Source organism: Pseudomonas sp. WC2401 (assembly GCF_041200115.1).
GTDB lineage: Bacteria > Pseudomonadota > Gammaproteobacteria > Pseudomonadales > Pseudomonadaceae > Aquipseudomonas > Aquipseudomonas fragi.
In genome coordinates this window covers 867,147-980,665 of record NZ_CP165623.1, presented here as the reverse complement: position 1 = coordinate 980,665, position 113,519 = coordinate 867,147, and the positions used below count along the sequence as shown (strand labels likewise).

Annotated in this window: 105 protein-coding genes and 1 pseudogene (2 of these 106 cut by a window edge); 56 read left to right on the top strand and 50 right to left on the bottom strand. The window is 60.6% G+C overall.

What is annotated here, in order from left to right; translation table 11 throughout:
* From AB3G35_RS04395 to choV, 3 genes are all read left to right on the top strand, one after another.
* Window positions 1–26: the 3' portion of a choline ABC transporter substrate-binding protein gene (locus AB3G35_RS04395; RefSeq protein WP_086795657.1), read on the top strand. Its footprint begins 922 nt before the window's first position; only the last 26 of its 948 coding nucleotides appear in the window; its start codon lies off the left edge, out of view; the stop codon is at window positions 24–26.
* Window positions 27–96: 70 nt separating this feature from the next.
* The gene (gene choW, locus AB3G35_RS04390; protein ID WP_016782582.1) at window positions 97–942 is read left to right on the top strand and encodes a choline ABC transporter permease subunit; all 846 of its coding nucleotides are present in this window, start codon (window positions 97–99) and stop codon (window positions 940–942) included.
* Complete coding sequence (gene choV, locus AB3G35_RS04385) at window positions 939–2,117, top strand: choline ABC transporter ATP-binding protein (RefSeq protein WP_016782583.1); 1,179 nt, start codon at window positions 939–941, stop codon at window positions 2,115–2,117. The genes choW and choV overlap by 4 nt, the downstream gene beginning before the upstream one ends.
* 114 nt (window positions 2,118–2,231) lie before the next feature.
* On the opposite strand, the gene AB3G35_RS04380 is transcribed toward choV, so the two are convergent.
* The gene (locus AB3G35_RS04380; protein ID WP_228795944.1) at window positions 2,232–4,169 is read right to left on the bottom strand and encodes a BCCT family transporter; all 1,938 of its coding nucleotides are present in this window, start codon (window positions 4,167–4,169) and stop codon (window positions 2,232–2,234) included.
* A 472-nt stretch (window positions 4,170–4,641) separates the two neighbouring features.
* On the opposite strand from AB3G35_RS04380, the gene betI reads away from it, so the two are divergent.
* The 11 genes from betI (at window position 4,642) to AB3G35_RS04325 (ending at window position 19,824) form a co-directional block, all read left to right on the top strand.
* The gene (gene betI / locus AB3G35_RS04375; protein WP_016782585.1) at window positions 4,642–5,235 is read left to right on the top strand and encodes a transcriptional regulator BetI; all 594 of its coding nucleotides are present in this window, start codon (window positions 4,642–4,644) and stop codon (window positions 5,233–5,235) included.
* 108 nt (window positions 5,236–5,343) lie between these two features.
* Entirely contained in the window at window positions 5,344–6,816 is a 1,473-nt protein-coding gene (betB, locus tag AB3G35_RS04370; RefSeq protein ID WP_106115624.1) for a betaine-aldehyde dehydrogenase, read from the top strand.
* A 141-nt stretch (window positions 6,817–6,957) separates the two neighbouring features.
* Window positions 6,958–8,661 carry a choline dehydrogenase gene (gene betA, locus AB3G35_RS04365; protein ID WP_016782587.1) on the top strand — a complete coding sequence of 568 codons (1,704 nt, stop codon included), beginning with the start codon at window positions 6,958–6,960 and terminating at the stop codon, window positions 8,659–8,661.
* Window positions 8,662–8,954: 293 nt separating this feature from the next.
* Window positions 8,955–9,650: an RraA family protein gene (locus tag AB3G35_RS04360; RefSeq protein WP_047278180.1), complete on the top strand. Its 696-nt coding sequence runs from the start codon at window positions 8,955–8,957 to the stop codon at window positions 9,648–9,650.
* 132 nt (window positions 9,651–9,782) lie between these two features.
* Window positions 9,783–11,225 carry a TldD/PmbA family protein gene (locus AB3G35_RS04355; RefSeq protein ID WP_369782336.1) on the top strand — a complete coding sequence of 481 codons (1,443 nt, stop codon included), beginning with the start codon at window positions 9,783–9,785 and terminating at the stop codon, window positions 11,223–11,225.
* Window positions 11,225–12,562 (top strand): TldD/PmbA family protein, encoded by a 1,338-nt coding sequence (locus AB3G35_RS04350; protein WP_369782335.1) that lies wholly within the window; start codon window positions 11,225–11,227, stop codon window positions 12,560–12,562. Before AB3G35_RS04355 ends, AB3G35_RS04350 begins: the two co-directional genes overlap by 1 nt.
* 124 nt (window positions 12,563–12,686) lie before the next feature.
* On the top strand, window positions 12,687–14,117 hold the full coding sequence (mdtD, locus tag AB3G35_RS04345; protein WP_016782591.1) for a multidrug transporter subunit MdtD: 1,431 nt from the start codon (window positions 12,687–12,689) through the stop codon (window positions 14,115–14,117).
* Window positions 14,118–14,267: 150 nt separating this feature from the next.
* Window positions 14,268–15,605, top strand: coding sequence for an ATP-dependent RNA helicase DbpA (gene dbpA / locus AB3G35_RS04340; RefSeq protein WP_228795946.1), 1,338 nt, complete (start codon window positions 14,268–14,270; stop codon window positions 15,603–15,605).
* A gap of 154 nt (window positions 15,606–15,759) precedes the next feature.
* On the top strand, window positions 15,760–16,938 hold the full coding sequence (locus AB3G35_RS04335) for an NAD(P)/FAD-dependent oxidoreductase (RefSeq protein ID WP_106115627.1): 1,179 nt from the start codon (window positions 15,760–15,762) through the stop codon (window positions 16,936–16,938).
* Window positions 16,939–17,123: 185 nt separating this feature from the next.
* Window positions 17,124–19,298 (top strand): YccS family putative transporter, encoded by a 2,175-nt coding sequence (yccS, locus tag AB3G35_RS04330; protein ID WP_083369727.1) that lies wholly within the window; start codon window positions 17,124–17,126, stop codon window positions 19,296–19,298.
* 64 nt (window positions 19,299–19,362) lie between these two features.
* A complete protein-coding gene (locus AB3G35_RS04325; RefSeq protein WP_088378737.1) occupies window positions 19,363–19,824 on the top strand; it encodes a GNAT family N-acetyltransferase in 462 nt (153 codons plus the stop codon).
* On the opposite strand, the gene AB3G35_RS04320 is transcribed toward AB3G35_RS04325, so the two are convergent.
* The gene (locus AB3G35_RS04320; RefSeq protein ID WP_016782595.1) at window positions 19,815–20,111 is read right to left on the bottom strand and encodes a helix-turn-helix domain-containing protein; all 297 of its coding nucleotides are present in this window, start codon (window positions 20,109–20,111) and stop codon (window positions 19,815–19,817) included. The genes AB3G35_RS04325 and AB3G35_RS04320 overlap by 10 nt on opposite strands.
* A 135-nt stretch (window positions 20,112–20,246) precedes the next feature.
* Window positions 20,247–20,747 (bottom strand): M48 family metallopeptidase, encoded by a 501-nt coding sequence (locus AB3G35_RS04315; RefSeq protein ID WP_324708333.1) that lies wholly within the window; start codon window positions 20,745–20,747, stop codon window positions 20,247–20,249.
* A 187-nt stretch (window positions 20,748–20,934) separates the two neighbouring features.
* On the opposite strand from AB3G35_RS04315, the gene AB3G35_RS04310 reads away from it, so the two are divergent.
* Window positions 20,935–21,333 (top strand): hypothetical protein, encoded by a 399-nt coding sequence (locus tag AB3G35_RS04310; RefSeq protein ID WP_016782597.1) that lies wholly within the window; start codon window positions 20,935–20,937, stop codon window positions 21,331–21,333.
* A gap of 89 nt (window positions 21,334–21,422) precedes the next feature.
* Here the strand turns inward: AB3G35_RS04310 and rpoH are convergent, their stop codons facing one another.
* From rpoH to ftsY, 4 genes are all read right to left on the bottom strand, one after another.
* Complete coding sequence (gene rpoH, locus AB3G35_RS04305; RefSeq protein ID WP_016782598.1) at window positions 21,423–22,277, bottom strand: RNA polymerase sigma factor RpoH; 855 nt, start codon at window positions 22,275–22,277, stop codon at window positions 21,423–21,425.
* Between the two features lie 113 nt (window positions 22,278–22,390).
* Window positions 22,391–23,413, bottom strand: a complete 1,023-nt coding sequence (gene ftsX / locus AB3G35_RS04300; protein ID WP_083369726.1) for a permease-like cell division protein FtsX — start codon at window positions 23,411–23,413, stop codon at window positions 22,391–22,393.
* On the bottom strand, window positions 23,410–24,081 hold the full coding sequence (ftsE, locus tag AB3G35_RS04295; RefSeq protein WP_016782600.1) for a cell division ATP-binding protein FtsE: 672 nt from the start codon (window positions 24,079–24,081) through the stop codon (window positions 23,410–23,412). Before ftsE ends, ftsX begins: the two co-directional genes overlap by 4 nt.
* Window positions 24,078–25,520 carry a signal recognition particle-docking protein FtsY gene (gene ftsY / locus AB3G35_RS04290; RefSeq protein ID WP_369782334.1) on the bottom strand — a complete coding sequence of 481 codons (1,443 nt, stop codon included), beginning with the start codon at window positions 25,518–25,520 and terminating at the stop codon, window positions 24,078–24,080. The genes ftsE and ftsY overlap by 4 nt, the downstream gene beginning before the upstream one ends.
* A gap of 356 nt (window positions 25,521–25,876) precedes the next feature.
* Here ftsY and AB3G35_RS04285 point away from each other — a divergent pair, with 356 nt between their 5' ends.
* The 7 genes from AB3G35_RS04285 (at window position 25,877) to AB3G35_RS04255 (ending at window position 34,189) form a co-directional block, all read left to right on the top strand.
* Window positions 25,877–27,229, top strand: coding sequence for a pitrilysin family protein (locus AB3G35_RS04285; RefSeq protein ID WP_016782602.1), 1,353 nt, complete (start codon window positions 25,877–25,879; stop codon window positions 27,227–27,229).
* Window positions 27,222–28,712: a pitrilysin family protein gene (locus AB3G35_RS04280; protein ID WP_088378733.1), complete on the top strand. Its 1,491-nt coding sequence runs from the start codon at window positions 27,222–27,224 to the stop codon at window positions 28,710–28,712. The genes AB3G35_RS04285 and AB3G35_RS04280 overlap by 8 nt, the downstream gene beginning before the upstream one ends.
* Window positions 28,712–29,308 carry a 16S rRNA (guanine(966)-N(2))-methyltransferase RsmD gene (gene rsmD, locus AB3G35_RS04275; RefSeq protein ID WP_016782604.1) on the top strand — a complete coding sequence of 199 codons (597 nt, stop codon included), beginning with the start codon at window positions 28,712–28,714 and terminating at the stop codon, window positions 29,306–29,308. Before AB3G35_RS04280 ends, rsmD begins: the two co-directional genes overlap by 1 nt.
* Before the next feature lie 125 nt (window positions 29,309–29,433).
* Entirely contained in the window at window positions 29,434–30,786 is a 1,353-nt protein-coding gene (locus AB3G35_RS04270; protein WP_369782333.1) for a M16 family metallopeptidase, read from the top strand.
* Complete coding sequence (locus AB3G35_RS04265) at window positions 30,773–32,230, top strand: pitrilysin family protein (protein WP_203304344.1); 1,458 nt, start codon at window positions 30,773–30,775, stop codon at window positions 32,228–32,230. Before AB3G35_RS04270 ends, AB3G35_RS04265 begins: the two co-directional genes overlap by 14 nt.
* A gap of 76 nt (window positions 32,231–32,306) precedes the next feature.
* Window positions 32,307–33,350, top strand: coding sequence for a hydrolase (locus AB3G35_RS04260; protein WP_050901297.1), 1,044 nt, complete (start codon window positions 32,307–32,309; stop codon window positions 33,348–33,350).
* Window positions 33,350–34,189 carry an AraC family ligand binding domain-containing protein gene (locus tag AB3G35_RS04255; protein ID WP_369782332.1) on the top strand — a complete coding sequence of 280 codons (840 nt, stop codon included), beginning with the start codon at window positions 33,350–33,352 and terminating at the stop codon, window positions 34,187–34,189. The genes AB3G35_RS04260 and AB3G35_RS04255 overlap by 1 nt, the downstream gene beginning before the upstream one ends.
* Before the next feature lie 122 nt (window positions 34,190–34,311).
* Here the strand turns inward: AB3G35_RS04255 and AB3G35_RS04250 are convergent, their stop codons facing one another.
* The gene (locus AB3G35_RS04250; protein ID WP_369782331.1) at window positions 34,312–35,166 is read right to left on the bottom strand and encodes a sulfurtransferase; all 855 of its coding nucleotides are present in this window, start codon (window positions 35,164–35,166) and stop codon (window positions 34,312–34,314) included.
* Between the two features lie 29 nt (window positions 35,167–35,195).
* Window positions 35,196–35,864 (bottom strand): TetR/AcrR family transcriptional regulator, encoded by a 669-nt coding sequence (locus AB3G35_RS04245; protein WP_016782608.1) that lies wholly within the window; start codon window positions 35,862–35,864, stop codon window positions 35,196–35,198.
* A gap of 161 nt (window positions 35,865–36,025) precedes the next feature.
* Between AB3G35_RS04245 and AB3G35_RS04240 the strand changes: the two genes are divergently transcribed.
* The 5 genes from AB3G35_RS04240 (at window position 36,026) to AB3G35_RS04220 (ending at window position 40,685) form a co-directional block, all read left to right on the top strand.
* Window positions 36,026–37,456, top strand: a complete 1,431-nt coding sequence (locus AB3G35_RS04240; RefSeq protein WP_369782330.1) for a coniferyl aldehyde dehydrogenase — start codon at window positions 36,026–36,028, stop codon at window positions 37,454–37,456.
* Window positions 37,457–37,469: 13 nt separating this feature from the next.
* The gene (locus tag AB3G35_RS04235) at window positions 37,470–38,015 is read left to right on the top strand and encodes a twin-arginine translocation pathway signal protein (RefSeq protein WP_369782329.1); all 546 of its coding nucleotides are present in this window, start codon (window positions 37,470–37,472) and stop codon (window positions 38,013–38,015) included.
* 125 nt (window positions 38,016–38,140) lie between these two features.
* On the top strand, window positions 38,141–39,736 hold the full coding sequence (locus AB3G35_RS04230; protein ID WP_016782611.1) for a GMC family oxidoreductase: 1,596 nt from the start codon (window positions 38,141–38,143) through the stop codon (window positions 39,734–39,736).
* Window positions 39,737–39,851: 115 nt separating this feature from the next.
* A complete protein-coding gene (gene coaD / locus AB3G35_RS04225; protein WP_016782612.1) occupies window positions 39,852–40,334 on the top strand; it encodes a pantetheine-phosphate adenylyltransferase in 483 nt (160 codons plus the stop codon).
* A gap of 99 nt (window positions 40,335–40,433) precedes the next feature.
* The gene (locus AB3G35_RS04220) at window positions 40,434–40,685 is read left to right on the top strand and encodes a YfhL family 4Fe-4S dicluster ferredoxin (protein ID WP_016782613.1); all 252 of its coding nucleotides are present in this window, start codon (window positions 40,434–40,436) and stop codon (window positions 40,683–40,685) included.
* Between the two features lie 130 nt (window positions 40,686–40,815).
* Here the strand turns inward: AB3G35_RS04220 and mutM are convergent, their stop codons facing one another.
* Window positions 40,816–41,628 (bottom strand): bifunctional DNA-formamidopyrimidine glycosylase/DNA-(apurinic or apyrimidinic site) lyase, encoded by an 813-nt coding sequence (gene mutM, locus AB3G35_RS04215; protein ID WP_016782614.1) that lies wholly within the window; start codon window positions 41,626–41,628, stop codon window positions 40,816–40,818.
* 150 nt (window positions 41,629–41,778) lie between these two features.
* On the opposite strand from mutM, the gene AB3G35_RS04210 reads away from it, so the two are divergent.
* Complete coding sequence (locus tag AB3G35_RS04210; RefSeq protein WP_016782615.1) at window positions 41,779–42,975, top strand: class I SAM-dependent rRNA methyltransferase; 1,197 nt, start codon at window positions 41,779–41,781, stop codon at window positions 42,973–42,975.
* A gap of 93 nt (window positions 42,976–43,068) precedes the next feature.
* Here AB3G35_RS04210 and AB3G35_RS04205 read toward each other — a convergent pair whose 3' ends face one another.
* Window positions 43,069–44,754 carry a DUF4153 domain-containing protein gene (locus AB3G35_RS04205; protein ID WP_106115637.1) on the bottom strand — a complete coding sequence of 562 codons (1,686 nt, stop codon included), beginning with the start codon at window positions 44,752–44,754 and terminating at the stop codon, window positions 43,069–43,071.
* 394 nt (window positions 44,755–45,148) lie between these two features.
* Here AB3G35_RS04205 and ilvD point away from each other — a divergent pair, with 394 nt between their 5' ends.
* On the top strand, window positions 45,149–46,996 hold the full coding sequence (ilvD, locus tag AB3G35_RS04200; RefSeq protein WP_106115638.1) for a dihydroxy-acid dehydratase: 1,848 nt from the start codon (window positions 45,149–45,151) through the stop codon (window positions 46,994–46,996).
* Between the two features lie 155 nt (window positions 46,997–47,151).
* On the opposite strand, the gene AB3G35_RS04195 is transcribed toward ilvD, so the two are convergent.
* Complete coding sequence (locus tag AB3G35_RS04195) at window positions 47,152–48,207, bottom strand: haloacid dehalogenase-like hydrolase (RefSeq protein WP_369782328.1); 1,056 nt, start codon at window positions 48,205–48,207, stop codon at window positions 47,152–47,154.
* Window positions 48,208–48,425: 218 nt separating this feature from the next.
* Between AB3G35_RS04195 and AB3G35_RS04190 the strand changes: the two genes are divergently transcribed.
* Window positions 48,426–49,817: an L-cystine transporter gene (locus AB3G35_RS04190; protein WP_083369724.1), complete on the top strand. Its 1,392-nt coding sequence runs from the start codon at window positions 48,426–48,428 to the stop codon at window positions 49,815–49,817.
* Window positions 49,818–49,880: 63 nt separating this feature from the next.
* On the opposite strand, the gene AB3G35_RS04185 is transcribed toward AB3G35_RS04190, so the two are convergent.
* Window positions 49,881–50,393: a dihydrofolate reductase gene (locus AB3G35_RS04185; protein ID WP_369782327.1), complete on the bottom strand. Its 513-nt coding sequence runs from the start codon at window positions 50,391–50,393 to the stop codon at window positions 49,881–49,883.
* A 90-nt stretch (window positions 50,394–50,483) separates the two neighbouring features.
* On the opposite strand from AB3G35_RS04185, the gene AB3G35_RS04180 reads away from it, so the two are divergent.
* Window positions 50,484–51,866 (top strand): DUF2868 domain-containing protein, encoded by a 1,383-nt coding sequence (locus tag AB3G35_RS04180; protein WP_369782326.1) that lies wholly within the window; start codon window positions 50,484–50,486, stop codon window positions 51,864–51,866.
* Complete coding sequence (locus AB3G35_RS04175; protein WP_324708340.1) at window positions 51,859–53,223, top strand: GTPase/DUF3482 domain-containing protein; 1,365 nt, start codon at window positions 51,859–51,861, stop codon at window positions 53,221–53,223. The genes AB3G35_RS04180 and AB3G35_RS04175 overlap by 8 nt, the downstream gene beginning before the upstream one ends.
* A gap of 114 nt (window positions 53,224–53,337) precedes the next feature.
* Here the strand turns inward: AB3G35_RS04175 and AB3G35_RS04170 are convergent, their stop codons facing one another.
* The 7 genes from AB3G35_RS04170 to AB3G35_RS04140 all read right to left on the bottom strand — a co-directional run bounded on the left by AB3G35_RS04170 (window position 53,338) and on the right by AB3G35_RS04140 (window position 62,363).
* Window positions 53,338–53,895 (bottom strand): phosphonate degradation HD-domain oxygenase, encoded by a 558-nt coding sequence (locus AB3G35_RS04170; protein ID WP_369782325.1) that lies wholly within the window; start codon window positions 53,893–53,895, stop codon window positions 53,338–53,340.
* Complete coding sequence (locus AB3G35_RS04165) at window positions 53,895–55,022, bottom strand: TIGR03364 family FAD-dependent oxidoreductase (RefSeq protein ID WP_369782324.1); 1,128 nt, start codon at window positions 55,020–55,022, stop codon at window positions 53,895–53,897. Before AB3G35_RS04165 ends, AB3G35_RS04170 begins: the two co-directional genes overlap by 1 nt.
* A 139-nt stretch (window positions 55,023–55,161) precedes the next feature.
* The gene (locus AB3G35_RS04160; RefSeq protein WP_016782625.1) at window positions 55,162–56,184 is read right to left on the bottom strand and encodes a putative 2-aminoethylphosphonate ABC transporter substrate-binding protein; all 1,023 of its coding nucleotides are present in this window, start codon (window positions 56,182–56,184) and stop codon (window positions 55,162–55,164) included.
* A gap of 38 nt (window positions 56,185–56,222) precedes the next feature.
* A complete protein-coding gene (locus AB3G35_RS04155) occupies window positions 56,223–57,947 on the bottom strand; it encodes a putative 2-aminoethylphosphonate ABC transporter permease subunit (RefSeq protein WP_203304350.1) in 1,725 nt (574 codons plus the stop codon).
* Window position 57,948: 1 nt separating this feature from the next.
* Window positions 57,949–59,025, bottom strand: coding sequence for a putative 2-aminoethylphosphonate ABC transporter ATP-binding protein (locus AB3G35_RS04150; RefSeq protein WP_369782323.1), 1,077 nt, complete (start codon window positions 59,023–59,025; stop codon window positions 57,949–57,951).
* Between the two features lie 217 nt (window positions 59,026–59,242).
* Window positions 59,243–60,106, bottom strand: a complete 864-nt coding sequence (locus tag AB3G35_RS04145; RefSeq protein ID WP_095003955.1) for a LysR family transcriptional regulator — start codon at window positions 60,104–60,106, stop codon at window positions 59,243–59,245.
* Window positions 60,107–60,122: 16 nt separating this feature from the next.
* Window positions 60,123–62,363 (bottom strand): heavy metal translocating P-type ATPase, encoded by a 2,241-nt coding sequence (locus AB3G35_RS04140; protein ID WP_369782322.1) that lies wholly within the window; start codon window positions 62,361–62,363, stop codon window positions 60,123–60,125.
* 86 nt (window positions 62,364–62,449) lie between these two features.
* Between AB3G35_RS04140 and cadR the strand changes: the two genes are divergently transcribed.
* From cadR to AB3G35_RS04110, 6 genes are all read left to right on the top strand, one after another.
* Window positions 62,450–62,899 carry a Cd(II)/Pb(II)-responsive transcriptional regulator gene (gene cadR, locus AB3G35_RS04135; RefSeq protein ID WP_016782629.1) on the top strand — a complete coding sequence of 150 codons (450 nt, stop codon included), beginning with the start codon at window positions 62,450–62,452 and terminating at the stop codon, window positions 62,897–62,899.
* A gap of 106 nt (window positions 62,900–63,005) precedes the next feature.
* A complete protein-coding gene (locus AB3G35_RS04130; protein WP_016782630.1) occupies window positions 63,006–64,046 on the top strand; it encodes a DUF5924 family protein in 1,041 nt (346 codons plus the stop codon).
* Between the two features lie 79 nt (window positions 64,047–64,125).
* A complete protein-coding gene (locus AB3G35_RS04125) occupies window positions 64,126–65,256 on the top strand; it encodes an ABC transporter permease (protein ID WP_106115646.1) in 1,131 nt (376 codons plus the stop codon).
* An 8-nt stretch (window positions 65,257–65,264) separates the two neighbouring features.
* Window positions 65,265–66,056 carry an ABC transporter ATP-binding protein gene (locus tag AB3G35_RS04120; RefSeq protein ID WP_169845016.1) on the top strand — a complete coding sequence of 264 codons (792 nt, stop codon included), beginning with the start codon at window positions 65,265–65,267 and terminating at the stop codon, window positions 66,054–66,056.
* A gap of 1 nt (window position 66,057) precedes the next feature.
* A complete protein-coding gene (locus AB3G35_RS04115; protein WP_016782633.1) occupies window positions 66,058–66,996 on the top strand; it encodes an MlaD family protein in 939 nt (312 codons plus the stop codon).
* On the top strand, window positions 66,993–67,619 hold the full coding sequence (locus AB3G35_RS04110) for an ABC-type transport auxiliary lipoprotein family protein (RefSeq protein ID WP_095039742.1): 627 nt from the start codon (window positions 66,993–66,995) through the stop codon (window positions 67,617–67,619). Before AB3G35_RS04115 ends, AB3G35_RS04110 begins: the two co-directional genes overlap by 4 nt.
* Window positions 67,620–67,778: 159 nt before the next feature.
* On the opposite strand, the gene AB3G35_RS04105 is transcribed toward AB3G35_RS04110, so the two are convergent.
* From AB3G35_RS04105 to AB3G35_RS04090, 4 genes are all read right to left on the bottom strand, one after another.
* A complete protein-coding gene (locus AB3G35_RS04105) occupies window positions 67,779–68,519 on the bottom strand; it encodes an SDR family oxidoreductase (protein WP_106115647.1) in 741 nt (246 codons plus the stop codon).
* A 121-nt stretch (window positions 68,520–68,640) separates the two neighbouring features.
* Window positions 68,641–71,703 (bottom strand): efflux RND transporter permease subunit, encoded by a 3,063-nt coding sequence (locus AB3G35_RS04100; RefSeq protein WP_088378710.1) that lies wholly within the window; start codon window positions 71,701–71,703, stop codon window positions 68,641–68,643.
* The gene (locus tag AB3G35_RS04095) at window positions 71,700–72,767 is read right to left on the bottom strand and encodes an efflux RND transporter periplasmic adaptor subunit (protein WP_369782321.1); all 1,068 of its coding nucleotides are present in this window, start codon (window positions 72,765–72,767) and stop codon (window positions 71,700–71,702) included. The genes AB3G35_RS04100 and AB3G35_RS04095 overlap by 4 nt, the downstream gene beginning before the upstream one ends.
* Complete coding sequence (locus tag AB3G35_RS04090) at window positions 72,764–73,855, bottom strand: efflux RND transporter periplasmic adaptor subunit (RefSeq protein WP_016782638.1); 1,092 nt, start codon at window positions 73,853–73,855, stop codon at window positions 72,764–72,766. Before AB3G35_RS04090 ends, AB3G35_RS04095 begins: the two co-directional genes overlap by 4 nt.
* Before the next feature lie 290 nt (window positions 73,856–74,145).
* Here AB3G35_RS04090 and AB3G35_RS04085 point away from each other — a divergent pair, with 290 nt between their 5' ends.
* Window positions 74,146–75,309, top strand: coding sequence for an AAA family ATPase (locus AB3G35_RS04085; RefSeq protein WP_369782320.1), 1,164 nt, complete (start codon window positions 74,146–74,148; stop codon window positions 75,307–75,309).
* A gap of 51 nt (window positions 75,310–75,360) precedes the next feature.
* On the opposite strand, the gene AB3G35_RS04080 is transcribed toward AB3G35_RS04085, so the two are convergent.
* From AB3G35_RS04080 to AB3G35_RS04070, 3 genes are all read right to left on the bottom strand, one after another.
* A complete protein-coding gene (locus AB3G35_RS04080) occupies window positions 75,361–76,143 on the bottom strand; it encodes a MetQ/NlpA family ABC transporter substrate-binding protein (protein WP_016782640.1) in 783 nt (260 codons plus the stop codon).
* Between the two features lie 222 nt (window positions 76,144–76,365).
* The gene (locus tag AB3G35_RS04075; protein ID WP_134050267.1) at window positions 76,366–77,262 is read right to left on the bottom strand and encodes a sigma 54-interacting transcriptional regulator; all 897 of its coding nucleotides are present in this window, start codon (window positions 77,260–77,262) and stop codon (window positions 76,366–76,368) included.
* Between the two features lie 49 nt (window positions 77,263–77,311).
* Complete coding sequence (locus AB3G35_RS04070; protein WP_016782642.1) at window positions 77,312–77,893, bottom strand: alpha/beta hydrolase; 582 nt, start codon at window positions 77,891–77,893, stop codon at window positions 77,312–77,314.
* Between the two features lie 121 nt (window positions 77,894–78,014).
* On the opposite strand from AB3G35_RS04070, the gene AB3G35_RS04065 reads away from it, so the two are divergent.
* Entirely contained in the window at window positions 78,015–78,494 is a 480-nt protein-coding gene (locus tag AB3G35_RS04065; RefSeq protein WP_016782643.1) for a DUF962 domain-containing protein, read from the top strand.
* Window positions 78,495–78,594: 100 nt separating this feature from the next.
* Here AB3G35_RS04065 and AB3G35_RS04060 read toward each other — a convergent pair whose 3' ends face one another.
* On the bottom strand, window positions 78,595–79,242 hold the full coding sequence (locus AB3G35_RS04060; RefSeq protein WP_369782319.1) for an HAD family hydrolase: 648 nt from the start codon (window positions 79,240–79,242) through the stop codon (window positions 78,595–78,597).
* 22 nt (window positions 79,243–79,264) lie between these two features.
* Window positions 79,265–79,813 (bottom strand): gamma carbonic anhydrase family protein, encoded by a 549-nt coding sequence (locus AB3G35_RS04055; protein ID WP_016782645.1) that lies wholly within the window; start codon window positions 79,811–79,813, stop codon window positions 79,265–79,267.
* Between the two features lie 102 nt (window positions 79,814–79,915).
* On the opposite strand from AB3G35_RS04055, the gene prlC reads away from it, so the two are divergent.
* Together prlC and AB3G35_RS04045 are read left to right on the top strand one after the other, a co-directional pair.
* Window positions 79,916–81,967 (top strand): oligopeptidase A, encoded by a 2,052-nt coding sequence (gene prlC / locus AB3G35_RS04050; protein WP_095039779.1) that lies wholly within the window; start codon window positions 79,916–79,918, stop codon window positions 81,965–81,967.
* Window positions 81,964–82,242 carry a YheV family putative zinc ribbon protein gene (locus AB3G35_RS04045; RefSeq protein WP_016782647.1) on the top strand — a complete coding sequence of 93 codons (279 nt, stop codon included), beginning with the start codon at window positions 81,964–81,966 and terminating at the stop codon, window positions 82,240–82,242. The genes prlC and AB3G35_RS04045 overlap by 4 nt, the downstream gene beginning before the upstream one ends.
* Window positions 82,243–82,354: 112 nt before the next feature.
* On the opposite strand, the gene AB3G35_RS04040 is transcribed toward AB3G35_RS04045, so the two are convergent.
* From AB3G35_RS04040 to oscA, 5 genes are all read right to left on the bottom strand, one after another.
* The gene (locus AB3G35_RS04040; protein WP_016782648.1) at window positions 82,355–83,335 is read right to left on the bottom strand and encodes a sulfate/molybdate ABC transporter ATP-binding protein; all 981 of its coding nucleotides are present in this window, start codon (window positions 83,333–83,335) and stop codon (window positions 82,355–82,357) included.
* Between the two features lie 3 nt (window positions 83,336–83,338).
* Window positions 83,339–84,211: a sulfate ABC transporter permease subunit CysW gene (gene cysW, locus AB3G35_RS04035; RefSeq protein ID WP_016782649.1), complete on the bottom strand. Its 873-nt coding sequence runs from the start codon at window positions 84,209–84,211 to the stop codon at window positions 83,339–83,341.
* Window positions 84,212–84,224: 13 nt separating this feature from the next.
* Entirely contained in the window at window positions 84,225–85,043 is an 819-nt protein-coding gene (gene cysT / locus AB3G35_RS04030) for a sulfate ABC transporter permease subunit CysT (RefSeq protein WP_083369721.1), read from the bottom strand.
* 90 nt (window positions 85,044–85,133) lie between these two features.
* The gene (locus AB3G35_RS04025) at window positions 85,134–86,147 is read right to left on the bottom strand and encodes a sulfate ABC transporter substrate-binding protein (RefSeq protein ID WP_016782651.1); all 1,014 of its coding nucleotides are present in this window, start codon (window positions 86,145–86,147) and stop codon (window positions 85,134–85,136) included.
* A 65-nt stretch (window positions 86,148–86,212) separates the two neighbouring features.
* Window positions 86,213–86,395, bottom strand: coding sequence for a sulfur starvation response protein OscA (oscA, locus tag AB3G35_RS04020; protein WP_016782652.1), 183 nt, complete (start codon window positions 86,393–86,395; stop codon window positions 86,213–86,215).
* A 421-nt stretch (window positions 86,396–86,816) separates the two neighbouring features.
* On the opposite strand from oscA, the gene AB3G35_RS04015 reads away from it, so the two are divergent.
* On the top strand, window positions 86,817–87,065 hold the full coding sequence (locus tag AB3G35_RS04015) for a TIGR02647 family protein (RefSeq protein WP_016782653.1): 249 nt from the start codon (window positions 86,817–86,819) through the stop codon (window positions 87,063–87,065).
* Between the two features lie 36 nt (window positions 87,066–87,101).
* Window positions 87,102–88,331 (top strand): annotated as a pseudogene (locus AB3G35_RS04010) (class I adenylate cyclase); the annotation flags it as partial.
* 35 nt (window positions 88,332–88,366) lie between these two features.
* Here AB3G35_RS04010 and rnk read toward each other — a convergent pair.
* The 3 genes from rnk to cyaY form a co-directional block, all read right to left on the bottom strand.
* Complete coding sequence (rnk, locus tag AB3G35_RS04005; RefSeq protein WP_019828269.1) at window positions 88,367–88,780, bottom strand: nucleoside diphosphate kinase regulator; 414 nt, start codon at window positions 88,778–88,780, stop codon at window positions 88,367–88,369.
* 233 nt (window positions 88,781–89,013) lie between these two features.
* Window positions 89,014–89,226: a DUF1289 domain-containing protein gene (locus AB3G35_RS04000; RefSeq protein WP_169845772.1), complete on the bottom strand. Its 213-nt coding sequence runs from the start codon at window positions 89,224–89,226 to the stop codon at window positions 89,014–89,016.
* Window positions 89,223–89,555 carry an iron donor protein CyaY gene (gene cyaY / locus AB3G35_RS03995; protein ID WP_016782656.1) on the bottom strand — a complete coding sequence of 111 codons (333 nt, stop codon included), beginning with the start codon at window positions 89,553–89,555 and terminating at the stop codon, window positions 89,223–89,225. Before cyaY ends, AB3G35_RS04000 begins: the two co-directional genes overlap by 4 nt.
* A 203-nt stretch (window positions 89,556–89,758) precedes the next feature.
* Between cyaY and AB3G35_RS03990 the strand changes: the two genes are divergently transcribed.
* The 6 genes from AB3G35_RS03990 to AB3G35_RS03965 are packed head-to-tail and all read left to right on the top strand — an operon-like array spanning window position 89,759 to window position 94,316.
* A complete protein-coding gene (locus tag AB3G35_RS03990) occupies window positions 89,759–89,914 on the top strand; it encodes a lipoprotein (protein ID WP_016782657.1) in 156 nt (51 codons plus the stop codon).
* A 9-nt stretch (window positions 89,915–89,923) separates the two neighbouring features.
* Window positions 89,924–91,171: a diaminopimelate decarboxylase gene (gene lysA / locus AB3G35_RS03985; RefSeq protein ID WP_016782658.1), complete on the top strand. Its 1,248-nt coding sequence runs from the start codon at window positions 89,924–89,926 to the stop codon at window positions 91,169–91,171.
* 4 nt (window positions 91,172–91,175) lie between these two features.
* Complete coding sequence (dapF, locus tag AB3G35_RS03980) at window positions 91,176–92,006, top strand: diaminopimelate epimerase (protein ID WP_016782659.1); 831 nt, start codon at window positions 91,176–91,178, stop codon at window positions 92,004–92,006.
* Window positions 92,007–92,019: 13 nt separating this feature from the next.
* Entirely contained in the window at window positions 92,020–92,736 is a 717-nt protein-coding gene (locus AB3G35_RS03975; protein ID WP_095003967.1) for a DUF484 family protein, read from the top strand.
* Window positions 92,737–93,633 carry a tyrosine recombinase XerC gene (gene xerC / locus AB3G35_RS03970; protein WP_083369720.1) on the top strand — a complete coding sequence of 299 codons (897 nt, stop codon included), beginning with the start codon at window positions 92,737–92,739 and terminating at the stop codon, window positions 93,631–93,633.
* Entirely contained in the window at window positions 93,630–94,316 is a 687-nt protein-coding gene (locus AB3G35_RS03965) for an HAD family hydrolase (protein ID WP_369782318.1), read from the top strand. Before xerC ends, AB3G35_RS03965 begins: the two co-directional genes overlap by 4 nt.
* Before the next feature lie 186 nt (window positions 94,317–94,502).
* Here the strand turns inward: AB3G35_RS03965 and sutA are convergent, their stop codons facing one another.
* From sutA to glnK, 3 genes are all read right to left on the bottom strand, one after another.
* On the bottom strand, window positions 94,503–94,829 hold the full coding sequence (gene sutA, locus AB3G35_RS03960; RefSeq protein WP_016782663.1) for a transcriptional regulator SutA: 327 nt from the start codon (window positions 94,827–94,829) through the stop codon (window positions 94,503–94,505).
* 480 nt (window positions 94,830–95,309) lie between these two features.
* Window positions 95,310–96,647, bottom strand: a complete 1,338-nt coding sequence (locus AB3G35_RS03955) for an ammonium transporter (protein ID WP_083369719.1) — start codon at window positions 96,645–96,647, stop codon at window positions 95,310–95,312.
* 33 nt (window positions 96,648–96,680) lie between these two features.
* Complete coding sequence (gene glnK, locus AB3G35_RS03950) at window positions 96,681–97,019, bottom strand: P-II family nitrogen regulator (protein WP_002555808.1); 339 nt, start codon at window positions 97,017–97,019, stop codon at window positions 96,681–96,683.
* 417 nt (window positions 97,020–97,436) lie between these two features.
* On the opposite strand from glnK, the gene AB3G35_RS03945 reads away from it, so the two are divergent.
* The gene (locus AB3G35_RS03945; RefSeq protein WP_016782665.1) at window positions 97,437–97,697 is read left to right on the top strand and encodes an accessory factor UbiK family protein; all 261 of its coding nucleotides are present in this window, start codon (window positions 97,437–97,439) and stop codon (window positions 97,695–97,697) included.
* 46 nt (window positions 97,698–97,743) lie between these two features.
* Window positions 97,744–98,172 carry a VOC family protein gene (locus AB3G35_RS03940; RefSeq protein ID WP_016782666.1) on the top strand — a complete coding sequence of 143 codons (429 nt, stop codon included), beginning with the start codon at window positions 97,744–97,746 and terminating at the stop codon, window positions 98,170–98,172.
* Window position 98,173: 1 nt separating this feature from the next.
* Here the strand turns inward: AB3G35_RS03940 and AB3G35_RS03935 are convergent, their stop codons facing one another.
* Both AB3G35_RS03935 and AB3G35_RS03930 read right to left on the bottom strand, forming a co-directional pair.
* On the bottom strand, window positions 98,174–98,479 hold the full coding sequence (locus tag AB3G35_RS03935; RefSeq protein ID WP_106115655.1) for a HigA family addiction module antitoxin: 306 nt from the start codon (window positions 98,477–98,479) through the stop codon (window positions 98,174–98,176).
* 7 nt (window positions 98,480–98,486) lie between these two features.
* A complete protein-coding gene (locus AB3G35_RS03930; RefSeq protein ID WP_029611627.1) occupies window positions 98,487–98,765 on the bottom strand; it encodes a type II toxin-antitoxin system RelE/ParE family toxin in 279 nt (92 codons plus the stop codon).
* Window positions 98,766–98,941: 176 nt separating this feature from the next.
* Here AB3G35_RS03930 and AB3G35_RS03925 point away from each other — a divergent pair, with 176 nt between their 5' ends.
* The gene (locus AB3G35_RS03925; protein WP_369782317.1) at window positions 98,942–100,435 is read left to right on the top strand and encodes a YifB family Mg chelatase-like AAA ATPase; all 1,494 of its coding nucleotides are present in this window, start codon (window positions 98,942–98,944) and stop codon (window positions 100,433–100,435) included.
* A gap of 9 nt (window positions 100,436–100,444) precedes the next feature.
* Here AB3G35_RS03925 and AB3G35_RS03920 read toward each other — a convergent pair whose 3' ends face one another.
* Window positions 100,445–101,365 carry a LysR substrate-binding domain-containing protein gene (locus AB3G35_RS03920; RefSeq protein WP_106115657.1) on the bottom strand — a complete coding sequence of 307 codons (921 nt, stop codon included), beginning with the start codon at window positions 101,363–101,365 and terminating at the stop codon, window positions 100,445–100,447.
* Between the two features lie 152 nt (window positions 101,366–101,517).
* On the opposite strand from AB3G35_RS03920, the gene AB3G35_RS03915 reads away from it, so the two are divergent.
* The gene (locus AB3G35_RS03915) at window positions 101,518–102,918 is read left to right on the top strand and encodes a NorM family multidrug efflux MATE transporter (RefSeq protein WP_106115658.1); all 1,401 of its coding nucleotides are present in this window, start codon (window positions 101,518–101,520) and stop codon (window positions 102,916–102,918) included.
* 126 nt (window positions 102,919–103,044) lie between these two features.
* Here AB3G35_RS03915 and AB3G35_RS03910 read toward each other — a convergent pair whose 3' ends face one another.
* Window positions 103,045–104,712 (bottom strand): putative bifunctional diguanylate cyclase/phosphodiesterase, encoded by a 1,668-nt coding sequence (locus AB3G35_RS03910; protein ID WP_369782316.1) that lies wholly within the window; start codon window positions 104,710–104,712, stop codon window positions 103,045–103,047.
* Between the two features lie 261 nt (window positions 104,713–104,973).
* Between AB3G35_RS03910 and rep the strand changes: the two genes are divergently transcribed.
* Complete coding sequence (gene rep / locus AB3G35_RS03905; RefSeq protein ID WP_016782673.1) at window positions 104,974–106,983, top strand: DNA helicase Rep; 2,010 nt, start codon at window positions 104,974–104,976, stop codon at window positions 106,981–106,983.
* Window positions 106,984–107,039: 56 nt separating this feature from the next.
* A complete protein-coding gene (locus tag AB3G35_RS03900) occupies window positions 107,040–107,612 on the top strand; it encodes a xanthine phosphoribosyltransferase (protein ID WP_016782674.1) in 573 nt (190 codons plus the stop codon).
* Window positions 107,613–107,773: 161 nt separating this feature from the next.
* On the opposite strand, the gene AB3G35_RS03895 is transcribed toward AB3G35_RS03900, so the two are convergent.
* The 6 genes from AB3G35_RS03895 to dadA form a co-directional block, all read right to left on the bottom strand.
* A complete protein-coding gene (locus AB3G35_RS03895; protein WP_340079268.1) occupies window positions 107,774–109,702 on the bottom strand; it encodes an acetyl-CoA hydrolase/transferase C-terminal domain-containing protein in 1,929 nt (642 codons plus the stop codon).
* Between the two features lie 117 nt (window positions 109,703–109,819).
* Window positions 109,820–110,233 carry a cytochrome c5 family protein gene (locus tag AB3G35_RS03890; RefSeq protein WP_029611629.1) on the bottom strand — a complete coding sequence of 138 codons (414 nt, stop codon included), beginning with the start codon at window positions 110,231–110,233 and terminating at the stop codon, window positions 109,820–109,822.
* Window positions 110,234–110,413: 180 nt separating this feature from the next.
* Complete coding sequence (locus AB3G35_RS03885; RefSeq protein WP_016782677.1) at window positions 110,414–110,962, bottom strand: cupin domain-containing protein; 549 nt, start codon at window positions 110,960–110,962, stop codon at window positions 110,414–110,416.
* Between the two features lie 125 nt (window positions 110,963–111,087).
* Window positions 111,088–112,161 (bottom strand): alanine racemase, encoded by a 1,074-nt coding sequence (alr, locus tag AB3G35_RS03880; RefSeq protein WP_106115660.1) that lies wholly within the window; start codon window positions 112,159–112,161, stop codon window positions 111,088–111,090.
* Between the two features lie 100 nt (window positions 112,162–112,261).
* A complete protein-coding gene (locus AB3G35_RS03875) occupies window positions 112,262–112,615 on the bottom strand; it encodes a RidA family protein (protein ID WP_106115661.1) in 354 nt (117 codons plus the stop codon).
* Window positions 112,587–113,519, bottom strand: partial view of a D-amino acid dehydrogenase gene (gene dadA, locus AB3G35_RS03870; protein WP_029611630.1) — the 3' portion only. It continues 369 nt past the right edge of the window; only the last 933 of its 1,302 coding nucleotides appear in the window; the start codon falls outside the window, past its right edge; the stop codon is at window positions 112,587–112,589. The genes AB3G35_RS03875 and dadA overlap by 29 nt, the downstream gene beginning before the upstream one ends.

Sequence of the window (113,519 nt, the reverse complement as noted above, 5' to 3'; positions counted from 1 at the left end):
CGGTCAAAGCCAGCCTCGCGAAGTAATCGCGGACGCCGGGGGGGGTAACTGCACCCGGCTCCGTTTCAATTTCCCTGCATGCGGACGTTCACTACCATGCTGATTGATCAAAAAATCCCTTTGGGTGATTACATCGCACGCTTCGTCGAATGGCTGACCCAGCACGGTGCCAATATCTTCGATGCCATCGCCAGCACACTGGAAGCCATGATCCACGCGGTGACCTTCACTCTGACCTGGTTCAACCCCTTCGTATTTATCGGGCTGATTGCCCTGCTCGCCCACTTTATCCAGCGCAAATGGGGGCTCACGGTTTTTGTGGCGCTGTCGTTTCTGCTGATCCTCAACCTGGGGTATTGGCAAGAAACCATGGAAACCCTGGCCCAGGTGCTGTTCGCCACCTTCGTGTGCGTGATCATCGGCGTGCCGCTGGGGATACTCGCGGCGCACAAACCGATGTTCTACACCTTTATGCGGCCGGTGCTCGACCTGATGCAGACCGTGCCGACCTTTGTTTACCTGATCCCGACCCTGACCCTGTTCGGGCTGGGCGTGGTACCGGGGCTGATCTCCACGGTGGTGTTTGCGATTGCCGCGCCGATCCGCCTCACCTACCTGGGCATCCGTGACGTACCCCATGAGCTGCTCGATGCCGGCAAGGCCTTCGGTTGTTCGCGCCGCCAGCTGCTCACCCGTATCGAGCTGCCCCACGCCATGCCGAGCATCGCCGCCGGGATTACCCAGTGCATCATGCTGTCGCTGTCGATGGTGGTGATCGCCGCGCTAGTGGGGGCCGATGGCCTGGGCAAACCGGTGGTCAACGCACTGAACACGGCCGATATCGCATTGGGCTTTGAAGCCGGGCTGGCGATTGTGCTGCTGGCCATCATGCTCGACCGTATCTGCAAGCAGCCGGACGCCAAAGCGGGAGCCGACGCATGAGTATTATTCGTTTCGATAATGTGGACGTGATCTTTGCCAAAGACCCGCGTGAAGCGCTTAGCCTTCTGGATCAGGGTTTGTCGCGGGATCAGATCCTGAAAAAAACCGGGCAGATCGTCGGCGTTGAAAAAGCCAGCCTGGACATCGACAAAGGTGAAATCTGCGTGCTGATGGGCTTGTCCGGGTCGGGCAAGTCCAGCCTGTTGCGCTGTATCAACGGGCTCAACACGGTCAGCCGTGGCCAGCTGTATGTGGAACACGAAGGCAAGCAGATCGACATCGCTTCATGCACCCCCGCCGAACTGAAAATGATGCGCACCAAACGCATCGCCATGGTGTTTCAAAAATTCGCCCTGATGCCCTGGCTGACAGTGCGCGAAAACATCAGCTTCGGCCTGGAGATGCAGGGCCGCCCGGAAAAGGAACGCCGTACCCTGGTGGACGAGAAGCTCGAACTGGTGGGCCTGACCCAATGGCGCAACAAAAAACCCGACGAGTTGAGCGGCGGCATGCAGCAACGGGTTGGCCTGGCGCGGGCGCTGGCGATGGACGCCGACATCCTGCTGATGGACGAACCCTTCTCGGCGCTGGACCCATTAATCCGCCAGGGCCTTCAAGACGAGTTGCTGGAGCTGCAACACAAGCTGAACAAGACCATCGTGTTCGTCAGCCATGACCTTGACGAAGCCCTCAAGCTGGGCAGCCGCATTGCGATCATGAAAGACGGCAAGATCGTGCAGTACAGCAAGCCCGAAGAAATCGTGCTTAACCCTGCCGACGACTATGTGCGCACCTTTGTGGCCCATACCAACCCGCTCAACGTGCTGTGCGGGCGCAGCCTGATGCGCACACTGGACAACTGCAAACGCATCAACGGCTCGGTGTGCATTGATCCGGGGGATGATTCGTGGATTGACCTGGCTGAAGGCAACACCATCAAGGGTGTGCGCCAGGGTGCCAGCGTGGTGGATCTGCAACACTGGAAAACCGGGCAGGCGGTAGAAGGGCTTGGCCGCGGGCCGACGCTGGTGGACAGTGGTATCGGCATGCGCGATGCACTCCAGATCCGTTACCAGACCGGCAACAAACTGGTGCTGCACGACAATCACAAAGTGGTGGGGATACTGGGGGATACCGAGCTGTATCACGCGTTGCTGGGCAAGAATCTGGGCTGATAGCCGCGAGTCCTGTGGGAGCGGGCTTGCCCGCGATAACATCAGCGCGGTGTACCTGATACACCGCGTCGCTTGCATCGCGAGCAAGCCCGCTCCCACACGAGTTCTCAGTGCTTAGCTATATACACGGCCAAGGAGTTGGCGATGGCTTTCAAACTGATCGAGCACATCACGGCTGATTTGCTCCTGGGTGAAGCCCATCAGGTCGTACTCCTGGTTGCCGTTGTGCAAGTACACCTCGGCCCGGTAATAACGGCTGCGCACTTCATCCTGTTCAGACTCACTTGGCGCGGCCAGGTAACCATCCAGGCTGACTTCGTAGACAAACGGGTTGCCTTCTTCCATCTCCACCCGCACGCCCATGCACCGCTTGGCGCTGCCCAGCAGGGTCTGCACATCAAGCCCCTGGCTGCGCAATTGTGCCGCCGCGTCTTCCAGTGCCGGGGTCACGTGTTTGTCCATGAAACGCTGCACCACGGCTTGAGTCGGTTGCAGGTCCTGGGCAGTCAGACGCTCGCTGAAACCACGACGGCCACGGGCAGCCAGCTCGGCTTGTTCCTGTTCAACCAGGGTGTCCTGACGCATCGCCTTGTGCAGGCCGAACATAAACAGGATCAACACCACCGAAAACGGCAGACCCGCCAGCACCACCATGGTTTGCATGGCGGCGAAGTTGCCGGCAAACAGCAGGCCGATGGTCACCAGGGTGATCACCGCCGACCAGAAAATGCGCAACCAGTGCGGCGCATCTTCATCCACGTCGCCGCCTTTGCACGAAAGGTTGGCCATCATCACCGCGCCGGAGTCCGCCGGGGTCAGGAACAGTACAAAGCCGACAAAGATCGACACACCAATCACGATTTTCGACGCCGGGTAATGCTCAAGCAGTTGGTAAATCGCCATCGACGGCTGCTCCAGCGCCGTTTTGCCCAGCTCCACGGCACCGTGGTTAACCACCAGGTCCAGCGCCGAGTTACCGAAGATCGACAACCAGGCCAGGGTGAAGCCCAGCGGGATCAGCAACACGCCCGCCACCAGCTCGCGCACGGTACGACCACGGGAAATGCGCGCGATAAACATCCCCACAAATGGGGCCCAGCTAATCCACCACGCCCAGTAGAACAGGGTCCACAGGCCCAGCCAGCCCTCGGTTTTCTTGCTATCGCCTTCGTACACGTACAGGTCGAAAGTTTTCATCACGATACCGTTGAGGTAATCGCCGGTGTTTTGCACAAAACCGTTGAGCAGGTGCAGGGTCGGGCCGAACAACAGCACGAAAATCAGCAGGCCGCTGAACAGGATGATGTTCAGGTTGGACAAGCGACGGATACCGTTTTCAACGCCCGAAACCGCCGCGATGGTCGCCACGGTGCTCATCACGATGATCACGATCAGCAGGTTGGTATTGCTGTGCTCCATGCCGAACAGGTTCTCAAGCCCCGACGACACTTGCATCGAGCCAATGCCCAGGTTGGTCACCAGGCCCAGCAGGGTCACGAACATGCCGAAACCGTCCACCGCGTGGCCCGCAGCGCCCTTGACCCAACGCTCGCCCATCAACGGGTACAACGCCGAACGCAACGCCAGCGGCTGGTTGTGACGGTAGGCAAAATAGGCCACGGCCAGGCCGACCAGCGCGTAGATCGCCCAGCCATGCAGGCCCCAGTGCAGGAACGTCAGTTGCAGTGCCTGACGCGCCGCTTCATGGCTGCCCGACACGCCTTCAGGCGGGTTGAAGTAGTGGTCCAGCGGCTCGGAAGCGCCGAAGTACAGCAGCGAAATACCGATACCGGACGAAAACAGCATGCCGGCCCAGGCGCCATAGCTGAAATCCGGGGTGTCCTGCTTGGTCCCCAGTTTCAGTTTGCCGTAGGACGAAAACGCCAGACCGACCACAAAGATCAGGTAAGCGGCGATCACCACCATGTAATACCAGCCGAAGCTGCGCGACAGCCATTCCTGGGCAACACCCAGAATGCGGCCCGCTTCTTCGGGGGCGATGATCAGGATGGCAGTCAGCAAAAGTATCAAGGCAGTGGAGGTGTAAAACACCCAACCGTTGACCGTCACCTTCTGCGGTGGGGTCTTTATTAGAGAAGCAGAACTCATGGCACGGATGCTCCAGGCAGCGCGAGAGAAAAACTTGAGGCAAGGCACCACCCGACCAATCGCTTAGATAGCGACCGGCGGTCGGATGATATAAAGACACCGCTAAAAAACCGGACCCGCCCAGACCAATGCTGTCAAAGGCAGCGGGTTTGCTCGCGAAGGCCTCAAGGGCACCGCATCTAATCCGTTAGTGTGCGTATCGTTAGACCTTCGCGAGCAAGCCCGCTGCCACTGGGGTTCCAGTGCTTTTGCCATGTCGTTTTGCGCCATTCATGCTTAGGAAAACGGCATCAATCGCGACGAATTGTCGCAGATACTATTCTTTGTTGATTGAACGTTCAATCAAAACAAAATAGACTGGCTGCCGTTCAGTGATGTTTCTTGCACTGCTCGCCGGCCCAAGGAGATTCACGAAATGCCCAAGGTCGGTATGCAACCCATACGCCGCCAGCAGTTGATCGAAGCCACCTTGACGGCTGTCGATCAGGTCGGGATGGCAGATGCCAGCATTGCGCTGATTGCCCGTCTGGCCGGTGTGTCGAACGGCATCATCAGTCACTACTTCAAAGACAAGAACGGTCTGATTGCCGCCACCATGCGGTACTTGATGAACGTCTTGATCGACAACGTCACCGAACGCCGCCAGGCGTTGGCCGACGACAGCCCGCGGGCGCATTTGCAGGTAATCGTCGAGGGCAACTTCGACGCCAGCCAGGTTAATGGCCCGGCAATGAAAACCTGGCTGGCCTTCTGGGCCGCCAGCATGCACCAACCGTCGTTGCACAGATTGCAGCGCATCAACGACCACCGCTTGTACTCCAATCTGTGCTGCCAGTTCCGCCGAGTACTGCCCCAGGCCCAGGCCCGTAATGCAGCACGGGGCCTGGCAGCGCTGATCGATGGTCTATGGTTGCGGGGTGCCCTTTCCGGTGACGGCTTCGACACCGACCAGGCACAACGCATCTGCTACGAATATATGGATCTACAACTGGCGAAACAGGTGAGTTAGGCCTCAATCAATGCTTAACCCCTGAACTGTCGTGAGTTTGAGTTGCCCCAATCAGATGGCACCCGGCTCACGATGACCGCCAACCACTTATGCACTTGCGAGGATTTTATGGCCCGTTTCGAACTGCAAAAACTCTACATCGACGGCGGTTACACCGACGCCGGTAGCGACGCTACTTTCGATGCCATCAACCCGGCTAACGGCGAAGTCCTCGCGCAAGTGCAACGCGCTACCAAAGAAGACGTCGAACGCGCCGTTGTCAGCGCTGAAAAAGGCCAGAAAATCTGGGCCGCCATGACGTCCATGGAGCGTTCGCGCATCCTGCGTCGCGCCGTGGAAATCCTGCGCGAGCGCAACGATGAACTGGCCGCCCTGGAAACCCTGGACACCGGCAAGTCGTACTCCGAAACCCGCTACGTCGATATCGTCACCGGTGCCGACGTACTGGAATACTACGCAGGCCTGGCGCCCGCCATCGAAGGCGAGCAAATCCCGCTGCGCACCACCTCTTTCGTTTACACCCGTCGCGAGCCGCTGGGCGTTGTGGCCGGTATCGGCGCGTGGAACTACCCGATCCAGATCGCCCTGTGGAAATCCGCACCGGCCCTGGCTGCCGGCAACGCGATGATCTTCAAGCCAAGCGAAGTCACCTCGCTGACCACCCTCAAGCTGGCCGAGATCTTCACCGAAGCAGGCCTGCCGGATGGCGTGTTCAACGTCCTGACCGGCAGCGGCCGTGAAGTCGGCACCTGGCTGACCGAGCACCCGCGCATCGAGAAAATCTCATTCACCGGCGGCACCGACACCGGCAAGAAAGTCACCGCCAGCGCTACCCAGTCGTCGCTCAAAGACGTGACCATGGAACTGGGCGGCAAGTCGCCACTGATCATTTTCGACGACGCCGACCTGGATCGCGCCGCCGATACCGCGATGATGGCCAACTTCTACAGCTCGGGCCAGGTGTGCACCAACGGCACCCGCGTGTTTATCCCGACAGCCCTGAAAGCGGCGTTTGAAGCCAAGATCCTGGAGCGCGTTGCGCGCATCCGCATCGGCAACCCGGAAGACGAAAACACCAACTTCGGCCCGCTGGTCAGCTTTGCTCACATGGAAAGCGTGCTGGGCTACATTGCCAAGGGCAAGGCAGAAGGCGCCCGCCTGCTGTGCGGCGGCGAACGCCTGACCGAAGGCGACCTGGCCAAGGGCGCATTCGTGGCACCGACCGTGTTCAGCGACTGCACCGACGACATGACCATCGTCAAGGAAGAAATCTTCGGCCCGGTGATGAGCATCCTCACCTACGACAGCGAAGAAGAAGTGATCCGCCGCGCCAACGACACCGAATTCGGCCTGGCCGCAGGTGTCGTGACCAAGGATCTGAACCGCGCTCACCGCGTGATTCACCAACTGGAAGCGGGCATTTGCTGGATCAATGCCTGGGGCGAGTCCGACGCAAAAATGCCGGTTGGCGGTTACAAGCAGTCGGGCATCGGTCGTGAAAACGGCATCAGCTCGCTGGCTCAGTACACCCAGGTCAAATCGGTACAGGTAGAGCTGGGCGACTACGTTTCGGTGTTCTAAACCGACAGGCCCACATAAACCCTGTGGGAGCGGGCTTGCCCGCGATGGAATGGCTGCGGTCTGCCAGACAGGCCGCGTTGCATGAATCGCGAGCAAGCCCGCTCCCACGGGTTCTGCCATCACTTCCAAGAGGGTGCATTTATGTCCCAAGAATTCGATTACATCATCATTGGTGCCGGCTCTGCCGGTAACACCCTGGCGACCCGTCTGACTGAAGACCAGGGCGTCACCGTGCTGCTGCTTGAAGCAGGCGGCCCGGACTACCGCTTCGACTTCCGTACCCAGATGCCTGCCGCACTGGCGTTCCCGCTGCAAGGCCGCCGCTACAACTGGGCCTTCGAGACCGACCCGGAACCGCACATGGACAACCGTCGCATGGAATGTGGTCGCGGCAAGGGCCTGGGCGGCTCGTCCCTGATCAACGGCATGTGCTACATCCGCGGCAACGCGATGGACTATGACGGCTGGGCAAAAATGCCAGGCCTGGAAGACTGGGATTACCTCAGCTGCCTGCCGTACTTCCGCAAGGCCGAAACCCGCGACATCGGCCCTAACGACTACCACGGTGGCGATGGCCCGGTCAGCGTGACCACGCCAAAAGCCGGCAACAACGTATTGTTCCACGCCATGGTTGAAGCCGGCGTACAAGCCGGCTACCCGCGCACCGAAGACCTGAACGGCTACCAGCAGGAAGGTTTCGGCCCGATGGACCGTACCGTGACGCCCAACGGCCGTCGCGCCAGCACCGCCCGCGGCTACCTGGACACGGCCAAGCAGCGTTCGACCCTGAAAATCGTCACCCACGCCCTGACCGACAAGATCCTGTTTGAAGGCAAGCGTGCGGTAGGCGTGTCCTACATGGTCGGCGACAGCGACACCCGTATCCAGGCCAAGGCGCGTAAAGAAGTACTGCTGTGCAGCGGCGCCATCGGTTCGCCGACCGTGCTGCAACGTTCCGGTGTCGGCCCGGCCGAACTGCTCAACAGCCTCGACATCCCGGTGGTTCACGACCTGCCGGGCGTTGGCCGGAACCTGCAGGACCACCTTGAGCTGTACCTGCAATACGCCTGCACCCAGCCGGTTTCCCTGTACCCGTCACTGTTGTGGTGGAACCAGCCGGCCATCGGTGCAGAGTGGATGTTCCTGGGCAAGGGCATCGGCGCCAGCAACCAGTTCGAAGCCGGTGGTTTTATTCGCACCCGCGAAGAATTCGAATGGCCGAACATCCAGTACCACTTCCTGCCGGTAGCGATTAACTACAACGGCAGCAATGGCGTGAAAGAGCACGGTTTCCAGGCGCACATGGGTTCCATGCGCTCGCCGAGCCGTGGCCGGATCAACGTGAAGTCCAAGGACCCGCGCGAGTACCCGAGCATCCTCTTCAACTACATGGCGAGCGAGCAGGACTGGCAGGAATTCCGTGACGGCATCCGCCTGACCCGCGAAATCATGCAGCAGCCGGCACTGGATGCTTACCGTGGCCGTGAAATCAGCCCGGGCATCGACAAGCAGACCGACGAAGAGCTGGATACCTTTATCCGCGAACACGCCGAAACCGCTTTCCACCCGTCGTGCTCGTGCAAGATGGGCACCGACGAGATGGCCGTGGTCGACGCTGAAGGCCGTGTGCACGGGATGCAGGGGCTGCGTGTGGTCGATGCCTCGATCATGCCGCTGATCACCACCGGCAACCTCAATGCGCCGACGATCATGATCGCCGAGAAAATCGCCGACAAGATCCGTGGCCGCCAGCCGGAACCACGCAGCACTGCTGCTTACTACGTTGCAGGCGACGCACCGGTGCGCGGCAAGCCACTGCGTGAAGTAAGCCGTACCGCGCAGTAAGCACTGTCCGTAGCAGTTGACGAGCGGAGCGAGGCTACGTCCGGCGGCACAACCGTCGTAAATTCAGGTGACGCGGTTTTTCCGATGAATCGCGTCATCTGGTTTCACGGTCGCTTCGCAACCGGACGCAGCCTCGTTCCTTCGGCAGCTGCTACGAATATTGTGTAACTCTTGAGTTTCATCTTGCCCCGCTTGCCCCGGCCTCAACGCAGGCACTACTCTAGTACCTCGCTTCGCGCCACACCCCCCCGCCCCACCCGACATGCCAGCCTTGCCTGGCCAAGAGGTTTTCTATGTTTGATGTTGTCTCTTCGAGCAAATGGCCGACCGGCTTTCTGATTAATCCAAACGCAGAACCTCTCGATCCAAAATGGCTTACCGAATTCAGCAAGATCCCCGCAGCCGCTGTCAGTGACTGTCTGGGCCGCAACGTCGGCGGTCTGGGCCTGAAGTCTTTCCACGGCAATCGGCCGATGCTGGGCAGCGCCCTGACCGTTCGCGTACGCCCGGGCGACAACCTGATGATCCTCAAAGCCATGCAAATGGCCCGCCCTGGCGATGTGCTGGTGATCGACGGCAGCGCCGACCTGACCCGTGCCGTATTCGGCGGCATCATGCGCGCCATGGCCCTCAAGGCCGGGATTGTCGGCGTGGTGATCAACGGCGCCCTGCGCGACCTCGACGAATGGCAAACCGGTGAACTGCCGGCCTACGCCATTGGCGGCGTACACCGCGGCCCGAGCACTGACGGCGGCGGCGAAATCAACGTGCCAATCTCGTGTGCCGGCATGCTGGTAATGCCAGGCGACCTGATGATTGGCGATGGTGACGGCGTGGTTGCGGCTTCGCGCAGTGAACTGCCGGAATTGCTGATCCGTTGCCACGACCTGCTGGCGCGTGAACAGGCAACGCTCAAGGCAATCGAAGAAGGCACCCTGGACCCGGACCGTTTTGACGCCATCCTGCGCGCCAAGGGTTGCCCGGTTTAACACGCTACGCGCCCCCCTGTGGGAGCGGGCTTGCTCGCGATGGCATCGGCGCGGTCCAGCGGGTTAACCGCACTGCCTGCATCGCGAGCAAGCCCGCTCCCACAGACCCACCAAGTCCAAGGAGGTCTGTGCATGTTCGATTTCTACCCTCAGCTCAAGCAGCGCTTTGACGCGCTGCGCACCCGAGCCGAGTTCTTTTCGTTACGTTATGTACGCGAGTCCGGGCAATACCTGTCGGTACGCAAGAACGTCGCAGAGCCTCCCTCATTCAGTCACGACCAGGGCGCCATGCTGACCGTGCGGTTGCGCGGTATCGAGGCTTATGCCGCCACCAATGACCTGTCCCAGGCCGGTCTGCAGGCCGCGCTTGATCGCGCCGAAACCCAGGCCCAACTGATCGCCGGGCATGCCCTGCTCAACCTGAGCCAGGAACCGGTGTCCCATGAGCGCGCCGACTTTTTCTCCCCAGACCTCGACCAGGCCTTCCCGTCACTGAGTGAGTGCTTCGAGCTGCTGGGCGCCGAATCAGCCGCCGTGCCCAAGGACGAGCGGCTGGTGAGCTGGGCAGTTTCACTGGGCCTCAATCACGTCGAACAGATTTACCTGAACAGCGCCGGCGCCGAACTGCGCCGCGCCCAGCGTTTTGTCTACCCGGGCATGAGCGTCACCGCCTATGACGGTAACGACAGCCAGAGCCGCAGCCTGGGCCGCGAGAACTTTGGCCAGCAAGGTGGCGCCGATGTGATCAGCCGCTGCGGGCTGATCGGCGCCGCACCCCAGGTCGCCGACCAGGCCCTGCAATTGCTGCTGGCGCCCAATGCCCCGGCGGGCAAGCGCGACCTGCTGCTGATGCCCGACCAGATGATCCTGCAAATCCACGAATCCATCGGCCACCCGCTGGAGTTGGACCGCATTCTCGGTGACGAGCGCAATTACGCAGGCACCAGCTTCGTCAAGGCCAGCGACTTCGGCAGCCTGCAATACGGCTCAAAATTGCTGAACGTGACCTTCGACCCGACCATCCCCGAGGAACTCGCCAGCTACCGCTTCGACGACGACGGCACCCCGGCCTACAAGGAGTATCTGATCCGCGAAGGCCTGCTGCTACGCCCGCTGGGCGGCGCACTGTCGCAGTTCCGCTCGGGCCTGGAAGGCGTGGCCAACAGCCGCGCCTGCGGCTGGAACCGACCGCCGATCGACCGCATGGCCAACCTCAATATCGAGCCCGGCGACCAGTCGCTGGTGCAAATGATTGGCGGTATCGAAAGCGGCATCCTGATGGCCACCAACCGCTCGTGGTCGATTGACGATGCGCGCAACAAGTTCCAGTTCGGTTGCGAATGGGGCCAGTTGATCGAAAACGGCGAACTCAAGGGCGTGGTCAAGAACCCCAACTACCGGGGCATTTCCGACCAGTTCTGGCGCAACCTCAGCGCCGTGGGCGACGCCAGTACCTTCAAGGTGCTGGGCACGCCCAACTGCGGCAAGGGTGAGCCCAACCAGGTGATTCGCGTGGGCCATGCGTCCCCGGCCTGTGTGTTCAGTCAAATCGATGTGTTTGGAGGTGATGCCTGATGAGTACCCCATTGAGTCAGGCCGGGCAGTTCAAGGCGTTGGCCGAGTGGCTGGGCAAGGCGATCCGCCCGCCCGAGCAATTCACCCTGGGCTATAACGGCGAAGCCTCGGAATTTATCCGCTTCAACAAGGGCAAGGTGCGTCAGGCCGGGCAAGTGCAACAGGCCAGCCTGAGCCTGAAGCTGATCCACGATGGCCGCCACGCCGATGTGAGCCTTACCCTGGCCGGTGAGTCGAATGTCGATAAACACCGCCTGGCCGAAGCGCTGCAGCAACTGCGCGACACCTTGCCGTTACTGCCCGTCGACCCGTACCTGCTGCTCAACCCGCAGCCGTGGCACAGCCATGCCGAGCAGAGCCAGCCCCTGCCGGACACGGCCCGGGTTCTGGAGGAAATTCGCAGCGCATCCAGGGGCGTTGATCTGGTCGGGTTTTATGCCAGCGGCCCGATCAGCTACGGCTACGCCAGCTCCGAAGGCGCTTTTGGCTGGCATCAGGCCAACAGTTTCAACTTCGACTGGAGCCTGTTCCACAGCAACGGGCAGGCGGTCAAGGCCAGCTACGCCGGTGCCGACTGGGACAGCGAGCGTTTCGCCCGGCGCATGCAACTGGCCCGCGAGCAACTGGGTTTTCTGGATCGCCCGCTGCACGCCCTGGCGCCCGGTGAATACCGCGCCTATCTGGCCCCGGCCGCGCTGGAGGAAGTGATGAGCATGCTGTGCTGGGGCGGTTTTTCGGCCCAGGCCCTGGCCAGCAAATCCAGCCCGCTGCAAAAGCTCTACGCAGGGGATGCCCAGCTGAGCCCGTTGGTGTCGTTTGACGAGCAGGTCAGCCAGTCCCTGAGCCCGGCGTTCTCCGGCGAAGGCTACCCGCGTCAGGACTTGTCGCTGGTCAAGCACGGCAAGGCCGAGCAGCAACTGGTGAGTTCGCGCAGTGCCGCCGAGTATGGCCTTGAGGTCAACGGCGCGCCGGAACACGAAGCACCGAGCGCGCTGGCAATGGCGGCAGGGACGCTGGAACAGGCCGACATCCTCAAGCAGTTGGGCACCGGGCTGTATATCAGCAACCTGTGGTACCTGAACTACTCGGACCAGCCGGCCGCACGCCTGACCGGCATGACCCGCTTTGCCACCTTCTGGGTCGAGAACGGCGAGATAAAGGCCCCGGTCAACACCATGCGGTTTGATGACAGCGTCTATAGTCTGCTGGGTTCGCAACTGGAAGCACTGACCGCCGAGCGCGAGCTGCTGCTGTCGGCCAGCACCTACGACCAGCGCCAGACGGCGTCAAACCTGCTGCCGGGAGCGCTGATCAAAAAGCTCACGCTGACGCTGTAACACCTGTGGGAGCGGGCTTGCTCGCGATGGAATCGCCGCGATTCACCTGGAAAACCCGGGTGTCTGCATCGCGAGCAAGCCCGCTCCCACAGAGGATTATCGACAATCCATAAAAAGAGGTCCTATGCCCGTACGCCCGGTTCTAAGCCCTGAAACCCTGCGCTGGTTGCCGTGGGTGGTGGCCATCGCGTTTTTCATGCAGTCGCTCGATGGCACCATCCTCAACACTGCCCTGCCCGACATGGCCCTCGACCTGAAGGAAAACCCGCTGCGCATGCAGGGCGTGATCGTTGCCTACATGCTCACCGTGGCCCTGCTGATCCCCGCCTCGGGCTGGATCGCCGACCGCTTCGGCACCAAGAAAATTTTCTTCAGCGCCATCCTGCTGTTCAGCTTTGGCTCGTTGCTCTGTGCCCTCTCCGGCACCCTCAACGAGCTGATCGGCGCACGGATCATCCAGGGCCTGGGGGGCGCCCTGATGCTGCCCATCGGCCGGCTGGTGGTGCTCAAGGCCTACCCGCGCTCGGAGCTGGTGCGGATCATGGGCTTTATCACCATCCCCGGCCTGCTCGGCCCGCTGATCGGCCCCACGATGGGCGGCTGGATGGTGCAGTACCTGAGCTGGCACTGGATCTTCCTGATCAACCTGCCCGTGGGCATTCTCGGCTGCTGGGCGGTATGGCACTTCATTCCGGATTTGCGCGGCAGCGAACGTACCCGTTTCGACGGCCTGGGTTTTGTGCTGTTTGGCGCGGCGATGGTGTTTATCACCATTGCCATGGAAGGCCTGGGCGAGCTGCATATGCCGCACCTGCGGGTGATGCTGCTGCTGTTTGCGGGCATGGCGTGCCTGGCAGCGTACTGGCTGCGCGCGGGCAATATCAGCAACCCGCTGTTCTCCCCGGTGCTGTTTAAAACCAAGACCTTCGCGGTGGGCATCCTCGGTAACCTGTTCGCCCGCCTGGGCAGCGGCGCCCTGCCGTTTCTGGTGCCGCTGCTGTTGCAAGTCGCACTGGGCTATTCACCGTCGCAGGCCGGGATGAGCATGCTGCCTTTGGCCGCGGCTGCGATGCTGGCCAAATGGGTGGCAAGGCCGCTGATCGAACGCGTGGGCTATCGCACGGTGCTGACGGCCAACACCTTCGCCCTGGGCCTGATGCTGGCCAGCATGGGCCTGGTGACCGAACACACGCCTTACCCGCTGTTGCTGTCTATGTTGGCCGTGCTGGGGGCGATCAACTCGTTGCAGTTCACCGCCATGAATACCGTGACCCTGATCGACCTCGACGACGCCAGCGCCAGCAGCGGCAACAGTTTGCTGTCGGTGGTGGCGCAGCTGTCCTTGAGCCTGGGCGTGGCTTGCGCCGGGGCATTGCTCGGCGGCTTTACCGGGGATGGTGGCAGCGATGGCGTAGACACCGTGCTGGGCGCGTTCCAGCTGACCTTCCTGACGGTGGGGATCATGGCCATGCTGGCAGCGGCGATTTTCCTGCAATTGTCACCCCAGGACGGGCGTAAACCCAAGGCCAACTCGGAGCATGAGCTGGAACATTAAGCTGCTTTTTATGCAGAACTGGATGACATCTCGTCCAGAATGTTCAGGCAAAGGGCATGGGACTGGTACACTGCGCGACATTTTGTTTTGCAGGCCAGTCCCGTGACCACCATTGCCACCGCTTTTAATACTCTGCCTCTGTCCGCCGCCATGCTGGCTAACCTCGACTCCCTCGGTTATGCCCAGATGACGCCGATTCAGGCGCAGAGCTTGCCGGTGATCCTCAAAGGCATGGACCTGATCGCCCAGGCCAAGACCGGCAGTGGCAAAACTGCCGCCTTCGGCATCGGCCTGCTGAACCCGATCAACCCGCGCTTCTTCGGCTGCCAGGCCCTGGTGATTTGCCCGACCCGCGAACTGGCTGACCAGGTTGCCAAGGAAATCCGCCGTCTGGCCCGCGCCGAAGACAACATCAAGGTGCTGACCCTGTGCGGCGGCGTGTCGTTCGGCCCGCAGATCGGTTCGCTGGAACACGGCGCACACATCATCGTCGGCACCCCGGGCCGTATCCAGCAGCACTTGCGCAAAGGTTCGCTGGTACTGGACGGCCTGAACACCCTGGTACTGGACGAAGCTGACCGCATGCTCGACATGGGCTTCTATGACGCCATCGAAGACATCATTGTCAAAACCCCGGAGCGTCGCCAGACCCTGCTGTTCTCGGCCACCTACCCGGCCGGTATCAAGCAGCTGTCGTCCAAGTTCATGCGCAACCCTCAGCAGGTAAAAGCCGAGGCGCTGCACACTGACAGCCAAATTGAACAACGCTTCTACGAAATCTCGCCTGAAGAGCGCATGAGCGCCGTGACCAAGGTGCTGGGCCACTTCCGCCCGCAGTCTTGCGTAGCGTTCTGCTTCACCAAGCAGCAAGTGCAGGAAACCGTTGATCACCTGACCTCCAAGGGCATTTCCGCTGTCGGCCTGCATGGCGACCTGGAACAGCGCGACCGTGACCAGGTGCTGGCGATGTTTGCCAACCGCTCGACTTCAGTACTGGTAGCCACCGACGTGGCGGCGCGTGGTCTGGACATCGACGCGCTGGACATGGTGCTCAACGTTGAGCTGGCCCGCGACTCGGAAATCCATATTCACCGTGTTGGCCGTACCGGCCGTGCCGGTGAAAAAGGCGTGGCCATCAGCCTGGTTGCTCCGTCCGAAGCGCACCGCGCCCAGGCCATCGAGCAGTTGCAGAAAGCTCCGCTGAACTGGGAAACCCTGGATACCCTGACCTCTCAGGGCGGCGCACCGTTGCTGCCGGCCATGAGTACGCTGGTGATCGGTGCAGGTCGTAAAGACAAGGTTCGTCCAGGTGACATTCTCGGCGCCCTGACCGGCGACGCGGGTATCCCAGGTGCCCAGGTCGGCAAGATCGCTATCTTTGACTTCCAGGCTTATGTGGCTGTGGATCGCACCATCGCCAAACAGGCCGCCCAGCGCCTGAGCGAAGGCAAAATCAAAGGCCGCGTATTGCGCGTGCGGGTTTTGTAAATAATCGCCTGAACAACAGCGATCAAATGTGGGAGCGGGCTTGCTCGCGATGCAAACAACTCGGCTCATCTGAATGACCGGGGTGCTGCAATCGCGGGCAAGCCCGCTCCCACATCAGGTTTGCACTGACCATAAATTTTGTGAGGACACCGCTTTGCGCTCTACCGACGTTGTGATTATTGGCGCTGGCGCCGCAGGCTTGATGTGCGCACTGACCGCCGCCAACCGCGGGCGCAAGGTGATGCTGATCGACCACGCCAACAAGGCCGGCAAAAAGATCCTGATGTCGGGCGGTGGCCGCTGCAACTTCACCAACATGTACACCGAGCCGAATAATTTCCTGTCGCAGAACCCGCACTTCTGCAAATCGGCCCTGGCCCGCTACACCCAGTGGGACTTTATCGAGATGGTCGCCAAACACGGCGTGCCCTATCACGAGAAAAAACTCGGCCAGCTGTTCTGCGATAACAAATCCAGCGACATCCTCGAAATGCTCCTTGGCGAGTGCAAACAGGCGGGCGTCAGCCTGCACCTGGACACATCGGTCGAGCAGATCGAAAAAACCGACAACGGCTACAGCCTCAACACTACGCTGGGTCCGGTTGACTGCCAGTCGCTGGTGGTTGCCACCGGCGGGCTGTCGATCCCGACCCTGGGCGCGACAGGTTTCGGTTATCAAATCGCCAAACAGTTCGGCCACACCTTGCTGCCGACCCGCGCAGGCCTGGTGCCGTTCACCATCACCGATCAGCTCAAGGAAATCTGCACCGAGCTGTCGGGCACGTCGGTGGACTGCCTGGTGAGCTGTAACGATCAAAGCTTTCGCGAAAATATCCTGTTTACCCATCGCGGTTTGAGCGGGCCGGCAATCTTGCAGATTTCCTCGTTCTGGAATCCGGGCGACACGGTTGAAATCAATCTGCTGCCCGACCTCGACGCCTTGAGCTGGCTGCAAACCCAGCAGGCTGAACGCCCCAACAGTGAGTTGAAAACCCTGCTGGGTGAAATCTTCACCAAGAAAATGGCCAACCTGCTGGCCGAGCACTGGTTCGAATCCAAGCCAATGAAGCAGTACACCCCGGCAGAACTGGCGCAGGTGGCGGACAAACTGGCGTGCTGGAAAGTGGTACCAGCCGGCACCGAAGGCTATCGCACCGCGGAAGTGACCCTGGGCGGGGTCGATACCCGCGAAGTGTCGTCCAAGACCATGGAATCGCTGAAAAGCCCCGGTCTGTATTTTGTCGGCGAAGTGCTGGATGTCAGCGGCCATCTGGGCGGTTTCAACTTCCAGTGGGCGTGGGCCTCGGGGTATGCGGCGGCGCAGTACGTCTGACCTGAGCCAGCGCCAACCGCATCGCGAGCAAGCCCGCTCCCACAGGAATATCGCTGTTCCTGTGGGAGCGGGCCTGCTCGCGATGGGCCTTTGCATAAATATTTTTGGTTCGATGTGACAGCCCCATTGCGCTGTCGTCTTATCTGGCTCAAGTTAGCGAATCACGAGCCAGGCACCGCCACTTCATGTCATCGAAAAGCTTTCAGCATTCCTTGCGTCGCCTGTGGGCACTGGACAAGTTCAGTTACAGCGTGCGGGTATTTGTCGCCCTGACCGGCAGCATGGCTTTTTGCTGGTATCAGGATGAGATGTCGCTGCTGATCCCGCTATTTCTGGGGATTATCGCCAGCGCCCTGTCTGAAACCGATGACAGCTGGCAGGGCCGCCTCAACGCCCTGCTGGTGACCCTGGTGTGTTTCACCGCCTCGGCCCTGAGTGTCGAACTGCTTTTCCCCTACCCCTGGCTGATGGTCTGCGCGCTGGCCCTGGCCAGTTTCGGCCTGACCATGCTCGGGGCATTGGGCGAACGCTACGGGGCGATTGCCTCGGCCACACTGATCCTGGCCGTATACACCATGATCGGCGTGGACCAGCGCGGCGGCGAAGTCACCAACTTCTGGCATGAACCCTTGCTGCTGGTGGCCGGTGCGGCCTGGTACGGGATACTGTCGGTGCTGTGGCAGGCCCTGTTCTCCAATCAACCGGTGCAACAGAGCCTGGCCCGGCTGTTCTGGGAACTGGGGCTGTACCTGAAGATCAAGTCGGCGCTGTTCGAGCCCATCCGCAAGCTGGACGTGGAAGCGGGCCGCCTGGAACTGGCCCGGCAAAACGGCCGGGTGGTGGCAGCGCTGAACACCGCCAAGGAGATCATCCTGCACCGGGTCGGCAACACCCGGCCAGGCTCCAAGCTCAGCCGCTACCTCAAGCTGTATTTTCTCGCGCAGGACATCCATGAGCGCGCCAGTTCGTCCCATTACCCGTACAACGCCCTGGCCGATGCCTTCTTCCACAGTGATGTGATGTTCCGTTGCCAGCGCCTGCTGCGCCAGCAGGGCGTGGCCTGCCAGCGGCTGTCGGAATCGATCAAGCTGCGCCAGCCGTTCGTCTATGACGACAGTTTTGCCGAGGCCCTGGGCGACCTGCATGCCTCCCTCGAACACCTGCGCATCCAGAGCAACCCGGCCTGGCGCGGGCTGTTGCGTTCACTGCGGGCACTGGCCGCCAACCTGGGCACCCTCGATCGCCTGTTGAGCGATGCAAGCAACCCCGACACCCTGGCCGATGCCACCGACAGCAGCCTGCTGGACCGTTCGCCGCGTAACCTCAAGGATGTCTGGTCGCGCCTGCGCCAGCATCTGACGCCAACGTCGCTGATCTTTCGCCACGCCCTGCGCCTGCCTCTGGCGCTGAGCATCGGCTTTGCGATGGTGCACTGGATTCACCCCAGCCAGGGCTACTGGATCATCCTCACCACACTGTTCGTGTGCCAGCCAAGCTATGGCGCCACGCGGCGCAAGTTCAGCCAGCGGATTATCGGCACCGCCATCGGCCTGGCCGTGGGCTGGGCGCTGTTCGATCTGTTTCCCAACCCGCTGGTGCAGTCGATGTTTGCCGTGGTGGCCGGAGTAGTGTTCTTTATCAACCGCACCACGCGCTACACCCTGAGCACGGCGGCCATCACCCTGATGATCCTGTTTTGCTTCAACCAGGTGGGCGATGGCTACGGGCTGTTCCTGCCGCGCCTGTTCGACACCCTGGTGGGCAGCGTGATCGCGGCAGCAGCGGTGTTCCTGTTCCTGCCCGACTGGCAGGGCCGTCGCCTCAATCAGGTGCTGGCCAATACCCTGAGCTGCAACAGCCAGTACCTGCGCCAGATCATGCAGCAATACGCCCAGGGCAAAAGCGACAGCCTGGCCTATCGGCTGGCACGGCGTAACGCCCACAACGCCGATGCGGCGCTGTCGACCACCCTGGCCAATATGCTGATGGAACCCGGGCACTTCCGTAAGGATGCCGATATGGGCTTTCGTTTTCTGGTGATGTCCCACACCTTGCTCAGCTACCTGTCTGGTCTGGGCGCCCACCGCGACACCGTATTGCCCGCCGAGGTGCGCGAACAGTTGATTGAAGGGGCCGGGAGCAAGATTGCCGACAGCATCGACCAGATTGCCCAGGGCCTGGCCACCAAGCAGGCGGTTGCGGTGCAAAGTGACGAGGAAGAGACCCTGGCCGGCGAGCTTGAACAAATGCCGGACGAAATCGATGAGAACCAGAGGCTGGTGCAAACCCAACTGGCGCTGATCTGCCGCCAGCTCGGGCCGCTGCGCACCCTGGCCGCGCATTTGGTCAAGGCACCTTAGGCCTTGGCGCCAGTCGGTATCGCGCCTACTATCGGGGCATGAACTCGCCAACAAGGACAAGATCGTGACCACCGACTGGCTCTGCAAACACCACAACGACCTGGGCAAGGAACAGCTCTACGCCATTCTCGAATTACGCTCCAAAGTATTTGTCGCCGAGCAGAAATGCGCTTATCAGGACGTCGACGGGCAGGACCTGACGGGCGATACCCTGCATGTGATGGGCTGGCAAGACGACCAGCTGGTGGCGTATGCCCGCATCCTCGACCCCGAGTCCCAGGGCGGTGACGTGGTCATTGGTCGCGTGATCGTTGCCGTCGAGGGTCGCGGGCAAAAGCTTGGGCATACCCTGCTTGAACAGGCCCTGGAAAACATCGAAGAATACTGGCCGGGGCAGCCCGTGTTCCTGTCGGCCCAGGCGCACCTGCAACCTTTCTATGAGCAACACGGGTTCAGTGTTCAGGGCGAGATGTACCTGGAAGACAACATCCCGCACATCGGCATGCGCCTGACAGCTCAGGGGTAACCCAGCACCTGCTTGATCTGCACCAGGTGCCCGCCGACCCAGGCTTTGTCCACCGGGCCCCAGCTGCGGATCAGGTAGCGTCCGGCGTGGTTGCGGGCGCCGTCCTGCTGTTCAAACTCGCAGATGATGTCCAGATCCGCCAGGGCCGCAATGGTGTCCTGCGCGGTACGGCGCGGCATGCCGGTCACCTCGGTGAGTGCCGGTACGCTGCTGGCGGTCTGGCTGTCGATCAGCCAGGCCACGTACAAGCGCCGGTAAAAACTGCTTTTGGTTTTACTGACTTCCATTCAGAACTCCTGCCCGCCTGTACGGGCCCGGCGCGCGTGGGAGCGGGCTTGCTCGCGATTAAATCGCTGCGGTTCGGCAGTTGTACCGAGGCGACCATATCGCGGGCAAGCCCGCTCCCACACACAAAGTAAGTGTCAGTGTTTGCCCTGCATATCCCGCCACGTCAGGTAAACACGCAGATCAAACTCCAGCTGGTGATAACCCGGCAACATGTGCTCGCATAACTTGTAGAACGCCTTGTTGTGGTCCGACTCTTTCAAGTGGGCCAGCTCGTGAACCACGATCATGCGCAAAAACTCGGGCGCCGCTTCCTTGAACAGCGAAGCTACGCGCAGCTCCTTCTTGGCCTTGAGCTTGCCGCCCTGGACCCGTGAAATGGCCGTATGCAAGCCCAGCGCACGGTGGGTCAGGTCGAGTTTGTTATCAAACAGCACCTTGTCAAAAGACGGCGCATTGCGCAGGTATTCCTGTTTGAGTTCCTGAGCGTAGGCATACAAGGCTTTGTCGCTTTGCACCGCATGACGCTGTGGGTAACGCTCGCTCAGGTAATCGCCCAGCTGCTCGCGCGCAATCAATTGGCGCACCTGCTCTTGCAAGGTCTGGGGGTAAGCCTGGAGGTATTTGAGAACAGTCATGGGCGCCAACGCACAGCGTAAAAGTGCACCAGTGTAGCGAATTCACTCCTCAGACGCCCATGTCAGACATTTACGCTGCCAAAAGGCAGACGCTTCCGAGAAAGCGTGGCGCCTGCAAGGGCTGCTTGCAGGCCGGAAACTCGCAAGGCTATCTTCACCAGTCGCCGATGATCCGCGTGGAAGAGACATGAAAAAGACGACGCACGACGATCCCAAAGCCAGTCACCCTCCCCGTGATGATCATCAGCACGATGAGGCCACCCGCAGCCTGTTTGAGGCCCTGCAGCAGGCCCCGCGGGTATCCCTCGCCAACCTCAAGCCCACTCGGGTGCACAAGGTAAGCGCCACATCACCTTTTGCCGTGCAACCTGATATTCGGGCAATAGAGGCCCTGTCCCATGTGTCGCTGATGCTCAAAAGTGCAGAAGAGGTGTCGGATGAAATCACCGTTCATGCCAGTGGCATAGAGCGCGGGCTGGTATGGTCGCTGGTGCATTCGGTGGAGATGTCCCGCTCGCTGGTCGATGCCCTGCTCAGGGCAAATGGTGTGGACCCTGAGCAGCTTAAAGCACAACCGTCCCGCTAACCCTGCACAGAGCAGGCTGGCCAGGGGCGCTCAAACAGCACAAACAAAAACGCCCCGATCAGATCGGGGCGTTTATTTGTCGGGCCGGATTAAGCGGCAATCGACAGTTTGAGCTTGTTCATCGCGCTTTTTTCCAGCTGACGAATCCGCTCCGCAGACACATTGTACTTCTGTGCCAGGTCGTGCAGCGTGGCTTTGTCTTCAGCCAACCAGCGCTGATACAAAATGTCACGGCTGCGGTCGTCCAGCACTTCCAGCGCTTCGTGCAGGTTGCTGGTGGAGTTATCGGTCCAGTCAGCATCTTCCAGTTGGCGCGCCGGGTCGTACCGGTGGTCTTCCAGGTAATTGGCTGGCGACTGGAACGCACTGTCGTCGTCAGCTTCGGCTGCCGGGTCGAACGCCATGTCATGACCGGTCAGGCGGCTTTCCATCTCGCGCACTTCACGAGGCTCTACACCGAGGCTTTCAGCCACACGATGCACTTCGTCGTTGTTCAGCCACGCCAGGCGTTTTTTCTGGCTGCGCAGGTTGAAAAACAGTTTGCGCTGGGCCTTGGTGGTCGCGACTTTCACGATCCGCCAGTTACGCAGGATGAACTCGTGGATCTCTGCCTTGATCCAGTGCACCGCGAACGACACCAGACGCACGCCCATTTCTGGGTTAAAGCGTTTGACCGCCTTCATCAGGCCGACGTTGCCTTCCTGGATCAGGTCAGCCTGAGCCAGGCCATAGCCCGAATAACTACGGGCAATGTGTACAACAAAACGCAGGTGGGCGAGCACCATCTGCCGAGCCGCCCCCAAATCCTGCTCATAGTAGAGACTCTCGGCCAGTTCACGCTCCTGCTCCGGTGTCAGCAGTGGAATGCTGTTCACCGTATTGACATAGGCCTCGAGGTTCGCACCAGGGACCAACGCATACGCAGGTTGCAAAGAAGTGGTCATACGAAAAAACCTCCGTCTCACATAACTCGTGCAGTTCAGCACTGCGAAAGTTGACCGGAAACCTGAAAAAAAGTTCCCAAAAAAAGCTGAAAAGGTCAACAGGTGTCAAGACACTACTTGGGCGAAAGCTCACGCAAATGCCGCGCTACTGCAATCCATGCACCGATATACCCTAACAGCACCGCGCCAAGCAAGAGAGACAGACCATCGGCTACCGGCACGCCCGCCAGGGCAAAGTTGCTGCCGTACAAACCGGCCAACCCCACCACCGCGTCGTTAAGCCAGTTCAGGCCGAATGCCAGAACTCCCCACGAAAGTACACCGGCACCAAAGCCATAAAGCGCACCCATATAAAGAAAGGGCCTGCGTACATAGCTGTCAGTGCCGCCAACCAGCTTGATGACCTCGATTTCGATACGACGATTCTCGATATGCAAACGAATCGTATTACCGATAACCAGCAGCAAAGCCGATACCAGCAATACAGTCAAGCCAAACACGAAACGGTCACCCAATTTCAGGATGGCCGCCAGGCGCTCGACCCAGACTAGATCAAGTTGCGCCTGTTGCACTTTTGGCAACTGCGCCAGGCGCTCACGAAGAGCTTCCAGGGTGGCTTTATCGACCTCGGCCGGGGTAACCAGCACCACGCCAGGCAACGGGTTGTCGGGCAGCTCTTTAAGCGCTTCGCCCAGCCCTGACTGCTGCTGGAACTCTTCAAGGGCTTTTTCGCGGCTGATAAATTCTGCGTCAGCCACCCCCGCCATACCTTTTATCTGATCGCTGAGATTTTCACCCTGCTCGCTGCTGGCATCCATCTGCAAGTACAACGAAATCTGCGCCGCGCGCTGCCAGGAACCGCCCAGGCGCTCGACGTTGTTGAGCAACAACGACAGGCCCATCGGCAAGCTCAGGGCAACGGCCATCACCAGGCAGGTGAAAAAGCTGCCAATGGGCTGTTTGCCCAGGCGCTTGAGGCTGTCGAGCAAGCTCGCACGGTGGGCTTCAACCCAGGCGTGAAACAACATGGCGAAGGTCGGGCCATCGTCATCATCGTGTTTTTTCTTCGGCGGCTGCGGATCGGCGGCCTTGGGCGCTACGCGTTCGGACACTTTGGGGCTGCGGGTGGCACTCATTGCGCGGCCTCCCCGTCACCGATCAGGCGCCCGCGCTGCAAGGTCAGCATGCGATGGCGCATGCGGGCGATCAGTGCCAGGTCATGGCTGGCAATCAGTACGCTGGTGCCCAAACGGTTGATGTCTTCAAATACGCCCATGATTTCCGCCGCCAGACGCGGGTCGAGGTTACCGGTGGGTTCATCGGCCAGCAGCAAGGCCGGGCGATGCACGATGGCGCGGGCAATGCCGACACGTTGTTGCTGGCCCGTGGACAAGTCGCCCGGGTACAGATCGGTTTTATCCGACAGCGCCACGCGCTCCAGCGCCGAATCGACACGCTTGGCGACTTCAGCCTTGGACAAGCCGAGAATTTGCAGGGGCAAGGCGACGTTGTTGAACACCGTGCGATCAAACAGCAACTGGTGGTTCTGGAACACCACACCGATCTGACGACGCAAAAAAGGGATCTGCGCGTTGCTGATCTGCCCCAGGTCCTGCCCTGCCAACAGCAATTTGCCGCTGGTGGGGCGTTCCATCGCCAGCAGCAGGCGCAACAGCGTGCTTTTGCCTGCGCCGGAGTGGCCGGTCACAAAGAGGAACTCGCCTCGACGAACCCGAAAGCTCAGCTCGTGCAGGCCCACGTGTCCATTTGGATAGCGCTTACCGACCTGCTCGAAACGAATCATGGACGCTCCCGCTCCGCAAACAGAGCCTGGACAAAGGGTTCGGACTCAAAATCACGCAAATCATCGATGCCTTCACCCACCCCGATATAACGGATAGGGATATTGAATTGCTTGGCCAGGGCGAAAATCACCCCGCCCTTGGCCGTGCCATCGAGCTTGGTCAGCGCCAGGCCTGTAAGGGCAACGGTCTGATCGAACTGTTTGGTCTGGCTGATGGCGTTCTGCCCGGTACCGGCATCCAGCACCAGCAGCACTTCGTGGGGAGCGTCTTCGTCAAGTTTGCCCATGACCCGGCGAACTTTCTTGAGCTCTTCCATCAGGTTGTCTTTGGTGTGCAGGCGACCGGCGGTATCGGCGATCAGCACGTCGATGCCACGGGCTTTGGCAGCTTGCACGGCGTCAAAAATCACCGACGCAGAATCTGCACCGGTGTGCTGAGCAATCACTGGGATATGGTTGCGTTCGCCCCACACCTGCAACTGCTCAACAGCAGCGGCACGGAAGGTATCACCGGCCGCCAGCATGACTTTCTTGCCTTCAAGCTGCAGTTTTTTCGCCAGCTTGCCGATGGTGGTGGTTTTACCCGCACCGTTGACGCCCACTACCAGAATCACGAATGGCTTGTTTTGCGACTCGATTTTCAGCGGCTGTTCAACCGGCTTGAGCATGGCCGCCAGCTCTTCCTGCAGCGACTTGTACAGTGCGTCGGCATCGGTCAACTGCTTGCGCGCGACCTTCTGCGTCAGGTTCTTGATGATCACCGAGGTGGCTTCAACGCCCACGTCGGCGGTCAGCAGGCGGGTTTCGATTTCTTCGAGCAGATCGTCATCGATGGCCTTTTTGCCCAGGAACAGGCTGGCCATGCCTTCGCCAATACTGGCGCTGGTCTTGGACAAGCCTTGCTTGAGGCGGGCGAAAAAGCCGGTTTTTTGCTCGGGCGCGGCCACTGGCGCGGGGGCAGGGGCCTCAACCACGACTGCAGGTGCAGGTGCAGGTGCAGGTGCAGGCACGACCACAGGTGCCACAACGGCAACTGGCTCTGGCTCTGGCTCTGGCTCTGGCTCTGGCTCTGGCTCTGGCTCTACAACAGTCTCGACCACCTCAGGCACTTCAACCACAGGCTCGGGGATTGGCGGCACGATATGCGGCGCTTGCACATCCTCCACCAGCGCCACCGGTTCTTCGGCAACGGGCAAGTGCGGCCAGGGCGCAGGCTCAGGGGCCACTTCAACAACAGGCTCAGCGGCCACCACGACCACTTCGGGCGCGGCCTCGACCACCACCGGGGCGGCCTCAATCAGCGGCTCAGGGGTGATTTCGGGCGCAGGCGCGGGCTGTTCCACGACGGTTTCCTGCGGCTTTCTGCGCAGCCATCCGAACAGGCCTTTTTTCTCGCCAGCCGCAGCTGGGTTCTTCTTGTCGTCGTTGGAACCAAACATGGAGGACGGCTATCTCATCGTAGCGACGCGCCACTGTGGCGCCTCGGCAAATAATATTCGGTGTGAAACAGACTGTAATTTTGTCAGCTTGTTCGCACGCAACTGTAGTCAGAGGGTAAAACACACCTCGTAAACTTCGTCTTAACTCGGGTCTGTCACGGGAAAGTCGGCAAAAATGCGAAATTTACCGGGATACATCCACACTTCCAAGCGGGCTCCTATACTGCCCGATCAAACGTCGTCTGATCGTCAAAGGCCTGATAGGCGTGGCCGCCAGTAAAACGGATCAGTATCCTAGCACCTCCTCACCCGCAGACGCTAAGGCCGAACGGGTAGCCCAACAGGTTAAAAAACGAATGAATCTAGCCCGCCGCGCTGCTGGCCTGTTGCTCAGCACAGTTTTATTACCGCTTTCGGCCCTGGCGGCCGAACCGCAGCCCACCCACGAATTCCGCCTGGACAATGGCCTCAAGGTCATCGTGCGCGAAGACCATCGCGCCCCTGTGGTGGTTTCCCAGGTCTGGTACAAGGTGGGCTCAAGCTATGAGACGCCCGGCAAGACCGGCCTGTCCCACGCCCTTGAGCACATGATGTTCAAGGGCAGCAACAAGGTTGGCCCCGGTGAAGCCTCGTTGATCCTGCGCGACCTTGGCGCCCAGGAAAACGCCTTCACCAGCGATGACTACACCGCCTATTACCAGGTGCTCGCCCGCGACCGCCTGGGCGTGGCCTTTGAACTTGAGGCCGACCGCATGGCCAGCCTTCGCCTGCCGCCTGAAGAATTCAAGCGCGAGATCGAAGTCATCAAGGAAGAGCGCCGCCTGCGGACCGACGACCAGCCCATGAGCAAAGCCTACGAGCTGTTCAGCGCGATGGCCTTCCCTTCCAGCGGCTACCACACCCCGACCATCGGCTGGATGGTGGACCTGGAGCGCATGAGCGTTGGTGAACTGCGCGCCTGGTACGAAGAATGGTATGCCCCCAACAACGCCACGCTGGTGGTTGTCGGGGACGTGACACCGGACGAAGTCAAAGCCCTGGCCCAGCGCTACTTCGGCAAGGTGCAAAAACGCGAGATCCCTGTCGCGAAAATCCCGCTGGAGCTGCCCACCCCGGGTGAGCGCCTGCTCAAGATCCACGTTCAGACCCAACTGCCAAGCCTGATGCTGGGCTTTAACGTACCGAGCATCGCGACTGCCAAAGACCCTGTCACCGCCAATGCCCTGCGCCTGATTTCCGCGCTGCTGGATGGCGGCTACAGCGCACGCATGCCAACGCAACTGGAGCGTGGTGAAGAACTGGTCTCCGGCGCATCGTCCAGCTACAACGCATTCACCCGTGGCGACAGCCTGTTTATGCTTTCGGCAATGCCCAACAGCCAGAAAAAAGTCACCATGGCCCAGGCTGATGCCGGCTTGTGGCGCTTGCTCGACGACTTGAAAAAAACCCCGCCTACCGCTGAAGAGCTGGAGCGTGTGCGAGCCCAGGTGATTGCCGGCCTGGTCTACGAGCGCGACTCGATCACCAGCCAGGCCACTTCGATCGGCCAGCTGGAAACCGTCGGCCTGTCGTGGAAGCTGATGGACTCCGAACTGGCCGACCTGCAGAAGGTCACCCCGGCCGATATCCAGCAAGCTGCCCGTACCTATTTCACTCGCGACCGTCTGAGCGTTGCGCATGTACTGCCCGAGGAGAAAACCCATGAGTGAGCGTAAAGGCCCCCGCTACGCCCTGCTCGGTCTGAGCGCCGCCATACTGGTTGGCGCACTCGGCTATTTTTTGACCAACCCTGAGCAATCGGTTGCCAGCCAGGCGCTGGACCAGGCCAAGACCGAGCACAAGCTCGAATCCCTGGCCGAGCTCGACGGCAAGGCGCCCAGCCACCGCGCGCTGAACGTGCAAACCTGGAAAACCGCCGAAGGCTCCAAAGTACTGTTCGTCGAAGCCCGGCAACTGCCGATGTTCGACCTGCGCCTGACCTTCGCCGCCGGCAGCAGCCAGGACGACAACACCCCCGGCCTGGCCTTGCTGACCAACGCCATGCTTAACGAAGGCGTGGCCGGCAAGGATGTCGGCGCCATCGCCCAGGGCTTTGAAGGCCTGGGCGCAGACTTCAGCAATGGCGCTTACCGCGACATGGCCGTGGCCTCGTTGCGCAGCCTGAGCGATGTGGATAAACGCACCCCGGCGCTCAATCTGTTTGCCGAGGTGGTGGGCAAGCCCACGTTCCCCGCAGACTCCCTGGCGCGGATCAAGAACCAGCTACTGGCCAGCTTCGAGTTCCAGAAACAGAACCCCGGCAAACTGGCCAGCAATGAGCTGTTCAAGCGCCTGTACGGCAACCACCCGTATGCCCACTCAAGCGATGGCACGGCTGAAAGCATCACTTCGATCACCATCGACCAGCTCAAGGCCTTCCACAACAAGGCCTACACTGCTGGCAATGCGGTGATCGCGATCGTTGGCGACCTGTCCCGTGCTGAAGCCGAGGCTATCGCGGCCCAGGTGTCCGCCGCGCTGCCCAAAGGCCCGGCGGTTGCCAAGACCGTGCAGCCGAGCGAGCCCAAGGCTGGCGAAACCCATATCGAGTTCCCGTCCAAACAGACCCACCTGCTGCTGTCGCAACTGGGTATCGACCGTGACGACCCCGACTATGCCGCACTGGCGCTGGGCAACAGCATCCTGGGCGGTGGCGGTTTCGGCACGCGCCTGATGACTGAAGTCCGTGAAAAACGCGGCCTGACCTACGGCGTGTACTCCGGCTTCAGCCCGATGCAGGCTCGCGGCCCGTTCATGATCAACCTGCAGACCCGTGCCGAACTGAGCGAAGGCACGCTCAAACTGGTGCAAGACATTTTGGCCGACTACCTGAAAAATGGTCCGACGCAAAAAGAACTCGACGATGCCAAGCGTGAACTGGCTGGCAGCTTCCCGCTGTCCACTGCCAGCAACGCCGCCATCGTCGGCCAACTTGGCGCAATGGGCTTTTATGATTTGCCCCTGGATTACCTGGAAACCTTCATGCAGAAGTCCCAGGACCTGACCACCGAACAGGTCAAGGACGCCATGAACAAGCACCTGAGCGCCGACAAAATGGTCGTAGTGACCGCCGGCCCAACCGTGCCGCAAAAACCACTGCCACCACCTACCGACAAACCTTCAGAGCAACCTCTTGGGGTTCCGGAGCATTAATGGCAAAGCCAAAAAACACATCGCACTCCGGTGCGGGTCAGTTACGCATCATTGGCGGGGAATGGCGCAGCCGCAAGCTGGACTTCCCCCATGTAGAGGGCCTGCGCCCTACGCCCGATCGCGTGCGTGAAACCCTGTTCAACTGGTTGGCTCCGCATATCGGCGGCGCCAGGGTACTGGACGTTTTCGCCGGTAGCGGTGCGCTTTTCCTTGAAGCCATGTCCCGTGGCGCAGCCAAGGGCGTGGCACTGGACAGCAACCGCGATGCGATTTCCAACATCCGCGAAAACATGGGCATCCTGCGCTGCACCGTTGGCCAGGTGCAGCAGACCGACGCCCTGCGTTATCTGGATGCCACACCGAGCGAAACCTTTGACGTGGTATTCCTCGACCCGCCGTTCAACAAGGACCTGCTCAAGCCTGCCTGTGATCTGCTCGAGCAACGCGGCTGGCTGACCGAAGACGCCTGGGTCTACACCGAAAGCGAGTTGCGTCCGTCCGAGCTGGGCTTGCCTGCCAACTGGCGCCTGCACCGCGAGCAAAAAGCCGGTGGCGTGAACTACGCCCTGTGGCAGCGCGAAGCAACACAAGCCTGACGAACATGTAGCCGCTGCCGCAGGCAGCGACTACATATTTTTTCGCTCCACGATATCTATGTAACGCCCGCCTCCCCCCTCCCAAGCCCAATCTGTTCTGACGCTTACTCGTCAGGACACCTACCATGAAACACCCCCTCGCCGGGCTGGCTCTCGGCCTTGTGTTGCAACCGCTGACGGCCCTGGCCAGCAGCGAACCCTCCACTCACCGGTTCACCCTGGACAACGGCCTCAGGGTCATCGTCCACGAAGACCACCGCGCCGCCGTGGTGCATTCCCAACTCTGGTACCGGGTTGGCTCCAGCTATGAGCCGCCGGGCCAATCCGGCCTGTCCCATGCCCTGGAACATATGGTGTTCAAAGGCAGCAGCAAACTCTGCCCGGCGGAGTCCGATCACATCTTTCAAAGCCTGGGCATCTCCGACAATGCGGCGACGCAAAGCGATGCCACACTTTTCTTTCAAACCCTGCCACCTTACGCCCTGGCCGTCGCACTTGAAGTGATGGCCGACCAGATGAGCACCGCCCATCTGTCCGCCGTGCACTGGGAGGGTGAACGCGAAGTCATCAAAAGCGAACGCAGCGAAAGCGTCGACAACGACCCCCAGCAGCGGGCCCTGGAGTTGCCCCAGCGCCTGGCATTTCCTGCCAGCGCCTCTGGCAGCCCGGTGATCGGCTGGATGCACGATCTCGAACGCATGCATGTCGATGAACTCAAGCACTGGTACCAGAGCTGGTATGCCCCCAACAACGCCACGTTGATCATCGTCGGCGCGATCGACGCCGGGCAGGTCAAGGCGCTGGCCACCCGCTTTTTCGGCCCGATTGCCCAGCGCCAATTGCCTGCAATCAAACCCCCGCTCGAACTCGCAGCGCCAGGTGAGCGCAGCATCACCCAGTACATCGACCATCAAATCCCCAACCTGAGCATGACATTCAACGTCCCCAGCCTGAGCACCCAGACCGAGCCCCATACGGCAGCCGCACTGGAGCTGCTCAGCGAGGTGCTGGGAGGCGGTGACAGCTCGGCACTCAAAAGCCGGTTGTGGCGCGGTGAAGAGCTGGTCATCAGCGTCGACTCACACTACAGCGGCATCAGTCGCGGTGATGTGCTGCTCAGTATTTCCGCCACCCTCAACCTCGAAAAAATCAAAACCCTCAGCGAGGTGCAAGCGCGTATCTGGGAAGTGCTCGAATCACTGAAACACACACCGCCCTCCAGCAGTGACCTTGAGCGCGCCCGCACGCGGATCATTGCCCGGCAGGTGTTCAACCGGGACGACCTGCAAAGTCTGGCCCTGTATCTGGGCGAACTGGACATTGCCGGGCTGTCACCGGAGTACGACGAAAAGCGCCTGCAGACCCTGAAGGCAATCACCCCCGAAGACATCAGCCACGCCGCGCAAACCTTCCTGACCCGCGACCGCATGACCGTCAGCCATGTGCTGCCCAAGGAGTCTCGCCATGAATCTGAATAAGCCCCTGCCTGTCGCAGCCCGATGCGCCCTGTACGCCGCCCTGCTGCTCGCCCTGGTCACGCTCTGTACTCGCACACAGGCGCAGGCGCCCGCGCCACAGCTGCAATCGTTGCTTGAGTTAAGCCCCACGGCCCCCGTCACTCGCCTGCCAGCCATCAAGGCCTGGAAACTGGCTCAAGGCACCCGGGTGCTGTTTGTCGAAAACCACAACCTGGCCATGTTCGATCTACAGATCAGCTTTGCCGCCGGCAGCAACCAGGATGGCGACTCACCCGGCCTGGCCGCCACCGTGCTGAGCCTGTTCAACGAAGGCTCGGCACTCATGGACGCCAATGCCCTGGCCGAGGGGTTTGATCGCCTGGGCGTGGCCCTGGGCAACGGCATCAGCAAGGAACAGAGCTTTTTTACCCTGCGCAGCTTGAGCGCCCCGCACATCCGCGAACCGGCCATGCACCTGTTCACCGAGATGCTCGCCCGGCCGGGCTTTACCGTCGAAGGTCAGCGCCGGGTAAAAAACGAGCTGCTCACCCAGCTCAAAAAAGACCACGACGACCCCCACGCCCTGGCGCGCACATTGATCTACGACGAGCTGTACCCCGGGCAAGCGGTCGCCCGCTCCAGGTACGGTACGGCCGAGAGCCTTGAGCGCATTGATCAAGCTCAACTGGTGAATTTCTATCGCCGAGCCTATACCGCCGCCAACGCACAAATCGTGATCGTCGGCGACCTGACCCTGCAACAGGCACAGACCCTCAGCCGCTCACTGGCCAACGCCTTGCCTGCCGGGCCGGCACTGACCCGGCCATACGCAGTGGCAGCCCCGTCTACCCGCGGCAAAACCGTGCATATCGAAGATGAGGCCAGCCATACCCTGCTGATGATGGCCCAGAACGCAGTGCCCACCCAGCACCCTGACTGGGCAGCCATCCGTGCCGGGAACATCATGTTCAGCCACATTCTCAACGGCGATCTGCGCGAGGATCGCAGCATCACCTACGGCGTGCTATCGGACATTCCCAACGCACAAGGCCCGGCGCCCTGGGTCATCAGCCTCAATACCCCCTCACGCTACAGCCAAGGTGCTCTGGCCCGGATCAAGGCCCTGTTTGCCCAGTACCTGGAAGAAGGGCCCAGCGAAATACAGCTCAACGACGTCAAGCAGCACCTGCTGCGTGCCTTGCCCCAGCACACGGCCAGCAATCTGGAGATGCGCAATGAGCTGTCCATCATCGGCCGTTTTAACCAGCCCCTGACCTTCGACTACAAAAACCGGCAGATTCAGGCCCTTACCCGTGAGCAGATCAAGGCGGCCATGAACCGCCACCTCAGGGCTGACGGCTGGGTCAGCGTGACCGTCGGGCCTGACGTTGTACAACAACCCCTGCCGGATCCCATAGCACCGCAGACAGTAACGGCGCAAAGCTGCATGCCAGCCAACCGATAACCCCGCGGCCTGCACGCAACACTTGGGCGTCAGGCCATGATGTGGCAATTTAGACAACCGCCGTACCTGTCATCCGATGAGAACCACCGTGCCTTTTTCAGACAGCCATGCTTTACCCCTCAAGCCGTTTACTCCGGCTACGGGCCTGGGCAACCCCCATATCCAGACACTATGGGGGCCGTTGTGGCGCACCAAACCCGCCATTGAACATCGACGTGAACGTATCTGGCTCAAGGATGGCGATTTTCTCGACCTGGACTGGCACGGCATATCATCAGCCCATGCACCGGTGGTACTGGTGCTGCACGGCCTGACCGGGTCATCGAGCTCGCACTATGTGCTGGGGCTGCAAAATGCCCTCGCTGCACGCGGCTGGAGCAGCGCCGCACTGAACTGGCGAGGCTGCTCGGGCGAGCCCAATTTACTGGCCCGTAGCTACCACTCGGGGGCCAGCGAAGATCTGGCCGAGGCCGTGGCCCATATACGCGCCGCACACCCCCTGGCCCCGCTGTATGCCGTGGGATATTCGTTGGGGGGCAACGTGCTGCTCAAGTACCTGGGCGAAAGCGGCAGTGACAGCGGTTTATGCGGTGCTGTGGCGGTGTCGGTGCCGTTCCGGCTTGACCAGTGTGCCGACCGGATCGGCCTGGGCTTTTCCAGGGTCTATCAAGCCCACTTCATGCGCGAGATGCTGGCTTACGTCAAAGACAAAAAACACCGGTTCCAGCTCGACGCCCGACATGAAGGCCTGGCCAGCCTGACCAAGCTGGGCTCGGTCAAAACCCTGAGCAAAATGCGTACCTTTTGGGAGTTCGATGACCGCGTAACGGCACCTCTCAACGGCTACCTGAATGTCGATGACTACTACCGGCGCGCCTCCAGCCGCTACTTTCTGGGGACCATCGATACACCGACACTGATTATCCAGTCCACGGACGATCCGTTCGTGTTCAAGCACAGTATTCCCGAAACCAGCGAGCTATCGCCCTGCACGCAACTGGAATTGCACGCCAAGGGCGGCCATGTCGGATTTCTGGAAGGCTCGCCAGGAAGGCCAGGGTATTACCTTGAGCGCAGAATCCCGCAATGGCTGGCCGCGCTGCGGCTTGAATCTGCGTAATGGACGCAGAACAGGGTGAGTCGATCCGCTTCTGGCAAACGCCACCCCTGACGGGCGTGGAGCTGCTGACGGCGCGCTATATCGAACACCGCTTCGTGCCCCATGTGCATGATGGTTTTGTGATCGGCATGATTATCGAAGGCGCCCAGCGTTATCGCTATCGCGGTGCCGAGCATCTGGCCGCCACCGGCACGCTGGTGCTGATCAACCCGGACGAAGTGCACAATGGTCACAAAGGCCATGATGCGGGTTGGCGCTACCGGGCTTTTTACCCGGACAATGCGCAAATCCGACAGCTGCTGGAAGAACTGGAACTGCCCGCCAGCCACTTGCCGACCTTCAATGACACATTGCTGTACGACTGCGATCTGTTTCGCGGGTTGTTCCAGTTGCATCAATTGCTTGAAGGGCCAGAGACTGCACTGCAGCAACAAACGGCATGGCGCCAGATGATGCTTGCCCTGCTTAACCGCCATGCCCGCCTGCCATTGCCAGCAAAGCCCGGGGTCGAACACCGCACCGTCAGCCGGGCCAAGGAACTGCTGCAAGCCCGCCTGGCAGAGCCGCCTTCACTGGAAGAACTCGCCGCAGCGGTCAATTTGTCGCCATTCCACTTTGCCCGGGTATTTCAGCGCGCCACCGGCATGCCGCCGCACACCTGGCTGATGCAGCAACGTATCGCCCATGCCCGGGCCTTGCTGCAACAGGGCTGTTTGCCATTAGAGGTGGCGACGCAATTGGGCTTTGCCGACCAGAGCCACCTCAACCGGCAATTCAAGAAGGTCTACGGCGTTGGCCCCGGTGCATACCGCTTGGCCAGTGCCAACTCGAACCGCTGAAATCTGCACACATGCTGTGGGAGCGGGCTTGCTCGCGATTCAGACGCCACGGTCTATCCGTTAAACCGCGTTGCTGGCATCGCAGGCTAGCCAGCTCCCAAAGGTGTTGTGTACTGCGCACGTCAATCGCCGATGGCAATGCCCCGCGCCGGATCGTTGATCCACTCACTCCACGAGCCCGCATAAAGCTTGCCCAACGGATAGCCCGCCAAGCCCATTGCAAACAGGTTATGGCACGCCGTCACGCCCGAGCCGCAATAGGCCACCAACTCCTCGGGGGAGCGGCCCGCAAGTTTCTCGGCAAAACGCTGCTTGAGCTGCTCTGCAGGCAAAAAGCGCCCGCTGCTGTCGAGGTTTTCGCTGAACGCCGCACATTGCGCACCCGGAATATGCCCGGCGATCGGGTCGATGGGCTCGACCTCACCGCGAAAACGCGGCTGGGCACGGGCATCGATCAGGGTCAGCTCCGGCTGGCCGAGGCGCTTTTGCAGTTTTTCGGCACTCAGCAACATATGGCTGTCGGGCTTGCCTTCGAACGTCCCGCGCAGCGTCGGGGCGGCATCCAGGCTCAGCGGGAAGCCCGCGCCATGCCAGGCCTTGAGGCCGCCATCAAGGATAAACACGCCGTCACGCTTGCCCAGCCAGGTCAGCAACCACCATGCACGAGCGGCAAAAGCACCCGGGCCATCGTCATACAGCACCACATCGCTGTCGGCATTGATGCCCCAGGCTTGCAGTCGCTCAACCAGGATACGCGGGTCGGGCAGCGGGTGGCGGCCGGTTACACCCTTGATCACAGGCCCGCTCAGGTCGCGTTCAAGATCGGCAAACTGCGCACCGGCAATATGCCCCTCGGCATAGCTGCAGCGGCCGTAGTCCTGGTCTTCAAGGGCAAAGCGGCAATCCAGAATAACCAGGCCGGGCTGCGCCTGACGTTCATTCAGGGCTTGCGGGCTGATCAGTTGCGCAACGGGCATAGTGGACTCCTGTGAGGGGTGAAATGCGGTTATTGAGCGTACAACGCATGTTCCAGGGGGACGTAGTATTCCTTGATCAACTCATCGACGGCTTCGCGAGCCTGCTCGGTGACAAAACCCGACTCCAGCACCAGCAGCTGGTACACACCGCGCTTGATGGCCTGTTCGCTGAGCTGGTCACTGCTGTCACGGGTGGTACATAAAAAACCTACCCAGGAGGTAAGAATAATCCAGGCATTCAGGCTTAAGGATTCAATTTGCTGGGGGGTCATGCGCAAGATGTCAGCCTCGACAAACCCGGCGTAAATGGCCTGGGCCTGAGTGAGGCAGTGCTGGGAGAAACGTCGATAGCGGATGGCCAGTTCCGTGTCGCTGTGCAGCAAGTGTTCGATATCACGGTACAGAAACCGGTAACGCCACATCGCGTCCAGCAGTTGCTGCAAGTACTGGCGCTTGTCGGCAACGGTTGGCAACCGCCCTTGCGGCGGGTGCAAAAAGCTCAATACCAGTGCCTCGTACTCGCTGAACAAGACCGAGATAATCGCCTGCTTGTTAGGGAAGTGGTAATACAGATTGCCCGGCGAAATTTCCATGTGGGCCGCAATGTGGTTGGTGCTGACACTGCGTTCACCCAGCTGGTTAAAAAGTTCCAGGCTGCTATTGGCGATGCGCTGGCTGGTTTTTAGTCGTATGGCCATGGGCTTGCGCTTAAATTAAAAACGAAAGGCATCTTACGGCCTAACCTTGAAACGATAAACAACACGGAGGGCAGGCCTGCAATTGACAAGTTAGAGCATAGGCTCTAAAAACATGACTGCTCTGCAACGATAAAAACCGATAAAAAACGCCTGGAGCCACTATGTCTGTCGACAGTTCCCACCTTCACGACGCCTCGCTCCAACCGGACGATATCCAGTCCCTGCTCGACAAGCAGCGCCAGGCCTACGCCGCTCATCCGTTCCCGCCCCTTGCACAGCGCCAGCAATGGCTAAAAAGCCTGCGCCAACTGTTGAGCCGCGAGCGCGAGGTGCTGATCGACGCCATCAGCCAGGATTTCAGCCACCGCAGCCCCGACGAAACCCTGTTTGCCGAGCTGATGCCGTGCCTGCACAGCATCGATTACACCCTCAGGCACCTCAAGCGCTGGATGAAACCTTCATCACGCCGCGTAGGCATGATGTTCGCGCCCGCCAGTGCCAAAGTGATGTACCAGCCGCTGGGCGTGGTAGGGATTATCGTGCCGTGGAACTACCCGCTGTACCTGGCCATTGGCCCTTTGGTTGGGGCACTGGCGGCGGGCAACCGGGTCATGCTCAAGCTCAGCGAATTCACCCCGGCCACCGGGAGTTTGCTCAAGGATTTGCTGGGGCGCATCTTCCCCGACGACATGGTCACCGTGGTGTTGGGCGAGGCAGCAGTAGCGGTCGCGTTTTCCGGCCTGGCCTTCGATCACTTGCTGTTCACCGGTTCTACCCATGTGGGCAAACAGGTGATGCGCGCCGCGTCTGAAAATCTTACGCCGGTCACCCTGGAGCTGGGCGGTAAATCTCCCGCCATCGTGTCGGCCGATGTACCGCTCAAAGACGCTGCCCAGCGCATCGCCTGGGGTAAAACCCTGAACGCCGGGCAAACCTGCATCGCCCCGGATTATGTGCTGGTCCCCCAGAATCGACTTGAGGGTTTTGTCGACGCCTATCGCCAGGCCGTGCTCAGTTTTTATCCGACGCTCGCCGACAACCCGGACTACACCGCAATCATCAACGACCGGCAGCTGGCGCGCCTGGAACGGCTGCAAACCGACGCCACCCTCAAGGGCGCACGTCTGATCCCGCTGTATGAACAGGGCCAGGGGCGGCGTATGCCCCACGCCCTGCTGCTGGATGTAAATGACGACATGCAGGTCATGCAGGATGAAATCTTCGGCCCGCTACTGCCCGTTGTGCCCTACTCCACTCTGGATCAGGCAATGGCCTACATCAACCGCAGAGACCGCCCTCTGGCACTGTATTACTTCGGCTACAACAAGGCCGAACAACAGACCGTTATCCACAACACCCACTCGGGCGGGGTCAGCATCAACGAAACACTGCTGCATGTGGCCATCGACGACCTGCCCTTTGGCGGTGTCGGCCATTCGGGCATGGGCCATTACCACGGTCACGAAGGCTTTTTGACCTTCAGCAAGGCCAAGGGGGTGTTGGTCAAACAGCGCCTGAACAGCGCTTTGCTGATCTACCCGCCCTATGGCCGAAAGCTGGTAGGCATCATCCAGAAACTGTTTATCCGCTAGCGGAGCCTTGGCCATGCCAGCACACAGTGTCGAAAACGCCCTGATTTCACGTCGCGGGGTCTTGAAGATCGGCGCAGTGGCCAGTGTATTACTGGCCACTGCCGGGCTCGGTGCCAGCCTCAGCGGCTGTTCCGCCAGCAGCAGCGCCCGAGGGTTCTCGGTTCTGCGCAGCAGTGACCTGGCGTTCTTGCGTGCGCTGATCCCGGTGATGCTCACCGCCAGCGTAACCGCGCCAGCAATGCCCGGCGCGGTCAAGGCCACACTCGACACACTGGACGACAACCTCAACCACCTGTCGCCCGCGCTGCTGACCCTGACCCAGCAACTGTTCGACGTACTGGCCATGCCTGCAACACGCGGGCCGTTGACCGGGGTGTGGGGGCGCTGGGAAAACGCCAGCCCCGAACAGATTGAGTCATTCCTGCAGCGCTGGCAAAACAGCAGCCTGAGCCTGCTGAAAATGGGCCACGGCTCGCTGGTGCAACTGGTGATGATGAGCTGGTACGAGTGCCCGCAGTCTTGGGGCGCCTGCGGCTACCCAGGGCCACCCAAGCTGTAAAAAACCCGTGGGAGCGGGCTTGCTCGCGATTCAGGCAACGCGGTACTTCAGACCTGCTGAGTTGATGCCATCGCGAGCAAGCCCGCTCCCACAGAGATATCTCACACTCATTTTGAGTACTTCCTATGCCTGTACCCGATCCGTTCCGAGAAGGCCTGGCCCGAGGCTGGAAAACCCATGACGGCTCCCGCCTCGACAGCGACCTGACCCTGGAGGCTGACGTTGCCATTGTCGGCAGCGGTGCAGGCGGCGGCACCACGGCAGAGATCCTCAGTGCTGCGGGTTACAAGGTATTGCTGATCGAAGAAGGCCCGCTCAAGACCAGCAGCGATTTCAAACTTCTCGAAAACGAAGCCTACGCCAGCCTGTATCAGGAAGGTGTCGGGCGCATGAGCAAGGACGGCGCCATCAGCATTTTGCAAGGTCGGGCCGTGGGCGGCACCACCTTGGTCAACTGGACCTCAAGCTTTCGCACGCCAACCCCGACGCTGGAGCACTGGGCCCGCGAACACAACGTGGCGGGGCACAGTGCCGAACAAATGGCACCGTGGTTCGAGCGCATGGAGCAGCGCCTGGGTGTCGCCCCCTGGGCAGTGCCGCCCAACGCCAACAACGAGGTGATCCGCAGCGGCTGCGAAAAGCTCGGTTACAGCTGGCATGTGATCCCGCGCAATGTACGCGGCTGCTGGAACCTGGGCTATTGCGGCATGGGCTGCCCCACCAACGCCAAGCAATCGATGCTGGTCACGACCATTCCCGCCACCCTCGAAAATGGCGGCGAACTGCTCTACCTGGCCCGCGCCTGGAAACTGCAGATCAGTGGCGAGCAGGTCACCGGCCTGCAATGTCAGGCTATGGACAGCCGCTGCGTAGCGCCCACGGGCCGCACAATAACGGTCAAGGCCCGACACTATGTACTGGCAGGCGGCGGCATCAATACACCCGGCCTGCTAATGCGTTCCGACGCACCCGACCCGTACAAACAACTGGGTAAACGGACGTTTCTCCATCTGGTCAACTTTTCGGCTGCGCAATTTCCTACTGCCATTAACCCTTTTTACGGAGCGCCGCAGTCGATTTACTCCGATCACTTTCAGTGGAAAGACGGCGTCACAGGCCCAATGGGCTACAAACTCGAAGTCCCGCCTTTGCACCCGGCCCTGGCCGCCACCCTGTTTGCCGGTGTTGGCCAGACCAGCGCCGCACAAATGGCACAACTACCCAACACCCATATGATGCTGGCACTGATGCGCGACGGTTTTCACCCCGACAGCCCCGGCGGCCATGTGCAGTTACGCAGCGATGACACCCCCGTGCTCGATTACAGCCTCACACCCTATGGTTGGGAGGGCCTCAAGCGCGCGTTTCACAGCATGGCCGAAATCCAGTTTGCCGCAGGCGCCAGCGCGGTGATGCCGCTGCACAGCGATGCTGGCTACACCACCCGCCTGCGCGCAACCCGTGACCTGATCGACAGTTTGAGCCTTGAGTTGTATCGCACCCGCCTGGCCAGCGCCCATGTAATGGGTGGATGTGCGATGGGGGAAAATTCGCAAATGGCCGTCAGCGACAGCCTTGGGCGCCATCATCAATTACAAAACCTGTCCATCCATGACGGCTCGTTGTTCCCCACCAGCATAGGCGCCAACCCACAATTGTCGGTATATGGGCTGACAGCAAAACTGGCAACGCGACTGGCTGAACGCCTTAAAAATTCATGAAAAAGCAGTTATTTCGTCGCGTCTATAGTGCTTTCTTCTGCGAATGGCGACTTGGCCGACCGGGAATGCTGCGATACCATCCGACTCCCCAACGGATTCCCGCCAGGACGACGCGATGAACCGAGTGTTGTACCCAGGTACATTCGACCCTATTACCAAGGGCCATGGCGATCTGGTCGAACGCGCTTCGCGCCTGTTTGACCATGTGATCATTGCTGTCGCTGCCAGCACCAAGAAAAACCCGCTATTCCCTCTGGAACAGCGGGTGGAGCTGGCTCGTGAAGTCACCAAACACCTGCCCAATGTCGAGGTGGTCGGTTTCTCGACGCTGCTCGCGCACTTTGCCAAGGAACAGAATGCCAATGTATTCCTGCGTGGCCTGCGTGCCGTGTCGGACTTCGAATACGAGTTTCAGCTGGCGAACATGAACCGCCAACTGGCCCCCGATGTGGAGAGCCTGTTCCTCACGCCGTCGGAGCGTTATTCGTTTATATCGTCGACATTGGTGCGGGAAATCGCGGCATTAGGCGGCGATATCACCAAGTTTGTGCACCCGGTTGTGGCCGATGCCCTGACCGAGCGTTTTCGCAAGAAATAACCACTGAAGCGGCGCCCGCGTGCACTGCGGGCGCCAATGCGGCACAATTGACGCATTCGATTTCAGTTGCCCGGGCCGAGCGCCCCGGCCGGAGTACCCATGTCCCTGATCATCACCGACGATTGCATTAACTGCGACGTCTGCGAACCCGAGTGTCCGAACGCTGCCATTTCCCAGGGCGAAGAGATCTATGTGATCGACCCCAACCTGTGCACCCAGTGCGTCGGCCATTACGATGAGCCGCAATGCCAGCAAGTGTGCCCGGTTGACTGCATCCCGCTGGATGAAGCCCACCCGGAAACCGAAGAACAGCTGATGGAAAAGTACCGGGCGATTACCGGGAAGGCCTGATTCATCGTCTATGCGATTTGTGTGGGAGCGGGCTTGCTCGCGATAGATTCACTGCGATCGACCCGTTCGACCGAGGTGGTTGCATCGCGAGCAAGCCCGCTCCCACAAGAGTTCAGCGCAGGACGGGGGGCTACGTCTGGCAACGCGGGCAGAACACACTGGCGCGCTGGCCCAGCTTGACGTCACGCAGCTCGGTGCCGCAGACCTTGCACGGTTCATACCCGCGACCGTACACAAACAGCTCCTGCTGAAAGTAACCGGGCTGGCCGTCGCCGCCGATAAAATCGCGCAATGTGGTGCCGCCGCGCTCGATGGCGGCCGCCAGAATCCGCTTGATCTCAATCGCCAGCTTTAAATAGCGCGCCCGGGAAATGCTCCCGGCAGCGCGACGCGGATCAATGCCGGCAGCAAACAGCGCCTCGGTCGCGTAAATATTGCCCACCCCCACCACGACGGCGTTGTCCATGATGAACGGCTTGACCGCCATCGAACGCTTGCGCGACAGCTGAAACAGCCGCTCGCCATCAAACAGATCGGTCAGCGGCTCCGGGCCCAGGCGCACCAGCAATTCATGGTTCAGCGGGTCAAGGCTCCAGAGCATGGCCCCGAACCGGCGCGGGTCGGTGTAGCGCAGGGCCAGCCCGGACTCCAGCTCGATATCCACATGCTCATGCTTGGCCGCGGGCAACCCGGCTTCCACCAGCCGCAGGTTGCCCGACATGCCCAGGTGACTGATCAGCGTCCCGACTTCAGCATTGATCAACAGGTACTTGGCCCGGCGCTCCACCAGCACGATACGCTGCCCCGACAACCGCACGTCGAGGTCCTCAGGGATCGGCCAGCGCAAACGCCGCTCGCGCACAATCACCCGACTGACCCGCTGCCCTTCAAGGTGCGGGGCGATGCCACGGCGAGTGGTTTCGACTTCAGGTAATTCAGGCATGGAGGCTCCGTACTCTGGAATAGCTGGCAATTCTAACGGAAATTTCTGCGCCACTGGCTCCGCGATCCGACGCAATGCGGTGAATCAGCCACGCCTCCGGGGCGCGTCTAAGGCTATAATCGCGCCCTTTTCAATACCCGGAGCGACGTCATGTCCCTGCCAAGCCTGCGCCTTAAAGCCAATGCCGATCGACGCCTGCGCGCCGGCCACTTGTGGGTCTACAGCAACGAAATCGATGTAGCCGCCACACCGCTGAACGGTTTTAAGGCCGGCGACCAAGCGGTACTCGAAACCGCCGGCGGCAAGCCGCTGGGCATCGTTGCCATGAGCCCCAACAACCTGATCTGTGCACGCCTGCTGTCGCGCGACATCAAGCTGCCTCTGGACAAGTCGCTGCTGGTACACCGCCTCAACGTGGCCCTGTCCCTGCGCGAGCGCCTCTTCGACAAGCCTTACTACCGCCTTGTTTACGGCGATTCCGACCTGATGCCGGGCCTGGTGGTTGACCGCTTCGGCGATATCCTCGTGGTCCAGCTGGCCTCGGCCACGATGGAGCAGCACAAGGACGACGTGATCGCAGCCCTGGTGCAAGTGATCAAGCCAAGCGGCATCCTGTTCAAGAATGACTCGGCTGCGCGTGATGCCGAAGGCCTTGAGCGTTATGTTGAAACCGTCTTCGGCCTGGTGCCGGAGTGGGTGTCACTGGAAGAGAACGGCGTGAAATTCGAAGCCCCGGTGATCGCCGGGCAAAAAACCGGCTGGTTCTACGACCACCGCATGAACCGCGCCCGCCTGGCCCCGTACGTCAAGGGCAAGCGCGTACTGGACCTGTACAGCTACATCGGCGGCTGGGGTATCCAGGCCGGTGCTTTTGGCGCCAGCGAAGTGTTCTGTGTCGACGCCTCATCCTTCGCCCTCGACGGGGTTGAGCGCAACGCAGCGCTGAACGGCTTTGCCGAGAAAGTCACCTGCATGGAAGGCGACGTGTTTGAGGCCCTTAAAGAGCTGAAGGCCAACGAAGAACGTTTCGACGTGATCGTGGCTGACCCGCCTGCCTTTATCAAACGCAAGAAAGACCTGAAAAACGGCGAAGGCGCGTACCGCCGCCTGAACGAGCAGGCCATGCGCCTGCTCAACAAGGACGGCATTCTGGTCAGCGCATCGTGCTCGATGCACCTGCCGGAAGACGACCTGCAAAACATCCTGCTGACCAGCGCCCGTCACCTGGACCGCAACATGCAACTGCTGGAGCGCGGTGGCCAGGGCCCGGACCACCCGGTACACCCGGCCATCCCGGAAACCCGCTACATCAAGAGCATCACCTGCCGTTTGCTGCCTAACAGCTGATGTAACGCCCGCTCCTTGCAGGAGCGGGCTTGCTCGCGATTAGAACGATGGGGTAAGTCACCACCATCGCGAGCAAGCCCGCCCCCACTGCGTTTACTGCGCCTTGGGGTTTGGGCTCAGCTCCACGCCATCGATCAACAGCGATTGATATCGCGGCGCCACCACCTTGGCCTTGCCTTCACGGATCTGCTCGATCAGCTCCAGCGCATTGCCATCGACCTCGAACGTACCCGCCAACTGCCATTTACCCTGCGCATCACGCTTGAAGAAGTCCAGCGACCTCACCCAGCCCCGCTTGGGCAACTGCAGCACCTCGCTTTGCCCATCCCGATCCAGATCAACCGCCCACAGCACACAGCCCGGTTTCTCGCAGGTCTGCTTGCCAAAGTCCGACGCTTCAAACTGTTCGCTGCCCGCCACTTCAGGGCCGATCCACTCCAGGGCTTTCTCCTTGGGCGCGCGTTTGCCTTTACCGGTGTCGGCATTCTTGAGCCGCTTGAGCAAGGCCTGACGCTCGGTTTGCGTCAGTACCTGCCCTTGCTCCACTTGCGCCAGCAGCGCGCTGAACGCCTGCTCACCGGGTTGGCCCAGGCGGTAGCGCAAGGTATCGGCGTCAAACATATCCACCGGGGTCTTGCCGCTCAGCACACGGGCAACCTGGTTGCTGGCGCTGATTTTCAACGGGCTGAACCACGGTGTATGAATTGCCAGCAACAGCGCAACCGTCAGCAGCGCAATCACCGGGTTGGTGCGACGCACACTCCATAGCCACTGGCGCTGTGGCACCACTACCGCCCAGACGGCCGCCACACAGTGGGCAAAAATCACCGCCACCAGCAGGATTGCCAACACCCGGGAAGGTGTCAGGCCGTACTGCGCAATGCGCAGCCACGTTGAATACCCCGCCAGCAGCACCAGCACCGGCAAGCACAGCAGGCACAGGTCGACCACACGCACCAGCCAGACCGGGTACCCGCTGCCCTGGGCACCGTCCTGGAACACGCCATTGAGCAAAAACAGATTGACCGCCACCAGCCACAGCATGATGGGTGTCGAATAGCCGGTATTCCAGATGGGCTCCAGCCCGGTAAAGGGCAAGGCGAAAGTGAACACAATCGCAATCAACGCCCCCAGAGGCAGCAGGAAACGGCACAGTGTCAGCAAAATACCGCGCAGCAGGCCAATGATCCGGTCGTTCTCACGGCCCATGTTCAAGCCGAGGGCAAACACCATTGCCGAACTGACGCAAATAAACCCCTCGGTTGAAAACAGCCGGTTGAGCGCCACGATCCCGAGCATCTTGAACAGGTTGCCCCACAACAGCAGCAGCCCCCAGAACACCACATTCAGCAACAAGCCCAGCAATACGATAAACACCGTGTCCCAGGCATGGCGGAACAAATCTTCATAACGCGGATAGCGCCCTTCGCGGGTTGGCCAGCTGAGGATGAACACCGTGCAGACGTAAGCAATCACCAGGGAAAAGAACGTCCAGCTGCCCGTCAGCCAGCGGTTGTTGAACAGCTGCCTGTCGCCGTCCACAAACACCCAGGTACTGATTGCCGCCATGACCACCGTGAGTCCGACCACCAGCCAGGCAGTGCCGCGCTGTCGCACGTTGTCACCCAACAGCAGCAGGTTGATGCCACCCACCAGCACGACAGTGGCCAGGGCAACCCTGACCCCAGGGTCGGTCAGCGTACTTGCCAGCCAGAGCAGCAAGCCCTGTATCAGGCCGATGGCCAGGCTGGTTTTGACAGAGCGGTTGAGGGTTAGCATTTAGAGTCCCCACTGAAAAATCATCCCAACACTATTGCGTGATTTTCAGAAAATGGCGCGGTCAGTTCGCAAAATAGTGCTTTCTTACATAAAGTCGGGCTGCTTCTTGCCCAACGCCCAGATTAACCGCCAACCGCAAGTGCTGGGCCTGCGAGTCGCTCATTTGTGTTCAGGAGCAACTGCCCTGCCCATTCCCTCCGCCCGCCAGCCGTGTAGAATCAACTCATTCATCGCCAATCATCCCCGGCGGGTTTATGAGCTCAAGCCCCGGCGCGCGGCGATCCCGCAGCGTTTACGGCAACTCGCGGATACGTAGTCATTTTCTGTGTGATCCGTCAGTCATTAGAAGCTCACTTCCCTGTTTGTTACCTGATTAGCCGCCCGGAGTTGTTCCATGCCTGACTATCGTTCGAAAACCTCCACCCACGGCCGCAACATGGCCGGCGCCCGCGCTTTGTGGCGCGCCACGGGGATGAAAGATGCCGACTTTAAAAAGCCGATCATCGCCATTGCCAACTCCTTTACCCAGTTCGTACCCGGCCACGTCCACCTCAAGGACATGGGCCAGCTGGTTGCCCGCGAGATAGAGCGCGCTGGCGGCGTGGCCAAGGAGTTCAACACCATTGCCGTGGACGACGGCATCGCCATGGGCCATGACGGCATGCTGTATTCGCTGCCAAGCCGCGAAATCATCGCCGACTCCGTGGAGTACATGGTCAACGCCCACTGCGCCGACGCCATTGTGTGCATTTCCAACTGCGACAAGATCACCCCTGGCATGCTGATGGCCTCGTTGCGCCTCAACATCCCGGTGATTTTCGTTTCGGGCGGGCCGATGGAAGCGGGCAAGACCAAGCTCGCCAGCCACGGTCTGGACCTGGTAGACGCCATGGTCATCGCCGCCGACTCCAGCGCTTCTGACGAGAAGGTTGCCGAGTACGAGCGCAGTGCTTGCCCGACGTGCGGGTCGTGCTCCGGCATGTTCACCGCCAACTCGATGAACTGCCTGACCGAAGCCCTGGGCCTGGCCCTGCCGGGCAATGGCTCGGCTCTGGCCACCCACAGCGACCGCGAGCAACTGTTCCTGCAGGCCGGCCGCACCATCGTCGACCTGTGCCGCCAGTACTATGTCGAGAATGACGAGTCGGTGCTGCCGCGTAACATCGCCAACTTCAAGGCATTTGAAAACGCCATGACGCTGGACATCGCCATGGGCGGTTCGACCAACACCATCCTGCACTTGCTGGCCGCGGCCCAGGAAGCCGAGATCGATTTCGACCTGAAAGACATCGACCGCCTGTCGCGCCACGTGCCACAGCTGTGCAAAGTGGCGCCGAACATTCAGAAGTACCATATGGAAGACGTGCACCGTGCCGGCGGCATTTTCTCCATCCTCGGTTCCCTGGCCCGTGGCGGCCTGCTGCACACCGACCTGCCGACCGTACACAGCAAGACCATGGCTGAAGGCATCGCCAAATGGGACATCACCCAGACTGACGACGAAGCCGTGCACACATTCTTCCGTGCAGGCCCGGCCGGTATCCCGACGCAAACCGCGTTCAGTCAGTCAACGCGCTGGGACACCCTGGACGACGACCGTGAAAACGGCTGCATCCGCAGTGTCGAGCATGCCTACTCGCAAGAAGGCGGCCTGGCCGTGCTGTACGGCAACATCGCGCTGGATGGCTGCGTGGTCAAAACCGCCGGGGTCGACGAGTCGATCCACGTGTTCGAAGGTAACGCCAAGATCTTCGAAAGCCAGGACAGCGCCGTGCGCGGCATTCTGGCAGACGAAGTGCAGGCCGGTGACATCGTGATCATCCGTTACGAAGGCCCGAAAGGCGGCCCGGGCATGCAGGAAATGCTCTACCCGACTTCGTACCTGAAATCCAAAGGTCTGGGCAAAGCCTGCGCACTGCTCACCGACGGTCGTTTCTCGGGCGGCACGTCGGGCCTGTCCATCGGCCATGCTTCACCTGAAGCGGCTGCGGGCGGCGCGATTGGTCTGGTGCAGGACGGCGACAAAGTGCTGATCGACATTCCGAACCGTTCGATCAACCTGCTGGTCAGCGACGAAGAGCTGGCGACACGCCGCGCTGAGCAAGACAAGAAAGGCTGGAAGCCGGTGGAAGTGCGTCCGCGTAAAGTCACCACGGCCCTCAAGGCCTACGCCTTGCTGGCTACCAGCGCCGACAAAGGCGCGGTGCGTGATAAGGCGCTGTTGGACAAATTGGTGCCGTAAGCCAATGCGTTAAACAAAAATCCCGGCCATGTGCCGGGATTTTTTATGACCTGCACCACACCTTTGTGGGAACGGGCTTGCACGCGATGGCATCGCCGTGGTCATGCAGGCAGACGGCGCCGCCTGCATCGCGGGCAAGCCCGCTCCCACAGGAATTACTGGATCTGATCCGGCTTGACGATCACCCAGTTCTTGTCCGCTGTTACCGGCAACCCCTCTTTGGCTTGCGCCGCCGCATTCTTGGCCATCATCCCTTCCAGCTGCGCCATGTATTTGTCCTTGCGGTTGATCCACAAGTGCACGCCACCCTTGGCCACGTCCACACCGTGAAACAGCATGTAGCCGTCACTGGACGGCGTGTCTCCGCCCACCAGCACCGGTTTTTTCCACTGGTCGATATAGGTCAGGATCGCCGCCTGCTTGCCCGCCATCCAGGTGGCCGGGGTCCACAGGTATGGGGTCAGCTCCAGGCCCAGGTTGGCTTTTTCGTTGTAGGTGCCAGCGCTGATCTGTTTGCGCGCGGTGGTGAGTTCGCCCGTCTTGCGGTCCTTGAGCAGCGTGCTCACGCCAATCACGTTCTGCGGTTTGACGTTGTAGCCGTACTTGGGGTCAGCCGCGACCATGCGCACCAGCTCTTCCGAGGCGGCGGTCATCACATAGACCTCGATGCCGTTCTCCATCAGCTTGTTGAACAGCTCCACCTGCCCGGTAAACACCTTGGGCGGCTGCACCTCGGAGGTCTTGACCACATCCCCCTCGAAGTAAGTCACCGGTACTGGCTTGCCTGACGCCATCAATTCGTCCACATAGCCCTTGAGCTGCTGCAGGGTAAAACCGGAAAACACCTGGGCCACCCACGGGTAACAGACCATGTCGTCCACTTCGCACAGGCGGTAGTAGTAACTGAACAGGCTTTCCTTATGGTCGGCCGTGTCCTTGAACGGGATCAGCTTGAGCGACGGGTCGAGTCTGTCCCGGGTGATCAGGCCGCGGTTTTCCATAAACGGCAGCAGCGCTTCTTCCAGGTCATTGCGGTAGCTGGTGTTGTCCATGTCAAAGACCGCGAAGTTACCCTTGTTCGCGTTGGCGGCGATCATGGCGTCCAGTTGCCTGGCCTGGTCGCCGGGCCAGTGCTTGAGTTCGGTGGCCAGTGCCTGCCCGGCAAGCCCCATGCACAGGGTTAATGCGGTCAACTTGGCGGTCAGTTTCATCAGCTATGCTCCTCGTCAAAGGCATCGACGCTAACAAACCTGCATGACAGTTTTTGGCTTGGGCACGACCGTCATCGTCTTGTCTGCGCCACCTGCTTATTCCAAAAACCTAGGTTGTCATTCCACATCGGTATATTTGTAGATATATCAACCTGTTACGATTTCCGGTTCGCAATAGTTACATCCAAGACTGGTACAAGTCGTCCCTCGGAGCTTTCATGAATTTCCCGCTGATCCTCAATCTGCTGGTGTTCCTCGCGTTGCTGTTCGGCTTGTCGCTGACCCGCCACACCGCGTGGAGCCTGGCGAAAAAAGTCTTGCTGGCGCTGGTTATAGGCGTGGTGTTCGGCCTGTGCCTGCACCTGACCTACGGTACAGACAGCCCGACCCTGAAAGCCTCCATCGGCTGGTTCGATCTGGTTGGCAGCGGCTATGTGCAATTGCTGCAAATGATCGTGATCCCGCTGGTATTTGCCTCGATCCTGAGCGCCGTGGCCCGTCTGCATAATGCCTCGTCCCTGGGCAAGATCAGCTTCCTGACCATCGGCACGCTGCTGTTCACCACCATGATCGCGGCACTGATCGGTATCGGCCTGACCAACCTGTTCGGCCTGACTGCCGATGGCCTGGTGGCCGGCGCGGCTGAAATGAGCCGCCTGCAAGTGATCCAGAGCGATTACGCAGGCAAGGTGTCGGACCTGAACGTGCCGCAACTGCTGCTGTCGTTTATCCCGCAAAACCCCTTTGCCGATTTGGCCCGGGCCAAACCGACGTCGATCATCAGCGTGGTGATTTTCGCCGCATTCCTGGGCATCGCCGCGCTGCAGCTATTCAAGGACGAGCCGGAAAAAGGCGGCAAGATCCTCAGCGCCATCGACACCCTGCAAGCCTGGGTGATGCGCCTGGTACGCCTGGTGATGAAACTGACCCCGTACGGCGTACTGGCCCTGATGACCAAAGTGGTCGCCATGTCCAACGTGCAGGACATCATTAAACTGGGCAGCTTCGTGGTGGTGTCCTACATCGCCCTGGCGCTGATGTTTGTGATTCACGGCGTGATCGTGTCGTTTTCCGGGGTTAACCCGCTGCGCTTCTTCCGCAAGGTATGGCCGGTGCTGACCTTTGCTTTCACCAGCCGTTCGAGCGCAGCCAGCATCCCGTTGAGCATCGAAGCGCAAACCCGTCGCCTGGGCATTCCGTCTTCGATCGCCAGCTTTGCCGCTTCGTTTGGCGCGACCATTGGCCAGAACGGCTGTGCCGGTCTGTACCCGGCCATGCTGGCGGTGATGGTGGCCCCGACCGTGGGCATCAACCCGCTGGATCCGGTATGGATCGCTTCGCTGGTGGCTATTGTGACCTTGAGTTCGGTAGGCGTGGCCGGTGTGGGCGGTGGTGCAACCTTCGCGGCACTGATCGTGTTGCCGGCGATGGGCTTGCCGGTATCGCTGGTGGCGCTGCTGATTTCGGTTGAGCCCCTGATCGATATGGGCCGCACGGCGCTGAACGTGAGTGGTTCGATGGTGGCAGGTACCGTAACCAGCCAGATCCTGCACCAGACCGACAAAGCCATCCTGGCTGAAGACGATCATGGTGATCTGGCGCACGCTTAAAAAGCCGACCCTCACCCCAGCCCTCTCCCAAAGGGAGAGGGCTGGGGTGAGGGGCTTTTGACCTTAAACCCTTTCCCACACCTCAAAGCTGAACGCCGGCTTGTCATCCGCGGCGGCATGCAGCTCTTCCGACACCAGCTTCCACTGCGCCTGATCGAACTCAGGGAACCACGCATCCCCCTCCGGGCTCAGGCCCACACGCGTCAGGTACAAGCGGTCGGCATCCACCAAACCCTGGGTGTACAGCTGTGCGCCGCCAATCAGCATCACTTCGCTCACGCCCTGCTCTTGCGCCCATGCTTCGGCTCGCGCAATAGCGTCCTGCAGCGAGGCAAACACCTCGGCACCTTCGAGCTGCAAATCAGTCTGACGACTGACCACCAGGTTCAAACGGCCCGGTAACGGGCGCCCCAGTGAATCCCAGGTCTTGCGACCCATGATGATCGGCTTGCCCAGGGTGGTGGCCTTGAAATATTTGAAATCCGCCGGCAAATGCCACGGCATGCTGTTGTCGACGCCAATCACACGGTTTTCAGCAAGTGCCGCGATCAGGCTAAGGGGGAGTGATTTTTTCATGGCGCCGAGGATACCAGAGCCGCCCGCGCCGACAGTACCCCGCCTGACTAACAGCGGTTATGCTCTTGGTTCACTTGAATGGAATGTCGCGTGACTCAACTTTCCCCGCTACAACGCCTCTGGCTGACCGAAACCGTGCGCCTGCGCGAAGAACACGCGGGCCCGCTGGACGACCTTGAAGCCAATCGACGCGCCCGCGCCACCGCCGGCGACTTGCCCACACGCCTGCAAAATCGCGCCCTGTGGCTGGCCGAGCGCGACGGCCTGCTCGCTGCCATGCAGCACTGGCTGCAAGGTGCGCGGTTGGCGCTGCTGGTACTGGCCGCGCTGGCCGTGATCAGTGGCGCCGGGCTGGCATTCGCCGCCCTTGGCGACGGGCAAACCCCGGTCAATGTGTTCTGGGCGCTGGGCAGCCTGCTGGGGCTCAACCTGATCCTGCTGTTGAGCTGGGCACTGGGCCTGCTGTTTGCCGGTGAACACGGCGCCAGCCTCGGCCGCCTGTGGTTGTGGCTCAGCGAAAAACTCGCCCGCGATGCCAAGGCTGCGCAACTGGCCCCGGCCCTGGTGCTGGTGCTGCAACGGCGCAAACTCAATCGCTGGGCGCTCGGTACGCTGGTCAATGGCTTGTGGTTGCTGGCCATGCTCAGCGCGCTGGTGATGATGCTGCTGCTTATGGCCACGCGCCGCTACGGGTTTATCTGGGAAACCACGATCCTCGGTGCCGATGTGTTCGTCGCCGCCACCCGCGCCCTCGGCGCGCTCCCCAACTGGCTGGGCATGAGCGTGCCCACCGTGGAGATGATCCGCATCAGCAACGACACCAGCCTCTACAACAACGAAGGGGTGCGTCAGGCCTGGGCAGTCTGGCTTGTAGGCGTGGTACTGATTTACGGCGTGATCCCGCGCCTGCTGCTGGCGGCATTCTGCCTGTGGCGCTGGAAAACCGGGCGCAACGCGCTGCAACTGGACCTCAACCTGCCCGGCTATAGCCAGTTGCGCGAGCGCCTGATGCCCAGCAGCGAGCGCCTGGGCGTCAATGACACCGCCCCCGAGCAGTTGCACAACGTGCAGGCCGGGCACAGCGCCCTGCAAACCGATGGAGCCCTGATCGTGGCCATTGAGCTGGACGACCAGCATCCGTGGCCACCCAAATTACCGCCCACCGTCAAGGACGCCGGCATCCTCGACAGCCGCGAGTCGCGGCAAAAACTGCTGGAACAAATGACCCGTTCCCCCCCGGCACGCCTGGCCATTGCCTGCGACCCGCGCCGCTCGCCGGACCGCGGCAGCCTGGCGCTGATCGGTGAACTGGCGCGCAGTGCCCGCGAAACCCGCATCTGGCTGCTGCAAGCACCGCCCGGCCAGGCGCTGGACGCCGACCGCCTGGGCGACTGGCATGTCGCACTGGAAAAGCTCGGCCTGCCCTTCGCCGCCAGCGCCCCCCTCAACTGGCTGGAGACTGGCCATGACTAAGCCACTGACGCTGGCCGTGGTCGGCCATACCAATGTCGGCAAAACCTCATTGCTGCGCACCCTGACCCGGGATGTCGGCTTTGGCGAAGTGTCCCACCGCCCCAGCACCACCCGCCATGTCGAAGGGGCGCGGCTGTCGGTCGACGGCGAGCCGTTGCTGGAACTGTACGACACGCCGGGGCTGGAAGACGCCATCGCCCTGCTCGACTACCTTGAGCGCCTCGACCAACCCGGTGAACGCCTGGATGGCCCGGCGCGGGTAGCCCGCTTTCTCCAGGGCAGCGAGGCGCACCAGCGCTTTGAGCAGGAGGCCAAAGTACTGCGCCAGTTACTGGCCTCGGACGCCGGGCTGTATGTGATCGATGCCCGCGAGCCGGTGCTGGCCAAGTACCGCGACGAACTCAGCGTACTGGCCAGTTGCGGCAAGCCGCTGCTGCCAGTGCTCAACTTTGTCAGCAGTCCGCAACATCGCGAGCCCGAGTGGCGCGAAGCCCTGGCCCGCCTCGGTTTGCATGCGCTGGTGCGGTTCGACAGCGTGGCACCGCCCGAAGATGGCGAACGCCGCTTGTATGAAAGCCTGGCGCTGTTGTTGGAGCATTCACGCGGGGCGCTGCAACGCTTGATCACCGATCAGGAGGCCCAGCGCGAAGCCCGCAAGCACAGCGCCCTGCGCCTGATCGCCGAACTGCTGATCGACTGCGCCGCGTGCCGTCGTAGCGTGGCCAGCGAAAAAGCCGCCGAGCAACAAGCCATCCAGCAACTGCGCGAAGCGATCCGCCAGCGTGAGCAACGCTGCGTTGAAGCCATGCTCAAGCTGTACGGCTTTCGCCCCGGCGATGCAGCGGCCAGCGACTTGCCGTTGCTCGACGGGCGCTGGGGCGATGACTTGTTCAACCCGGAGACGCTCAAGCATCTGGGTGTACGGGTCGGCGGCGGGATTGCCGCAGGCGCTGCGGCCGGTGCCGGTGTGGACTTGATGGTCGGCGGCCTGACCCTGGGCGCTGCCGCATTGGCCGGGGCCATTGCCGGCGGTGCGCTGCAAACCGCACGCAGCTACGGCAGCCGCTTGCTGGGCAAGCTCAAGGGCCAGCGCGAATTGACCGTGGACGACAGCGTGTTGCGCCTGCTGGCCCTGCGTCAGCGGCAATTGCTGCACGCACTGAATGCTCGCGGGCATGCGGCGATGGACAGCATCAAGGTCGCCACCCCGCAGGACAAGACCTGGCGCGAGGGCAAACTGCCCGAAGCCCTGAACAAGGCACGGGCGCATCCACAATGGTCGTCGCTCAACCCGCATGCGAAGTTGAGCCAGGCCGAGCGTCAGGAGCAGATTGAGTTGCTGGTCGAGCAAATCTAGACGCCGCCCCCCCCCTTGTGGGAGCGGGCTTGCTCGCGATTGGATCACTGCGGTGAAGCTGATGTACCGCGGCGTAAGCATCGCGAGCAAGCCCGCTCCCACAATGATCAGTGATCACGCATTCAGCAGGCGCAGGGCCTTGGCCTTGAGGATGTGCAGGTCGATCACCGGCACATGCATCGCCTTGGCCTGTTCATCCCACACCCGCATGCGCAGGCTCAGCTGGCACAGCGGGTTCTGCTCGAATGCATCGGCCTCGGCCTCGCTCATCACCCCGCCCTGATAACCCAGGGTGCGAATGCTCGCTTCGCTCAACAGCGCGTAATACCCCGGCTGGCGCAAGGTCAGGTAGCGCTTGGCCTGTACATGGTATTCCACCAGCCTGGCCAGCCGCTCGCTGAACCCGGCCCGGCGCAGGTAATCGGCGCCAACCCGCTCATGGCTGACCACCCCGTAGCCGCCCATGTTCTGCGCATCCTTGCCGCAAAAGTGCCCGATATCGTGAAAGAACGCTGCCAACACCACTTCATCGTCATAACCTTCGGCCAACGCCAACTGCGCGGCCTGGGACATATGCTCGATCTGTGACACTGGCTCACCGATGTAATCGTCGGTGCCGTAGTGCTGATACAAACCAAAAACGTCTTCAACCACTTGCTGCGCGTGGGTCATCACATCGTCTCCAGCATCCGGGCGATATTGCCCTCGGCCATCGCCGGGCCCACGCTCATGCCCACGCCGGTGTGCATCAGCGCCGCATGCAGGCCGGGCTCGACCTCCAGCCAGGTGAATGGCCTGGCCCCTCGGGCACCATAGACGCCCTGCCAGCGCTCGACCACCTGCACTTCACAGCCCAGGGTTTCTTGGCACAGATGCAGCATCCAGTTATCCACCTGTTCGCCGTTGAAAGGTGAAGGATCCCGACTGTAATCGTGAGAATCGCCGACGATCAAATCACCATAAGGCGTCGGGCTGATTAGCAGGTGGATGCCGTGCTCATCCAGGTACGGGCTGTCGCGCAGGATTTCGGCCCGCACTGCCGCCGCTTCGGGCAAGTCGGCAAAAGCGCCGTAGTGCACACAACTCAGGCCGGTGAGCAGAGCATGTTGCAGCTTCAAATCGACCCTGGGCCGCACGCGCAGCATTTGCAGACGACACACCTGCGGGTCGAGTCTGGCCAGCGGCTCGGCCAGCAAGGTCAGGTAATCGTGACCCGAACACACAATCACCTGCGCGCCCTTGAAACTGCCTGCCGTGGTGTGGACTTGACCGGGTTCAACCTCGCGCACCAGGGTGGAAAAATGAAATTCGACGCCCAGCTCACGCTGCAGATAGTTGATAAGGGCCGGGATGGCTTCGCGCGAATACACCTGCTGGTCGTCAAGGCCATGCAATGCGGCGCGATGATGGCTGAACTGGCCAGCGTACAGAGCCTCCATTGCTGCACCGCGCAATAATTCGACGCGATAGCCGGACTCCCGTGCACGGCCCTGGCAGAAGGCTTCGAGCAAGTGTTCTTCGGCTTCGGTGCGGGCGAACAGGTATGAGCCATTGCGCTTGAGATCAAAGCCTGCGCGCTGTGCCCAGTCAGCCCAGATGCTGCGGCTGGCGCGGGCCAGATCGAGCATCACGCCCGGTGGCTGGCCGGTGACCAGCGCCTGGCCGAAGTTGCGCACCGAGGCGCCCAGTGGCGTGGCGGTGCGTTCGAAGACGCGCACTTTGAGCCCGCGTTTTGCAGCGGCGTAGGCGTGGGACAAGCCCAGAATGCCGGCGCCGACGATAAGGATTGGTTGAGTCATCACGATGTCCTGAAGGGCAACTTCACTTCCCTTGTGGGAGCGGGCTTGCTCGCGATACAAACGCCGCGGTGCGGCTGTCCAACCGCAGCGATCCAATCGCGGGCAAGCCCGCTCCCACAGGTCTTTTGTGGCTACAAAACTACTGCGCCACTTTCTCGGACTTGCCGTCATAGCGCTTGCGCCATTCGGCCAGGATGCTGTCGCGGTTCTGCGAGGCCCAGGCGAAGTCGTTCTTGATCAGGCGCTGTTCGTAGTCGGCCGGCAGTTCTGTCTGTGGCTTGGCGATACCCGGCTGGGCCAACACCGCGAAGTTCTCTTTATAAAGCTCCATCGCAGCCGGGCTTGCGGAAAAATCAGCCAGCTTTTTCGCCGCTTCTTCGTGCGGCGTGCCCTTGATCACTGCCGTGGCTTCGATTTCCCAGCCCAGGCCTTCCTTCGGCAATACGATGTCCAGCGGTGCGCCCTGGCGTTTGAGCTGCACGGCCGGGTATTCAAACGAGATACCGATCGGGAACTCACCCGCCGCCGCCAGTTTGCAAGGCTTGGAACCCGAATGAACGTACTGGCCGATGTTCTGGTGCAAGTCATCCATAAACTGCCAGCCCTGTTTCTCACCGAAGGTTTGCAACCAGGCACTCACATCCAGAAAGCCGGTTCCGGACGAGGCCGGGTTGGGCATCACGATCTTGCCCTTGTATTCAGGCTTGGTCAGGTCTTGCCAACTCACCGGCTTGCTCAGGCCCTGTTTTTCGGCCTCGATGGTGTTGAAGCAAATGGTCGCGGCCCACACGTCCATACCTACCCAGGCCGGCGGGTTGGCCGCATCACGGTAGTTGCCGCCAATCTTGGCCAAGTCCTTGGGCGCGTAGCTTTGCAGCATGCCCTGCTGGTCCAGAATCGCCAGGCTGGAGGCGGCCAGGCCCCACACCGCATCCGCTTGCGGGCGGGCTTTTTCGGCCAGCAGCTTGGCGGTAATGATGCCCGTGGAATCGCGCACCCACTTGATCTCGACGTCCGGGTTGGCCTTTTCAAAGGCCTGCTTGTAGGTCTTGAGCTGTTCGGCTTCCAGGGCCGTGTACACGGTCAGTTCGGTTTTGGCCGCGAACGCGTTAAGGCTAAAAGCGCTGAGGACTGCAGCGGCAAGAGCAAGAGGCTTGAACATGGTGCGGTTCCTTTTGGGTGTAGGGGGCAGGGTTATTGTTATTGCGCCGGCGCGCCCTGGCGCCAGGCCTGGGAACGGCGCAGCAAGCCGCGCGAAGCCCGGGCCAGGAGCAGGGACACACCCGCCGAAGTGAACAGGATCAGGGTCGACATGGCCGCCGCGCCGCCAACGTTGCCGGCGTCGTCCATGTTCAACACCGCCACCGCAGCGAGGATGGTGTCGGGGCTGTAGAGAAAGATCGCCGCAGACACCGTGGTCATCGCCGAGACAAATAGATAGCGCATGATGTCCAGCAGCGCCGGCAGGCAAATCGGCACGGTGACGCGCCAGTAATGGCGATACAGCGGCGCCTTGAGCGACAGCGCGGCGGCCTCGAATTCGCCGTCGAGCTGGCGCAGGGCCGTGGTGGCGGTCATTTGTGCGGTGGTCAAATAATGCGCAATGGTGCAGGCCACCAGCAGGGTCATGGTGCCGTAGAGCACATGCAGCGGGTTGCCCGGCAGGTTGAAAAAGAACACATAGCCCAGGCCCAACACCAGGCCCGGCACGGCCATCGGCACAAAGCTGAGCATGCGCAGGGCCAGGTTGAGGCCTTTCTGGCTTCTGGTTTTTTCCATCAGATAGGCGCCGGTGAAGATCAGCGCGCTGCCAATCACCGCCGTACACAGCGCCATCGTCACGCTGTTGCGATACGCCAGCCAGCCACCGCCAGCGGTGTCGTTGAACTGGTAGTGGTTGAGCGACAGCGACAGGTTGTACGGCCAGAATTTGACCAGCGACGAGTACACTGCCATGCCGAACACCAGCAACAACGTGGCGCAGATCAACAACACAATGGCCAGATAGCAGCGGTCACGGACTTTCGACGGCACCGGCTTGAACACCTGGGCGCGGCCGCTCATCGAGTCACCATGCTGACCGCGCAACCAGGCATCGACGCCAAAACTGAACAGTGCAGGCAGCAGCAAGACCATGCCGATCAAGGCTCCGCGACCGAATTGTTGCTGGCCAACCACCGCCTTGTAGGCTTCCAGCGCCAGCACCTGATAGTCGCCGCCCACCACAACCGGTACGCCGAAGTCGGTGATGGTCAGGGTGAAAACCAGACAAAACGCTGCAAACACGGCCTGTTTGGTGCCCGGCCAGGTGATGCTGCGAAAGGCCTTGAAAGGCCCGGCGCCCATGCTCGATGCGGCGTCAAACAAGCGCGCATCAGCCAGGGACAAGGCCGAGAGCAAAATCATCAGCGCGTGCGGGAAGGTATAGATCGCTTCGCCGAGCACGATCCCCCAGAAGCCGTAGATATTGTCGGAAATCAGCCCGCGCAGCATGCCCTGATTGCCGAACAGGTACACAAGCGCGATGCCCGGCAGCATGGAAGGTGCCATCAGTGGCAACAGCGACAGCCCGCGCCAGATGCGTTTGCCGGGGATCAGGGTGCGTTGCAGGGCGTAGGCAAACAGATAGGCCAGCGGTACGACAATGGCCGCCACGCTGAGGGAAACCTTAAGGCTGTTACCGAGCAGCCAGTGAAAGTTGGCGCTGGTGACCAGCTCACGCGCCGCGACCCAACCGCCGCCCTGGCCGTCTTCGGCACTGAACCCGCGCCAGAAGATCGCCAGCAGCGGCATCAATACCGCCACGCTCAACAACAGCAATAACAGCAGTTTGCCGCCGACCACGAAGATGCGGTCACCGAGTTCCGCGCGGCTGGCTTGGCGGGGGATTTTGCCGGGCAGTGGCAGGGCCATTTCAGCGGCCATCTCAGGCAAACACCTGCAGGCTTGCGGGCGGCAGGGCGACAACAATGTCCGGCGTGCCGAGCCGCGGCAAGTCCTGGCTGCCCACTTCAGCCGTCAGGGCATGGCCCGGCAGGTGGTTGAGTTCAAAACTCATGCGGCAGCGATTGCCCAAAAAAGTGATTTCGCGCACCCGTGCCGGGAACAGGTTTTCCTGATGCAACACCGGGTTGACGCTGATGGCTTCGGGGCGGCAGAACAAACGGCCCGAGGCAGCGCGGCCAGCGTCATCCGCCAGGCGCATGTTCATGCCACCGACCTGGGCATGGGTGGCGCTGTTGCGCATAAACGGCAGCCAGTTGCCCTGCCCCACAAACTCGGCAACGAACGGCGTGGCCGGCTTGTCGTAGATTTCCTGCGGTGTGGCGTACTGTTCGACCTTGCCGTTGTTCATCACCGCAATGCGGTCGGCCATCAGCATGGCTTCGTCCTGATTGTGGGTGACCATCAGCGTGGTGATGCCCAGGCTGCGCTGCAACTGGCGCAGTTCGGTACACAGATGCTCACGCACGCGGGCATCCAGGGCTGACATCGGCTCATCAAGCAACAGCAGCGACGGCGACGGCGCCAGGGCACGGGCCAGGGCAACCCGTTGCTGCTGGCCACCGGAAAGCTGGCCCGGGAATTTCTTTTCGCTGCCAGTCAGGCCCACCAGTTCCAGCATGTCGCCGACGCGCTTGCGCACCACATCGCGATTGCTGCCAGCCAGGCCGTAGGCAATGTTGGCCTCAACGGTCAGATTGGGGAAAAGGGCATAGGACTGAAACAGAATCCCGTAGTCACGGGCTTGCGGGGCCAGCTCGGAGACATCGCGATCACCCAGGTACAGCGCGCCGTTGTCCTGGCGCTCAAGCCCTGCGATGCAGCGCAACAGCGTGGTCTTGCCGCAGCCGGACGGCCCGAGCAGGCACACCAGCTCGCCTGCGGCCACCTCCAGCGAGACGTTGTCCAGCGCGGTAAAGGCGCCAAAGCGCTTGCTCACATTGCGCACCTTCATCGGCACGCCGGGTTGGGTCAAAGCGGTTGCGTTCGTGCTGTTCATGGATGCACCTCATCAAGCAGATGGGGGTCATCCTAGAGACGCAATGCGTACAAGATGTGGCAGCAAGGCCAAAGCTGGCGATAGTGGTATTGGTGGATTTGGGTATGCGAGCAGAGTCATTGTGGGAGCGGGCTTGCTCGCAATGGCCTTACCGCGTTTTGCCTGACAGACCGCATCGCCTGCATCGCGAGCAAGCCCGCTCCCACAATGGTTGTAACTAGGCCGGGGCCATTTCCTGCGCCAGCCCCAGAAACGCCGCTGGCAAACGCGCGCTTTTGCGTTCCTTGAGGCAGTACAGATACTCATGAATAACCGGCGCATTCTCCAGCGTCAGCACCCGTAACTGCGGGTCATGGGGCACTTCCTGGCGGGCAATGATGCTGATGCCGATATTGCGCAGCACCGCTTCGCGGATCGACTCACGGCTGCCAATTTCCAGCAGCGGACCAAAACTCACCCCGGCATTGGCCAGCAGGTCTTCGGTCAACTGGCGCGTGGTCGAGCCCTGTTCGCGCATCAACAGGCAGTGCCCGGTCAGCGCACTGAGCGGTACATGCTCAAGCTTGGCCAGCGGGTGGTTGCGGTGCACCGCCAGCACCAGCGGGTCGGCACCCAGGATGCGGCGGATCAGACGGGGGTCTTCCACCAGTTGCGACGACGCGGCGATATCGACCCGGTATTCGTCCAGCGCTTCGAGCACCTGCTGGGAGTTGCCGATATCCACCGCCACTTCGATCTGCGGCAAGCGTTCGCGAAAGGCCTTGACCAGATCGAGGATGTAATACGGCGCAGTCGCGGCAATGCGCAACGTACCGCTGCCCTGGCCACTGTTGCGTAAAAAGAACTCAATGTCGGCTTCTTGTTGCAGCAACGCCTTGACCATCGGCAGCAGGCGCACGCCTTCGTCGCTGAGGGTCAGACGCCGGCCGCCGCGGTAGAACAGCTCCACGGCGTAGTGGCTTTCGAGGTTGCGGATCTGCGTGGTCACGGTCGGCTGGCTCAGCCCGAGCTTTTTTGCCGCCTGCGTAATACTGCCCAGTTGGGCCACCCGGTAAAACGCTTTCAGCTCGGCACTCAGCACAGCGACCTCTCTTGTTCTATTTGCGCAGCAGGCGCAAACCGTTGAACACCACCAACAGGCTGACGCCCATGTCGGCAAACACGGCCATCCACATGGTGGCCAACCCGAGGAAGGTTACCGCAAGAAAGATCGCTTTGATGACCAATGCCAACGCAATGTTCTGCTTGAGGATGCTCGAGGTCTGACGTGACAGGCGGATGAATGCCGGGATCTTGCGCAGATCGTCGTCCATCAGGGCGACATCGGCAGTCTCGATCGCGGTATCGGTTCCCGCCGCCGCCATCGCAAAACCGATCTCGGCACGGGCCAGGGCCGGGGCGTCGTTAATGCCATCGCCCACCATGCCAACGTGATGGCCCTGGGCGTACAGGGCTTCAATCGCCTTGAGCTTGTCTTCGGGCAGCAAGTTGCCCTGCGCTTCGTCGATACCGACCTGGGCGGCAATGGCGTTGGCGGTGTGCGGGTTGTCACCGGTGAGCATCAGGGTCTTGATACCCAGTTCATGCAGTTCGCGGATCGCTTCGCGACTGGATTGCTTGACGGTATCCGCTACGGCGAACAGCGCCAGCGGGCCTGAGGTGTCACACAGCAGGATAACGGTCTTGCCCTGCTCTTCCAGCGCAAACAACTTTTCTTCCAGCGCCGGGGAGCACAGGCCCAGCTCCTCAACCAACCGGTGGTTGCCCAAGTGATACAGCTTGCCGTCGATTTCGCCGCGCACACCGCGCCCTGCCAATGCAGCGAAGTTATCCACAGCACTCAGGGTCAGGTGTTTATCCACAGCCGCATTGGCCACCGCCAGCGACACCGGGTGATCGGAACGCGAAGCCAGGCTCGCAGCCAGCAGCACCGCACTGTCCGTGACCAGCGGATCAAGCGGCAGATAATCGGTTTGCACCGGTTTGCCGTGGGTAATGGTGCCGGTCTTGTCCAGGGCCAGAAAGTCGAGCTTGTGGCCGCTTTCAAGGTACACCCCGCCCTTGACCAAAATGCCCTTGCGCGCCGCCGCGGCCAGGCCGCTGACGATGGTGACCGGCGTCGATATCACCAGCGCGCACGGGCACGCCACCACCAGCAACACCAGGGCGCGGTAGATCCAGTCAAACCACACGCCACCCATGAACAACGGCGGAATCACCGCCACCGCCAGGGCAAAGGCGAACACCAGTGGGGTGTAGATTTTCGCGAAGCGGTCGACAAAGCGCTGGGTCGGTGCCCGGGCGCCCTGGGCTTGTTCCACGGCGTGGATGATCCGCGCCAGGGTCGAGTGGCTGGCCTCGGCCGTTACCCGGTATTCCAGGGCTCCGGACTGGTTGATGGTGCCAGCAAAAACCTTGTCGCCGACGGTTTTTTCGATGGGCAGGCTTTCACCGGTAATCGGCGCCTGATCGATCGTCGAGCTGCCGGCCAGCACTTCACCGTCCAGGCCGATACGCTCGCCGGGGCGCACCCTGACCAGACTGCCCAGGGCAATATCCTTGACCTCACGCTCCTGCCAACTGCCATCCGCCTGCTGCACGGTGGCCTTGTCCGGCGCCATTTGCATCAGGCCGCTGATGGCGTTGCGCGCACGGTCGAGGGACTTGGCTTCGATCAGCTCGGCCACGGTAAACAGGAACATCACCATCGCCGCTTCCGGCCATTGGCCGATCAGCACGGCGCCGGTCACGGCAATGCTCATCAGCGCATTGATGTTCAGGTTGAGGTTTTTCAGGGCAATCCAGCCCTTTTTATAGGTGGTCAGGCCGCCGCTGAGGATCGATAGCAGCGCCACCAGCGCGATCACCCACGTAGGCGCCGCATCGGTGAAATGCAGCACTTCCGCTGCCAGTGCGCCAACACCGGCCACGGCCAGCGGCCACCAGTGCTTTTTCGCTGGTGGCGCAGGCGGTGTCGCGTCCGTCCCGTCATCAATGGGGTCGGCCTGCATGCCAAGGGATTTGATCGCGTCGACAATCGGCTCGACGGACGGCAGGTCATGGGTCACGCCCAACACCCGGTTGATCAGGTTGAATTCCAGCTGCTGCACACCGGCCAGCTTGCCCAGCTTGTTCTGGATCAGGGTCTGCTCGGTGGGGCAGTCCATCGCTTCGATGCGAAAGCTGCTCAGGCGAGCCCCCGCAGTCACGGCAGTATCGAGCTTGATCACGCTGGGGCCGGCAGGGGCCGAGCAGCAGCTATGGGCATGGCTGGTGTGGTCATGCTTGTCGCCATGATCGTGGTCGTGCTTGTGCGGTGTGTGAATGGAATCGCTCATCAGGTTGCGTCCGGAAAAGGTGCCTGTTGCCAAGTAAAGACCCTGTAGCCACTATAGGGTCAAGCATCCTTTTGGAGATCGGCGTGATGAAAATTGGCGAGCTGGCGAAATTGACCGACTGTCAGGTCGAAACCATCCGTTACTACGAACGCGAAGGGCTGTTGCCAGAGCCTGCGCGCAGCGAAGGCAATTACCGTTTGTACACCCAGGCCCACGTCGAGCGGCTGACGTTTATCCGCAATTGCCGCAGCCTGGACATGACCCTGGAAGAAATCCGCAGCCTGCTCAACCTGCGCGACAGCCCCCAGGACCAATGCGAAAGCGTGAATGCGTTGATCGACGAGCATATCCACCACGTTAAAGCACGGGTAGACAGCCTGCTGGCCTTGCAGGCGCAACTGCTCGACCTGCGGCAAAAGTGTGGCGAAGGGCCGAACGGCGAGCATTGCGGGATTTTGCAGCAACTGGAAGTCAGCGGCTCGGTCAGCACGCCGGAAGGCGAACCCAGCCATGTGGGCAGAAGCCACGGGCATTGATTGCAGGGCGCCGATGGGTGCCACGGCCCTTCAATCGCGCCGGACGCGGAGCGCCTAAAACGCTATTCTGTCGAGGATTTTCCTTTTACAGAATGTGAACCGCCAAATGCCAGACTGGAACCACTACGTACAGCGCGTCCTTGAGTTAATGAAGCGCTATCCAGGGCTGATCGCGGCGTTTGGTTTTTGCTCCGGCGTGGGCAGTTTTATCCTGGTCGACCGCCAGCAAGGCATGGCCCGCTGGATCGCCGTGATCCTGCTGGTGAGCTGGGTCTGGTTGATGCTGGAAAACACCTTTACCCAATTGTTCAGCCGGGTGTTCAAGCGCGAAATACCCGAACCGTTGCTGCGCTATGCAACCCAGATGATCCATCAGGAAAGCTTTTTCTTCGTCCTGCCGTTTTTCTTTATCACCACTACCTGGAACAGCGGGCAGTTGGTGTTTACCGGGCTTCTGGGGGTGTGCGCACTGATCGCCATCACTGACCCCTTGTACTACCGATGGCTGGCCCCGCGACGCTGGCTGTTTCTGGCATTGCACACCCTTGCCCTGTTTGCAGCGATGCTCACGGCCTTGCCGATCATCCTCAACCTCACCACTTCCGAGAGCTACAAACTGGCGCTGGGCACTGCCGTGCTGCTCTCCATCCCCAGCCTGGCCGTGAGCCTGCCGCTGAAAACCTGGCGTGGCTGGCTGGTGTTGCCGCTGATTGTGCTGGCGCTGGGCGGCACCGGCTGGCTGCTGCGCTCCTGGGTGCCGCCGGCTACGCTGTGGATGACCGAAGTGGCCGTTACCACCCAGCTGCAAGACCGCACGCCGGGTGAAAGCATCAAGCAGATCAGCGTCAGTGAGCTGCGCAGCCAGGGTCTGTATGCCTACACCTCGATCAATGCCCCGCGCGGCCTGAACGAACGCATCTACCATGTGTGGCAACTCAACGGCCAGGAAGTCGATCGTATTGCCCTGGATATTCACGGCGGGCGCAAGGAAGGCTACCGGGCCTGGACCCACAAGCAGAATTTCCCGCCCAACCCCCAGGGGCGCTGGCAAGTGCGGGTGCTGACCGAAGATGGCCAGTTGATCGGGGTTTTGCGCTTCAGGGTTAACCTGGATCAATCCGCGCCTGCGGTTGTTAAGGCAAACTGAAACACTTTTACAGGATTGTGCTATTACATAAGGTCTGTGTTTAAACGTACTGAGCTGGGAGCTTAAGACTATTACGGCCATGGCGGGCAATGCCCAACTAGACACTTCCAGTAATCCGGCGCGGCTGTTGATCAGCGGCGACTGGACGCTTGCCCATTACACCGGCCTCAAGCAGCAGACCGAACAACTGGTCGGCAAATACGATGACCAGACCGCCATCAACCTGGACGACGTGTCCAGCATCGATACGGCCGGGGCTTCGTTGCTGGTGGAGCTGTTGGGGGCCGAGCGCGTCAGCCAGTTGACCGAAACCGCGCAAAAGCTTCCTGCGGCCGACCGCGCCTTGCTGCAAACGGTCTATTCCTCGATGCGCGATTTTTGCGTGCCGGTCTCGGCCCAGGAACAGAACGTCGGCATCCTGTTGCTCAGCCGTATCGGCAGCGCGGTCTACAAGCTGTGGCAAGACACCCTGCAATTGCTGGGTTTTATCGGCTTGATCCTGCAAACCCTGGCGCGCAACCTGTTCCGCCCCAAACAATGGCGCATCACTCCGGTGGTGGCACATATCGAGCAAATCGGCCTCAACGCCGCGCCGATCGTAGTGTTGCTGACCTTTATGGTGGGCGCCGTAGTGGCGTTTCTCGGGGCCACGGTACTGGCCAACTTTGGTGCGGGGATTTTTACCGTTGACCTGGTGGCGTTCTCCTTCCTGCGTGAGTTCGGCGTATTGCTCACCGCCATCCTCCTGGCCGGGCGCACGGCCAGTGCCTTTACCGCACAAATCGGCTCGATGAAAGCCAACGAAGAAATCGACGCCATCCGCACCCTGGGCCTGGACCCGATGGACTTGCTGGTGCTGCCACGGGTGCTGGCGTTGTTGATTTCCCTGCCGCTGCTGACGTTCATGGCCATGATGGCAGGCATCCTCGGCGGTGCCGTGGTGTGCGTGGTGTCGCTGGGCATCTCGCCGGACATGTTTATTTCGCTGCTGCACTCGGATATCGGCGTACAGCACTTTTTGGTGGGCATGGTCAAAGCGCCGTTTTTTGCCTTTCTGATTGCCGCGGTGGGCTGCCTTGAAGGCTTTAAAGTCAGCGGCAGCGCCGAATCGGTGGGCGCCCACACCACGTCCAGCGTGGTGCAGTCGATCTTTATCGTGATCGTCCTCGACGCCGTGGCCGCGTTGTTCTTTATGGAGATGGGCTGGTGAGTACGTCCCTGCGCAAGCCCGGCGAGGCAGTGATCGAGGTGCGTGACCTGTGCAACCGCTTTGGTAGCCAGACCGTGCATGAACACCTCGACCTTGATGTGTACAAAGGTGAGATTCTCGGTGTGGTCGGCGGCTCCGGTACCGGTAAATCCGTGCTGTTGCGCAGTATTGTCGGCCTGCGTCGGCCCACCGAGGGGCAAGTCCGGGTATTTGGCCAGGACTTGATGAGCCTTGATGAACAGGCACGCTCAATGGTCGAACGGCGCTTTGGCGTGCTGTTTCAGATGGGCGCGCTGTTTTCTTCGCTGACGGTGAAAGAGAACATCGCCCTGCCCCTGATCGAGCACGCAGGCCTGAGCCGCCCTGATGCCGAGCACCTGGCGTGCGTCAAGCTGGCGCTGTCGGGGCTGCCCCTGTCGGCGGCAGACAAGTACCCGTCCTCCCTGTCCGGCGGCATGGTCAAGCGCGCTGCGCTGGCCCGGGCGCTGGCGCTGGACCCGGATATCCTGTTTCTCGACGAACCCACTGCCGGGCTCGACCCGATCGGGGCGGCGGCCTTCGACCAACTGATCCTGACCCTGCGCGATGCGCTGGGTCTGAGCGTATTCCTCGTGACCCACGACCTCGACACGCTGTACACCATCACTGACCGGGTGGCGGTACTGTCGCAAAAACGGGTGCTGGTGGCGGCGCCCATCGCTGAGGTCGAAGACTACGACGACCCGTGGATTCATGACTATTTCCATGGCCCCCGTGGCCGCGCCGCATACGAAGCGGCAACCCACCTCAAGGAGCAATGACATGGAAACCCGTGCCCATCATGTATTGATCGGCCTGTTCAGCGTCCTGGTTGTCGTCGGGGCCATGCTGTTCGGCCTGTGGCTGGCCAAGGCGAGCATGGACAGCACGTTCAAGGATTACGAAGTGGTGTTCAACGAAGCAGTCAGCGGCCTGTCCAAAGGCAGCTCGGTGCAATACAACGGCATCAAGGTCGGCGACGTGATCGAACTGCGCCTGGACGACAAGGACCCGCGCCGGGTACTGGCGCGCATTCGTCTGGCGGCCAACACCCCGGTCAAGGTCGATACCAAGGCCAAGCTGGCGCTGACAGGCGTTACCGGGACTTCGATCATCCAGCTCAGTGGCGGCGACCCCAACAGCCCGCCCCTCAAGGGCAAGGACGGCAAGTTGCCGGAAATCGTGGCTTCGCCCTCGCCCATTGCCCGCCTGCTCACCGATGGCAGCGACGTGATGGCCAACGTCAATATGCTGCTGCATAACGCCAATGCGTTGTTCTCCGAAGACAACGTCAATCGTGTCAGCAAGACCCTGGACAACCTTGAGCAAACCACTACGGCCATTGCCGGTCAGCGTGGCGATATCAGCCAGACGTTGAAACAACTGGCCCAGGTTGGCAAGCAGGCCAGCGTCACGCTTGAGCAAACCAACGTGCTGATGCGCAATGCCAACGGCCTGTTGAGCACCGAAGGCAAGCAGATGTTCAACAGTGCCGAACAGGCCATGAATTCGCTGCAGCAGAGCACCGCGACGATCAACAAGCTGATCAACAACAATGAGGACTCGCTCAACAGCGGCCTGCAGGGGCTGAATCAACTCGGCCCTGCGGTCAACGAACTGCGCGAAACCCTTGGCACACTGCGCTCGATCTCGCGGCGCCTGGAATCCAACCCAAGCGGTTACTTGCTGGGCCGCGAGCAGAACAAGGAATTCACCCCATGAAGCGCACCTATCGCCTGGCCGGCACCATTGTCCTTGCGGCCGGCCTGAGCCTGCTCAGCGCCTGCTCGATCCTGCCCAAACCCGAGATAGTCGACGTGTATCGGCTGCCGGCTGCGCAAGCGCCCGTGGCCGCCAGCCAGGGTGCGCCCGTGAAGTGGTCGTTGCGCCTGGAAAAACCGATGACCACCGGCGCGCTGAACAGCCAGAACATCGTGGTGGTGCCCGAGGGCAACCTGATCAGCAATTACAAGGGCGCCCGCTGGAGCGATACGGCGCCTGTGCTGCTGCGCAACCGTCTGCTTGAGGCGTTCTTGCAGGACGGGCGGATCCAGGGCTTGAGCACCGATGACAGCAACTTGCAGTCCGATTACGAGCTGGGTGGCGAGTTGCTGGCGTTCCAGACGCACTACAACGGCAAAAATCCTGAAGTGCTGATCCAGTACAACGCACGACTGGTGCGCAGCAGCGATCAGCGGGTGATTGCTTCCAAACGCTTTGAGGCGCGCCAGCCGCTGAGTAACCCGATGGTGCCAGGCGTGGTCGCAGGCTTTGGCCAGGCCAGTGATGTGCTGATGCCACAAGTGGTGCAGTGGGTGATGCAGCAGGGCCAGGCACAGCGCTAAAAGCCCAAGGCAAGAGCCAAGAGCCCTAGCCCTAGCCCTCTCCCGGAGGGAGAGGGGACTAAAAGCTAAAGCACATGTGCGTAGCGCCACAAATCAGCCCCCTCTCCCTCCGGGAGAGGGTTGGGGTGAGGGCGCTTCTGCTTTTTGCTTTTGCTTTGCTTACACCAACCCGCCATTGGCCCGCAAAACCTGCCCGTTGACCCAGTCCGCTGCCGGGCTCACCAGAAACGAGATGACGTTGGCGATGTCTTGTGGCTGGCCCAGTCGCTCCAGTGGCGGCATCTTGGAAAAGGTCTGGATCTGTTCCTCAGTCTTGCCGTGCAAAAACAGCTCCGTCGCCACCGGTCCCGGCGCCACGGCGTTGACCGTGATCTGCCGCCCGCGCAGTTCCTTGGCAAACACTTGGGTCAATGACTCCACCGCCGCCTTGCTGGCGATATACACCGCATAGCCCGGCAGGTTCATGCCCACCGTACTGCTTGAAAAATTGACGATGCGCCCGCCGCCGTTCAACCGCGTGGCCGCTTCGCGCAGGGTGTTGAACGTGCCTTTGGTGTTGATGTTGAAGGTCTGCTCGTACAGCTCGTCGCTGTGCTGGGCCAGCGGCAGTACTTTGAGCACGCCCGCGTTGTTGATCAGCACATCGACCTTGCCCAGTTGCGCCTCGGCTTCATCGAACAGGCGCTTTACGTCGTCAGCGCTGCTCACGTCTGCCTGCACGGCAATCGCTTCATGGCCGTCTTCGCGCAGCTGCGCGACCAGCTGGGTAGCTTCGCCGGCGCTGCTGGCGTAGTTGATGACCACGGCAAAACCTTCCCCGGCCAGCTGTTTGGCAATAACGGCACCGATGCCGCGCGAGGCGCCGGTAATGATGGCGACTCTGGGTTGTGAAGAACTCATGACAACACTCCGTATTGGTTCAGGCGTGGGGCTAGGTTCACATGTGCTTTCAGGCAGATAAAGATCGGTTTCTTGATACCGGCATTCGTAAATTCACAACAATCACCCTGCTCCCACAGGTTTACGCATGTTCTGGCGGTGGGTTCTTGTTCTCCTTGATCTTATACGAAGCCACATACAGCGCAGGCAGGAACAACAGCGTGAGCAAAGTGGCCGATAGAATGCCGCCAATCATGGCGTAGGCCATCGGCCCCCAGAACACGTCCCGGGCAATCGGGATCATGCCCAGGCTGGCGGCGGCTGCGGTCAGCAGAATCGGCCGACGACGATGCTGGGTGGCTTGCATCACGGCATGCCACGGATCAAAGCCGTCGCGTTCGTACTGGTCGATCTGGGTCACCAGGATCACCGAGTTACGCACAATGATGCCCACCAGCGCCAGAATCCCCAGGATCGCCACAAAGCCCATCGGCGTGCCGGTAGGCACCAGTGCCAGCACCACGCCAATCAGCCCCAATGGCGCGACACTCACCACCAGGAACATCTTGTGCACGCTTTGCAGCTGGATCATCAGGAAGGTGGCCATCAGGAACAGCATCAATGGCACCACCTTGGCAATCGGGCCCTGGGCCTTGGCGCTTTGCTCTACCGTGCCGCCGGTTTGCACGTTGTAGCCTTCTGGCAGGTTGGCGGCGAACTTGTCGACGTCGGGCTTGAGCACCTTGACCAGATCAGTCGGTTGCATCGAGCCGCGTACCGAGGCCTTGAGCGTCAACGTGGGAATCCGGTCACGGCTCCAGACCAGCGGCTGCTCCAGCTCGTAGCGCACCGTGGCAAAGGCCAGTAGCGGGATCGAGGTGCCGCTGGGGGTGGTGATTTGCAGGTTGAGCAGGGTTTCCGGGGTACCCCGCTCGGTGTTGTTGGCCCGCCCGACGATATTGATCAGGTAGATATTGTCCTTGACCTGGCTGACGGCGGCACCGCTGACGATGCTGTTCATCACATGGGCCACGTCCTCTGACGACAAGCCGAACTGGCGGGCCTTGTCCTGGGCGATATCGATGCGCAGCACCTTGCCGGGTTCGTTCCAGTTAAAGATGGTTTCGCCGACGTTGGGGTTGGCATCGAGCACGGAGGCCAGGTCGATCGAGTACTTGCGCACCAGATCGATGTTCGGCCCGCTGACCCGGTATTGCAGCGGCTGGCCCACTGGCGGCCCCAGTTCCAGGGTATGCACAAAACTGCCGACGCCCACAAAGTCCTCGCGCAGGCGTTTGTTCAGCCGTTCGATCAGGGCGTCGCGGCTTTCCAGGCCTTTGCTGACAATCACCAGCTGGGCGTAGAAGGGGTTTTGCAGTTGCTGATCGAGCGGCAGGTAGAAACGGATCGCGCCTTCACCGATGTACGAGCTCCAGCGCACGATATCGTCATCGCCCTTGAGCGATTCTTCAAAACGCTGGGTGACCTTGAGCGTCTCCTGGATCGAGGCGTTTTGCGGCAGGTTCAGGTCCACCAAAATCTCGGGGCGGTCGGAGGCCGGGAAAAACTGGTTCTGCACCAGCCCCATGCCAAATACCGCCAGCACAAACATCAGCACTGTCGCGCCAATGGTCGTCCAGCGATAACGCATGCACCACAGCAGCGCCGTGTCGAAGGCCTGGGCCAGACGCCCGGGTTTCTCGGGCTTGGGTTTGACCTTGGCGCTGAGGATATGCACGCCCAGCACCGGCGCGAACAGCACCGCCACCACCCACGACACCAGCATGGCCACGGCAATCACCGCAAACAGGGTAAAGGTGTACTCCCCCGCCGAGCTGTTGTTCAGGCCGATGGGCACAAACCCTGCCACGGTCACCAGCGTACCGGTGAGCATCGGGAACGCCGTGGAGTGATAGGCAAAGGTGGCCGCCTGTTCCTTGGTTTCCCCCAGTTCGAGCCGCGTGATCATCATCTCCACCGTGATCATCGCATCGTCCACCAGCAGGCCCAGGGCGATGATCAGCGCACCCAGCGACACACGCTGCATGGCGATGCCGGTGAACTCCATAAACACGAACACCAGCGCCAGCACCAGCGGAATCGAGATCGCCACCACCAGCCCGGCACGCAGGCCCAGGCTGATAAAGCTCACCGCCAGTACGATCACCACGGCCTCAAACAGCGCACTGGTAAAGCCGCTGACGGCCACCTCCACCACCTGTGCCTGATTGGACACCATGTGCACGCCAACACCCACCGGCAACTGCGCGGTCAGGTCGTCGATGCGTTGCTGCAGCTCTTTGCCAAACTCCTGAATATTGCCGCCATCGATCATGGCGACGGCAAGGCCAATGGCCGGCTTGCCGTTGTAATGGAACATGGGCGCTGCCGGATCCACATAACCGCGGGTGATTTCAGCGATATCGGCCAGGCGATAAAAGCGATCGTTGACCCGCAGGTTCACCGCAGCCAGGTCTTCAACGCTGTGGAACTGCCCCGAGGTGCGCACCGACATGCGCTCCGGCCCGGCCTCGATCACCCCGGCGGGGGTCACGGCGTTCTGTTCCTGCAGGCTTTCAAGGATGTGCTGCTGGTCAAGGCCAAGGGCCGCCAGTTTGCGGGTCGAGAAGTCCAGGTAGAACGTTTCGTCCTGCTCGCCGATGGTCATCACCTTGCCGCGATTGGGTACATCGCGAATGCCGGTACGCACTTGCTCTACATAGTCGCGCAGCTGACGCATGGTGAAGCCGTCGCCGGTGAAGGCGAAGATGGTGCCGTAGACATCGCCGAACTCATCGTCAAACCCCGGGCCTTGAATGCCCTGGGGGAAGTCGCCGCGAATGTCGCCGATCTTTTTGCGCACCTCATACCAGATATGGGGGATGGCATCGGCCTTGGTGGTGTCCTTGAGGAACACAAACACCGTGGACTCACCGGGGCGGGTGTAGCTTTGTACATAGTCGAGGGAGTCCAGCTCTTCGAGCTTTTTCTCGATGCGGTCGGTGATTTGCAGACGAGTCTCGTCGACCGTAGCACCGGGCCATTTGGACTGGATGACCATGGTCTTGATGGCGAAGGACGGGTCTTCAGCGCGTCCGAGATTGATGTACGAAAAAATCCCGGCGACCACCGCGACAAACATCAAATACCAGACAAATGACTGATGCTTCAGAGCCCACTCGGACAGGTTGAACTTCCCATTCATTGCGAGCTTTCCTTATCGAGTCTGACTTTCTGCCCGGGGGTGAGGCTGTACACACCTGCACTGACGACCTTGTCGCCGGTTTTGATGCCACCCGACAACAGCACGTTGCGGGCGTCGCGGCGCAGTACGCTGACGTCACGCGGGCTGACGGTTTGGGTGGCCCTGTCAATGATCCATACGCGGCTGTGGCCGTCGACTTCCTGCAGGGCGGTGAGCGGCAGCTGGAAGTGCTCGGCCGTCGGGCTGCTGACGGTCACGCTCACCGAACTGCCAAGGCGAAATGCTGCCGGGGTCTGGTCCAGCGTCAGGCGGGTGCGCCGGGTACGGGTGGCACTGTCGGCTTGCGGGGCGATTTCGCGCACATGGGCATGGGTGTTGATATTCGGGTCGAGCTGGCCGGCGACAAGGAACTCGATGCCCTTGGGCAGCGCCTCGGCCAGCGGGCCCGGCAGGTCGATGACCGCCTCTTTGATCTCGGGACGGGCCAGGGTGACGACTTCCTGGCCAATGCTCACCACTTGCCCGGCCTCGGCATGCCATTGGGTAATCACGGCATCATGGTCGGCGCGCAGGTTGCAGTAGCTGAGTTGGTCCTGAGCCTGATTGACCGCAGCCTGCGCCTGTTGCATCGAAGCCAGCGTGGTCTTGAGGTCGGCTTGCGCGGTGTCGAGCTGGGCCTGGGCGCCCACGCCACGGTCGAACAGCTCTTGCTGGCGGCGGGCGTTGGCTCTGGCGTTGATCAATTGCGCCTGCACCTTGGCCAGGTCGCCCTGGGCCGCACGCAGCTGGTTTTGCTGGTCGGTGGGGTCGAGGTTGGCCAGTATGTCGCCCTGTTTCACCACCGCGCCCACATCGTAATAACGCCGCACAATGCGCCCCGGAACCCGAAAGCCCAGGGTGCTTTCGTAGCGCGCTTCGATATTGCCGGCAAAACGGCCCAGATCTTGTGCCAGCTCGGGCTTGGCCACCACATACAGAGCCGGGCGCACCGGCTCGGGCGGCTGGGGTTCAGAGCAGGCAATCAGCATGGCGGCAGCCAGCGGTATCAACCATAAGCGCCTCATAGCTGCACCCCCTCGGCCGGGGCCGTGGCGATTTCAACCTTCATGCCGGGGTGTAACAACTGCCCGCCTGCGACCACGACTTTTTCTCCATCCTTGAGACCTTCGCTGACGATCACGCTGCCGGTCAGGTAGCGCCCGACCTTGACCCGCTGCAGGCGCACATTGCTTTGTTCGTCGGCGATCCATACGGCGGGCTCGCTGATGTCCTTGGTCAACGCCGACCACGGCAGCTCTATGCTGCGGCTTGGCGGCGGGGTCAGGTTAACGCTGACAATCGAGCCCAGGTCCATGCCCTTGGGCAAGGCGTCGAGCTGCACCTTGATCTGCAATGTGCCGCTTTGCGCCGCAACGGTCGGTGTGATTTCACGGATCTGGCCGTTGACCTTGATCGTCGGATCGCTCAGCAGCGTGACCTGTACCGTGGGGTCTTTGGGCGGCTCGATAAACAACGACTCATACACGTTAAACACGGCATCGCGGGCACCATCGCGGGCCAGGGTAAAAATCGGCATGGTGGCCTGCACCACCTGGCCCACTTCGGCCTGGCGCGCGGTAATTACCCCGGGTGCCTCGGCTTTCAGGTTGCTGTAGCTCAGCTGGTCACGGGCGTTGGCCAGTTGCGCCTGTGCCGCCGCCAGGGCGCTCTGTGCGCTCAGTTGCGCGGCGTTGGCGGCGTCGTATTCACTTTGGCTGGTGTAGCCTTTTGGCAGCAGCTTTTGCTGGCGCACAAACGCCGCGCGGGTTTGCACCACTTGGGCCTGTTGCGCGTTGACGCTGGCCTGGGCGGTCTCAACCTGGATCTTCAGGTCTTTGGGGTCGAGACGCGCGAGCACCTGGTTGGCCTGGATGTGGTCACCCACATCGACCGTGCGCTCGATAATCTTGCCGCCCACCCGGAATGACAACTGGGTTTCGACCCGGGCCTGGATATCACCGCTGAGCTGGATGGGCGGGGCGAATTCGCGGGTGCTCACCTGTTGTACATACACACGGGGGGACAGAGGCTCTTTGGGACCCTCCTTGCCGCACGCGGTGAGAAGCGCCAACAGGCTCAAGCCCAAAATGCCCGTGTTCAGTGGACCAGCCATGCAAGCTCCTTTGCGTGATGCTGTTTAACATGCGGATACGACTGACAGCGTAGAACAGGGTTCAGTGTCTGTGGGACTCTATTGCCGCAGCCGAAAATCATTTGTAGCAGCTGCCGAAGGAACGAGGCTGCGTTGGCGCGGTGCGGTACTCCGACGCAGCCGTCGCAAAACCGTACACTGCGGTGTATCAGGACAATTCGGGATTAAGTATTTGCGATCGCTGCGCAATCGAACGCAGCCTCGTTCCTTCGGCAGCTGCTACGGTCCCCCACCCAGCAACGAGGTCACCCATGCTCACCACCCTGGCCGTGGCCAACTACCGCTCTATCAATCACTTGGTAGTGCCTTTGGCCAGGCTGAACCTGATCACTGGCCCCAATGGTAGTGGCAAATCCAACCTTTACCGTGCGCTGCGGTTACTGGCCGAAACCGCCCAGGGCGGCGTGGTGAATGCATTGGCGCGTGAAGGCGGGCTGAGTTCGACTTTCTGGGCGGGACCTGAGGTGATCTCCCGACGCATGAAATCGGGTGAAGTCGATGTGCATGCCAGCGTGCGCCAGGAAACCCGGCGCCTGCGTCTTGGCTTTGCCGGGGAAGACTTCAGCTACGCCATCGCCCTGGGCTTGCCGATACCCGGCCGCACGCAGTTCAACCTCGACCCGCAGATCAAGCACGAAAGCATCTGGGCGGGGCCTTTTTATCGGCCGGCCAGCGAGCTGGTCGAGCGCAACGGCCCCATGATCCGCGCGCGTGACGGGCGCAACTGGCAGGTGCTGGCACAGCACACGCCGCTGTACGACAGCCTGTTCGATCAGGTTGGCAGCTTGCAGGCTTCGCCTGAGGTGTTGCAACTGCGCGAGTCGATCCGTGGCTGGCGCTTTTACGATCACTTTCGCACCGACCCCCAGGCGCCTGCGCGCCAACCGCAACTGGGTACACGCACGCCGGTGCTGCATCACGACGGCAGTGACCTGGCCGCTGCGTTGCAAACAATCCTTGAGGTCGGCAACCCCGAAGCCTTGCATGCCGCGATCAGCGATGCATTCCCTGGCGCGCGGCTGGCAATTGAATGTGTGCCCGGCGGGCATTTTTATATCGAGTTTTATCAGGAGGGCCTGCTGCGCCCGTTATCTGCCGCCGAGCTGTCAGACGGCACCTTGCGCTATCTGCTGCTGGTCGCGGCTTTGCTGACCCCGCGCCCGCCGAGCATGATGGTGCTCAACGAACCCGAAACCAGCCTGCACCCCGACTTGTTGCCCGCGCTGGCGCGGCTGATCATCAGTACTTCGCAGCACTCACAAGTATGGGTGGTATCCCACGCCCGACGCCTGATCGCCGCCTTGCAGCAAGACCCTGAGTGCAACTGCATCGTGCTGGAAAAAAATCTCGGCCAGACGCAAGTGGTTGGCCAACGCATGCTGGATCAGCCCGCCTGGCACTGGCCGGACAAATAAAAACGCCGACGCTGTGCAAGCCGTCGACGTTTTCAGTGGGCTGGTGCGTGATCAGAACGCTGGCAGCACCGCACCTTTGTATTTCTGCTCGATAAAGGCTTTCACTTCAGGGCTGGTCAGGGCCTTGGCCAGCTTCTGGATGGCCGCGCTGTCCTTGTTGTCCGGACGGGCTACCAGGAAATTCACGTATGGCGAGTCAGCCCCTTCGATGATCAGCGCGTCAGTGGCCGGGTTCAGGCCAGCTTCCAGCGCGTAGTTGGTGTTGATCATGTCCAGGTCAACCTGGTCCAGCACCCGTGGCAGCAGTGCGGACTCAAGTTCTTTGAACTTGAAGTTGTGCGGGTTCTTGGCGATGTCTTTTGGCGTGGACACAGCGTTGGTCGGGTCCTTGAGTTCGATCAGACCAGCCTTTTGCAGCAGGATCAGGGCACGGCCGCTGTTGCTGCCTTCGTTAGGGATGGCGATGGTCGCGCCGTCTTTAAGCTCGGACAGGTTTTTGACTTTCTTCGAGTAACCGCCAAAAGGCTCAACGTGTACGCCGGTCACGGTCACCAGGTTGGTGCCTTTGCCTTTGTTGAAGCTTTCCAGGTAAGGCAGGGTCTGGAAGTAGTTGGCGTCCAGGTGTTTTTCGGCCACTTGCACGTTGGGTTGCACATAATCGGTGAAGACCTTGATTTCCAGATCCACGCCTTCTTTGGCGAGGGTTGGTTTGATCAGCTCAAGGATTTCAGCGTGAGGCACCGGCGTTGCGGCAACCACCAGTTTTTCGCCAGCCTGGGCCAGGCCTGCAGTCAAAGCAGCCGCCAATGCGGTAAACAACAGAACCTTTTTCATGCGATACCCTTATGTGTGTGACCGTTCGGATGACGGTTTTCCTGGAAGACGAAACGGACAATACCGAGATTCTTTATTCCCGAACAATAATATTTATTCAGCTTCTTATGCCATTTTGTTCACTTGAGTTTTTGTGGGAGCGGGCTTGCCCGCGATAGGAACGCCTTGGTGTGACAGATACACCGCGTTGCTGCCATCGCGGGCAAGCCCGCTCCCACAGGGTCAAGGCAGCAACTGCCTGATCGCCACCAACTCCTGCGCCGTGGCGCCTTTTATAAACAACTCGATCTGGCTCAGGGCGTCAGGCAGGTTCAAGTGCTCGGGTTGGATCTCTTCGCCGGTGCTGACCAGTAATGCAAAGTGGATCACGTTCTCCAGCTCCCGGGTGTTGCCCGGCCAGCTGTGGCGCTCAAGTACCCGCTGTGCAGCGTCGCTGATAAAGGGCACGGGCAGGTTCAGGCGCTGGCTGTAAATGCCTAAAAAGTATTCGGCCAACGACAGGATATCCCCGGGCCTTTCGCGCAGCGCGGGCAAGTCCAGCCGCCCTTCGCTGAGGTAGTGATACAAGCGCTCATGGAATTTGCCTGCACTCACGGCCTGCGCCAGATCGATGCTGGTGGCCGCCACCAGGCGCACGTCCACCGGGCTCGGTTGATGGGCGCCCACGCGGGTCACTTCGTGGGTTTCCAGAGCGGCCAGCAGCTTGGTCTGGATCGCCCACGGCAAGTCGCCGATTTCGTCCAGATAAAGGGTGCCGCCATTGGCCGAGCCAAACCACCCGGCGCGACTGCTGGCCGAACTGCTGTGGGCTCCGGCGGCATAGCCGAACAACTCGGCGTCGGCATAAGTGGGGCTGATGGCGCCGCAATTGACTGATACAAAAAGGCCGGTGCGGTCGCTGGCCCGGTGGATATGCCGGGCCAGCAGCTCTTTGCCGCTGCCGGTTTCACCCCGAATCAGCACGGGCAAGGCGCGTGGCGCGAGCAATTCCAGATCGTTGCGTAATTGGCGCGAGCGGGGGTCGACAAACACCAGTGCTTTGGCGCGAATGCTCAGCGGGCTTTTTTCCGCGTCGGGAAAGGTCAGCAGCGGCTGACCGAAGGTTTCATGCAGGCTCATGGCAGGCTCCCGCCCGCCGCCGGAGGGTGGGCGCGGGCGTTACAGGAATTCACGCGCGACGCAGGGCGCCGTGCTCGATGCGGGTTTGCAGGCGGTATAAAAAGGCGAAGCCTTGCTCCCAGCGCTGGTGTCCGGATTTCACATTGATATGCCCCGCGCCGCTGATGATGCCGATCTCGGCGCCCCATTGACGGGCAAATTCCATCGCCCGTGGCGCGCTGACCGCACCGTCGTTATCCGAGCTGACGATATGGCTTGGAAAAGGCAACGGCCGGGTCGGGATCGGCGCAAAGTTGCGCAACGCCGGTGCACAGGCCGGGCGCTCGACGTCTGCCGGGGCCACCAGCAGCGCGCCGCGTACTTGGCTTAACAGGCTTTCTGGCGCACGCTCGGCCCAATGGGCTACGGTAATGCAACCCAGGCTGTGGGCGATCAGGATCACGGGTGTGCTGTCGGCAGCAATGGCTTCGGCCAGGGCGGCGATCCAGTCCTCGCGGCGTGGCGTCAGCCAGTCGGCCTGCTCCACCCGAGTACTGTTCGGTAAGCTGTTTTGCCAGTGGGTTTGCCAATGATCGTCGGACGAACCTTGCCAGCCCGGCACTATCAAATAGCGAATCGAATCGTTGCCCATGGGTGTGCGCCTCCAGCGGTATGTGTGTTACCGAGTCAGTATAGGGACGGTTTTTAGATTCGCTAAGGAATAAGAAGCTATTTGTTTATAACTAAAAAGTAATCCTTGAGGGTTCTGCACCATGAAAAGCCTGGTCGACCATCTAAGCCAATATGCGGCTTATCACCGTGATCCTCACAATATCGCCACCCATTTCGTGGGCATCCCGCTGATCGTAATTGCCGTGGCGACGCTTTTGTCGCGGCCGCAGTGGGCGGGTGTTTCACCGGCGATGCTGGTGATGGTGGCCAGTGCGATTTTTTATTTGCGCCTGGAGTTGCGCCTGGGGTTGTTGATGACGGTGCTGCTGGCGTTGAGTGTATGGCTGGGGCACACCCTCGCGGGGTTGAGCACGATAGCCTGGCTGGCCTGGGGCATTGGGCTGTTTGTGGTGGGCTGGGTGTTCCAGTTTGTGGGGCATTACTACGAGGGGCGCAAGCCGGCGTTTATCGATGACGTGACCGGGCTGATCGTGGGGCCGCTGTTCGTGGTGGTGGAGCTGGGGTTCTTGCTGGGCTGGCGCGAGGACTTGCGCCGGGAGATGGCGCTGCGCGCCGGTTAGCACCTTGTGGGAGCGGGCTTGCTCGCGATTGGGCCACCGCGGTGTGAAAGATTCACCGCGTCGCGGCCATCGCGGGCAAGCCCGCTCCCACAAACGCAGGTCAGCGTTTGAACGCCTGATGCAACTGCGCCAGGGTTTCGAAGTGGTATTTGGGCGCGAATGAATTCAGTTCTTCAAAGCTGCCAAAACCATAACCCACTGCCGCAGCATCCATGCCGTTGTCACGCGCACCGATCAGGTCGTGCTTGCGGTCACCGATCATCAGGGTTTGCGCCGGGTCCAGCCCTTGTTCGTTGACCAGATGGGCAATCAGCTCAACCTTGTTGGTTCGGGTACCGTCCAGCTCGCTGCCGTAGATCACCTTGAAATGGCGGGCAAAATCAAAGTGGCGGGCAATTTCCCGGGCGTAGATATGCGGCTTTGAGGTTGCGATAAACAGTTGGCGCCCCTGGGCCACCAGCTCTTCGAGCAGCGGTGTGACGCCTTCGAACACTTCGTTTTCATAAAGACCGGTCACGGCAAAACGCTCGCGGTAATAGCCCATCGCCTCCCACGCCCTGGCTTCGTCGAAGCCATAGCTGGCCATAAACTGCTGCAGCAGCGGCGGGCCGATAAAGTGCTCAAGCTTGCTCAGATCAGGCTCATCAATGCCCATCTTGCTCAGGCCGAACTGGATCGAGCGGGTGATCCCTTCCCGTGGGTCGGTCAGGGTGCCATCGAGGTCGAACAATACGTTCTGGTAATGCATGCAGGGCTCCAAAAAAGGGGGCTTAAACGGGCTGGTCGTAGCCTTCGGCCAGGTGCTGATCCTTGAGTTTTACGTAGTTGCCGGCGCTGTAGGTAAAGAAGGCTTTCTCTTTTTCGGTCAGCTCGCGCACCTGTTTAACCGGGCTGCCCACATACAGGAAGCCGCTGGCCAGGCGTTTGCCCGGCGGCACCAGGCTGCCCGCGCCGACGATCACGTCGTCTTCGATCACGGCGCCGTCCATCACGATGCTTCCCATGCCGATCAAAATGCGGCTGCCCACATTACAGCCGTGCAGCATGACTTTGTGGGCGATGGTCACGTCATCGCCGATCAGCAGCGGGAAGCCATCAGGGTTAAAGGGCCCGGCGTGGGTGATGTGCAGTACGCAACCGTCCTGCACGCTGGTGCGCGCACCGATGCGGATGCGGTGCATATCGCCGCGAATCACGGTCAACGGCCAGATGGAACTGTCGGCGCCGATCTCGACATCACCGATCACCACCGCCGAGCGGTCCACGAAGGCGCGCTCGCCCAGGGTCGGTGTGTGCTGCTGGAATGGACGAATGGACACAAATAGCTTCCTTCTTTAGCCGTAATAGGGCGTTGCAATGCTGCGGTCAGCGTCGATTGTAATTAAGATGGCTCAATGTTTCTTCCAGCCAAGGTGCCAAACGTGAGCGAGAACAACCCTCTTTTGCAGCCCTACGACCTGCCGCCGTTCTCGGCGATCCGTCCTGAGCACGTACAGCCGGCCATCGAGCAGATCCTCGCCGACAACCGCGCCGGCATTCAAGCCATCCTCAAGGACCAGGGCCAGAACCCGACATGGGCCGGCCTGGTGTTGGCAATGGATGAACTGAACGACCGCCTGGGCGCAGCCTGGAGCCCGGTCAGCCACCTCAACGCGGTGTGCAACAGTGCAGAACTGCGTGAAGCCTACGAGGCCTGCCTGCCGGCCTTGAGCGCCTACTCCACCGAGATGGGCCAGAACCGCGAACTGTTCCAGGCCTTTGAAGCCCTGGCCCACAGTCCGCAGGTCGCTGATTTCGACCAGGCGCAAAAAACCATTCTCGAGCACTCGCTGCGTGACTTCCGTCTGTCGGGTATCGACCTGCCAGAGGCTGAGCAAAAGCGTTATGCCGAAGTCCAGAGCAAACTGTCCGAGCTGGGCAGCAAGTTCTCCAACCAGTTGCTGGACGCCACCCAGGCCTGGACCAAGCACATCACCGACGAAACCGCGCTGGCGGGCCTGACCGATTCGGCCAAGGCGCAAATGGCCGCCGCTGCACAGGCCAAGGGCCTGGACGGCTGGCTGATCAGCCTGGAGTTCCCGAGCTACTTCCCGGTGATGACCTACGCGCAAGACCGCGCCCTGCGCGAAGAAGTCTACGCCGCGTACTGCACCCGCGCCTCGGACCAGGGCCCGAATGCCGGCAAGTTCGACAACGGCCCGGTGATGGAAGAAATCCTCGACCTGCGCCAGGAGCTGGCCAAACTGCTGGGTTTTGCCAGCTTCGCCGAACTGAGCCTGGCCACCAAAATGGCCGAGACACCGGATCAGGTGCTGACCTTCCTGCGCGACCTGGCCAAGCGCAGCAAACCGTTCGCTGCCCGTGACCTGGAGCAGCTGCAAGCCTACGCCAGCGAGCAAGGCACCCCTGAACTGAAAAGCTGGGATACAGGCTTCTTTGGCGAGAAACTGCGTGAGCAGCGCTACAGCGTGTCGCAAGAAGCACTGCGCGCCTACTTCCCGATCGACAAGGTACTGGGCGGCTTGTTTGCCATCGTACAAAAGCTGTACGGGATCGAAATCGCCGAAATCAAAGGCTTCGACACCTGGCACCCGGATGTTCGCCTGTTCGAAATCAAGGAAAATGGCCAGCATATCGGGCGTTTCTTTTTTGACCTCTACGCCCGCGCCAACAAGCGTGGCGGCGCGTGGATGGACGGCGCCCGCGACCGTCGCCGCACGGCAGCCGGCAACCTGCAAAGCCCGGTGGCCAACCTGGTGTGCAACTTCACACCGGCGGTGGCAGGCAAGCCTGCCCTGCTGACCCACGATGAAGTGACCACCCTGTTCCACGAATTCGGCCACGGCTTGCACCATATGCTGACCGAGATCGAACACGCGGGCGTATCGGGCATCAACGGCGTGGCCTGGGATGCGGTCGAGCTGCCGAGCCAGTTCATGGAAAACTGGTGCTGGGAGCCTGAAGGCCTGGCGCTGATTTCCAGCCACTACGAAACCGGCGAAGCTCTGCCAAAAGACCTGCTGGATAAAATGCTCGCGGCCAAGAACTTCCAGTCCGGGCTGATGATGATTCGCCAGTTGGAGTTCTCGCTGTTCGACTTCGAGCTGCACGCCACCCACGGTGACGGTCGCAGCGTGGCGCAGGTGCTCGATGGCATCCGCGACGAGGTGTCGGTCATGCGTCCGCCAGCCTACAACCGCTTCCCGAACAGCTTTGCGCATATCTTCGCCGGCGGTTACGCGGCGGGTTACTACAGCTACAAGTGGGCGGAAGTGCTGTCGGCCGATGCGTTCTCGCGCTTTGAAGAAGAAGGCGTGTTCAACCCGCACACCGGCAAGGCATTCCGCCAGGCGATCCTGGCCCGTGGTGGCTCGAAGGCCCCGATGGAGCTGTTCAAGGACTTCCGTGGTCGTGAGCCATCGATTGACGCCCTGTTGCGTCACAGCGGCCTGAGCGAGGACTCGGCAGCATGAGTGAGGCACCTGTGAACGTGACCAAAAAACGCTTTATCGCCGGAGCTGTCTGCCCGGCGTGCAGCGAGCCTGACAAGTTGATGATGTGGAACGAAGACGAAGTGCCGCACCGCGAATGCGTGGCCTGCGGTTATTCGGATACATTGAATGAACAGGGTTTGTCGGTGCCCAAGGAATTGGGTACGCGGGTTAATACGTCAGCGCTGAAAAAAGCACCGGATCCCAAGGTGCAGGCGGTGCAGTTTTTCCCCAACCCGAAGCTTAAAAAACCGTAAACCTGCAATAACCCTGTGGGAGCGGGCTTGCTCGCGATGGCAGCAACGCGGTTTGGAGACAGACCGCATCGGCTGTATCGCGAGCAAGCCCGCTCCCACAAGGGCGGTGGGTTTACGCCTTCTGCCACACCTTCGGCTTGAAGAACAACGTCTCGCCCCGCGCCAGATCGGTCAGGCTGTCATGGTCCTTGACCACTTCCACTTCGATCAGCTCGCTTTGCCCTTCAACCTTCAACGTCACCCGGGTGGTCGCACCCAACGGGCGAATGTCGCGTACCTGGGCGGCATGGTGGTCTTCAAGCTCGTGACGGGACAACGACACTTCATGGGGACGGAACAGCACATGCTGGTCTTCGCCGATATGCAGGCGGTTGGAATCGCCCAGGAAGTGGTAAACAAAGTCGCTGGCCGGGTTTTCGTACACTTCGCCCGGTGAACCGATCTGCTCGATCACGCCCTTGTTCATCACCACGATACGGTCGGCGACTTCCATCGCTTCTTCCTGGTCGTGGGTCACGAACACGGAGGTCAGGTTGATGTCTTCGTGCAGGCGCGCCAACCAGCGGCGCAGTTCTTTACGCACCTTGGCATCCAGGGCGCCGAAAGGTTCGTCCAGCAGCAGTACCTTGGGTTCTACCGCCAATGCACGCGCCAGGGCGATACGCTGACGCTGACCACCCGAAAGCTGCTCGGGGTAACGATCCGACAGCCAGTCCAGCTGCACCATGTTCAGCAGTTCGTGGACTTTTTCAGCAATGCGGGTTTCGCTCGGACGTTCTTTTTTCGGCTTCATGCGCAAGCCGAAAGCCACGTTGTCGAACACCGTCATGTGGCGGAACAGGGCGTAATGCTGGAACACAAAACCGACGTTGCGATCACGCACGTCGTGCCCCGAGACATCTTCACCGTGGAACACGATGTTGCCTTCATCCGGGGTTTCCAGGCCGGCAATGATGCGCAGCAAGGTGGTCTTGCCACAGCCCGACGGGCCGAGCAGGGCCACCAGCTCGCCGCTGTGGATATCCAGGTTGATGCTGTTCAGCGCCTTGAAAGCGTTGAAGTTCTTGCTGACATTACGGACTTCGATCGACATGGTTTATTCCTCCGCGGCGCTGGCGCGCAGGCGGTTAATACGGGATTCGCTCCACTGCTTGAGCAGCAGGATGAAGAGCGCCAGGATCAGCAACAGGGTGGCCACAGCGAAGGCGGCAACGTGGTTGTATTCGTTGTAGAGGATCTCGACGTGCAGCGGCAGGGTGTTGGTCACCCCGCGAATGTGCCCGGAAACCACCGACACCGCACCGAACTCACCCATCGCCCGCGCAGTGCACAACACCACGCCGTAGATCAGACCCCATTTGATATTGGGTACGGTGACGTGCCAGAACATCTGCCAGCCATTGGCGCCCAGCAGGCGTGCAGCCTCTTCTTCCTGAGTGCCCTGCTCTTGCATCAGCGGGATCAGTTCACGGGCCACAAAAGGCACGGTAACGAAGATGGTGGCCAGCACGATGCCCGGCAACGCGAAGACGATCTGGATGTCGTGATCCTGCAGCCACGGGCCGAAGAAACCCTGGGCGCCGAACATCAGCACGTAGACCAGACCGGCGATCACCGGCGACACCGAAAACGGCAGGTCGATCAGGGTGACCAGGATGCTCTTGCCGCGAAAGCTGTACTTGCTCACGCACCAGGCCGCGCTGACACCGAACACCACGTTGAGCGGCACCGAGATCGCCACCGCGATGATGGTCAGCTTCAGGGCCGACAGGGCGTCAGGTTCGAGGATGGCATCGAAGAAGGTGCCGACCCCCATTTTCAGCCCCTGGGACACCACGATCAGCAGCGGCAGCAGCAGGAACAGGGTGAAGAACAACCAGCCGAAGCCGATCAGCAAACGCCGCGACAGCGGGCTGCCACGGCGGGCGGCGTTGGCCACGGATGAGGCGCTTTGGGTTGAACTGGACATGGTCAGGCCTCCTTCACGGTTTTTCGATGCGCCGCTGAATCAAGTTGATGATCAGCAGCAAAATGAAGGAAACCACCAGCATCATCACGCCAATGGCCGTGGCGCCGGTGTAGTCGTACTGGTCCAGTTTGACCATGATCAACAGCGGCAGGATTTCGGTTTTGAACGGCATGTTGCCGGCGATAAAGATCACCGAGCCGTATTCCCCGACACCGCGGGCGAAGGCCAGGGCAAAGCCGGTCAACCAGGCGGGCAGCAAGGCCGGCACCAGGATGTAGCGGAACACTTGCAGGGGCTTGGCGCCCAGGCAGGCGGCGGCTTCTTCGATTTCACGCGGAATATCGGCCAGCACCGGCTGCACGGTGCGCACCACAAACGGCAGGGTGACGAAGGTCAGTGCCAGGGTGATGCCCATCGGCGTGTAGGCAATCTTGAAACCCAGGTCGGTGGCGAACTGGCCGATCCAGCCGTTGGGCGCGTACAAGGCGGTCAGGGCGATACCGGCCACGGCGGTCGGCAGGGCAAACGGCAGGTCGATCATGGCATCGATGACCTTGCGCCCGGGGAAGGTGTAGCGCACCAGGACCCAGGCCAGTACGGTGCCGATCACACCGTTGATGATGGCTGCCACAAAGGCGGTGCCGAAACTCAATTGCAGCGCTGCCAGCACCCGGGGGGCGGTGATGATGGCCCAAAACTGGTCCCAGGTCAGTTGAGCGGCATGCACAAACATCGCAGCCAACGGGATCAGCACAATCAGACTGAGATACACCAAGGTGTAGCCCAGTGTCAGCCCGAAGCCGGGTATGACGGGGGAGATACGACGAGACATAAGAGTCCTTGGTTAACGCACGAAGCCCGCAACTCAGTCGCGGGCTCTATGTTCTAGCTTTCAGCGAGGCCAAAGGCCGCGCCCCACAGGTTACTGCGCCTGGTAGATCTGGTCGAACACGCCACCGTCATTGAAAAATTTCGGCTGCGCAGTTTTCCAGCCACCGAAGTCTTTGTCGATAGTCACAAGCTCCAGTTTCGGAAACTGCTGTGCGTACTTGGCAGCGACTGCAGCGTCACGCGGGCGGTAGAAATTTTTTGCAGCAATTTCCTGGCCGGCTGGGCTGTACAGGTGTTCAAGGTAGGCTTTGGCGATTTCGGTGTTGCCCTTTTTCTCGGCGTTCTTGTCGACTACAGCCACTGGCGGCTCAGCCAGAATCGACAGGGAGGGTACGACGATATCGAACTTGTCAGTGCCGCCGTCTTCCTTGAGTGCCAGGAATGCTTCGTTTTCCCAGGCCAGCAACACGTCACCCTGACCGTTGTTGACGAAGGTAATGGTCGAACCGCGTGCACCGGTGTCCAGTACGGGCACGTGTTTGAACAGGGTTTTTACATATTCCTTGGCTTTTTCTTCGTCGCCGCCGTTGGCTTTCAGGCCATAGGCGTAAGCCGCGAGGAAGTTCCAGCGCGCGCCGCCGCTGGTTTTGGGGTTCGGGGTAATCACCGATACGCCGTCCTTGGTCAGGTCGCCCCAGTCCTTGATGCCTTTGGGGTTGCCCTTGCGCACCAGGAACACGATGGTCGAGGTGTACGGGGTGCTGGCGTCCGGCAGGCGGGTTTGCCAGTTTTCCGGCAGCGAGCCCTTGTTGAGCTTGGCGATTTCGTCGATATCACCGGCCAGGGCCAGGGTTACCACATCAGCGCGCAGGCCATCGACCACACCGCGGGCCTGTTTGCCCGAACCGCCGTGGGATTGCTGGATTTTGACGTTGTCGCCAGGGTGGCTGGCTTTCCAGAAACTGGTGAATTCAGTGTTGTAATCCTGGTACAGCTCGCGGGTTGGATCGTAGGAAACGTTCAACAACTCGTAATCTTTGGCTACTGCGGAGCCAGCAAAAATGGCACTGGCCAGCGCGGCCAAAGCGTAACGGCGTAGGGACATAGGTGAGGCTCCAAAGCATTTTTTAATTTTTATTGAGCGCACTCAGGTGAATGCGCTTGAACGGTTCAAGCGTTTTTTTGACTCGGGTTTTGCAAACGGAATTTCTCTTTGCGCTCGATCTGCACCACTTGCGCGTTATGCACAGTGATTTCCACAGCACCAAAGCGCAGGTCTCGCAGCGCGCTCTGGATTTCCCGCAGGATGGTTGCTTCGTCCTGACCGTCAACGCTACGCAGAGATGCGCTCATGGTGCTGCTCCTGAAAAAATGGGGTGCCGACAGGGTTGCTGGCGTAGGGGCAATAGTAGTGAGGTGCGGATATTCTTAAAAAGACTATTTAAGAATGTTTATATAACTGAAAAAACAAATGATTGATTCGGGCCATTTACGCCCTTGTGGGAGCGGGCTTGCTCGCGATTAGATTGATGCGGTGTATCAGGCAGACCGAGCCGGTGCCATCGCGAGCAAGCCCGCTCCCACAGGTTTAAAAGGCAGTTGCTCCCACAAGTTATTGCGCATTAGCCCTGCGTTTGACCGGGTACTGACTACACTCCAACTGCCTTATATCGACAGGCTGTTTTACAAAGGTGGGAAGTGTTGCTGGACAGTCAGCACAAGTGGGATCACCTTAGAGCGGCTGTCGTCTTTTCCTGCATAGTCTGGAGTCTTTATGTCGTTTACCCCTGAGTTGGTTGCCGAACTGGAAGTCCTTGCACTGTTTGACTTGGAAAGTACCCTTGAGGGCCTGAAGATTCATCAACATGCCGCGCCAGAAAAAATCGCGGCGGCGCAGCGCCTGTTTGATAAAAAGCTGATTGACCAACCGGATGGTGGCTACCTGACAAGCCTGGGCCGTGATGCTGCCGAAGCTGTTCAAGTGCTATTGTCGATTCTCGTTGAATCCAAAGAAGTTGCCTGACGCCACGCCACGCCCTCGGGATCTGCACGATTCATGATTCCGCGGGCACACTTCTCTGCACCCGTACTGAACGAGGGAACCGGGCGACAGGTTCTCCAGCAGTTGCGTGGGCGCTTTTTACGCGTCAATCAGGGCCGCCTGGCCCGCGCCCGGGAAGGCCTGGCGCCACGCCAGCAAACGCTGCTGAGCCTGTTGGCGCTGCTGTTTCATGTCAATCACCCGCTGTTGCCCGGTTATGTATCGGACTGCACCCCCGCCGGGGTGTCGGGCTATACGCCGGATGCCGCCACCCTTGCCGCTGCCCGCCAGCTGGTTCAAGACTTTTCTTGCAGCACGGTCAGCGTTTGCCCGTCGCAACCGATCCACGGGCTGTTTTTGATGGGCAGCCTCGGCACATTGGCCCAGACCGCGCAAAGCGATATGGACGTATGGATTTGCCTGGCGCCGGACTTGAGCGATGCCGCCGTATCGGCGCTGCGCAAAAAATGCCGCCGCCTGGAAGCGTGGGCGACGAGTCAGGGCAGTGAGGCGCACCTGTTTCTGATCGACGCCCAATTGCGCAACGACGAAGGCAGCGAACCACGGCAAAGATTGTTGCTCGATGAGTTTTACCGCACCGCCATCTGGCTCGCCGGGCGCACGCCGATGTGGTGGTGGGTGCCGGTGCAGGAGGAAGCGCGGTACGCCGAATTCACCCGCGGTTTATTGGACGCGGGGCTGATCGGCGGCGACGAAACCATCGATCTTGGCCATCTGGCCCATATCGCCCCCGGCGAATTCGTAGGCGCCGGGCTGTGGCAACTGTTCAAGGGCATTGAGTCGCCGCACAAGTCGCTGCTCAAGTTGTTGCTGATTGAGGTGTACGCCAGCGAGCACCCGCAGGTGAACTGCCTGAGCCTGGACTTCAAGCAAAGGGTGTATGCCAATCAACTTGACCTGGATGAGCTGGACCCCTACGTCGTGGTTTACCGACGCATTGAGCGCTACCTTGAAGGGCGCGGCGAGGCGCAGCGGCTGGAACTGGTACGCCGCAGCCTGTACCTGAAGGTTGACCATGCGTTAAGCAATGGCGAGGCAGGCACGCAGTGGCAGCGGCGCTTACTCAAGCGCCTGACCCGCGAATGGGGCTGGGATGAGCAGCATCTGGCCCTGCTCGACCATCGCTCGCAGTGGCAGGCGCAGCAGGTCAGTCATGAGCGTCGGGCCCTGGCCCGGGAGCTGAGCGCCAGCTACCGGTCCTTGCGCCAGTTTGCCCGTGACGGGCAAGTGCCTGCGCAGTGACATGACTGATCTGGAAGGTCTTAGGCGCTGAAATCGCTGGCAGCTTTTGGCTGGTATTCCACTTCAAGCAGTTCCAGCTTGAGGGTCTTGCCACCCGGCGCGGGCCAGTTGATGTGCTGGCCGACTTGCAGACCCAGCAGTGCGCTGCCCACAGGCGCCAGAATCGAAATCTTGCCTTCGTCGGCGTTGGCGTCTTTTGGATAGACCAGCGTCAGGCGGTAGTCCTTGCCACTGCTTTCTTCGCGGCAGTGCACACGGGAATTCATGGTCACAACGCCTGCAGGCACTTCTTCGTGGCCGACGATGGTTTCGGCGCGATCGAGCTCGGCTTGCAGTGCCTCAATGCCAGGAGTCGTTTCTGGCAAGCTGTCGATCAATTGCTCCAGACGCTGTACGTCCAGGCGGGTGAGGATGAGTGGGGTTGGTGTGCTCATGACCTGGCAGACTCCTTTTTTCTGCACGAAAAAGCAAAACCCCGCCGGAATATGGCGGGGTTTTGACGAACCTCGTTAGTGCGAGGCGAACCCGGACACTACCACAGCAAAATAAATACACAAGCAGGGTGGGGGTTTTGTGGGAGCGGGCTTGCTCGCGATGGTATCAGCGTGGTTTGCCAGATACACCGCGCCGCCTGTATCGCGAGCAAGCCCGCTCCCACATTCACTCCTCAGCCCTGGCGTTGCCGGGCCTGTTCACAAATGACCCGGCGCCGCTGGTCGTCTGCCGAGCGCCACTCGCGAATATCCTCAACGTGGCGAAAACAGCCCAGGCAGACTTTGTGCTCATCCAGCCGGCAGGTGCTGATGCAAGGGGACGGCACTGCCGGGCTGACGTTGCTGTAGAGCGGTTTTGCAGGTTTAGCAGAAGCGGTCACTGTCAGATCTCTTCAAATTCCAGCTCGGCGCCTGCCAGTTCCAGGGTCAGGCGCTGAACCATTTCGCTAAGCAGTTCGTCGGTTTTATCGCACTTCCACGAACTGCGTTTTTCATCGTAGTCGAAGTGAAAACCACCGCTTGGAGCCGCCAGCCAGAGCTGCAGCACGGGCGCCTGACGGCTGAAGATCAGGGCTTTGCCATTCTCGAACTTGATAGTCAGGATGCCGGCGGAGTTTTCCACATCTACATCCAGATCGCAGTCGTCGAAGATGTCTTCCAGATTTTCCTGGGTGGCATCGACCAGATCGTGAAAACGGGCTTCAGTCAAACTCATGGTGGAACCTCGTAGTATCTAGTCATGCTCGGAGCTCGCAAGATACGGGCGCTCCAGGCCGATTGCAAACCCCATAACAGCCATCTGCCAGCTACCACTGATCATCCACACAGCAGGTTACGCTCGGCCGCTCTGCTGCATAGGCAAGCTGGTGGGTGCTCGGTATACTCGGGCGCAATTAATGCTTTTCAAAGGATTTCGCCATGAAGCGCCTGATCTCTTCTATTGCTGCGCTCGTCGCGGTCGCCTGCCTTGTTTCTGCCTGTGGTCAAAAAGGACCGCTGTATCTGCCCGATGACAGCAAATCCCCTGAAGACCAAGCGAAGTCGTCGCAAACGCAATCGCACAAGCACCAATAAGGGAACACCATGGACGCTTTTAATTACCGCAACGGTGAGCTGTTCGCCGAAGGTGTTGCGCTGACGGCCATTGCCGAACGTTTCGGTACACCGACGTACGTTTACTCCCGGGCGCACATCGAGGCGCAATACAATGCTTACGCCAATGCCCTGAGCGGCATGCCGCATCTGGTGTGCTTCGCGGTCAAGGCCAATTCCAACCTGGGCGTGCTCAATGTCCTGGCCCGTCTTGGCGCCGGTTTCGACATCGTGTCCCGTGGCGAGCTGGAACGTGTGCTGGCCGCTGGTGGCCAGGCTGACAAGATCGTGTTCTCCGGTGTCGGCAAGACCCGTGACGACATGCGTCGCGCCCTGGAAGTCGGCGTGCACTGCTTTAACGTCGAGTCCACCGAAGAGCTGGAACGCCTGCAGGTCGTGGCCGCCGAAATGGGCGTTCGCGCGCCGATTTCGCTGCGCGTCAACCCGGACGTCGATGCCGGCACGCACCCGTACATCTCCACCGGTCTGAAAGAAAACAAGTTCGGCATTGCCATCGCTGACGCCGAGGATGTGTACATCCGCGCCGCGCAGTTGCCCAATCTGGAAGTGGTCGGTGTCGATTGCCATATCGGCTCGCAACTGACCACCCTCGAACCGTTCATCGACGCTCTCGACCGCCTGCTGGCGCTGATCGACCGCTTGGGCGATTGCGGTATCTACCTGCGCCACATCGATCTGGGTGGCGGCCTGGGCGTGCGTTATCGCGATGAAGAACCGCCACTGGCCGGTGATTACATCAAGGCCGTGCGCGAACGTCTCGACGGGCGTGACCTGGCACTGGTGTTCGAGCCGGGCCGTTATATCGTGGCCAATGCCGGCGTGTTGCTGACCCAGGTCGAGTACCTCAAGCACACCGAGCACAAGGATTTCGCCATCGTCGATGCGGCGATGAACGACCTGATCCGCCCGGCCCTGTATCAGGCCTGGATGGACGTGACCGCAGTGCGCCCGCGTGACAGCGAAGCGCGCGCCTATGACATCGTCGGCCCGATCTGCGAAACCGGTGATTTCCTCGCCAAGGACCGCCAGCTGGCGTTGGCCGAAGGGGATCTGCTGGCCGTGCATTCGGCCGGGGCCTATGGTTTTGTCATGAGCTCGAATTACAACACCCGTGGCCGCGCCGCCGAAGTGCTGGTGGACGGCGATCAGGCGTTCGAAGTGCGTCGTCGCGAGACCGTTGCCGAGTTGTTTGCTGGCGAAAGCCTGCTGCCGGAGTAAAACCATGTTGCTGCGTTTTACCAAAATGCACGGCCTGGGCAATGATTTCATGGTTCTCGACCTGGTCAGCCAGCACGCGCACATCCTGCCCAAGCACGCCAAGCAATGGGGTGACAGGCACACGGGTGTCGGCTTTGATCAGTTGTTGATCGTTGAAGCGCCAAGCAACCCGGAGGTGGATTTCCGTTACCGGATCTTCAACTCCGACGGTTCCGAAGTGGAGCAATGCGGTAACGGGGCGCGCTGCTTTGCGCGCTTTGTGCTCGACAAGCGCCTGACCACCAAGCGCCAGATCAAGGTCGAAACCAAAAGCGGCATTATCGAGCTGAACGTGCGCAGCGATGGGCAGATCAGCGTCGACATGGGCCCGCCGCGCCTGGTCCCGGCAGATATCCCGTTTGTGGCTGACGCCCAGGCGTTGAGCTATGAACTGGATGTTGACGGGCAGACCGTCGAGATTGCCGCCGTGTCGATGGGCAACCCCCATGCTGTGCTGCGCGTTGACGATATCAACGCGGCGCCGGTGCATGAACTGGGACCCAAAATTGAACACCACCCGCGCTTTCCGGCGCGGGTCAATGTCGGTTTTCTGCACGTTATCGATCGCCAGCGCGGGCAACTGCGGGTCTGGGAACGCGGCGCCGGGGAAACCCAGGCCTGCGGTACCGGGGCTTGTGCGGCCGCCGTGGCGGCGATCAGCCAGGGCTGGATGGATTCACCGCTGATCCTCGATTTGCCGGGTGGCCGTTTGTCCATTGAATGGGCAGGCCCTGGCCATTCAGTGATCATGACCGGCCCGGCGATGCGTGTTTACGAAGGACAAGTCCGTTTATGAGCGAGCGTAACCGATGACCGACAAGACGCAGTCAGCTGAACCCGACGTATCTGTGGATAACTCGGCCGCCACCACGGTGGCCGCTTATCTGCAGGAGCACCCGGATTTTTTCGCCCAGCGCGAAGAGCTGCTGCTGTCGCTGCGTATTCCGCATCAGCGTGGCGACACCATATCCCTGGTGGAGCGCCAGCTGGAGCTGTTGCGCGGGCGCAATATAGAGATGCGTCATCGCTTGTCGCAATTGATGGACGTGGCCCGTGACAACGACCGTCTGTTCGAAAAAACCCGTCGCCTGAATCTGGCCTTGATGGACGCCACCAGCCTCGAAGAGCTGGTGATTGCCGTCGAAGACAGCCTGCGCCAGGACTTCCAGGTGCCCTTTGTCAGCCTGGTGCTATTTGGCGACAACCCGATGCCAGTCGGCCGCTGGGTCAGCAGCGCCGATGCGCAACGCGCACTGGGTGGCTTGTTGACTGAAGGCAAGACCGTGAGCGGCAGCTTGCGCGAACATGAGCTGGACTTCCTGTTTGGCGAAGAACAGCGCAAGCAAATCGGTTCGACGGCCGTGGTCGCGCTTAATCATCTGGGGTTGCACGGTGTGCTGGCGATCGCCAGTCGCGATCCGCAGCACTACAAAAGCTCGGTGGGCACGCTGTTCCTCGGCTATATCGCCGAAGTGCTGGGCCGGGTGTTGCCGCGTTTTACCAACGCCCTGCGCTCGGTGCGCTAGATGGAACGGCAGCTGGACGCTTACTGCATTCATCTGCGCAGTGAGCGCCAGGTGTCACCCCACACGCTTGAGGCCTACCGTCGCGACCTGAACAAGGTGCTGGCGTTTTGTGCCAAGGAATCAATCCCCGGCTGGGCAGCACTGGACATCCAGCGCATGCGCCAACTGGTGTCACGCCTGCATCAGCAAGGTCAGTCCTCGCGCAGCATTGCGCGGCTGCTGTCGGCAGTGCGCGGGCTTTACCACTACCTCAATCGCGAAGGCCTGTGCGACCACGACCCGGCTAACGGGCTGGCCCCGCCCAAAGGCGAGCGTCGCCTGCCCAAGACCCTGGATACCGACCGCGCCCTGCAATTGCTGGAAGGGGGCGTTGAAGACGACTTTCTGGCCCAGCGCGACCAGGCCATTCTGGAGCTGTTTTACTCCTCGGGCCTGCGTTTGTCGGAGCTGACCGGGCTTAACCTGGAGCAGCTGGATTTGGCTGACGGGCTGGTCGAAGTGCTCGGCAAGGGCAGCAAGACCCGCGTGCTGCCCGTCGGCAGGAAGGCCCGTGAGGCGCTACAGGCCTGGCTGCCGCTGCGGGCGCTGGCCAACCCGCAGGACGATGCGGTATTTGTCAGCCAGCGCGGCACACGCCTGGGGCCGCGAGCCATTCAAGTCAGGGTCAAGGCTGCCGGTGAGCGCGAGCTGGGGCAGAACCTGCACCCGCATATGCTGCGCCATTCATTTGCCAGCCACTTGCTGGAGTCCTCCCAGGACTTGCGTGCGGTGCAAGAATTGCTGGGGCATGCGGACATCAAAACCACGCAAATCTATACTCATCTGGATTTCCAGCATCTGGCATCGGTCTACGACAGTGCCCATCCACGGGCCAAACGCAGTAAGGACAGTGAATGACGATTGAGCTGATTACCTTCGACCTTGACGATACCCTGTGGGACACCGCCCCGGTAATCGTCAGCGCTGAAGCCGTGTTGCGGGACTGGCTGACAGACAACGCACCAAAATTGGGCGTTGTTGAAGTCGGACATTTCCAGGCGATTCGCGAGCAGGTTTTGAGTGAAGAGCCGCAGCTCAAGCACCGGATCAGCGCGTTGCGCCGCAGGATTCTGTTTCATGCCCTGCACGGTGCCGGTTACGCCAACGCTGCGGCGTTGGCTGACGATGCGTTTGAAGTGTTTATTGAGGCGCGCCATGCCCTGCAAGTGTTCCCCCAGGCCGAGCCAACCCTGATTGCGCTGGCGCGGGATTACGCCTTGGGCGTGGTGACCAACGGTAACGCCGATGTGCGCAGAATCGGTTTGGGCCATCACTTCAAGTTTGTGTTGTGTGCTGAAGATATCGGCATTGCCAAGCCTGATGCGCGCCTGTTTCACGAAGCCCTGCTGCGCGGTGGCGTAGCGGCGGGTGCCGTAGTGCATGTGGGCGATCACCCTGGTGACGACATTGCTGGTGCGCAGTTGGCGGGCTTGCGGGCGGTATGGTTCAACCCTGGCGGCAAGCACTGGGACGGCGACAAGGCCCCGGATGCCGAAATTGGCTGTTTGAGTGAATTGCCGGTGGTGTTAAAGCACTTGTAACGGTGGGAGCGGGCTTGCTCGCGATGCAGGCGCCGCGGTCGCCAGGCAAACCGGGGCGATGCAATCGCGGGCAAGCCCGTTCCCACAACAAGCCCACGCCACAGGGGTGTGAATTTTTCCATCGCCCACAAAAAAACCCGCAGCGACGGCGGGTTTTTTCTTCAAGCAAGCAAGCGGTTCTTATCCTTAGATAGGACGGCTGCCGTACTTGTTGTCAGGCTTCTTGGGTGGGTCTGCCACCACATTGGCCTCAACTTCCTGCACTTTGCCGCCCTTGGACAAAAACTCTTCCATGGCGCGGGCCAGAGCATCACGCTCCTTGTTTTTGGCTTCTACGCTGGGCAGGTCATCAACCGACACCGCAGCCTTCGACTTGCCTTTGGCCGCAGGGGCCGGCGCATCATCGCCACCATCGTCGTCCGCCACGTCATCGGCAGACGTTTCCAGACCTTCTTCGGTTTCGTCTTCGTCACCTACTTCGAGGTCATCATTTTCCAGATCGTCGTCGCTCATGTTCTACCCCATGACATACGTAAAGCAGATTAGTTATAGACCAGCTGTGGCGACTGTCTACCACCGCTGGTGAAAAAGTAGCCTTGGGCAAACCGCGGCTTACGCCTCTTTACCGTTGTGAGGTAAAGAGGACTTGGCGCACACCACACACACATGGCCTGCGCCTGAATAAACACCTTGCCAGGCGCCCGCTGCCAGAAATTGCGCAGCACGGATCACGGGCCTTGAAAGCGTCGGGAGATCATCCTCGCCTTCGTCGTACTCGAGCTTTGTTTCAAGCCCTCGGCGCGCATTCTAGCGTGCTGAAGAAAAAAGCAAAGCGGCTAATAGTCGAGTTGTGTCACAAGCACGTGTCACATAAACAAGCTTAGAACTCATTCACCCTTTTAACCTGTAAGGCAAATCATTTAGACGCCGCGAATATCGCTTTATTACCGGCAAAAAAAAACCCGGCACGCCGGGTTTTTTATAAACGAAACCTTACAGGTTGTAGCCACGTTCGTTGTGCTGAGCCAGGTCCAGGCCCACAGCCTCTTCCTCTTCATTCACACGCAGACCCATCACCGCATCCAGTACCTTGAGGATGATAAAGGTCACGATCGCGGTGTAGACCACGGTAAAGGCCACGCCTTTGAACTGGATCCAGACCTGCGCTGCGATGTCGGTCACGGTACCGAAACCGCCCAGTGCCGGGGCTGCAAACACGCCGGTGAGGATTGCGCCGACGATGCCGCCGATGCCGTGAACGCCGAATGCATCCAGCGAGTCATCGTAGCCCAGCTTGCGCTTGAGGCTGGTGGCGCAGAAGAAGCAGATCACGCCAGCCGACAAGCCGATCACCACCGAGCCCATCGGGCCAACAGTGCCCGCAGCCGGGGTGATTGCCACCAGGCCTGCTACCACGCCCGAGGCGATGCCCAGTGCACTTGGTTTGCCGTGGGTGATCCACTCGGCAAACATCCAGCCCAGCGCTGCGGCTGCGGTGGCAATTTGAGTCACCAGCATGGCCATGCCGGCAGTGCCGTTGGCGGCAGCTGCGGAGCCTGCGTTGAAGCCGAACCAGCCGATCCACAGCATGGCCGCGCCCACCAGGGTATAACCCAGGTTGTGTGGGGCCATCGGGGTGCTAGGGTAGCCTTTACGCTTGCCGAGCACGATGCACGCTACCAGGCCGGCGATACCGGCGTTGATATGCACCACGGTGCCGCCTGCAAAGTCGAGTACACCCCAGTCCCACAGCAGGCCGCCGTTGCCGCTCCACACCATGTGCGCAATCGGCGCATACACCAGGGTGAACCACACGCCCATGAAGATCAGCATGGCCGAGAACTTCATGCGCTCGGCGAATGCGCCGACGATCAGTGCCGGGGTGATGATGGCGAAGGTCATCTGGAAGGTGATGAACACGGCTTCCGGGAACAGCGCGGTGGATGAGGTCAGGCTTTCTGGCGTGACACCCGCCAGGAAGGCTTTGCCGAAGCCGCCGATAAACGAATTGAAGTTGGTGACGCCCTGCTCCATGCCTGCGGTGTCGAACGTGATGCTGTAGCCATAAATGACCCACAGGATGCTGATCAGACCGGTAATGGCAAAGCACTGCATCATCACGGAAAGAATGTTTTTGGAGCGCACCATGCCGCCGTAGAACAGCGCCAGGCCGGGAATGGTCATAAACAGCACCAAGGCGGTAGCCGTCAGCATCCAGGCGGTGTCGCCGGAATTGAGGACTGGAGCAGCCACTTCGTCTGCCGCCATGGCCAGGCCAGGCATTACAGCAGACAGCAGGGCTCCGAGCCCTGCGATTTTACGCAGAGTCATAGTGTTTTCTCCTGGGGCGTTGGGTTTGGCGGCTTAGATTGCGTCGGTATCGGTTTCGCCGGTACGGATGCGAATAGCCTGTTCCAGATTGACTACGAAAATCTTGCCGTCACCAATCTTGCCGGTGTTGGCAGCCTTGGTTATCGCCTCGATAACCCGATCAAGATCCTTGTCGTCAATGGCGACATCAATCTTCACCTTTGGCAGAAAATCGACCACATATTCCGCACCGCGATACAGCTCGGTATGGCCCTTCTGCCGGCCGAAGCCTTTGACCTCAGTAACGGTAATGCCTTGTACGCCGATCTCAGACAGCGACTCGCGCACGTCATCCAACTTGAACGGCTTGATAATGGCGGTGACTAGCTTCATGAAACTTCTCCCGAATTGGTGGACTTGCCCCAGGAAAACAAACCCGGCTCAAGTCTAAGCGCAGTGTCTGGCTTTGTAACGCATCGTCAGCCTTCTTCAGGCTGTACAACGTGTGTTAAATCGCTGGTGACGAAAACACTCCTTGAACCACCTGCCGCACTGCCTTCGTCACAGCTACTGCATCAGTGCATGAGTCATGTTGGTCTTAGCAGAAACCTTGCCATGTCTGGAAAAATCAATAATTACAGCGATTTAGCGGGAACTGATGGCTTTTAGCCTGATTTTCCGCAAGGTTTGTGCGCGAAGTTGGTGCGCGACCTGACCGATCGATGCGCGAAAAATGTGCAGAAAGCCCCCGGCAATAGGCCCCGGCACCCCGTGATACACTCGCCGCCATCAGTTTTAAGGACCTTATCCATGCTCGCGCCCAAAGATTTTCTCGACGCCCTTGGTGGCCACGCCTCCCGCTTGTTCAGTGGCGAAACCGCGCTGCCACGCAATGAAATCGAAAGCCAGTTCAAAGCCTTGCTGCAAAGCGGTTTCAGCAAGCTTGATCTGGTGAGCCGTGAAGAGTTCGACAGCCAGATGGTGGTGCTGGCCCGTACCCGTGCCCGCCTTGAAAGCCTGGAAGCCAAAGTGGCCGAACTGGAAGCCAGGTTGTTGCCACCGGGCGAATAACGCTCAAAGGCGGTGCATTCGCCTGTCAGAACAAGGACGTTTTTATATGCTGGTGATGAATCCGCTGGTGCCCGAGATGATCGTCTCGGACCTTTCGCGCAGCCTGCACTTTTACTGTGACGTGCTCGGTTTCAGGGTCGAATACCAACGGCCCGAGGATCTGTTTGCATTTTTGTCGTTTCATGGCAGCCAGCTGATGCTGGAGCAGGATGACCTCCAAGCGTCCTCCTGGCGGGTCGGGCCGCTGGAACAGCCGTTCGGGCGGGGCATGAACCTGTCGATCAAATGCCCGCATGCCCAAGGGCTGATCGAGCGCCTGGAGGCCGCAGGCCACACCCTGCGCAAACCCCTGGAAGAACGCTGGTACCGCAGCAACGACGTGCTGTTTGGCGAGCGCAACTTTTTGGTGCTCGACCCTGATGGCTACCTGCTGCGCTTTGCGCAAGACCTGGGCACCAAAGCGCTGGGGGAGTAATTCAGGCGCAGTGGTGAATCGGCTGCACCTGTTCGCGAATCGCGGCGCCGCGGTCGATTTCGGCTTTTCGCAGGTCGTAAGTGGTTTGCAAGTTCAGCCAGAACTCGGGGGTTGTCCCCAGGCAGACCGACAGTCGCAACGCCATATCGGCACTGACGCCACGGCGTTGCAGCACGATATCGTTGACCGTCGGTGTAGACACCCCGAGCGCCCTGGCCAAGGCAGCGGACGAGAGGCTCAGGGGCTCAAGGTATTCTTCCTTGAGAACTTCACCCGGGTGAATCGGGCGCATGCCGTTCTTGATCATCATGACCTCAATGGTAATCGACGATTTCTACTGCTTCAGGGCCTTTGGCGCCCCAGATAAAGCAGATTCGCCATTGTGCGTTGATACGGATGCTGTATTGGCCCTTGCGAGCTCCGCCGAGTGCCTCGAGGCGGTTGCCAGGGGGGGACGCCAAATCTGTCAGCACGCTGGCAGCGTCCAGCATGGTTAATTTTCGTTCAATGACATTGAGAATATCTGACCATAAGCGCGTCTTGCCGCTTCGATACAGACGTTCCGTTCTGTTGCATTTAAAGCTTACGATCATAATTAATGAATAACGTTATTAGTTAATAATAGGCCGTTCAGTTCTTTTTGCAACCGCACTCTGGCAGCTCATATGCCGTGTTCCCATACCCGTTAACATCCCGTATCCATTCCATGCCTGCCCCTGGCTTCTGATTCGCGCACCATGAGTTTTTTAGCGAACTCAAGGAATGAGTCATGGCTCTGGCGATTGTTTACAGCCGCGCCCAGGTGGGCGTCGAGGCGCCTGCGGTGACGGTGGAGGCGCATCTGGCCAATGGGTTGCCGGCGTTGACGCTGGTCGGTTTGCCTGAAACCGCAGTCAAGGAAAGTAAAGATCGGGTACGCAGTGCAATCATCAATTCCACCCTGGATTTCCCGGCCCGGCGGATCACCCTTAATCTCGCTCCCGCTGACCTGCCCAAGGACGGCGGGCGCTTTGATCTGGCCATTGCCCTGGGCATTCTGGCGGCCAGCGGGCAACTGCCGGCAGTGGCGCTGGAGCAAGTGGAGTGTTTGGGCGAACTGGCGCTATCGGGGGCAATCAGGCCGGTACAGGGCATATTGCCAGCCGCCCTGGCAGCTCGCGACGCAGGTCGGGCGCTGGTGGTACCGCTGGCCAATGCCGAAGAAGCCTGCCTGGCCTGCGGGCTGACGGTCATCGCGGCCGAGCACTTGCTGCAGGTGGTGGCCCATTTCGCAGGCCGGGAAGTGATTGCGCCCTATAGCCCCAGCGGCTTGCTGCATCTAAGCAAGCCCTATCCCGACCTGAGCGATGTCCAGGGCCAGCTTTCGGCCAAGCGGGCGTTGCTGGTGGCCGCAGCCGGCAGTCACAACCTGCTGTTTACCGGGCCGCCGGGCACAGGCAAAACCTTGCTGGCCAGTCGCCTGCCTGGCTTGTTGCCCCCCCTCAATGAACACGAGGCACTGGAAGTGGCCGCCATTCAGTCGGTGGCCAGCCATGTGCCATTGAACAGCTGGCCTCAGCGACCGTTTCGCCAACCCCATCATTCGGCCTCCGGCCCCGCGCTGGTGGGCGGCGGCTCCAAACCCCGGCCCGGGGAAATCACCCTGGCCCATCACGGCGTGTTGTTTCTCGATGAACTCCCCGAGTTTGATCGCAAGGTGCTGGAAGTCTTGCGAGAGCCCATGGAAAGCGGCTTTATTGTGATTGCCCGGGCGAAGGATCGCATGCGTTTTCCGGCGCGTTTCCAGCTGGTTGCGGCCATGAACCCCTGCCCTTGTGGCTATCTCGGCGAACCCACAGGGCGCTGTCGCTGCACACCGGAGCAGATTCAGCGCTATCGCAACAAACTGTCTGGCCCATTGCTCGATCGCATTGACCTGCACCTGACCGTGGCCCGCGAAACCACCACCCTCAACCCGCCACTGGCCTCAGATGACACCACGGCCAAGGCGGCTTCGTCGGTAGCTGCGGCGCGAGAGCGGCAGCTGCAACGCCAGGGCTGTGCCAATGCCTTTCTCGACCTGCCGGGGGTGCGTGCCCAGTGCCGCTTGAGTGATGGGGATAACAGCTGGCTGGAGGCTGCTTGCGAGCGCATGACCCTGTCACTGCGGGCGGCACATCGATTGTTGAAAGTGGCAAGAACCCTGGCTGACCTTGAACAGGTACAACACATAGAGCGCAAACATCTGGCAGAGGCGTTGCAGTATCGGCCGCTCAGTGGCTGATCAGGCCGGTCAGTGCAACTGCTCAACCGCTGGCAGCACCATGGCAGCGACTTCGTGTTGCAAAAAGTCGCTGAGCCGGCGCAAACGCTCGCCCCCGGGGCGGGTCTTGGGCCAAACCAGATAATAATTATCGCCGCTGGCCACCGCGGCCGGAAACGGCAGGCTCAGGCGGCCCTGGGCCACGTCTTCGGCCACCATCAGCAGGTCACCCATAGAGATGCCGTAACCCCGGGCGGCGGCAATCATGCCCAGTTCCAGGGTGTCGAAAACTTGCCCGCCCTTGAGTGATACTTGCCCGCTCAGGCCCATGCAGTCGAGCCAGCGCCGCCAGTCACGGCGGTCGGGGGTAGGGTGCAGCAGTTCAGTGGCGGCCAGACGCGTGACGTCCCATGGTTTGTCGTCCTGGCTGGCAGGCGCGCCGACCGGGATCAGCATCTCCGGAAACAGCAACGTGGCCTCCCAATCGGGCGGAAAGTGGCCGTTGCTCAACAGCACCGCACAGTCGAACGGCTCCTGATTGAAATCCACATGGTCGATGTCCATCCAGGCACTGGTCAGCTGTACCTCGTTGCCCGCCTGCAAGTGGCGAAAGCGGCTCAGCCTTGCCAATAGCCAGCGCATGGTCAGGGTCGAGGGGGCTTTCATGCGCAAGATGTCATCTTCGGCGCGCAAAGTGGTGCAGGCGCGCTCCAGCGCAGCAAAGCCTTCGCGCACTCCGGGTAGCAGCAAGCGAGCCGCTTCAGTGAGTTGCAGGCTGCGGCCGCTGCGCTGAAACAGCCGGCAGGCGAAATGCGCCTCCAGGGTTTTGATATGGCGGCTGACGGCACTCTGGGTAATCGACAGCTCTTCCCCCGCCCGGGTGAAGGAGCTATGGCGAGCTGCAGCCTCAAAGGCGCGCAGGGCATAAAGCGGAGGAAGGCTACGAGCCATTACGAATATTCCTATTGCACAACAGGTGACGATAGAAAACATAACTACCAGCATGAGTTTAAATCATGCCAGCGATCGTTTTTATCCCTTTGCTTAAAACACTCAAGGCGCCGAGAATCAAGCCTTTCAACGCACCTATAGATATTTTTACGATGACCAAACAGCATCCTGCACGTATCGAACTCTCGGCCATTATGCGGTTGGCCGGGCCGCTGATCGCTTCGCAGCTGGCTCACATGCTGATGGTGCTCACCGATACGCTGATGATGGCGCGCCTGAGCCCCGAGGCGCTCGCAGGCGGGAGCCTGGGGGCGGCCAGCTACTCGTTCGTGTCGATTTTCTGCATTGGCGTCATCGCTGCCGTAGGCACGCTGGTGTCAATTCGCCAGGGTGCAGGGGATATTGAAGGTGCGACCCGCCTGACCCAGGCCGGGCTGTGGCTCGCCTGGGCGCTGGCAGTGGGCGGCGCAGTGATGCTGTGGAATATCAAGCCGTTGTTGCTGCTGTTTGGCCAAACGCCAACCAACGTTGAAGCCGCTGGCCAGTTCCTGCTGCTGCTGCCGTTTGCCCTGCCCGGTTATATGACCTTCATGGCCCTGCGCGGCTTTACCAGTGCAATGGGTCGGGCCACGCCGGTCATGGTGATCAGCCTGATCGGCACCGTGGCCAACTTTGTGCTCAATTACGCGTTGATTACCGGCATGTTCGGCCTGCCAAAACTGGGCTTGATGGGTATCGGCCTGGTCACGGCGGTTGTGGCGACCGGCATGGCCCTGGGCCTGGCCTGGCATATCCATCGGCACCCGGCCTACGACGCGTATCCGATCAGCAAGGGCCTGTCGCGGATCAATCTGACTTACCTGCGGGAACTGTGGCGGCTCGGCTTGCCGATTGGCGGCACCTATGCGGTGGAAGTCGGGCTATTTGCCTTCGCGGCCCTGTGCATGGGCACGATGGGCAGCACGCAACTGGCGGCGCACCAGATTGCGCTGCAAATCGTCTCGGTCGCATTTATGGTGCCGGCAGGCATGTCCTATGCAATCACCATGCGCATCGGCCAGCATTATGGTGGCGGTGATTTGCAGCGGGCGCGGCTGGCGGGCCGGGTCGGGATCGGCTGTGGTGCAGTGATCATGCTCGGGTTTTCGGCGGTGTTCTGGTTTATCCCGAGCCAGTTGATCGGGCTGTTCCTGGATTACAACGACCCGGCCTTCCGCCCGGTGTTCGAGCTGGCGGTGAGCCTGTTGGCCGTCGCGGCCTGGTTTGAGCTGTTTGATGGCGCGCAGACCATTGCGATGGGCGCGATTCGCGGGCTCAAGGATGCCAAGACCACGTTCCTGGTGGGGCTGTTCTGCTATTGGGTGATTGGTGCGCCGATGGCCTGGCTGCTGGCGTTTACCTTCGGCTGGGGGCCGACCGGCGTGTGGTGGGGCCTGGCGATGGGGCTGGCCTGTGCGTCGATCAGCCTGACTCTGGCATTCGAGTGGAAGGTGCGGCGCATGCTCAAGCAGGAGCGCAAGGCGGCGAAAGTGGCGGGCTTGAGCGCTGTGTAGGGACCAGACCGGTTGCCTGGCCTCTGTGGGAGCGGGCTTGCTCGCGATGGCATCACTGCGGTTCGCCTGAAGGACCGCGTCGCCTGCATCGCGAGCGAGCCCGCTCCCACAGGTGAGGTGCCGGCCTTATATTGCCTGCGGCACCTGCTGCCTGGCCCCGAAAGTCAGGTAATCCACCAGTTCTGCCAGCGGCAGCGGCTTGCTGATGAAGTAGCCCTGCACCTGGTCGCAGCCAAAATCACGCAAAAGCGCAAGCTGCTCCGGGGTTTCGACGCCTTCGGCAACCACTTCCAGTTTCAGGTTGTGCGCCAGGTTGATCATGGCATGCACCAGCTTGCGGTTCTCTTCGCGGCTTTCCATGCCGCCCACAAAGCTTTTGTCGATCTTGAGCAGCGCTATCGGCAGGCTGTTGAGGTGCACAAACGATGAGAAACCCGTACCGAAATCATCCAGCGAAAAGCGCACACCCAATCGGCCCAGGGCATCCATGGTCTGTTTGACCAGGTCACTGCGCCGCATCACGGCCGTTTCGGTCAGCTCGAACTCCAGCCACTGGGCTTCAACGCCGCGTTCGGTGATCAAGCGGCTAAGGGTCGAAAGCAACTGGCTGTCCTGAAACTGGCGAAACGACAGGTTGACCGCCATATGCAATGGCTCAAGCCCGCGTTCGCGCAGCGCCTGCATATCCCGCAGGGCGCGGGAAATCACCCAGTAGCCCAACGGCACAATCAGCCCGCTTTGCTCGGCCAACGGCACGAACTCACTGGGGGCCAACAGGCCGCGCTCGGCATGGCGCCAGCGCACCAGCGCTTCCAGCCCGACGATATGCCCCGTGCCCAGGTCCAGCCGCGGCTGGTAATGCAGCTCCAGTTCGTCACGGCGCAGAGCCCGGCGCAGCTCGCTTTCGAGGTCGGCCAGGCTGCGGGCGTTGCGATTGATACGTTCGTTAAATACGTGAAAAGTGCAGCCCTGGGTGCTTTTAGCCTGCTGCATGGCAATGTGTGCGTGCCACATCAATGGGTCGGCCCCGGCGTTGGCGCGGGCGTGGGCGATGCCCAGGCTACAGCCGATCAGCAGGCTTTCACCGTCAACCCAGTAGGGCTCGGCCATCACCTCGGTGATACGCTCGGCCATCCATTCGGCGCGTTCGGGCGCACGATGGGTGTTGATCAGCAGGGCGAACTCGTCGCTGCCCAGCCGGGCCAGCTGATCGCAGGCCTCAAGCTGGCTTTTGAGGCGCGCCACCACTTGCAGGATCAGCCGATCGCCCGCCTGATGGCCCAATGCGTCGTTGGCGTGGCGAAAGTTATCCAGGTCCAGGTGGCCCAGGGCTATACCGCGACCGTCGCCTTCAGCCAGGCGCACGGCCAGCAAGGTCTGGAAACCCTGACGGTTGGCGATGCCGGTCAGCGGGTCTTCTTCGGCAAGACGCTGCAACGTGTGCTCCAGCAGGCCGCGTTCACGCACATGGCGCAGGCAGCGGCGCAGCACATCGCTGGTCAGGCTGGCGCCCACCAGCCAGTCGCTGACGCCCGCAGGGGCGCTCGCAGGTTCGCTGTCGAGCAGCAAAATCGTGGGCAAGCGGCAGCGGCCCGCTGAGGGCTGCAGGGCCGGGGTCGTCAGGAGCAGCGCATTGCGATCGTTCTCGAACAGATGGCTGACAGATTCCCAGCTCGGCGCGTCTATCAGTACGGCCGCACTTCCCATTGGCGCCAGACACTCGCGCAACAACACTGCCCAAGATGGCTCTTCGGCCAATAGCAGCAAACGCAAGGGTTCGACAGGCGTAGACAAGCTAGCTCCCTAGACTCTGCAAAAATTCGACCGGTGGGCATTATGACGTGCCGGCAACCAATGGCAATGACACTGGTTATCAAATACGCATTTGCTGCATTTACCCAACATTAGCTGTAAATGCTCTCAGCATCCTGCTCGAAAGTAACAAAAGCGGCAAATATAGATGCTCTGGCATGTCACACCGTCGCACAGAGGCAGCAATATTCGCTCAGCCTGTTAAAATGCCCGCCCTTTTTACACACGACCCCTGATCTCGTCATGTCCCGACTCAATCCCCGGCAGCAAGAAGCCGTGAGCTACGTCGGCGGCCCTCTATTGGTGCTCGCCGGCGCAGGCTCCGGCAAAACCAGCGTGATTACCCGAAAAATCGCGCACCTGATCCAGAATTGTGGCATCCGTGCCCAGTACATCGTCGCCATGACCTTCACCAACAAAGCCGCCCGCGAGATGAAAGAGCGTGTCGGTACCCTGCTCAAAAAGGGTGAAGGCCGCGGCTTGACGGTGTGTACGTTCCACAACCTGGGCCTGAACATTATCCGCAAGGAGCACGCCCGGCTGGGCTACAAGCCGGGTTTCTCGATCTTTGACGAGGCTGACGTCAAGGCGCTGATGGCTGACATCATGCAAAAGGAATATTCGGGCGACGACGGGGTCGACGAAATCAAGAACATGATCGGCTCGTGGAAAAACGACCTGATCCTGCCGCCCCAGGCCCTGGAAAACGCACGCAACCCCAAGGAGCAGACGGCAGCCATCGTCTACACCCACTACCAGCGCACGCTCAAGGCCTACAACGCGGTGGATTTTGACGACCTGATCCTGCTGCCGGTCAAGCTGTTCGAAGAACACGCCGACATTCTGGAAAAATGGCAGAACAAGGTGCGTTACCTGCTGGTGGACGAGTATCAGGACACCAACGCCAGCCAGTATTTGCTGGTCAAATACCTGATCGGCAAGCGTAACCAGTTCACCGTAGTAGGTGACGATGACCAGTCGATCTACGCCTGGCGCGGCGCCCGCCCGGAAAACCTGATGCTGCTCAAGGACGATTATCCGTCCTTGAAAGTGGTGATGCTGGAGCAAAACTACCGCTCCACCAGCCGTATCCTGCGCTGCGCCAATATCCTGATTGCCAACAACCCCCACGAGTTTGAAAAACAGCTGTGGAGCGAGATGGGTCACGGTGACGAAGTGCGGGTGATCCGCTGCCGCAACGAAGACGCCGAAGCCGAGCGCGTTGCCGTCGAAATCCTCACCCTGCACCTGCGCACCGACCGCCCGTACAGCGACTTTGCGATTCTGTACCGCGGTAACTACCAGGCCAAACTGATCGAGCTGAAGCTGCAGCACCATCAGATCCCATATCGTTTATCGGGCGGCAACAGCTTCTTCGGGCGTCAGGAAGTCAAAGATCTGATGGCTTACTTCCGCCTGATCGTAAACCCGGATGACGACAACGCCTTCCTGCGCGTGATCAACGTCCCGCGTCGCGAGATCGGTTCGACTACCCTGGAAAAGCTCGGCAACTACGCGACCGAGCGCAAAATCTCGATGTATGCCGCCACCGATGAAATCGGCCTGGGCGAGCATCTGGATGCGCGTTTTACCGATCGTCTGGTGCGCTTCAAGCGTTTCATGGACCGCGTGCGCGAGCACTGTTCGGGCGAAGACCCGATAGCGGCGCTGCGCAGCATGATCATGGACATCGACTACGAAAACTGGCTGCGCACCAACAGTTCCAGCGACAAGGCGGCGGACTACCGTATGTCCAACGTCTGGTTCTTGGTCGAGGCGTTGAAAAACACCCTCGAAAAAGACGAAGACGGCGCCATGACCATCGAGGAAGCCATCGGCAAGCTGGTACTGCGCGACATGCTTGAGCGCCAGCAGGAAGAGGAAGACGGTGCCGAAGGCGTGCAGATGATGACCTTGCACGCCTCCAAGGGCCTGGAATTCCCCTACGTGTTCATCATGGGCATGGAAGAAGAAATCCTGCCGCACCGCTCCAGCATTGAAGCAGACACCATTGAAGAAGAACGCCGTCTGGCCTACGTGGGCATTACCCGTGCCCGTGAGACGCTGGCGTTCACCTTCGCGGCCAAGCGCAAGCAGTACGGCGAGATCATTGATTGCGCGCCAAGCCGCTTCCTCGATGAGTTGCCACCGGACGATCTGGCCTGGGAAGGCAACGACGATACCCCTACCGAAGTCAAAGCGGTTCGCGGCAATACGGCATTGGCCGATATACGCGCCATGCTAAAACGCTAAAATCGACTATTTTTCACTCTACCTTCAGCGCATAAGCGCTATTTGAGGACGTTACGTTGGAAGCACTGCACAAGAAAATTCGCGAAGAAGGCATCGTGCTTTCCGATCAGGTTTTGAAGGTCGATGCCTTTTTGAACCATCAGATCGACCCTCAGCTGATGAAAGAGATCGGCGACGAGTTCGCGCGTTTGTTCAAGGATTCGGGCATCACCAAGATCGTCACTATCGAAGCATCGGGCATCGCCCCTGCCGTGATGACTGGCTTGAACTTGGGTGTACCTGTGATTTTCGCGCGTAAGCACCAGTCCCTGACCCTGACAGAAAACCTGCTGTCGGCCACGGTGTATTCGTTCACCAAGCAGACCGAAAGCACCGTTGCGATCTCCCCGCGTCACCTGCAAAGCAGCGACCGCGTTCTGGTGATCGATGATTTCCTGGCCAACGGCAAGGCGTCGCAAGCGCTGATCTCGATCATCAAGCAAGCGGGCGCCACCGTTGCCGGCCTGGGTATCGTGATCGAGAAGTCGTTCCAGGGCGGCCGTGCCGAACTGGATGCACAGGGCTACCGCGTTGAATCCCTGGCCCGGGTCAAATCCCTGGCGGGCGGTAAAGTGACCTTTATCGAGTAACCCATTCAGCCCGTAGCAGCTGCCGAGGAACGAAGGCTGCGTTCGAGCGCGAAGCGCTCGTAAACCCGGTCGTCGCGGTCTATCCGAACAACCGTGATTGCAGGGTTTACGACGGCTGCGCCGCCGAACGCAGCCTGGCGGCAGCTGCTACGAAAGGCGCGTCAATGGCTTTTCGCGGTGGCCTGCAACCCCGCCAGCAGCAAACGCTGGTACAGCTCATCGCGCAACCCGTCGGGTTGTGCGAGCTGCATACGCGCCAGGTGTTCGGGGAAGGCCTGCGGCGACGGCGCGTCCAGCGTGGCCTTGCCCAGCTGGTAAATCTGCGTGAGCTTGAATTTGCTCTTGAGCCAATTCAACGCTCGCAGCAGGTCTTGCTCCTGCGCGCTGAAATCGCTGCCCAGCGGGTACTCCGGGAACAAGTGCGGGTGCCTGGCAGCTATTCCCTGCAAGCGTTCCGGGCTGTTGTCGGCAAAGCGCGGGTCAAGGCAGAAATCCTTGGGCAACTTGCTCATCAACTGCGCCTGCGTCGTCAGCTCGGTCTGAAAACGTGAGTCGGTGATGTTGAGCAGCGCTTCGATCACCTTGCTGTCGGTTTTGCCGCGCAGGTCGGCAATCCCGTATTCAGTGACCACAATGTCGCGCAAATGCCGCGGGATCGTGCAGTGGCCGTACTCCCAGACAATATTGGAACTCACCTCCCCGCCTGACTCACGCCAGCTGCGCAGCATGATCACCGAGCGGGCGTCATGCAGGGCGTGGCCCTGGGCAACAAAGTTGTATTGCCCGCCGACCCCGCTAAGCACCCGGCCATCTTCAAGCTGATCGGCCACCGCAGCACCGAGCAAGGTGGCGGTGAAAGCGCTGTTGACGAAGCGCGCATCGCGCCGTTGCAAGCGCTTCAACTCTTCCTGGCCGTACAGCTCGTTGATATAGCTGATGGCAGTCATGTTGAATTCGCAACGCTTGCTGTGGGGCAATTCCCTAAGGCGCTGGTAAAAGTCGCGGGGGCCGAGAATAAAACCGCCGTGGATGCTGACTCCGTCTTCATGCAGGCTTTCATCCAGGGTGCCGGCATTGGCCTGGGCCTGGCGTTCGACATCGGGGTAGACCTTGCGTCGCACAATCCCGGCATCTGCCAGCACCATCAGGCCGTGGACAAACATCTCGCTGCAACCGTACAGGCCACGGGCAAAAGGCTCGACGCCACCTTCGCGCTCGATCAGCGTGTGCCACGGGGTGGTATCGATATCGTCGAGCAGGGCGCGATAGCCCTCGTTGTCACCCTGGCGTGCGAGCAAAGCTGCGCTCAGGGCATCGCCCATCGAGCCAATGCCAATCTGCAGCGTGCCGCCGTCACGGATCAGGGTGCTGGCGTGCAAGCCGATCATATGGTCTTGCAGGTTGACCGGCATGCTGGGGGTTGAAAACAACGTAGTGCGTTCATCTTCGTCGATCAGCAGGTCAAAATCGTCGATGCTCAATTCCGAGTCACCGGGCATATACGGCAGGTCGTCATGTACCTGGCCCAGCATCAGAATGGTCTCGCCCGCCGCTCGCCGCCTGGCAATCATGGGCAATAGATCGAGGGTGATGTCGGGGTTGCAGCTCAGGCTCAGGCGCGTGGCATCCTCGGGGTGGCGGGCCACCAGCTGGGCCACCAGGTTCAGGCCGCTGGCATTGATGTCTCGGGCCGCGTGGCTGTAATTGCTGCTGACGTAATCCTGTTGGGCCGCCGGGCTGTTGAGCAAACTGCCCGGCTGCATAAAGAACTGCTCAACGTGGATATTGGCGGGCATGCGGTTGTGCTGCAGATCGGCGAGGTAGTCCAGCTCGATGTAATCGCCAAATACCCGCTCGACAAAAGGCTCCAGAAACAGCCGTTGCAGCCCGTCGCCAAGCGGTGGGCGACCCAGGCTCAGGGCGGTATAGATCGTCAGCTGGCGCTCGGGCAGCAGTTTGATTCGCTGATACAGCGCATTGACGAAGCGGTTGGCCTTACCCAGACCCAGCGGCAGACCAAGGTGAATATGTATCGGTAACCGCGCCAGTACATCATCGACTGCGCGTTCGATCGAACAGGGCTGCACCATCTGACTCTCCTTATCCATCCTTGAATATAGACGTGATAAAGAACAGTTGGTGCGATCCACCCCAAATCCCGGGCACAAAAAAGCCGCCCATCAGCGGCTTTTTCAGGGACGTTCGGCTTATTTGAGGCCGGACATCTTCTCGATGGCGCCTTTAAGCTCTTCATCGGTACAGGTCATGCAAGTGCCCTTTGGCGGCATGGCGTTGATACCGGTGATGGCCTTGGCCAGGATGCCATCAAGGCCGCCCTGGTGATCGGCGCGCTCTTTCCAGGCCGCGGTGTCACCGATTTTCGGTGCGCCCAACAAGCCGGTGCCGTGGCAAGCACTGCAGTGCTTGGCAATAATATCGTCTGGTGTCATGCCACCACCACCGCCTACAGAAGCAGTCACTTCCATCCCTTTGCATTCCTGCCCTTGAACACAGACTTTACCCACTGGCTCAAGACGTTTTGCAATGTCATCGTTCGTTGTTGCCTGAGCGTTGACTGCCCAAAGGGCCACTACTGCTGCTGGTACGGCCAGCATTTTCATAATTAGGTTCACGCGTTCACCCTCAATGGTGGCTATTCACGCCCACAACCACGGTTTCGCGGGCGGCAAAAGTATAACGGTTAGCCCGCCTCTCTGAAACAACCCTAAAGACAAAGGGGGAATAGAGCTGGCGAAATGCATCTACGGGTGCCTCTGCAAACAGGCAGGGCGCCTCTGTTTTTAGAAATTCGCCGGGGTGGCTGCGCTGATTAGTCGCGCCGCGACGTCGAACGGATTGCGAAAACGGTGCGGTTTGGAGCTTTCGAAATAATAGCTGTCACCGGCTTCCAGCACGAAGGTCTCAAGACCCACGGTTAACTCTAGGCGACCTTCCACCAAAATCCCGGTTTCTTCGCCTTCATGGGTCAGCATTTCGTCCCCGGTATCGGCGCCCGGTGGGTAAATCTCGTTGAGAAATGCAATGGCCCGGCTCGGATGCGCCTTGCCGACCAGTTTCATGGTCACGGCACCGTCGGAAATGTCGATCAGCTCATTGGCTTTGTAGACAATTTGAGTTGGGTTTTCTTGAAGGATCTCTTCGGAAAAAAACTCGACCATGGACATGGGGATGCCACTCAGCACTTTGCGCAGGGAGCTTATGGACGGGCTCACGCTGTTCTTTTCGATCATCGAAATGGTGCTGTTGGTGACGCCCGCGCGCTTGGCGAGTTCACGCTGCGACAGGCCTTTGAGTTTGCGGATGGATTGCAGTCGTTCACCGACGTCCAATGCGGGAGCCTCCTGGGGCAGATTCAAGTCGAGAAGCCGCCATGATGGCGATAGCGTTCAGTATTTACAACACTTCGACTTCAAACCCGGGTACCCATTTGCCCCCGTACATTGGATACAACCTGTCAGCTACCGGAATAGAGGCGTGGCACGCGTTTAAGGTTGCAGAAAATCTGGTAAGGAATGGTGTCTGCTGCGGTTGCCACTTCGTTGGCGAGAATGTTTTTGCCCCATAACTCGACCGTCGAACCCAGGCCGGCTTGCGGTACATCGGTTAGGTCGATGCACAGCATGTCCATCGACACCCGGCCCAGCAACTGGCTGCGCACACCGTCCACCAGCACCGGGGTACCGGTGGGTGCCTGGCGCGGATAACCGTCGGCATAACCCATTGCCACCACGCCAATGCGCATCGGCTTCGGGGTGATGAATTTGGCTCCGTAGCCCACTGGTTCACCGGCGGGCAGTTCGCGCACGCAAATCACCCTGGACTCCAGGGTCATCACCGGTTGCAGGCGTGATGCAGTGGCCTGGGGTTCTTCAAATGGCGAGGCGCCATACAGCATCAGCCCCGGGCGTACCCAGTCACTTGGCACCCGTGGCCAGCCGAGTACAGCTGGCGAGTTACGCAAGCTGATTTCTGCCGTCAAATCGGCGCGAGCGCCCAGGAACACAGCGACTTGCTCTACGCTTCGGGTGCAATCGAGTTCATCGGCGCGGGCAAAGTGGCTCATCAGCACGATTTTCGCCACATTGGCACTGGCCTGCAGGCGCTGGTAGGCCGCCTGGTAATCATTGGGGTGCAAACCGACGCGGTGCATGCCGCTGTCCAGTTTCAGCCATACGTGGATCGGTTTGGCGAGGCGGGCCTGCTCGATCGCATCGAGCTGCCACAGCGAATGCACCACGCACCAGAAGTCATGTTCGACGATCAGCGGCAGTTCATCAGCTTCAAAAAAACCTTCGAGCAGCAGGATGGGTGCGCCAATACCGGCGGCACGCAGCTCCAGTGCTTCTTCTATGCAGGCAACGGCAAAGCCGTCGGCTTCGGCTTCAAGGGCCTGGGCGCAGCGAACGGCCCCGTGGCCGTAAGCATCGGCCTTGATTACAGCGAGGGCCTTGGCCCCCGTGACTTCACGCGCCAGTTGGTAATTGTGACGCAGGGCTTGCAGGTCAATCAGGGCACGGGCTGGGCGCATGGCGGCGGGCTTCTAACGGCAATTGAATAAAAAAACGGTGCAAACCCGCAGCGTGAACCGCGTGCCGCACCGCAAGAGGGACTGTTACATGATCAAACTACTAGGGCAGTGCTGCCACAACAGATAATTCGACCAGAATTTCAGGTTCGCACAGCTTGGCTTCGACGGTCGCTCGGGCCGGCGCTACACCTTTTGGCAGCCACTGGTCCCAGATGCTGTTCATGCCGGCAAAATCGGCATCGATGTCCTTGAGGTAGATGGTGACCGACAGGATGCGGCTTTTGTCGGTGCCCGCCAGGTCCAGCAGATGCTCGATATTGGCCAGTGTTTCACGGGTTTGCTGCTCGACCCCGGCGTTCATGTCGTCGCCGACTTGCCCGGACAGGTAGACAGTACCGTTGTGGGTAACGATCTGGCTCATGCGTTCATTGGTGAGCTGGCGCTGGATTGCCATGTTTTGCAGTCTCCTGGTGGTTACCGTAGCGGGAAATATCAAGGCCTTCGGCGCTGATTTGCGGGGTCTTCTTGGCCATTACGTCCGCAAGGAAACGACCGGAACCGCAGGCCATGGTCCAACCGAGTGTGCCATGACCGGTGTTCAGGAACAGGTTTTTAAACGGGGTCGCGCCAACAATCGGCGTACCGTCCGGGGTGGTCGGACGCAGGCCGGTCCAGAAGCTGGCCTGGCTCAGATCACCGCCCTGAGGATAAAGGTCGTTGACGATCATCTCCAGGGTTTCGCGTCGACGCGGGTTCAGCGACAGGTCAAAACCGGCGATTTCAGCCATGCCGCCAACGCGGATGCGATTGTCGAAACGGGTGATCGCGACCTTGTAGGTCTCGTCGAGAATGGTCGAGGTCGGGGCCATGTCCGAATTGGTAATCGGAATGGTCAGCGAATAACCCTTGAGCGGGTAAACCGGAGCCTTGATGCCCAGCGGCTTGAGCATCTGCGGCGAGTAGCTGCCCAGTGCCAGTACATAGCGGTCGGCGGTTTCGAGTTTGCCGTCGATCATCACGCCATTGATTCGGTCGCCTGCGTAGTCCAGACGCTGGATATCCTGGCCGAAGCGGAATTCCACACCCAGGTTCTTGGCCATTTCAGCCAAGCGGGTGGTAAACATCTGACAGTCACCAGTCTGATCATTCGGCAGGCGCAGGGCGCCGGCCAGGATATCGGTGACGCTGGCCAGTGCAGGCTCAACCCGGGCAATGCCAGCACGGTCGAGCAGTTCGAACGGTACGCCGGATTCTTTCAGGACCGCGATGTCCTTGGCGGCGCCATCGAGCTGGGCCTGGGTGCGGAACAGTTGTGTAGTACCGAGGTTGCGGGCCTCGTAGGCAATACCGGTTTCGGC

What these genes read in the sequence shown, in the direction of transcription:
- AB3G35_RS04355 (WP_369782336.1), top strand. Translation starts at nt 9,783, where the DNA reads ATGTTCGATTTCTACCCTCAGCTCAAGCAGCGCTTTGACGCGCTGCGC.
- AB3G35_RS04015 (WP_016782653.1), top strand. Translation starts at nt 86,817, where the DNA reads ATGTCGTTTACCCCTGAGTTGGTTGCCGAACTGGAAGTCCTTGCACTG.
- AB3G35_RS04045 (WP_016782647.1), top strand. Translation starts at nt 81,964, where the DNA reads ATGAGTGAGGCACCTGTGAACGTGACCAAAAAACGCTTTATCGCCGGA.
- AB3G35_RS04175 (WP_324708340.1), top strand. Translation starts at nt 51,859, where the DNA reads ATGACTAAGCCACTGACGCTGGCCGTGGTCGGCCATACCAATGTCGGC.
- choW (WP_016782582.1), top strand. Translation starts at nt 97, where the DNA reads ATGCTGATTGATCAAAAAATCCCTTTGGGTGATTACATCGCACGCTTC.
- AB3G35_RS04150 (WP_369782323.1), bottom strand. Translation starts at nt 59,025, where the DNA reads ATGAACAGCACGAACGCAACCGCTTTGACCCAACCCGGCGTGCCGATG.
- AB3G35_RS04315 (WP_324708333.1), bottom strand. Translation starts at nt 20,747, where the DNA reads ATGACTGTTCTCAAATACCTCCAGGCTTACCCCCAGACCTTGCAAGAG.
- AB3G35_RS03920 (WP_106115657.1), bottom strand. Translation starts at nt 101,365, where the DNA reads ATGGCTCGTAGCCTTCCTCCGCTTTATGCCCTGCGCGCCTTTGAGGCT.
- rpoH (WP_016782598.1), bottom strand. Translation starts at nt 22,277, where the DNA reads ATGACCACTTCTTTGCAACCTGCGTATGCGTTGGTCCCTGGTGCGAAC.
- AB3G35_RS03945 (WP_016782665.1), top strand. Translation starts at nt 97,437, where the DNA reads ATGCTCGCGCCCAAAGATTTTCTCGACGCCCTTGGTGGCCACGCCTCC.
- AB3G35_RS04210 (WP_016782615.1), top strand. Translation starts at nt 41,779, where the DNA reads ATGTCCCTGCCAAGCCTGCGCCTTAAAGCCAATGCCGATCGACGCCTG.
- AB3G35_RS04025 (WP_016782651.1), bottom strand. Translation starts at nt 86,147, where the DNA reads ATGTCCCTACGCCGTTACGCTTTGGCCGCGCTGGCCAGTGCCATTTTT.
- AB3G35_RS04155 (WP_203304350.1), bottom strand. Translation starts at nt 57,947, where the DNA reads ATGGCCGCTGAAATGGCCCTGCCACTGCCCGGCAAAATCCCCCGCCAA.
- dbpA (WP_228795946.1), top strand. Translation starts at nt 14,268, where the DNA reads ATGCTGGCTAACCTCGACTCCCTCGGTTATGCCCAGATGACGCCGATT.
- AB3G35_RS03975 (WP_095003967.1), top strand. Translation starts at nt 92,020, where the DNA reads ATGACCGACAAGACGCAGTCAGCTGAACCCGACGTATCTGTGGATAAC.
- ftsE (WP_016782600.1), bottom strand. Translation starts at nt 24,081, where the DNA reads ATGATTCGTTTCGAGCAGGTCGGTAAGCGCTATCCAAATGGACACGTG.
- AB3G35_RS04280 (WP_088378733.1), top strand. Translation starts at nt 27,222, where the DNA reads ATGAGTGAGCGTAAAGGCCCCCGCTACGCCCTGCTCGGTCTGAGCGCC.
- AB3G35_RS03940 (WP_016782666.1), top strand. Translation starts at nt 97,744, where the DNA reads ATGCTGGTGATGAATCCGCTGGTGCCCGAGATGATCGTCTCGGACCTT.
- AB3G35_RS03925 (WP_369782317.1), top strand. Translation starts at nt 98,942, where the DNA reads ATGGCTCTGGCGATTGTTTACAGCCGCGCCCAGGTGGGCGTCGAGGCG.
- AB3G35_RS03930 (WP_029611627.1), bottom strand. Translation starts at nt 98,765, where the DNA reads ATGATCGTAAGCTTTAAATGCAACAGAACGGAACGTCTGTATCGAAGC.
- AB3G35_RS03890 (WP_029611629.1), bottom strand. Translation starts at nt 110,233, where the DNA reads ATGAAAATGCTGGCCGTACCAGCAGCAGTAGTGGCCCTTTGGGCAGTC.
- AB3G35_RS04085 (WP_369782320.1), top strand. Translation starts at nt 74,146, where the DNA reads ATGCTCACCACCCTGGCCGTGGCCAACTACCGCTCTATCAATCACTTG.
- coaD (WP_016782612.1), top strand. Translation starts at nt 39,852, where the DNA reads ATGAACCGAGTGTTGTACCCAGGTACATTCGACCCTATTACCAAGGGC.
- AB3G35_RS03990 (WP_016782657.1), top strand. Translation starts at nt 89,759, where the DNA reads ATGAAGCGCCTGATCTCTTCTATTGCTGCGCTCGTCGCGGTCGCCTGC.
- AB3G35_RS04230 (WP_016782611.1), top strand. Translation starts at nt 38,141, where the DNA reads ATGCCTGTACCCGATCCGTTCCGAGAAGGCCTGGCCCGAGGCTGGAAA.
- choV (WP_016782583.1), top strand. Translation starts at nt 939, where the DNA reads ATGAGTATTATTCGTTTCGATAATGTGGACGTGATCTTTGCCAAAGAC.
- cyaY (WP_016782656.1), bottom strand. Translation starts at nt 89,555, where the DNA reads ATGAGTTTGACTGAAGCCCGTTTTCACGATCTGGTCGATGCCACCCAG.
- AB3G35_RS04070 (WP_016782642.1), bottom strand. Translation starts at nt 77,893, where the DNA reads ATGGGCAACGATTCGATTCGCTATTTGATAGTGCCGGGCTGGCAAGGT.
- betI (WP_016782585.1), top strand. Translation starts at nt 4,642, where the DNA reads ATGCCCAAGGTCGGTATGCAACCCATACGCCGCCAGCAGTTGATCGAA.
- yccS (WP_083369727.1), top strand. Translation starts at nt 17,124, where the DNA reads ATGTCATCGAAAAGCTTTCAGCATTCCTTGCGTCGCCTGTGGGCACTG.
- AB3G35_RS04350 (WP_369782335.1), top strand. Translation starts at nt 11,225, where the DNA reads ATGAGTACCCCATTGAGTCAGGCCGGGCAGTTCAAGGCGTTGGCCGAG.
- AB3G35_RS04235 (WP_369782329.1), top strand. Translation starts at nt 37,470, where the DNA reads ATGCCAGCACACAGTGTCGAAAACGCCCTGATTTCACGTCGCGGGGTC.
- rsmD (WP_016782604.1), top strand. Translation starts at nt 28,712, where the DNA reads ATGGCAAAGCCAAAAAACACATCGCACTCCGGTGCGGGTCAGTTACGC.
- AB3G35_RS04090 (WP_016782638.1), bottom strand. Translation starts at nt 73,855, where the DNA reads ATGGCTGGTCCACTGAACACGGGCATTTTGGGCTTGAGCCTGTTGGCG.
- sutA (WP_016782663.1), bottom strand. Translation starts at nt 94,829, where the DNA reads ATGAGCGACGACGATCTGGAAAATGATGACCTCGAAGTAGGTGACGAA.
- AB3G35_RS04220 (WP_016782613.1), top strand. Translation starts at nt 40,434, where the DNA reads ATGTCCCTGATCATCACCGACGATTGCATTAACTGCGACGTCTGCGAA.
- AB3G35_RS03955 (WP_083369719.1), bottom strand. Translation starts at nt 96,647, where the DNA reads ATGACTCTGCGTAAAATCGCAGGGCTCGGAGCCCTGCTGTCTGCTGTA.
- AB3G35_RS03965 (WP_369782318.1), top strand. Translation starts at nt 93,630, where the DNA reads ATGACGATTGAGCTGATTACCTTCGACCTTGACGATACCCTGTGGGAC.
- AB3G35_RS03935 (WP_106115655.1), bottom strand. Translation starts at nt 98,479, where the DNA reads ATGATCAAGAACGGCATGCGCCCGATTCACCCGGGTGAAGTTCTCAAG.
- AB3G35_RS04160 (WP_016782625.1), bottom strand. Translation starts at nt 56,184, where the DNA reads ATGTTCAAGCCTCTTGCTCTTGCCGCTGCAGTCCTCAGCGCTTTTAGC.
- AB3G35_RS04125 (WP_106115646.1), top strand. Translation starts at nt 64,126, where the DNA reads ATGGCGGGCAATGCCCAACTAGACACTTCCAGTAATCCGGCGCGGCTG.
- AB3G35_RS04285 (WP_016782602.1), top strand. Translation starts at nt 25,877, where the DNA reads ATGAATCTAGCCCGCCGCGCTGCTGGCCTGTTGCTCAGCACAGTTTTA.
- AB3G35_RS04140 (WP_369782322.1), bottom strand. Translation starts at nt 62,363, where the DNA reads ATGAGCGATTCCATTCACACACCGCACAAGCACGACCACGATCATGGC.
- betA (WP_016782587.1), top strand. Translation starts at nt 6,958, where the DNA reads ATGTCCCAAGAATTCGATTACATCATCATTGGTGCCGGCTCTGCCGGT.
- AB3G35_RS04165 (WP_369782324.1), bottom strand. Translation starts at nt 55,022, where the DNA reads ATGACTCAACCAATCCTTATCGTCGGCGCCGGCATTCTGGGCTTGTCC.
- xerC (WP_083369720.1), top strand. Translation starts at nt 92,737, where the DNA reads ATGGAACGGCAGCTGGACGCTTACTGCATTCATCTGCGCAGTGAGCGC.
- ilvD (WP_106115638.1), top strand. Translation starts at nt 45,149, where the DNA reads ATGCCTGACTATCGTTCGAAAACCTCCACCCACGGCCGCAACATGGCC.
- AB3G35_RS04100 (WP_088378710.1), bottom strand. Translation starts at nt 71,703, where the DNA reads ATGAATGGGAAGTTCAACCTGTCCGAGTGGGCTCTGAAGCATCAGTCA.
- lysA (WP_016782658.1), top strand. Translation starts at nt 89,924, where the DNA reads ATGGACGCTTTTAATTACCGCAACGGTGAGCTGTTCGCCGAAGGTGTT.
- rnk (WP_019828269.1), bottom strand. Translation starts at nt 88,780, where the DNA reads ATGAGCACACCAACCCCACTCATCCTCACCCGCCTGGACGTACAGCGT.
- AB3G35_RS04040 (WP_016782648.1), bottom strand. Translation starts at nt 83,335, where the DNA reads ATGTCGATCGAAGTCCGTAATGTCAGCAAGAACTTCAACGCTTTCAAG.
- AB3G35_RS04060 (WP_369782319.1), bottom strand. Translation starts at nt 79,242, where the DNA reads ATGCATTACCAGAACGTATTGTTCGACCTCGATGGCACCCTGACCGAC.
- AB3G35_RS04265 (WP_203304344.1), top strand. Translation starts at nt 30,773, where the DNA reads ATGAATCTGAATAAGCCCCTGCCTGTCGCAGCCCGATGCGCCCTGTAC.
- alr (WP_106115660.1), bottom strand. Translation starts at nt 112,161, where the DNA reads ATGCGCCCAGCCCGTGCCCTGATTGACCTGCAAGCCCTGCGTCACAAT.
- AB3G35_RS04190 (WP_083369724.1), top strand. Translation starts at nt 48,426, where the DNA reads ATGAATTTCCCGCTGATCCTCAATCTGCTGGTGTTCCTCGCGTTGCTG.
- cadR (WP_016782629.1), top strand. Translation starts at nt 62,450, where the DNA reads ATGAAAATTGGCGAGCTGGCGAAATTGACCGACTGTCAGGTCGAAACC.
- AB3G35_RS04095 (WP_369782321.1), bottom strand. Translation starts at nt 72,767, where the DNA reads ATGAGGCGCTTATGGTTGATACCGCTGGCTGCCGCCATGCTGATTGCC.
- AB3G35_RS04185 (WP_369782327.1), bottom strand. Translation starts at nt 50,393, where the DNA reads ATGAAAAAATCACTCCCCCTTAGCCTGATCGCGGCACTTGCTGAAAAC.
- AB3G35_RS04080 (WP_016782640.1), bottom strand. Translation starts at nt 76,143, where the DNA reads ATGAAAAAGGTTCTGTTGTTTACCGCATTGGCGGCTGCTTTGACTGCA.
- AB3G35_RS03915 (WP_106115658.1), top strand. Translation starts at nt 101,518, where the DNA reads ATGACCAAACAGCATCCTGCACGTATCGAACTCTCGGCCATTATGCGG.
- cysW (WP_016782649.1), bottom strand. Translation starts at nt 84,211, where the DNA reads ATGTCCAGTTCAACCCAAAGCGCCTCATCCGTGGCCAACGCCGCCCGC.
- mutM (WP_016782614.1), bottom strand. Translation starts at nt 41,628, where the DNA reads ATGCCTGAATTACCTGAAGTCGAAACCACTCGCCGTGGCATCGCCCCG.
- cysT (WP_083369721.1), bottom strand. Translation starts at nt 85,043, where the DNA reads ATGTCTCGTCGTATCTCCCCCGTCATACCCGGCTTCGGGCTGACACTG.
- AB3G35_RS03895 (WP_340079268.1), bottom strand. Translation starts at nt 109,702, where the DNA reads ATGGTGCAGCCCTGTTCGATCGAACGCGCAGTCGATGATGTACTGGCG.
- AB3G35_RS04245 (WP_016782608.1), bottom strand. Translation starts at nt 35,864, where the DNA reads ATGGCCATACGACTAAAAACCAGCCAGCGCATCGCCAATAGCAGCCTG.
- dapF (WP_016782659.1), top strand. Translation starts at nt 91,176, where the DNA reads ATGTTGCTGCGTTTTACCAAAATGCACGGCCTGGGCAATGATTTCATG.
- AB3G35_RS04110 (WP_095039742.1), top strand. Translation starts at nt 66,993, where the DNA reads ATGAAGCGCACCTATCGCCTGGCCGGCACCATTGTCCTTGCGGCCGGC.
- AB3G35_RS04075 (WP_134050267.1), bottom strand. Translation starts at nt 77,262, where the DNA reads ATGAGCCTGCATGAAACCTTCGGTCAGCCGCTGCTGACCTTTCCCGAC.
- AB3G35_RS04205 (WP_106115637.1), bottom strand. Translation starts at nt 44,754, where the DNA reads ATGCTAACCCTCAACCGCTCTGTCAAAACCAGCCTGGCCATCGGCCTG.
- AB3G35_RS04195 (WP_369782328.1), bottom strand. Translation starts at nt 48,207, where the DNA reads ATGAAACTGACCGCCAAGTTGACCGCATTAACCCTGTGCATGGGGCTT.
- rep (WP_016782673.1), top strand. Translation starts at nt 104,974, where the DNA reads ATGTCCCGACTCAATCCCCGGCAGCAAGAAGCCGTGAGCTACGTCGGC.
- AB3G35_RS04065 (WP_016782643.1), top strand. Translation starts at nt 78,015, where the DNA reads ATGAAAAGCCTGGTCGACCATCTAAGCCAATATGCGGCTTATCACCGT.
- AB3G35_RS04310 (WP_016782597.1), top strand. Translation starts at nt 20,935, where the DNA reads ATGAAAAAGACGACGCACGACGATCCCAAAGCCAGTCACCCTCCCCGT.
- AB3G35_RS04130 (WP_016782630.1), top strand. Translation starts at nt 63,006, where the DNA reads ATGCCAGACTGGAACCACTACGTACAGCGCGTCCTTGAGTTAATGAAG.
- mdtD (WP_016782591.1), top strand. Translation starts at nt 12,687, where the DNA reads ATGCCCGTACGCCCGGTTCTAAGCCCTGAAACCCTGCGCTGGTTGCCG.
- AB3G35_RS04115 (WP_016782633.1), top strand. Translation starts at nt 66,058, where the DNA reads ATGGAAACCCGTGCCCATCATGTATTGATCGGCCTGTTCAGCGTCCTG.
- ftsY (WP_369782334.1), bottom strand. Translation starts at nt 25,520, where the DNA reads ATGTTTGGTTCCAACGACGACAAGAAGAACCCAGCTGCGGCTGGCGAG.
- oscA (WP_016782652.1), bottom strand. Translation starts at nt 86,395, where the DNA reads ATGAGCGCATCTCTGCGTAGCGTTGACGGTCAGGACGAAGCAACCATC.
- AB3G35_RS04255 (WP_369782332.1), top strand. Translation starts at nt 33,350, where the DNA reads ATGGACGCAGAACAGGGTGAGTCGATCCGCTTCTGGCAAACGCCACCC.
- ftsX (WP_083369726.1), bottom strand. Translation starts at nt 23,413, where the DNA reads ATGAGTGCCACCCGCAGCCCCAAAGTGTCCGAACGCGTAGCGCCCAAG.
- AB3G35_RS03875 (WP_106115661.1), bottom strand. Translation starts at nt 112,615, where the DNA reads ATGGCAATCCAGCGCCAGCTCACCAATGAACGCATGAGCCAGATCGTT.
- AB3G35_RS04260 (WP_050901297.1), top strand. Translation starts at nt 32,307, where the DNA reads ATGAGAACCACCGTGCCTTTTTCAGACAGCCATGCTTTACCCCTCAAG.
- AB3G35_RS04360 (WP_047278180.1), top strand. Translation starts at nt 8,955, where the DNA reads ATGTTTGATGTTGTCTCTTCGAGCAAATGGCCGACCGGCTTTCTGATT.
- AB3G35_RS04270 (WP_369782333.1), top strand. Translation starts at nt 29,434, where the DNA reads ATGAAACACCCCCTCGCCGGGCTGGCTCTCGGCCTTGTGTTGCAACCG.
- betB (WP_106115624.1), top strand. Translation starts at nt 5,344, where the DNA reads ATGGCCCGTTTCGAACTGCAAAAACTCTACATCGACGGCGGTTACACC.
- AB3G35_RS04240 (WP_369782330.1), top strand. Translation starts at nt 36,026, where the DNA reads ATGTCTGTCGACAGTTCCCACCTTCACGACGCCTCGCTCCAACCGGAC.
- glnK (WP_002555808.1), bottom strand. Translation starts at nt 97,019, where the DNA reads ATGAAGCTAGTCACCGCCATTATCAAGCCGTTCAAGTTGGATGACGTG.
- AB3G35_RS04105 (WP_106115647.1), bottom strand. Translation starts at nt 68,519, where the DNA reads ATGAGTTCTTCACAACCCAGAGTCGCCATCATTACCGGCGCCTCGCGC.
- AB3G35_RS04250 (WP_369782331.1), bottom strand. Translation starts at nt 35,166, where the DNA reads ATGCCCGTTGCGCAACTGATCAGCCCGCAAGCCCTGAATGAACGTCAG.
- AB3G35_RS04170 (WP_369782325.1), bottom strand. Translation starts at nt 53,895, where the DNA reads ATGACCCACGCGCAGCAAGTGGTTGAAGACGTTTTTGGTTTGTATCAG.
- AB3G35_RS04320 (WP_016782595.1), bottom strand. Translation starts at nt 20,111, where the DNA reads ATGGAAGTCAGTAAAACCAAAAGCAGTTTTTACCGGCGCTTGTACGTG.